The organism is Clostridium bowmanii (genome assembly GCF_018861315.1).
In the GTDB taxonomy this organism is placed as follows: Bacteria; Bacillota; Clostridia; order Clostridiales; family Clostridiaceae; genus Clostridium_AD; species Clostridium_AD bowmanii.
Genome location: NZ_JAHLDL010000011.1, coordinates 1 through 115,343 on the forward strand (window position 1 = coordinate 1; position 115,343 = coordinate 115,343).

113 protein-coding genes, 3 tRNA genes and 1 other RNA gene are annotated in these 115,343 nt (G+C 31.1%); 9 read left to right on the forward strand and 108 right to left on the reverse strand.

Features of this window, described 5'->3' with window-relative positions; all coding sequences use genetic code 11:
- Positions 1–94 precede the first annotated feature (94 nt).
- The 14 genes from KPL51_RS08950 to KPL51_RS09015 all read right to left on the reverse strand — a co-directional run bounded on the left by KPL51_RS08950 (position 95) and on the right by KPL51_RS09015 (position 13,608).
- Positions 95–766 (reverse strand): alkaline phosphatase family protein, encoded by a 672-nt coding sequence (locus KPL51_RS08950; protein ID WP_224853994.1) that lies wholly within the window; start codon positions 764–766, stop codon positions 95–97.
- 491 nt (positions 767–1,257) lie between these two features.
- Positions 1,258–1,917: a CPBP family intramembrane glutamic endopeptidase gene (locus KPL51_RS08955; protein ID WP_216159788.1), complete on the reverse strand. Its 660-nt coding sequence runs from the start codon at positions 1,915–1,917 to the stop codon at positions 1,258–1,260.
- A 483-nt stretch (positions 1,918–2,400) separates the two neighbouring features.
- Positions 2,401–3,279 carry a GNAT family N-acetyltransferase gene (locus KPL51_RS08960; protein WP_216159791.1) on the reverse strand — a complete coding sequence of 293 codons (879 nt, stop codon included), beginning with the start codon at positions 3,277–3,279 and terminating at the stop codon, positions 2,401–2,403.
- Positions 3,280–3,311: 32 nt separating this feature from the next.
- The gene (locus tag KPL51_RS08965) at positions 3,312–4,169 is read right to left on the reverse strand and encodes a DUF6544 family protein (RefSeq protein ID WP_216159794.1); all 858 of its coding nucleotides are present in this window, start codon (positions 4,167–4,169) and stop codon (positions 3,312–3,314) included.
- Positions 4,170–4,201: 32 nt separating this feature from the next.
- The gene (locus tag KPL51_RS08970) at positions 4,202–4,687 is read right to left on the reverse strand and encodes a flavodoxin domain-containing protein (protein WP_216159797.1); all 486 of its coding nucleotides are present in this window, start codon (positions 4,685–4,687) and stop codon (positions 4,202–4,204) included.
- Positions 4,688–4,719: 32 nt separating this feature from the next.
- Positions 4,720–5,106 (reverse strand): FMN-binding protein, encoded by a 387-nt coding sequence (locus KPL51_RS08975; RefSeq protein ID WP_216159800.1) that lies wholly within the window; start codon positions 5,104–5,106, stop codon positions 4,720–4,722.
- A gap of 50 nt (positions 5,107–5,156) precedes the next feature.
- A complete protein-coding gene (locus KPL51_RS08980; protein ID WP_216159802.1) occupies positions 5,157–5,639 on the reverse strand; it encodes a MarR family winged helix-turn-helix transcriptional regulator in 483 nt (160 codons plus the stop codon).
- 879 nt (positions 5,640–6,518) lie between these two features.
- Positions 6,519–6,905, reverse strand: an RNA gene (rnpB, locus tag KPL51_RS08985) — RNase P RNA component class A.
- A gap of 49 nt (positions 6,906–6,954) precedes the next feature.
- A complete protein-coding gene (locus KPL51_RS08990) occupies positions 6,955–7,770 on the reverse strand; it encodes a Nif3-like dinuclear metal center hexameric protein (protein WP_216159805.1) in 816 nt (271 codons plus the stop codon).
- Positions 7,761–8,450: a tRNA (adenine(22)-N(1))-methyltransferase gene (locus KPL51_RS08995; protein ID WP_216159808.1), complete on the reverse strand. Its 690-nt coding sequence runs from the start codon at positions 8,448–8,450 to the stop codon at positions 7,761–7,763. The genes KPL51_RS08990 and KPL51_RS08995 overlap by 10 nt, the downstream gene beginning before the upstream one ends.
- An 11-nt stretch (positions 8,451–8,461) precedes the next feature.
- On the reverse strand, positions 8,462–9,349 hold the full coding sequence (locus KPL51_RS09000) for a PH domain-containing protein (RefSeq protein WP_216159811.1): 888 nt from the start codon (positions 9,347–9,349) through the stop codon (positions 8,462–8,464).
- A gap of 117 nt (positions 9,350–9,466) precedes the next feature.
- A complete protein-coding gene (gene rpoD, locus KPL51_RS09005; RefSeq protein WP_216159814.1) occupies positions 9,467–10,564 on the reverse strand; it encodes an RNA polymerase sigma factor RpoD in 1,098 nt (365 codons plus the stop codon).
- 20 nt (positions 10,565–10,584) lie between these two features.
- Positions 10,585–12,354: a DNA primase gene (gene dnaG, locus KPL51_RS09010; RefSeq protein ID WP_216159816.1), complete on the reverse strand. Its 1,770-nt coding sequence runs from the start codon at positions 12,352–12,354 to the stop codon at positions 10,585–10,587.
- A 225-nt stretch (positions 12,355–12,579) separates the two neighbouring features.
- Entirely contained in the window at positions 12,580–13,608 is a 1,029-nt protein-coding gene (locus KPL51_RS09015; RefSeq protein WP_216159819.1) for a deoxyguanosinetriphosphate triphosphohydrolase, read from the reverse strand.
- A 260-nt stretch (positions 13,609–13,868) separates the two neighbouring features.
- Between KPL51_RS09015 and KPL51_RS09020 the strand changes: the two genes are divergently transcribed.
- The gene (locus KPL51_RS09020) at positions 13,869–14,942 is read left to right on the forward strand and encodes a CotS family spore coat protein (RefSeq protein WP_216159822.1); all 1,074 of its coding nucleotides are present in this window, start codon (positions 13,869–13,871) and stop codon (positions 14,940–14,942) included.
- Between the two features lie 80 nt (positions 14,943–15,022).
- On the opposite strand, the gene ppdK is transcribed toward KPL51_RS09020, so the two are convergent.
- The 25 genes from ppdK to gpr form a co-directional block, all read right to left on the reverse strand.
- The gene (gene ppdK, locus KPL51_RS09025; protein ID WP_216159825.1) at positions 15,023–17,659 is read right to left on the reverse strand and encodes a pyruvate, phosphate dikinase; all 2,637 of its coding nucleotides are present in this window, start codon (positions 17,657–17,659) and stop codon (positions 15,023–15,025) included.
- A gap of 97 nt (positions 17,660–17,756) precedes the next feature.
- A complete protein-coding gene (gene ccpN / locus KPL51_RS09030; protein WP_216159828.1) occupies positions 17,757–18,398 on the reverse strand; it encodes a transcriptional regulator CcpN in 642 nt (213 codons plus the stop codon).
- A gap of 356 nt (positions 18,399–18,754) precedes the next feature.
- Positions 18,755–19,387: a DUF4342 domain-containing protein gene (locus tag KPL51_RS09035; RefSeq protein WP_216159832.1), complete on the reverse strand. Its 633-nt coding sequence runs from the start codon at positions 19,385–19,387 to the stop codon at positions 18,755–18,757.
- 44 nt (positions 19,388–19,431) lie between these two features.
- Positions 19,432–20,181: a DNA repair protein RecO gene (recO, locus tag KPL51_RS09040; RefSeq protein WP_216160132.1), complete on the reverse strand. Its 750-nt coding sequence runs from the start codon at positions 20,179–20,181 to the stop codon at positions 19,432–19,434.
- A gap of 11 nt (positions 20,182–20,192) precedes the next feature.
- Positions 20,193–21,074 (reverse strand): GTPase Era, encoded by an 882-nt coding sequence (gene era / locus KPL51_RS09045; RefSeq protein ID WP_216159835.1) that lies wholly within the window; start codon positions 21,072–21,074, stop codon positions 20,193–20,195.
- Between the two features lie 83 nt (positions 21,075–21,157).
- Positions 21,158–21,556, reverse strand: coding sequence for a cytidine deaminase (locus tag KPL51_RS09050; protein WP_216159838.1), 399 nt, complete (start codon positions 21,554–21,556; stop codon positions 21,158–21,160).
- Between the two features lie 161 nt (positions 21,557–21,717).
- Complete coding sequence (locus KPL51_RS09055; protein WP_216159841.1) at positions 21,718–22,416, reverse strand: diacylglycerol kinase; 699 nt, start codon at positions 22,414–22,416, stop codon at positions 21,718–21,720.
- Positions 22,417–22,476: 60 nt separating this feature from the next.
- Positions 22,477–22,977 (reverse strand): rRNA maturation RNase YbeY, encoded by a 501-nt coding sequence (ybeY, locus tag KPL51_RS09060; RefSeq protein ID WP_216159844.1) that lies wholly within the window; start codon positions 22,975–22,977, stop codon positions 22,477–22,479.
- A complete protein-coding gene (locus KPL51_RS09065) occupies positions 22,974–25,067 on the reverse strand; it encodes an HD family phosphohydrolase (protein WP_216160135.1) in 2,094 nt (697 codons plus the stop codon). Before KPL51_RS09065 ends, ybeY begins: the two co-directional genes overlap by 4 nt.
- 90 nt (positions 25,068–25,157) lie before the next feature.
- The gene (yqfD, locus tag KPL51_RS09070; protein ID WP_216159848.1) at positions 25,158–26,276 is read right to left on the reverse strand and encodes a sporulation protein YqfD; all 1,119 of its coding nucleotides are present in this window, start codon (positions 26,274–26,276) and stop codon (positions 25,158–25,160) included.
- Positions 26,269–26,553, reverse strand: coding sequence for a sporulation protein YqfC (gene yqfC / locus KPL51_RS09075; RefSeq protein WP_216159851.1), 285 nt, complete (start codon positions 26,551–26,553; stop codon positions 26,269–26,271). The genes yqfD and yqfC overlap by 8 nt, the downstream gene beginning before the upstream one ends.
- A gap of 355 nt (positions 26,554–26,908) precedes the next feature.
- Positions 26,909–27,085: a 30S ribosomal protein S21 gene (rpsU, locus tag KPL51_RS09080; protein WP_124998347.1), complete on the reverse strand. Its 177-nt coding sequence runs from the start codon at positions 27,083–27,085 to the stop codon at positions 26,909–26,911.
- Between the two features lie 187 nt (positions 27,086–27,272).
- Positions 27,273–27,623, reverse strand: a complete 351-nt coding sequence (locus KPL51_RS09085) for a histidine triad nucleotide-binding protein (RefSeq protein ID WP_224853998.1) — start codon at positions 27,621–27,623, stop codon at positions 27,273–27,275.
- Between the two features lie 125 nt (positions 27,624–27,748).
- On the reverse strand, positions 27,749–29,059 hold the full coding sequence (mtaB, locus tag KPL51_RS09090; protein ID WP_216159854.1) for a tRNA (N(6)-L-threonylcarbamoyladenosine(37)-C(2))-methylthiotransferase MtaB: 1,311 nt from the start codon (positions 29,057–29,059) through the stop codon (positions 27,749–27,751).
- Positions 29,056–29,811, reverse strand: a complete 756-nt coding sequence (locus tag KPL51_RS09095) for a 16S rRNA (uracil(1498)-N(3))-methyltransferase (protein ID WP_216159857.1) — start codon at positions 29,809–29,811, stop codon at positions 29,056–29,058. The genes mtaB and KPL51_RS09095 overlap by 4 nt, the downstream gene beginning before the upstream one ends.
- A gap of 66 nt (positions 29,812–29,877) precedes the next feature.
- Positions 29,878–30,813, reverse strand: coding sequence for a 50S ribosomal protein L11 methyltransferase (prmA, locus tag KPL51_RS09100; RefSeq protein ID WP_216160143.1), 936 nt, complete (start codon positions 30,811–30,813; stop codon positions 29,878–29,880).
- Positions 30,814–30,993: 180 nt separating this feature from the next.
- Positions 30,994–32,115, reverse strand: a complete 1,122-nt coding sequence (gene dnaJ / locus KPL51_RS09105; protein WP_216159862.1) for a molecular chaperone DnaJ — start codon at positions 32,113–32,115, stop codon at positions 30,994–30,996.
- Between the two features lie 173 nt (positions 32,116–32,288).
- A complete protein-coding gene (gene dnaK, locus KPL51_RS09110; protein WP_216159866.1) occupies positions 32,289–34,142 on the reverse strand; it encodes a molecular chaperone DnaK in 1,854 nt (617 codons plus the stop codon).
- A gap of 81 nt (positions 34,143–34,223) precedes the next feature.
- A complete protein-coding gene (grpE, locus tag KPL51_RS09115; RefSeq protein WP_312888521.1) occupies positions 34,224–34,937 on the reverse strand; it encodes a nucleotide exchange factor GrpE in 714 nt (237 codons plus the stop codon).
- Between the two features lie 49 nt (positions 34,938–34,986).
- Positions 34,987–36,033 (reverse strand): heat-inducible transcriptional repressor HrcA, encoded by a 1,047-nt coding sequence (hrcA, locus tag KPL51_RS09120; RefSeq protein WP_216159869.1) that lies wholly within the window; start codon positions 36,031–36,033, stop codon positions 34,987–34,989.
- Between the two features lie 242 nt (positions 36,034–36,275).
- Positions 36,276–37,397: a radical SAM family heme chaperone HemW gene (gene hemW / locus KPL51_RS09125; protein ID WP_216159872.1), complete on the reverse strand. Its 1,122-nt coding sequence runs from the start codon at positions 37,395–37,397 to the stop codon at positions 36,276–36,278.
- A 92-nt stretch (positions 37,398–37,489) separates the two neighbouring features.
- Positions 37,490–39,295, reverse strand: coding sequence for a translation elongation factor 4 (gene lepA / locus KPL51_RS09130; RefSeq protein ID WP_216159874.1), 1,806 nt, complete (start codon positions 39,293–39,295; stop codon positions 37,490–37,492).
- 178 nt (positions 39,296–39,473) lie between these two features.
- Positions 39,474–39,731 (reverse strand): hypothetical protein, encoded by a 258-nt coding sequence (locus tag KPL51_RS09135; RefSeq protein WP_216159877.1) that lies wholly within the window; start codon positions 39,729–39,731, stop codon positions 39,474–39,476.
- A gap of 89 nt (positions 39,732–39,820) precedes the next feature.
- Positions 39,821–40,990 carry a stage II sporulation protein P gene (locus KPL51_RS09140; protein ID WP_216159880.1) on the reverse strand — a complete coding sequence of 390 codons (1,170 nt, stop codon included), beginning with the start codon at positions 40,988–40,990 and terminating at the stop codon, positions 39,821–39,823.
- A gap of 127 nt (positions 40,991–41,117) precedes the next feature.
- Positions 41,118–42,092, reverse strand: coding sequence for a GPR endopeptidase (gene gpr, locus KPL51_RS09145; RefSeq protein WP_216159883.1), 975 nt, complete (start codon positions 42,090–42,092; stop codon positions 41,118–41,120).
- A 240-nt stretch (positions 42,093–42,332) separates the two neighbouring features.
- On the opposite strand from gpr, the gene rpsT reads away from it, so the two are divergent.
- The gene (rpsT, locus tag KPL51_RS09150; RefSeq protein WP_216159886.1) at positions 42,333–42,605 is read left to right on the forward strand and encodes a 30S ribosomal protein S20; all 273 of its coding nucleotides are present in this window, start codon (positions 42,333–42,335) and stop codon (positions 42,603–42,605) included.
- 39 nt (positions 42,606–42,644) lie between these two features.
- Here rpsT and holA read toward each other — a convergent pair whose 3' ends face one another.
- The 16 genes from holA to KPL51_RS09230 form a co-directional block, all read right to left on the reverse strand.
- A complete protein-coding gene (gene holA / locus KPL51_RS09155) occupies positions 42,645–43,679 on the reverse strand; it encodes a DNA polymerase III subunit delta (RefSeq protein WP_216159887.1) in 1,035 nt (344 codons plus the stop codon).
- Between the two features lie 15 nt (positions 43,680–43,694).
- On the reverse strand, positions 43,695–45,461 hold the full coding sequence (locus tag KPL51_RS09160) for a ComEC/Rec2 family competence protein (RefSeq protein WP_216159890.1): 1,767 nt from the start codon (positions 45,459–45,461) through the stop codon (positions 43,695–43,697).
- 51 nt (positions 45,462–45,512) lie between these two features.
- The gene (locus KPL51_RS09165) at positions 45,513–45,746 is read right to left on the reverse strand and encodes a hypothetical protein (protein ID WP_216159894.1); all 234 of its coding nucleotides are present in this window, start codon (positions 45,744–45,746) and stop codon (positions 45,513–45,515) included.
- A 147-nt stretch (positions 45,747–45,893) separates the two neighbouring features.
- Complete coding sequence (locus tag KPL51_RS09170; RefSeq protein WP_216159897.1) at positions 45,894–48,383, reverse strand: P-type ATPase actuator domain-containing protein; 2,490 nt, start codon at positions 48,381–48,383, stop codon at positions 45,894–45,896.
- A gap of 116 nt (positions 48,384–48,499) precedes the next feature.
- On the reverse strand, positions 48,500–49,051 hold the full coding sequence (locus KPL51_RS09175; RefSeq protein WP_216159900.1) for an MORN repeat-containing protein: 552 nt from the start codon (positions 49,049–49,051) through the stop codon (positions 48,500–48,502).
- Positions 49,052–49,214: 163 nt separating this feature from the next.
- Positions 49,215–49,379, reverse strand: a complete 165-nt coding sequence (locus KPL51_RS09180) for a zinc-ribbon domain-containing protein (protein WP_165413721.1) — start codon at positions 49,377–49,379, stop codon at positions 49,215–49,217.
- A gap of 196 nt (positions 49,380–49,575) precedes the next feature.
- The gene (locus KPL51_RS09185) at positions 49,576–49,755 is read right to left on the reverse strand and encodes a hypothetical protein (RefSeq protein WP_216159903.1); all 180 of its coding nucleotides are present in this window, start codon (positions 49,753–49,755) and stop codon (positions 49,576–49,578) included.
- Between the two features lie 346 nt (positions 49,756–50,101).
- On the reverse strand, positions 50,102–50,722 hold the full coding sequence (locus tag KPL51_RS09190; RefSeq protein ID WP_216159906.1) for a V-type ATP synthase subunit D: 621 nt from the start codon (positions 50,720–50,722) through the stop codon (positions 50,102–50,104).
- Position 50,723: 1 nt separating this feature from the next.
- Positions 50,724–52,106: a V-type ATP synthase subunit B gene (locus tag KPL51_RS09195; RefSeq protein ID WP_216159909.1), complete on the reverse strand. Its 1,383-nt coding sequence runs from the start codon at positions 52,104–52,106 to the stop codon at positions 50,724–50,726.
- A gap of 50 nt (positions 52,107–52,156) precedes the next feature.
- Positions 52,157–53,914, reverse strand: a complete 1,758-nt coding sequence (locus tag KPL51_RS09200; protein ID WP_216159912.1) for a V-type ATP synthase subunit A — start codon at positions 53,912–53,914, stop codon at positions 52,157–52,159.
- A 70-nt stretch (positions 53,915–53,984) separates the two neighbouring features.
- The gene (locus KPL51_RS09205; protein WP_216159915.1) at positions 53,985–54,602 is read right to left on the reverse strand and encodes a V-type ATP synthase subunit E; all 618 of its coding nucleotides are present in this window, start codon (positions 54,600–54,602) and stop codon (positions 53,985–53,987) included.
- Positions 54,603–54,694: 92 nt separating this feature from the next.
- Entirely contained in the window at positions 54,695–55,003 is a 309-nt protein-coding gene (locus KPL51_RS09210; protein ID WP_216159918.1) for a V-type ATP synthase subunit F, read from the reverse strand.
- Positions 55,004–55,020: 17 nt separating this feature from the next.
- A complete protein-coding gene (locus KPL51_RS09215; protein WP_216159921.1) occupies positions 55,021–55,446 on the reverse strand; it encodes an ATP synthase subunit C in 426 nt (141 codons plus the stop codon).
- Positions 55,447–55,556: 110 nt separating this feature from the next.
- Entirely contained in the window at positions 55,557–57,524 is a 1,968-nt protein-coding gene (locus KPL51_RS09220) for a V-type ATP synthase subunit I (RefSeq protein WP_216159924.1), read from the reverse strand.
- A 38-nt stretch (positions 57,525–57,562) separates the two neighbouring features.
- A complete protein-coding gene (locus tag KPL51_RS09225; RefSeq protein ID WP_216159927.1) occupies positions 57,563–58,603 on the reverse strand; it encodes a V-type ATPase subunit in 1,041 nt (346 codons plus the stop codon).
- Positions 58,604–58,615: 12 nt separating this feature from the next.
- Complete coding sequence (locus tag KPL51_RS09230; protein ID WP_216159930.1) at positions 58,616–58,930, reverse strand: hypothetical protein; 315 nt, start codon at positions 58,928–58,930, stop codon at positions 58,616–58,618.
- A gap of 309 nt (positions 58,931–59,239) precedes the next feature.
- On the opposite strand from KPL51_RS09230, the gene KPL51_RS09235 reads away from it, so the two are divergent.
- On the forward strand, positions 59,240–59,539 hold the full coding sequence (locus tag KPL51_RS09235) for a hypothetical protein (protein WP_216159934.1): 300 nt from the start codon (positions 59,240–59,242) through the stop codon (positions 59,537–59,539).
- A gap of 77 nt (positions 59,540–59,616) precedes the next feature.
- Here KPL51_RS09235 and KPL51_RS09240 read toward each other — a convergent pair whose 3' ends face one another.
- From KPL51_RS09240 to KPL51_RS09270, 7 genes are all read right to left on the reverse strand, one after another.
- Positions 59,617–60,399 (reverse strand): protein-glutamine gamma-glutamyltransferase, encoded by a 783-nt coding sequence (locus KPL51_RS09240; protein ID WP_216159937.1) that lies wholly within the window; start codon positions 60,397–60,399, stop codon positions 59,617–59,619.
- A 30-nt stretch (positions 60,400–60,429) separates the two neighbouring features.
- A complete protein-coding gene (locus KPL51_RS09245) occupies positions 60,430–61,194 on the reverse strand; it encodes a hypothetical protein (RefSeq protein WP_216159941.1) in 765 nt (254 codons plus the stop codon).
- 162 nt (positions 61,195–61,356) lie between these two features.
- Positions 61,357–61,453 (reverse strand) — tRNA-Sec (locus KPL51_RS09250).
- A gap of 97 nt (positions 61,454–61,550) precedes the next feature.
- Complete coding sequence (selB, locus tag KPL51_RS09255; protein WP_216159944.1) at positions 61,551–63,467, reverse strand: selenocysteine-specific translation elongation factor; 1,917 nt, start codon at positions 63,465–63,467, stop codon at positions 61,551–61,553.
- Between the two features lie 45 nt (positions 63,468–63,512).
- Entirely contained in the window at positions 63,513–64,892 is a 1,380-nt protein-coding gene (selA, locus tag KPL51_RS09260; protein ID WP_216159948.1) for an L-seryl-tRNA(Sec) selenium transferase, read from the reverse strand.
- Between the two features lie 50 nt (positions 64,893–64,942).
- Positions 64,943–65,971 (reverse strand): selenide, water dikinase SelD, encoded by a 1,029-nt coding sequence (gene selD, locus KPL51_RS09265; RefSeq protein ID WP_216159951.1) that lies wholly within the window; start codon positions 65,969–65,971, stop codon positions 64,943–64,945.
- Positions 65,972–66,143: 172 nt separating this feature from the next.
- The gene (locus tag KPL51_RS09270) at positions 66,144–66,848 is read right to left on the reverse strand and encodes a helix-hairpin-helix domain-containing protein (RefSeq protein WP_216159955.1); all 705 of its coding nucleotides are present in this window, start codon (positions 66,846–66,848) and stop codon (positions 66,144–66,146) included.
- Between the two features lie 146 nt (positions 66,849–66,994).
- Between KPL51_RS09270 and KPL51_RS09275 the strand changes: the two genes are divergently transcribed.
- Entirely contained in the window at positions 66,995–68,284 is a 1,290-nt protein-coding gene (locus tag KPL51_RS09275; RefSeq protein WP_216159958.1) for a D-alanyl-D-alanine carboxypeptidase family protein, read from the forward strand.
- A gap of 84 nt (positions 68,285–68,368) precedes the next feature.
- Here KPL51_RS09275 and KPL51_RS09280 read toward each other — a convergent pair whose 3' ends face one another.
- The 37 genes from KPL51_RS09280 to glsA form a co-directional block, all read right to left on the reverse strand.
- Positions 68,369–69,331, reverse strand: a complete 963-nt coding sequence (locus tag KPL51_RS09280) for an RluA family pseudouridine synthase (RefSeq protein WP_216160149.1) — start codon at positions 69,329–69,331, stop codon at positions 68,369–68,371.
- Positions 69,332–69,359: 28 nt separating this feature from the next.
- On the reverse strand, positions 69,360–69,743 hold the full coding sequence (locus KPL51_RS09285; protein WP_216159962.1) for a RidA family protein: 384 nt from the start codon (positions 69,741–69,743) through the stop codon (positions 69,360–69,362).
- A 69-nt stretch (positions 69,744–69,812) separates the two neighbouring features.
- A complete protein-coding gene (locus KPL51_RS09290) occupies positions 69,813–71,087 on the reverse strand; it encodes an LCP family protein (protein WP_216159964.1) in 1,275 nt (424 codons plus the stop codon).
- The gene (gene yqeK / locus KPL51_RS09295; RefSeq protein ID WP_216159967.1) at positions 71,084–71,662 is read right to left on the reverse strand and encodes a bis(5'-nucleosyl)-tetraphosphatase (symmetrical) YqeK; all 579 of its coding nucleotides are present in this window, start codon (positions 71,660–71,662) and stop codon (positions 71,084–71,086) included. Before yqeK ends, KPL51_RS09290 begins: the two co-directional genes overlap by 4 nt.
- 89 nt (positions 71,663–71,751) lie before the next feature.
- Positions 71,752–72,354, reverse strand: a complete 603-nt coding sequence (gene nadD / locus KPL51_RS09300; RefSeq protein WP_216160152.1) for a nicotinate-nucleotide adenylyltransferase — start codon at positions 72,352–72,354, stop codon at positions 71,752–71,754.
- 153 nt (positions 72,355–72,507) lie between these two features.
- Positions 72,508–72,798, reverse strand: a complete 291-nt coding sequence (gene yhbY / locus KPL51_RS09305) for a ribosome assembly RNA-binding protein YhbY (protein ID WP_216159971.1) — start codon at positions 72,796–72,798, stop codon at positions 72,508–72,510.
- Between the two features lie 52 nt (positions 72,799–72,850).
- Entirely contained in the window at positions 72,851–74,134 is a 1,284-nt protein-coding gene (gene obgE, locus KPL51_RS09310; protein WP_216159975.1) for a GTPase ObgE, read from the reverse strand.
- Positions 74,135–74,200: 66 nt separating this feature from the next.
- On the reverse strand, positions 74,201–74,737 hold the full coding sequence (locus KPL51_RS09315) for a Spo0B domain-containing protein (RefSeq protein ID WP_216159978.1): 537 nt from the start codon (positions 74,735–74,737) through the stop codon (positions 74,201–74,203).
- Between the two features lie 53 nt (positions 74,738–74,790).
- Positions 74,791–75,102 (reverse strand): 50S ribosomal protein L27, encoded by a 312-nt coding sequence (gene rpmA, locus KPL51_RS09320; RefSeq protein ID WP_216159981.1) that lies wholly within the window; start codon positions 75,100–75,102, stop codon positions 74,791–74,793.
- Between the two features lie 4 nt (positions 75,103–75,106).
- Positions 75,107–75,439 carry a ribosomal-processing cysteine protease Prp gene (locus KPL51_RS09325; protein ID WP_216159984.1) on the reverse strand — a complete coding sequence of 111 codons (333 nt, stop codon included), beginning with the start codon at positions 75,437–75,439 and terminating at the stop codon, positions 75,107–75,109.
- Between the two features lie 2 nt (positions 75,440–75,441).
- The gene (rplU, locus tag KPL51_RS09330; protein ID WP_216159988.1) at positions 75,442–75,753 is read right to left on the reverse strand and encodes a 50S ribosomal protein L21; all 312 of its coding nucleotides are present in this window, start codon (positions 75,751–75,753) and stop codon (positions 75,442–75,444) included.
- A gap of 143 nt (positions 75,754–75,896) precedes the next feature.
- The gene (locus KPL51_RS09335) at positions 75,897–77,339 is read right to left on the reverse strand and encodes an Rne/Rng family ribonuclease (protein WP_216159991.1); all 1,443 of its coding nucleotides are present in this window, start codon (positions 77,337–77,339) and stop codon (positions 75,897–75,899) included.
- Between the two features lie 21 nt (positions 77,340–77,360).
- Complete coding sequence (locus KPL51_RS09340) at positions 77,361–78,068, reverse strand: TIGR03936 family radical SAM-associated protein (protein ID WP_224854005.1); 708 nt, start codon at positions 78,066–78,068, stop codon at positions 77,361–77,363.
- The gene (locus KPL51_RS09345; protein ID WP_216159997.1) at positions 78,043–79,905 is read right to left on the reverse strand and encodes a TIGR03960 family B12-binding radical SAM protein; all 1,863 of its coding nucleotides are present in this window, start codon (positions 79,903–79,905) and stop codon (positions 78,043–78,045) included. Before KPL51_RS09345 ends, KPL51_RS09340 begins: the two co-directional genes overlap by 26 nt.
- 177 nt (positions 79,906–80,082) lie before the next feature.
- Positions 80,083–80,967, reverse strand: a complete 885-nt coding sequence (locus KPL51_RS09350) for a M50 family metallopeptidase (protein ID WP_216160000.1) — start codon at positions 80,965–80,967, stop codon at positions 80,083–80,085.
- A gap of 62 nt (positions 80,968–81,029) precedes the next feature.
- The gene (locus tag KPL51_RS09355) at positions 81,030–81,401 is read right to left on the reverse strand and encodes a hypothetical protein (RefSeq protein WP_216160004.1); all 372 of its coding nucleotides are present in this window, start codon (positions 81,399–81,401) and stop codon (positions 81,030–81,032) included.
- Positions 81,402–81,546: 145 nt separating this feature from the next.
- The gene (mgsA, locus tag KPL51_RS09360; RefSeq protein ID WP_216160007.1) at positions 81,547–81,921 is read right to left on the reverse strand and encodes a methylglyoxal synthase; all 375 of its coding nucleotides are present in this window, start codon (positions 81,919–81,921) and stop codon (positions 81,547–81,549) included.
- A gap of 61 nt (positions 81,922–81,982) precedes the next feature.
- Positions 81,983–83,098 (reverse strand): rod shape-determining protein RodA, encoded by a 1,116-nt coding sequence (gene rodA, locus KPL51_RS09365; protein ID WP_216160155.1) that lies wholly within the window; start codon positions 83,096–83,098, stop codon positions 81,983–81,985.
- A gap of 84 nt (positions 83,099–83,182) precedes the next feature.
- Positions 83,183–83,446, reverse strand: a complete 264-nt coding sequence (gene minE, locus KPL51_RS09370; protein WP_216160010.1) for a cell division topological specificity factor MinE — start codon at positions 83,444–83,446, stop codon at positions 83,183–83,185.
- 12 nt (positions 83,447–83,458) lie between these two features.
- Entirely contained in the window at positions 83,459–84,265 is an 807-nt protein-coding gene (gene minD / locus KPL51_RS09375) for a septum site-determining protein MinD (RefSeq protein ID WP_216160013.1), read from the reverse strand.
- A 14-nt stretch (positions 84,266–84,279) separates the two neighbouring features.
- On the reverse strand, positions 84,280–84,912 hold the full coding sequence (gene minC, locus KPL51_RS09380) for a septum site-determining protein MinC (RefSeq protein WP_216160016.1): 633 nt from the start codon (positions 84,910–84,912) through the stop codon (positions 84,280–84,282).
- Positions 84,913–85,216: 304 nt separating this feature from the next.
- On the reverse strand, positions 85,217–88,084 hold the full coding sequence (locus KPL51_RS09385; RefSeq protein ID WP_224854008.1) for a penicillin-binding transpeptidase domain-containing protein: 2,868 nt from the start codon (positions 88,082–88,084) through the stop codon (positions 85,217–85,219).
- 15 nt (positions 88,085–88,099) lie between these two features.
- Entirely contained in the window at positions 88,100–88,591 is a 492-nt protein-coding gene (gene mreD / locus KPL51_RS09390; protein ID WP_216160019.1) for a rod shape-determining protein MreD, read from the reverse strand.
- 10 nt (positions 88,592–88,601) lie between these two features.
- Positions 88,602–89,456 (reverse strand): rod shape-determining protein MreC, encoded by an 855-nt coding sequence (mreC, locus tag KPL51_RS09395; RefSeq protein WP_216160022.1) that lies wholly within the window; start codon positions 89,454–89,456, stop codon positions 88,602–88,604.
- Positions 89,457–90,464, reverse strand: coding sequence for a rod shape-determining protein (locus tag KPL51_RS09400; RefSeq protein ID WP_216160025.1), 1,008 nt, complete (start codon positions 90,462–90,464; stop codon positions 89,457–89,459). It abuts the gene before it with no gap.
- A gap of 20 nt (positions 90,465–90,484) precedes the next feature.
- Positions 90,485–91,171 (reverse strand): RadC family protein, encoded by a 687-nt coding sequence (gene radC / locus KPL51_RS09405; protein ID WP_216160028.1) that lies wholly within the window; start codon positions 91,169–91,171, stop codon positions 90,485–90,487.
- Between the two features lie 12 nt (positions 91,172–91,183).
- Positions 91,184–91,759 (reverse strand): Maf-like protein, encoded by a 576-nt coding sequence (locus KPL51_RS09410; RefSeq protein ID WP_216160032.1) that lies wholly within the window; start codon positions 91,757–91,759, stop codon positions 91,184–91,186.
- 10 nt (positions 91,760–91,769) lie between these two features.
- Complete coding sequence (locus KPL51_RS09415) at positions 91,770–92,030, reverse strand: DUF4321 domain-containing protein (protein ID WP_216160034.1); 261 nt, start codon at positions 92,028–92,030, stop codon at positions 91,770–91,772.
- Between the two features lie 255 nt (positions 92,031–92,285).
- Positions 92,286–93,002 (reverse strand): hypothetical protein, encoded by a 717-nt coding sequence (locus tag KPL51_RS09420; protein ID WP_216160037.1) that lies wholly within the window; start codon positions 93,000–93,002, stop codon positions 92,286–92,288.
- Between the two features lie 204 nt (positions 93,003–93,206).
- The gene (locus tag KPL51_RS09425; protein ID WP_216160040.1) at positions 93,207–93,734 is read right to left on the reverse strand and encodes a GNAT family N-acetyltransferase; all 528 of its coding nucleotides are present in this window, start codon (positions 93,732–93,734) and stop codon (positions 93,207–93,209) included.
- 240 nt (positions 93,735–93,974) lie between these two features.
- Complete coding sequence (locus tag KPL51_RS09430) at positions 93,975–94,538, reverse strand: hypothetical protein (RefSeq protein ID WP_216160043.1); 564 nt, start codon at positions 94,536–94,538, stop codon at positions 93,975–93,977.
- Between the two features lie 417 nt (positions 94,539–94,955).
- A complete protein-coding gene (locus tag KPL51_RS24005) occupies positions 94,956–95,087 on the reverse strand; it encodes a hypothetical protein (RefSeq protein ID WP_263628332.1) in 132 nt (43 codons plus the stop codon).
- Positions 95,088–95,406: 319 nt separating this feature from the next.
- Positions 95,407–95,488 (reverse strand) — tRNA-Leu (locus KPL51_RS09435).
- Positions 95,489–95,638: 150 nt separating this feature from the next.
- A complete protein-coding gene (locus tag KPL51_RS09440) occupies positions 95,639–96,217 on the reverse strand; it encodes a lytic transglycosylase domain-containing protein (RefSeq protein ID WP_216160046.1) in 579 nt (192 codons plus the stop codon).
- Complete coding sequence (coaE, locus tag KPL51_RS09445) at positions 96,214–96,822, reverse strand: dephospho-CoA kinase (protein ID WP_216160049.1); 609 nt, start codon at positions 96,820–96,822, stop codon at positions 96,214–96,216. Before coaE ends, KPL51_RS09440 begins: the two co-directional genes overlap by 4 nt.
- Before the next feature lie 74 nt (positions 96,823–96,896).
- A complete protein-coding gene (polA, locus tag KPL51_RS09450; RefSeq protein WP_216160051.1) occupies positions 96,897–99,512 on the reverse strand; it encodes a DNA polymerase I in 2,616 nt (871 codons plus the stop codon).
- A gap of 308 nt (positions 99,513–99,820) precedes the next feature.
- Positions 99,821–100,738, reverse strand: a complete 918-nt coding sequence (gene glsA, locus KPL51_RS09455) for a glutaminase A (RefSeq protein WP_216160054.1) — start codon at positions 100,736–100,738, stop codon at positions 99,821–99,823.
- Positions 100,739–101,012: 274 nt separating this feature from the next.
- On the opposite strand from glsA, the gene KPL51_RS09460 reads away from it, so the two are divergent.
- Positions 101,013–101,099: transfer RNA gene (locus KPL51_RS09460), tRNA-Leu, on the forward strand.
- A gap of 390 nt (positions 101,100–101,489) precedes the next feature.
- On the opposite strand, the gene KPL51_RS09465 is transcribed toward KPL51_RS09460, so the two are convergent.
- A complete protein-coding gene (locus tag KPL51_RS09465; RefSeq protein ID WP_216160057.1) occupies positions 101,490–101,705 on the reverse strand; it encodes a helix-turn-helix domain-containing protein in 216 nt (71 codons plus the stop codon).
- Positions 101,706–102,196: 491 nt separating this feature from the next.
- On the opposite strand from KPL51_RS09465, the gene KPL51_RS09470 reads away from it, so the two are divergent.
- Entirely contained in the window at positions 102,197–103,588 is a 1,392-nt protein-coding gene (locus KPL51_RS09470; protein WP_216160060.1) for a DUF4317 domain-containing protein, read from the forward strand.
- Between the two features lie 212 nt (positions 103,589–103,800).
- On the opposite strand, the gene KPL51_RS09475 is transcribed toward KPL51_RS09470, so the two are convergent.
- Entirely contained in the window at positions 103,801–104,190 is a 390-nt protein-coding gene (locus tag KPL51_RS09475; protein ID WP_224854027.1) for a dehydroquinate synthase/iron-containing alcohol dehydrogenase family protein, read from the reverse strand.
- Positions 104,191–104,472: 282 nt separating this feature from the next.
- Here KPL51_RS09475 and KPL51_RS09480 point away from each other — a divergent pair, with 282 nt between their 5' ends.
- Positions 104,473–104,832, forward strand: a complete 360-nt coding sequence (locus tag KPL51_RS09480; protein WP_224854031.1) for a ferritin family protein — start codon at positions 104,473–104,475, stop codon at positions 104,830–104,832.
- A gap of 180 nt (positions 104,833–105,012) precedes the next feature.
- Here KPL51_RS09480 and KPL51_RS09485 read toward each other — a convergent pair whose 3' ends face one another.
- Both KPL51_RS09485 and KPL51_RS09490 read right to left on the reverse strand, forming a co-directional pair.
- Complete coding sequence (locus KPL51_RS09485; RefSeq protein WP_216160066.1) at positions 105,013–106,407, reverse strand: L,D-transpeptidase family protein; 1,395 nt, start codon at positions 106,405–106,407, stop codon at positions 105,013–105,015.
- 187 nt (positions 106,408–106,594) lie between these two features.
- On the reverse strand, positions 106,595–107,536 hold the full coding sequence (locus KPL51_RS09490; protein ID WP_224854011.1) for a ferredoxin-like domain-containing protein: 942 nt from the start codon (positions 107,534–107,536) through the stop codon (positions 106,595–106,597).
- A gap of 121 nt (positions 107,537–107,657) precedes the next feature.
- Between KPL51_RS09490 and KPL51_RS09495 the strand changes: the two genes are divergently transcribed.
- Entirely contained in the window at positions 107,658–108,536 is an 879-nt protein-coding gene (locus KPL51_RS09495; RefSeq protein ID WP_216160073.1) for a LysR family transcriptional regulator, read from the forward strand.
- Positions 108,537–108,594: 58 nt separating this feature from the next.
- On the opposite strand, the gene KPL51_RS09500 is transcribed toward KPL51_RS09495, so the two are convergent.
- Positions 108,595–110,004, reverse strand: a complete 1,410-nt coding sequence (locus tag KPL51_RS09500; protein ID WP_224854014.1) for a L,D-transpeptidase family protein — start codon at positions 110,002–110,004, stop codon at positions 108,595–108,597.
- A gap of 464 nt (positions 110,005–110,468) precedes the next feature.
- Positions 110,469–111,242, reverse strand: a complete 774-nt coding sequence (locus KPL51_RS09505; RefSeq protein WP_216160076.1) for a stalk domain-containing protein — start codon at positions 111,240–111,242, stop codon at positions 110,469–110,471.
- Between the two features lie 606 nt (positions 111,243–111,848).
- Here KPL51_RS09505 and KPL51_RS09510 point away from each other — a divergent pair.
- Positions 111,849–111,989 (forward strand): hypothetical protein, encoded by a 141-nt coding sequence (locus tag KPL51_RS09510; protein WP_216160079.1) that lies wholly within the window; start codon positions 111,849–111,851, stop codon positions 111,987–111,989.
- Positions 111,990–112,133: 144 nt separating this feature from the next.
- Here the strand turns inward: KPL51_RS09510 and KPL51_RS09515 are convergent, their stop codons facing one another.
- The 3 genes from KPL51_RS09515 to KPL51_RS09525 are packed head-to-tail and all read right to left on the reverse strand — an operon-like array spanning position 112,134 to position 115,060.
- A complete protein-coding gene (locus KPL51_RS09515) occupies positions 112,134–113,090 on the reverse strand; it encodes an acyl-CoA dehydratase activase (protein WP_216160082.1) in 957 nt (318 codons plus the stop codon).
- Positions 113,071–114,168 carry an acyl-CoA dehydratase activase-related protein gene (locus KPL51_RS09520; protein WP_216160084.1) on the reverse strand — a complete coding sequence of 366 codons (1,098 nt, stop codon included), beginning with the start codon at positions 114,166–114,168 and terminating at the stop codon, positions 113,071–113,073. The genes KPL51_RS09515 and KPL51_RS09520 overlap by 20 nt, the downstream gene beginning before the upstream one ends.
- Positions 114,122–115,060, reverse strand: a complete 939-nt coding sequence (locus KPL51_RS09525) for an acyl-CoA dehydratase activase-related protein (protein WP_216160087.1) — start codon at positions 115,058–115,060, stop codon at positions 114,122–114,124. The genes KPL51_RS09520 and KPL51_RS09525 overlap by 47 nt, the downstream gene beginning before the upstream one ends.
- Positions 115,061–115,343 lie beyond the last annotated feature (283 nt).

A 115,343-nucleotide genomic window follows, 5' to 3' on the forward strand; every position in this document is an offset into this window, starting at 1 on the left:
GATTAGATTATCCGAGAAAAACATGAGAATCTCTAGAATTTATGCGATCTCAAGAGATCCTTCTCGGATAATCATATTTCTAGGATAATGAGCCTTATTCGAGAAGTGAGATAATAGTCACCCACGAAGTTACTTCACTACTATAGCAGCCATATTCATGCATAGTAGCGTCAGGTTGTGGAGTATATGCATAAATATACTTATTTCCATCAAGCTTGCAGAGTCTTTCTACCTCATCAGACATTTCAATATGTGATGAGATTTTATTGGTGCCAAAAGGTGAAACACTGTAAGCTGTAGCATTACCAGTGTCATTGATAATATCATATATGCTTTTATAAGGAATTATTTTTCCAGCCACATGATAATCAGCAGCCTTTTCATCACTATCTTCTACTATGTTAATAAAAGCATTAACAATCTTGTCTATTTCTCTAAAATATAAACTCCAGCCAAGCCACCCATGTTCCTTTGGCGTCAATCCACTTTCAATAGAAGTTGTTGCCGCCGTTGTAGTAGGTGGAAATACAGTAGATATCGCTTCCACAAAATGCCTTCTCAAAAAACTTCCTTTATCAAGATGGTGTTCTAATGCATCTACTCCTAATCCGTCTAATAACATGACCACCACATTTTTGTAATTTTTCTTTAAATAATTATCAAAAATCGGTAAAGTTTCATTGTGATTTTCTGCTCCGTAATGTTTCAATACCGAGCAAGCCAAATTTACAATAGAATTATTATAGTCTGGATATTTTATGTCCATAAAGTGCCTCCAATCTTCTTCTTCACAGAACAGCGTATTAAAATACCAATATGGAATATCTTTTTTATTTTAATAGCTAAAAATCACTAACAGCGTAAGAAAATTTCAGTTAGACCTGAAATGTCACATAACGTGACCTGTTGCCGACGTTTCTGAACCCTAGCGCGACGCGCTTGGTGAAGGAATGTGCCTTGGCGATGATTTTGCAAATTTTTTAATTAGTAAGATGCACTTCAGTACAATACTTGACTAATTAAAAGTACGCTCTCAGCCAAGGCGAACGGCAACATTTTGTTATACGGAGTTTAGCCACTACACTTTGGCCAAGACCTACTTCGGTTATCCTTGAATATGATTCATACCACATAATGTTGTGGTGCAATATATGAAAATTATGTATTAGAAAATATACCTTTCGCTTTTTAAATTGATTTATAAAATGCATAAATCTAGAACAAAATGTACTGTCATCAACATTTCACTCAAGGGTTTTAATTTCCTGGTATTTTATAAATGTTCATAAACACTATTATAGATAAGTTACCCAAATCAATTAAACAATGTGAGAATATTGCCCATTTCAAACTTTTAGTTTTCAAGTATCCCAAACTTAACATAATCCCCAATAAAAAAGCAATTCCTATAAAAGAAGGAACTCTCAACGGTTCAGAAAATACTCCCCACATTAACGGATGTAAAATAGCAAAAATTATTGTAGTATAAATCAATACAACCCATTTAGAAATACTAATATTTGTACTATAAATTAAACCTCTCCAATATATTTCTTCGAAAAAAGCGTTAATTGGTGCAAATAAAAGCCAAAAAATTACCAAATGTGTACTATCTAGCAAACTATAATTAGGTATAAACAAAATGGGAAATGGACTTAATCCCAACAAAATGAGTATTACTATCCATAATTTACTTTGTGATTTTTGAAACCAACTTTTTATTTCTTCCCTTCTTGTTGTTGCAAAAGTCACAAAACCTAAAACAGACCAATATAATACGGCTGTTGATGTCCATGCCCATTCTTTTAAGTAAAAGCTTGATATTCTTGCAACCAAGTTGCAGAAAATAAGTATAAATATTGGAGTTATTAAAATTATTAGACTTCTTAATTTCTTATTATCCTGAATACTCCTCATTCCATTTGCCCCCTTTAATAATAAATAAATATATCAAAATTATATGTTTCTTATTTATTTAAAATACATCGTAGTTGAGTCTCAAATTTAGACAAACAATTGAGTATTTCTAGTTAGTTATAAATATACACTGCGTACTTGGGATGGGAAATGTGCCTTGGCAATAGGTCAAACACTAACCTATATATAAATTATAAACCATAAAATTACATGTTGCTATTTTTAAAAAATAAAAATAATATCTATGCTCTTACGTTTAACAATATACATTGTTATTTAAATCAGAAGATACAGCATAAGAATTGTATCTATTACTTTGAAATTTCGTATAACTACTGCATTCCCGACACTCATCAATTAAGTATTAAATTTCGCATATTTTTGCTGTGTCCACTACTAATAACACATACACGAAAATACGTACAATATCACGAATTATGTCTAACATAGCCTAATATTAATTATACTAACAACGCATCCACCTTACACTTGTGAAGTAAGTGGAAATAATACTTCTTTAAATACAGTATTATTAGACCGTACAAATAACCAATCATCTGGTCTTTCTTTTGAAACTTTAAGTATATTATATTTGTTACTCTCGGGTATAAAATGGAATTCTATTTTTTCATCATCTGGAGTTACAATTTTTTCAATAATACTATCTATATCAATAGGTGCTAGACTTACTACATCATATATATGAACGCAGCCATCTTCTCTGTTTCCAATTACTATAGTATCTTCATCTTCTAAATAATACATATCATCTATATATAGATACATGCAGAAAATATGTAGAGGCCAAAGATCATTAAACACACCAAGTTTTTTAGATACTGGTTGTCTATTTTTTATAATTCTTAAAATAGTGTTACAATCATTTTCATCGTTAATTTCAAGTTTTTTTATCACAATTTCTTTTTTATTAATCTGATTTGTATCTAATTCATAGGAATCTTCAATGATTTGCTTAAATCCGAACTTTGTATAAAAACTTAAGACACTATCTTCAGCAAAAAGATAAATAATATCGTATTCATTTTCATACTTATCTATAATATAATTAATTAATGATGCAGATAGACCTTTGTTCCTATGACCGGGATGTGTCATTATACCTGATAGCTGCAATGCTGTTTTCTTTTGTCCATCTACAATTAAATCCATCATATTTACAGATATATTTGCAACTACTTTATCATGATAAATATAAGAGTAAAAAGCACATTTATTATAGTAAAGATTCTTTTCATACCATTTCTCAGGATCAGATTCAAAAATATCCATTGATAATTTATTAAAGCTAAGCCTATATTTTTCGTTATGCATATAATTACTTATTATTATATAATCATTCATTACCTACCTCCAATTACTAAAACCCTATAACTTTATTCCTTAACATTATATTTTATGACCATATTACTACTATCGAAATATATAAAGTCTCCTGTATCAAGGTGCCATACACCCTTTAGACTAGTTGGGTACTTAATTCCATTCATATCTTTATAATCTCCACAAAGGGCTGACCACTTCGCCTTTTGTGTTTTTCCATTACCATCATTATACTCTCTATCATCGGTGGTGAAGCTTATCATTGCACCCTTAGCATCAAATAAAAAAATTCCACTTGCAGATATTCCATAATAGGTTATAGTAGCTTTCGCCTTAGTTTCATCAATTTCTTCCCACTTAATATAGTCTTGTAAAGCAAGGTTTGGCATTAGAAGACCTTCCGCAAGGCAATCAGCAAGACTCGCTTTATTCATAGCTGCACCCTTTTCGTTAAATAAAGTTATAGCTTTTGCGAAAACACCCTTCATTGAACCTTCGCCATTTTGGTATGCATCTATACCCTCAAAAGGTATCCCAAACATACTTGTGTCTATTAAAGCAATCCTTTCAGGTTTATCTACAAAGTTATAGTGGGTGTAATTTATTTTTAACTTTTTATCCGATTGCACAAAATCGACATTTTTATAGTAGGCTTTCATGTTGTACATTTTTGGTGTCCCAATATATCCGCAATATTTAAAATATTTTTGAACTGGTAATGGTAGTTTTGAAATATCCTCTGTGGTAAACACCCCTTCCGTAATTTTCGTTTTTGCTATTTGATAATTTGTTAATTTTGTAAACTTTGATTTGATGGGTGAATAAGGAATATTAAACCATATTGCTATTCCTAAAATAAACAAAGTAATAACACCTATAATCCAAATTATAATTTTTTTACCTCTTTTCATTATTTATTAACTCCTTTAGTTTTTCAAACCCCTCATTTACTAATAATTGCTGCCAACTTCGCAATATTTTCTGGCATTTGTTTTGCAAGAGCTTTTCCTTCTTTTGCCGCTGACTTTTTCATAAATCCAGTTAATATTTTATGTGTTAATTTCATCTTTTCAGCCCTTAGTTCTCCCCCAAAAGATTGTAATGATATCGCTTTTTTCAATAATTCTTCTGGAAATGAATTTTTAATATTTTTTTCAAGGTTTTCAGGCAAGCCGCAACATAAAAATAATCCTACTCTTTTATTCTTAAGTAAATCTATATTTGAGGTACAGTACGCCTTTATCTTTTTTGAAATCTGACCCATATATATTGATCCTCCGATAACAACATTATCAAATTCGTTTAATGACGGAATTTTATCTGTGGACACATTGACAAGCAAAACCTCCCCTTTTAGCTGTTTTGAAAGCTCGCTAGCACAATCTTTTGTATAGCCATAAGTACTACTATAAATAATTATTGTTTTCATATATTATAAGCTCCTGTAACAATTTTTAATTTCTATTTTGACAAAGCGTTTTCTATTGATTTTAGATATGATTTACTCGTAACTGTAGCACCACTTATAACATCAACATTAGTATCCTGTTTTTTAATAACTTTGCTAATCAGCTCTGTAGATACTTCTGTTTTTTCAAAGACCACATTTTTAACAATAGCAATCCGAGTTATTTTTTTATCTTTTAGAGTAACATCGACCTCATTTGACCATCTTCCCCCGCTATACTTACCTTTATAGACACCATCTTTAAGTTGTGAAGCCTCAATGGAGTTAATAACCATATTTTTGCCAGGATTTAATCCCCTCGTCATATAAAAACCAGTCCCACCAATAATTAATACCAATAAACAAATGATTCCTAAAGTAATTTTAATAAACTTCCTCACAGTAATCCATCCCCCTTTTTTAATTTTATTATTTATAATATGTTTAAATCTTATTCAGAATTTTTGACACCATCACTATCATTATCCATCTCATTAATATTTAGCTGCATCTTCTGCATTACCCTTCTTGCAACTTCTAATTCACCTTTATCTATATTTTTAAATAATGCTTGCGTAAACGTGGTCCCTTCCTCGCTAAGCTTTTTCCAAAAATCATAGCTACTCTCTGTAAGCTTTAGTCTGGTTACACGGGCATCTCTTTTATCCTTTTGCAAAATCAATAATCCCTTTTGCTCTAGCTTTAAAGCAACCTGTTTAACGTTTTGATGAGAACTTCCCATTTCCTTTGCAACTTCCTTCATTGTAGGTGGTTTATCGAACAAATTCTTAATAATAACTGATAAGAACCACTGCTTTGTAGTAATATCAAATCGTTTAAATTCTCTTTCAAGCATAGTATCCACTCTGTTAGCAACTATGAAAATCACTCCAAATAGATATTGCTTATCACTCATCTTATCAACCTTACTCATAATTAACTTCCTCTCTGTATTTTAATATATTGTCTTAGTATGTAATAGGTTACCTATAAAGATAATATATTACCTTTGTATATATTTGTCAAGGTTTTTTTTAATATTAATTTTTAAATTATGTTGTTTTCCTATAAAATTCACATTGTTTAGTTTACGATGATTATAGGTGTATTAATCTAAACCTCTTCCTGAAAATAAGTAGACTTGATTATTCACGAAGGAAATGTGATTCAATGCGATTTTGATAACGATGTACATTCTGCTGCAATTTATAATCTCTTAAATTGAATATTACTTGGTAAATCGATATTTAAGAGACTTTCGTCAAATTCGCAGTTACACTTTAGATAATCAATAGCTTTATTTTAATAATCACAATTCCAAATTGTTATTGCATTGATTGTGTTGGTAGTTTACAGGTAAACTGGTACCTATAGAATGGATACTTTAAAAAAATGTTTGGACTATGGGTACTTTTTTTTATAATTTATATAAGGGTAGGAGGATGACGGGGTACGGTAACCATTTATATTTAAAAATAACATCCTAAAAAACAGCAATTAAAAAAGGGCTATTGCCCTTAGTGGATTGCGACACATTATAATAATAGCCCTAAACCGCTATCGCGGTGGTAAAACAAAATTAAATTAGTTACTATAATTAAAACTGATAATATAAGTATATCAGTTTGTTTCTTCTATACTACGCCTTAAAATGGAAAAAATTTAATTTAAAGTAGTTGTTTTATTTATGACAAAAGATTAAGTTTTAGAAAAGTTAAAATTTGATATCTAACTCCCCATAATATCTATAATTTTGGGTGGCAAACCGGTGGCAAAATAAAAAACACCATGTGTTAAACATAGTGTTTTCAATGGTACAAGTAAACCTATAAGCCGAGTCCTGTATTAGACAATCATCTATCTAGGCCTATTGTTACCAATAAGCTCAAGCGATACACCCGAGAACGAGACGGGCAGTCCCATAATGTTCTCCTATTCGATCTTGCTCCAGGTGGGGTTTACATAGCCGCAAAGTCGCCATTGCGCTGGTGAGCTCTTACCTCACCTTTCCATCCTTACTAGTATACTCAAAAGCTTAGCAAGCTAATCTATTGAAGTACCTTTAGCGGTATCTCTCTGTTGCACTTTCCTTAAAGTTGCCTCCACTGGGAGTTACCCAGCACCCTTGCCCTATGGAGCTCGGACTTTCCTCTTCTAAGTATTGCATGCAATATTTAGCAGCGATTGTCTGGCTTACTTGCATAGTAATGATACCATAATATTAAATGGAACGCAAATGGTACTTTTTACTACATGACTTTATATGGATCCTGAGTATGTTTTGAAATAATAATCTCATTATTGTATCCATTTTCTAGAAGTCTACTTTTAAATTTTTCTGCAAATATTTTAAAGGGTATCCATTCTGTTGCAAAATGTCCAGCATCAATTAGTGCTATATTTTCTTCTTTTAAATCACTAACATGATGATACCTAGTATCGCCTGTAATAATACAATCTGCTCCCAATTTTACGCAGGTGTCAAAAAAGTCTTCTCCGCTTCCATTTATAATGGCAATAGTTTTTATTAATTTATTATTATCCCCTACATACTTTATATATTCTGTGTCTAACGTTTTTTTTACTTTTTCACATAATTCCATAAGTTTAATAGGCTCATCCAAACTTACTAATCTTCCAATACCAGAATTACCTTCACCACAATCAGTGTTTGCTGAAGGCTCAATAATCTTATAATTATTAAATCCCAAAATCTCAGTGACAATATCATTTAACCCACCCATAGCAGAATCTAAATTGGTATGACTAGAATATACATTTATCCCATTTACAATTAACTCAATAATTTTTTTACCTACTAATGTATTCACAGTAATAGTTTTAGGTTTTAGAAAAAGCAGCGGATGATGTGTCAATATAAAATTACATCCCCTATCCACAGCCTCGGATATAACATCCAACGTACAATCCAGTGCAATTAAAATTTTTGTAACTTCACTCTCGCTATCCCCCACCATGAGTCCTACATTATCGTAATCCTCTTTTAACATACTTGGTGCGAACTTTTCCATAATATCTTCAATGTTTTCTACTTTTAAAACCATTTTAAAAACTCCTTAAGTAGCCTTATAATATGATAAAGCTCATGCTTCCTATCCTTAGATAAAACCGTTTCCTCTTTTAAAGCATTGTAAACTTTTGAGTATTTTAGCAGTTTATATTCTATAAAGCTCTTCATTACTGCATCTTTTTTATCTAATAATATTTTGCTTATCTCATAATATATATTGTCTACTTCTACAGGCTTATTATTATACTTCACCTTAATAATTTCATAATACTTACCATCATCTTTGCAAATCTCTTCATCAAAGATATCATATCCAGTGTTATACAAATATTCTCTTAATACCTCAGCATTTTGAACTGGTTGAAGTATCATATATTTAAATTGCTTTACTACGTCCAAGTCTGCTTCTAAAATATCTCTAATTAAATTACCACCCATGCCTGCAATAATGGCTATCTGAACTTCTCCCACCACAACTGTAGATAATCCACTCCCCAGCCTACAGGTAATTTGCTTTGATACATTGCTTTGAGTAATATTATTTTGTGCCTTTTCAACGGGACCCCTATTGATATCAGAGGCAATGGCACTTTTTATTACACTATTTTGGACTAAATAAATAGGAACGTACCCATGATCCGTTCCTACGTCGATAATAGTATCACATTCTTTTACCATACTTGCAATTGTTTTTAATCTTATACTAAGCTCCATAGTTTTCACCCTTATCTAAAGTTAATTAATATTTTAAACTGCATAATCAAAAATATTATTGCCACAAACAGTGAGATATAAATAAATTTATATGCCGATTTTCTATCATATTTTGCGCAAAAATAGCTTGCATAATACATGCAAAAAAGCAATGCCATGTTTAATACTCCATAAATCATCTGAGTAAAAGCAAATTGTTTACCTGTACCCATTTTTATTGGACTAAACTGTGCATCAAAGTTTAAGGGCATAGTATTAGGTATCAAATGTTTTAAATATAATATAAATGGATTTAGAGTTAAAATTAGAATTATTATACTTACTAACATTAACGGTAAAATAAAATACTTATCTTTATGAAGGTTATAGCTATTATTTACTTTATATTTCCACTCTGCCCTATGAATATCATGTCCTTCTAATGCTTCCTCAAAGCTATTATAGTCAACAGGTGAAACTCCATAATTCATATTCTTAGTTTTCAGGTAAATAATATTTTTATTATCTGTAACAAACATTCTAGATATTCCAATTTTATCAATTACAAACCTACCCAAGGCAAAGCTACTGGCGGCTATTCCGTAAAGCTTAACCCCTTTAATTGTACCACTTGACATAGTATATCCTTCTATTTCATTTAATGGTAGAATTATTTTTTTTAAGGACCCAATAGCATAAATAACAATATTTTCTTCGTTTATCGTATATTTAAGTGATGAGTAAAGCAATATGTAATATATAATGTATATATTACAAGCCACTAATAAAAGTTTTAACAGACTAGCTACAATGTATGAGTTAGTAATTTTGAGCAATATTATGATTAATATATTATACAATACACCCATGAGAAGCATAAACCCAATACCTCGTTTTCCCTTAGTCACATAACTATCCATTAAATCACCTTCTTAACCAAATTATATCATTTTGAATCCACTTTGTAAACATTTTTCCATAATTTTACATCAAGAAGAGAACATCTAAATAAGATGTTCTCTTCTCCATAAAATAATCTAATCTAAATAATCTTTCAGCTTTTTGCTTCTACTTGGATGCCTCAATTTACGTAGAGCTTTGGCTTCGATTTGTCTAATTCTTTCTCTAGTTACATTAAACTCTTTTCCAACTTCCTCAAGTGTTCTAGCTCTTCCATCATCTAGTCCAAATCTTAATCTTAAAACTTTTTCTTCTCTTGGAGTCAATGTATCTAAAACGTTGATTAATTGCTCTTTAAGCATTGTAAATGCAGCAGCTTCTGCTGGCGCTAGTGCATCATCATCAGGAATAAAATCTCCTAAATGACTATCTTCTTCTTCACCTATAGGAGTCTCAAGAGATACTGGCTCTTGTGCAATTTTCATAATTTCTCTAACTTTTGCCACTGGCATTTCCATTTTTTCTGCAACTTCATCTGGTTGTGGTTCCCGTCCAAGTTCTTGAAGTAGTTGCCTAGAAACTCTAATAAGCTTATTTATAGTTTCTACCATATGCACAGGGATTCTTATTGTTCTTGCTTGGTCAGCTATTGCTCTAGTTATTGCCTGCCTAATCCACCAGGTAGCATATGTACTAAACTTATAGCCTTTTCTATAATCGAATTTTTCGACAGCTTTTATTAGTCCTAAATTACCTTCTTGAATAAGGTCTAAAAACAGCATTCCACGGCCAACATACCTTTTAGCTATACTAACCACTAATCTTAAATTAGCTTCTGCTAGTTTTTTCTTAGCAACAAGATCTCCTTCTTCATTTCTTTTAGCAAGTTCGACTTCCTCGCTGGATGATAATAGAGAAACTTTTCCTATTTCCTTTAAATACATTCTAACAGGGTCATCTATAGATATTCCTTCAGGTATACTAACATCAAGTTCTTCAGTTTCTGGTTCAACCTCGGCTTGAGCTCCTGTAGCAGGTGCTGCAGCTTCGTGCATATCCCCAACAACATCTATCTCCATTGATTCCAAAACTTCATAGACTTTTTCTATTTGTTCTGGACTTAAATCTATTTCATAAAGTTCATCCATTACCTCTTTATAAGTTAAGGTGCCCTTTTTCTTGCCTTTTTCAATAAGTTTCTTGACTAAAACCATTTTTGAACTTTTATCCTTCATGGTATTACCTCCTTTCTAATTTATAATTGCTTTATATCCTTTTGCACATCTATAAGCTTTTGGGCTAATTTCATTGATTCTTCTAGCAGGCCTTCTGATTCATATTTTTTGATTTTATTCATAATTTCTTTTTTCGACTCCTCTAACTTGAATTTTTTCAGTTGTTTGATGCAATCATTAATAAATTTTTTATGGTGCTCTTCGTCTACAGTTATTTCGATCTCCATAGTATTTATCCATTCTTTTGTACATTCTATATCGTTACATCTAAATTCAATGTTTTCGATTTTCTCTTCACTTGTTAAATTTTTATATTCAACAATTAATTTATATATAACTTTATGGCTTTCAAGTACTAATTGATCTATGGACATGGTTTGCGTAATATAATCGCAATTTTCCTCGTTTATAAACATAAATTTTAGTAAATTTCTTTCAGCCTTAATATAAGCTGGTTCTAAATATAATTTTTGTCCAAAATCCTGTTGTATATTCATTTTTTGAGTTTTTTTTGCATTTTTGTTAATTTCTTCTCTTAATAAGTCATATATTGCTTGTTCTTTGATACCAGTTGCCTCAGAAATCATTTTTATATGAACATCTTTTTCAACAGGATCTAAATCTACGATAATTTCAGTGACCTTTTTAACGTACTGTATTATCATTTCACTATTACCAAAATTTATTCCATCCCCGGCTCTTTTAATTCGATAATTAATTATGGGAAGAGCATTGTCTATTAAATTTTGAAATGCCTCTTTTCCACTATTTTTTATATATTCATCAGGATCTTTACCACTAGGAACTATAAGCACCCTTAAATCAAAACCTTCATTTCTTAATGTCTCTAGTCCTCTTAATGTTGCTGATTGTCCTGCTAAATCAGCATCATATGAAATAATAACTGTATCTACATGTTTTTTTAATAATTTTGCTTGATTAATAGTAAGTGCCGTACCTAGCGATGCAACAACATTTGAAAACCCATATTGATGAAGTGAAATACAGTCCATATATCCTTCTACAATTATAATTGTCCGCGATCTATTGTTTTTAATTACAAAATTCAATCCATAAAGATTTAATCCTTTATGAAATAATGGGGTCTCAGGTGAATTTAAATATTTAGGTTTGGAATCATCTAAAACCCTTCCTCCAAATCCGATGACTTTGCCTTTATAATCAAACACAGGGAACATTATTCTATTTCTAAATCTATCATAATATGACCCTTTAGGACTTTTAATAATTAATCCTATATTAAATAAATCAAGTTCCGAGTACCCTTTCTTTTTCAGGTGTAATAACAGACCATCCCATTTATCAAAGGAAAACCCCAACCCGAATTTTTTCATAGTAATTTCTGTGATACCTCGGTTTACGAAATATGCTTCAGCTTTTTTATCCTTTCTTAAATTACCGTAAAAATACCTAGCCGCTTCCACATTAATATTGTACATTTTTTTATACATGTCTTTTTGCACACTATTTTCTTCATTGTCTTCTTCTATACTAATGTTTGCCCTTTCAGCCAGGACCCTTGCAGCTTCAGGAAAATTCACATTCCTGTCCTTCATAATATAACTGATTACATTCCCAGCTTCACCACATCCAAAGCACTTATAAATTTGTTTATCTTGGGACACAGTGAAAGAAGGACTCTTCTCATTATGAAAAGGACAAAGACCGATATAATTTCTTCCTGCTTTTCTAAGCTTAACTCTTTCAGATATTACATCCACAATATCATTTTGTTCCTTTATTTTTCGGATGACATCTTCAGCAATCAATAGATTATTACCACCTTACTTATATAAATTCACAATATAATTTTATTCGACAAAAAAATGCATTATCCTTCTTTAAACCCACTTTTTCCAATAATAATTTTGTTTGCATATTATATATTCTTTATAACTTACAAATTTCCTTCAATTTTGTAAGTTTTATTTTTTATTTTTTTATTTGCATTTAATATATTTTTCTCTAAACAATCATTAATTTATTCTAATATTTTAATAAATAACAACTTTAGGTACATATATATTATTAAAAAGCATTAAACAATAATCATCACTCATACCAGAAATATAATCTGCCACTCCTACATGTAATCCTTCATCCTCAACTATACTCTTGTAAAAATCTGGCATAGCATTTGGATTGTTATAATAATATGTGAACACTTGCGTTACCACAAATTGTGCCTTTTGCCTTTCTTCCTTTAAAATGTCACCTTTGTATATATTTTCAAACATAAAATTTCTTAAAATAACTAAGGCTTTTGAAACGGGCTCACTAAGTGATACACATATTTTATCCCTATCTAAGTTATTTAATGTGTTATAAATACAATCTTTAACTAAGGTGTCTATTCTCATGCCATGATTTGTACCTAAAATCTCAATAGCATCTTGGGGCAGCATATTTTCTTTTAATAATCCTGCTCTTATTGAATCATCTATGTCATGATTAACATATGCAATCTTATCGCTGTATCTAACAACCTGACCTTCTAAGGTTTCTGCCTTTCTGATTTTGGAAGAAAATCCACTATGATTCAGAACCCCATCTAGTACTTCCTCGCTTAAATTTAGTCCCTTACCTAGCTTTTCTATTTTTGTTAACACTCTTATGCTATTTTCATTGTGTCTAAATCCTCCAGGCAAAATATCATTAAGTACCTCTTCACCATTATGAGCAAAGGGTACATGCCCAATATCATGACCTAGAGCTATAGCTTCTATTAAATCTTCATTTAAGCCTATACCTTTACCTATAGTTTTAGCTATCTGTGCAACTTCTAATGTATGTGTTAATCTTGTTCTATAATGATCACTACTAGCCTTTATATATACTTGAGTTTTATGCTGTAGTCTCCTAAATGATTTACTATGTATTATCCTATCTCTGTCTACCATATAACAAGTTCTTATATCATCCTTTACTTCTAATATTTTTCGTCCCTTAGAGTTTGCGGATAATGCCCCATAGGTAATAATATTATTACCTTCATTAGTTTCTATTCTTTGGCGAATATTCATAAATCCCCTCCTGCCGTTCGCTGTGGCACAAAACAATTATTAATTGTTTTGCCTCCTGAACTTAACACTACCTCTAAAATTATTTATCTTATCTTTAATTTAAATATTTAAAATAGCAAATTTTAAGTATGCTACTTATTTTTTAATCACCTTAATAGTATTCTACATATTAATTTAATTACCCTTTTTTTATATTAAACGTATAATATTAATATTCTATTAATATCTTATTAATGTAATAATTTTTTAGGAGTGATAAGATGATCTCCACGGCTAAAAATTTAAATAACATAGATTTATTATCCGAAGAAAACGTGAAAAAATACATTCTGCCTCAATATAATTTAGCTAATGCTGATATATCGCAAATTAAATTTAAAGATACTGATAAACAAAGAGCTGTATATAAAGTTTCATACTTTGATGAATGCTATTGTTTAAAGAAGGTTTATTACAGTGTAAAAGATTTATTATTTGTATATTCAGCTATAGAATGGTTATATAGAAATAATATCCATGTACCTCGAATTCTTCCTACAAAAACCAATAGCAGATTTATAAACTACAATAATATGTTATTTATACTTACCCCTTGGGTTGATGGCATTAAATGTGACTACGATAATATTGATCATGTACTAGCCTGTAGTACAAACCTTGCAAATATGCATAAAGTAAGCGTTACCTTTAAACCTATATGTGGTAGTTCAACAAAGGAGAACTATAGCATTCTGGGCACTTCCATATACAAGCACTACGAGAGCCTTCTTAAGTTTTCTAATTTAGCTTATAAATATGATGATGCTTTTTCCAAGCTCTATCTTGAACATTTTGATTCAAGTATTAAGCTAGCCAAGTATTCTGCTGACATTGCTTATGATATTGATCAAAATAATCTTACAAAATCCTTGTGTCATCTTGACTATGTTAATAAAAATATTATCTTTGATACTAATAATGAAATATGGGTAATTGATTTTGATAAATGTAGAAATGACTTTTGTGCCCATGATATTTCATATTGTTTAAGACGACTTTTAAAAAGAGATAGTACAAAATGGGATCTAGAGCTGGCAATAAGTTTTTTTAAATTATATGATAGTGTTTTTCCTTTAACAATAGATGATTATAAATATATTCTTGTTTATTTAGCTTTCCCACAAAGGTATTGGAAAATATCAAGAGACTACTATGGTAACATAAATAAATGCAATAAAAAAGCCTTTATAAATCTACTAACTAATTCAACAGACAAAAACCAAAATCAATTAGACTTTGTCGAAGGGTTTATATCCTATATTGAAAACATGTTCAAAAAATCAATATTAATTTAATAATTTATTCACAAATAAAAAGCCACTGCAAGCAGCGGCTTTTTAAAATAAATTTATTAAATACGTCTATTTCTAAAATACTATTTTTTTCTTGGATTATTAACTTCAGCTTGTGCAGCGGCAAGTCTTGCTACTGGAACTCTGAATGGTGAACATGATACATAATCTAATCCAACATTGTGACAGAATTCAACGGAAGATGGATCTCCACCATGTTCTCCGCATATTCCAAGTTTTATATGTGGTCTTGTTTGCCTTCCAAGGTCAACAGCCATTTTAATAAGTTTGCCTACTCCAATTTGATCTAATTTTTGGAATGGATCAAATTCGTAAACTTTCTTTTCATAATAATGTTTTAAGAATGTTGCAGCATCATCTCTTGAGAATCCAAAAGTCATTTGAGTTAAATCATTTGTTCCAAATGAGAAGAATTCTGCTTCTTCTGCTATTAAATCAGCTGTAAGTGCTGCTCTTGGTATTTCAATCATTGTACCAACCATATATTTTAAATCACTGCCACTTTCAGCTATGATTTGATCAGCTATTCTTACTACTATATCTTTAACATATTTTAACTCTTTTACTTCTCCAATTAGAGGAATCATTATTTCTGGAACGATATTATATCCTTTTCTAGCCTTAACATCTATAGCAGCTTCAATAACCGCTCTAGTTTGCATTTCAGCTATTTCTGGATATGATACTGCAAGTCTGCATCCTCTATGACCCATCATAGGGTTAAATTCATGTAATGATTCAACAGTGGCTTTTAACTCTTCAAAGGTTATTCCCATCTCAACAGCGAGTTCTCTTATGTCTTCATCAGCGTGAGGTAAGAATTCATGTAGTGGTGGATCTAAGAATCTGATTGTAGCTGGTCTTTCCTTAAGTTCTTCATAGATTCCTATAAAGTCTTCTCTTTGCATTGGTAATAATTTATCTAATGCTACTCTTCTTTTTGCTTCGTCTTTAGCAACAATCATTTCTCTTATGCCCATTATTCTATCTGCATCAAAGAACATATGCTCAGTTCTGCATAAGCCAATACCCTCAGCTCCGTATTTAACTGCTTGAGCAGTATCTCTTGGAGTGTCTGCATTAGTTCTAACTTTCAAACTTCTTATTTCATCAGCCCATCCCATAAACGTTTCAAAGTAACCACTTATTTCAGGCTCAACAGTTTTAATAACACCAGCATATACATTTCCTGTACTTCCATCCATTGATATAAAGTCATTTTCAGTATATGTGATTTCACCTATTTTAAAGCTCTTATCTTTTTCATTAACTTTTATATCTCCACAACCAGCAACACAACATGTACCCATTCCTCTTGCTACAACCGCAGCATGAGAAGTCATTCCACCTCTTACTGTTAATATACCTTCTGAGGCAATCATGCCTTCAATGTCCTCTGGTGAAGTTTCAAGCCTTACTAAGACTACTTTTTCTCCAGCCTCGTGTCTAACTTTTGCATCTTCTGCTGTAAAGCAAACTTTTCCACAAGCAGCTCCAGGAGATGCTGGCAGACCTTTAGCTATTACTTTAGAGTTTTTTAAATCTTCTACATCAAAGTTAGGGTGAAGCAATGTATCTAATTGTTTTGGGTCAACCTTCATCATAGCTTGTTCTTTTGTTAACATTCCATCTTCAACCAGTTCCACAGCGATTTTTAGTGCAGCTTGTGCAGTTCTCTTACCGTTTCTTGTTTGAAGAAAGTATAACTTGCCATCTTCAATTGTAAACTCCATATCTTGCATATCTTTATAGTGAGTTTCAAGAGTATTAACAATTGCCATAAATTCGCTATATACTTTTGGCATATCTTTTGCGAGTTGTGATATGTCTTGTGGTGTTCTTATTCCTGCAACAACGTCTTCACCTTGTGCATTCATTAAGTACTCAGCATATATTCCTTTTTCGCCAGTAGATGGATTTCTTGAGAAAGCAACACCAGTTCCTGATGTTTCTCCTTTATTACCAAATACCATTTCTTGAACACTTACTGCAGTTCCCCAACTTCCTGGAATATCATTTAATCTTCTATACACGTTAGCACGAGGATTATCCCATGATCTAAATACTGCTGTAATAGACTCTATTAATTGACTTTTTGGGTCACTTGGAAAATCTTCACCCTTATCTTCTTTATAGAATTCTTTAAATAGCACAACTAATTTTTTCAAATCATTAGCATCAAGTTCAGTATCGAATTTTACACCTTTTGCTTCTTTCATTGTATCCATAATGTTTTCAAAATTTCTTTTTTCAACACCCATAACAACATCAGCAAACATCTGGATAAACCTTCTGTAAGAATCATAAGCAAATCTTGGATTATTTGTTAGCTTTGCCATAACTTCTACTGTCTCATCATTTAATCCAAGATTTAAAATTGTATCCATCATACCTGGCATTGATGCTCTTGCTCCAGATCTAACTGAAACAAGCAATGGATTTTCTAAACTACCAAATTTCTTTCCTGTAAGTTTTTCAAGTTCAATCATTTTAGAATTTATTTCACTAACAATTTCAGATGCAATCAATTGACCATCTTCATAGTATTTATTACAAGCTTCAGTAGTAACTGTGAATCCCTGCGGTACTGGAATCCCAAGGTTTGTCATCTCTGCAAGGTTTGCACCTTTTCCGCCTAGAAGATTTTTCATTGAAGCATTTCCTTCACTAAAAAGATAAACATATTTTTTGTTTTCCATTCCATACAACCCCTTCGATTATAAATTATATATGATAACGGGTACAAAGATGTCCAATGCAGAACATGTAGTGCCCACTTTCACTCACTTTAGTTACTTAGCCATTCTCACCCATTTTAACAAATAATTTTGTTATGTTAGTTTTTGATATTTTACCTACAACTTGAAATATTTCTTTCCCATTTTCAAATTTTCTTTGTACCACAGGTAAACTATCTACTTCATGTTCTATAATTCTTTGTGCGGCTAAATAAATACTATCCTCTTTTTCAACAAGCACTATATTGGGCATTCTAGTCATTATAATTCCTACAGGCACCTTGTGCATATCAGTCCCGCCCATAGCCATTTTTAGAAAGTCTTTTCTAGATACAGCTCCCACTAAATTGCCATTATTGTGTATAAATAAAGTACCAACATCGTTTAAAAATAAATGCACTATAGCATCATAAACCATAGTTTCTTCTGTAGCCATTACAGCTTTAGACATTACATCATTAACTTTAATATTTCTTATATAATCATAAACTAAACTATAAGAGGGTTTCTTCGAATACGTATATCCAACTTTTGGCCTTGCATCTAATATACCCGTCATTGTGAGTATTGCCAAATCCGGCCTTAGTGCTGCCCTTGTTACCCCTAACTTATTAGCTAGACGTTCACTTGTAATAGGTGGATTTTCTTTAACTAATCTAATTATTTCTTCTTGTCTTGGTGTTAGTTTTATTTTTTCCACCCTCTTTCTATTTTAATTCCTTGTAAATGTTATGTATTTGTTATATTTGCAATATTGTAAATACAAACGATTGCACAATGCATTATATACTAGAATTTTACATACCATTTGTAACATTGTACCACATTATTAAAATAAATTGTAGGGTTTTTTATGATTTTTTATGTAAAAGAATTAATTTACTCTATGTTAATAATTTTCAATAAACAATGTTTAGCTGTGACTAATATTGTAAAATAAGAAAATTCCTCTTTCTATAAAACAAGCAATTTTTATTTGCTTTTTTTATAGAAAGGGGAATCATATTATTACCATTTGTATAAGGCTAAAGTTAAAATTAAAAAATAATTATTTTCTTATTTTTCCTCTTCTTTTTCCTCTTTTTTCTCTTCTTTTTTTAGTTCACTTTCTTTGTCAAATTTTACTGTATACTGATATACATTTTCTTCTTTATCGTCTTTTGTGCTTTTGCTGTTTTTGGTAAAAGTATCTTTTGTATCATTATATTTTTCTTTTACCTCGCCTGTCATATCACTCATTCTACTTTTAACGTCTTCAACTGTATTTTTTATAATAGTATTAACTACTTCAACAGAACCATCTGCTTTAGTTATCTCAACAGTAACCTTTGTAAGTACTGCTGTTAATAATCCAAGAGCAATTAACACAGGATTATATAATCCTATTAAGCCCGCCGCAATACCAGCATTAACAGGTATGTCTATAACTACAGTATCATCTTTTTTTATTTTTATTCTTGTAACGTTGCCTTTTTTAACAATATCTTTTATTGTTGTTACAAATTCATCCTTAGTAGAGTACATTTCCTCCATGTTAAATTTAGCATATTTCTTTTGCTTTGCTTCAATATAAATTAGAGCATTGACTACGTCACTATCACATTCCTCTAATGCTTCCTTAGCCTCAGTATATGAAACTCCTGTTCTTTCTTTAATGATATCAATTTTTTCCAATGTAATTTCTGCCATTAAAATCTTCCTCCTCATAATTTTTCTAAGATATAAAATAGTTTTTAATTTTCGTATTCCTTTAAATAATCAAACATTTCTAGGCTCTTTGGCTTTCTTGTATAATTTTGGGATATAATAGTGGATAAAATTTTGTACAACTCAAGCTTTGAGGTTTTAGACACAGCTATTCTATTAATCTTATCCATACCAAAGTTATTTAAGAATTTTAATGTATTATATGTAGGGTTTGAAATATATATACTATTTAACTTTTCACAATCTTTACAAATAGGTCCATAAGATTGTAAATCAATATTATTAGACATTATTATTTTTTTTCTGCACTTAACACATTGATTAAAATTTAATTCATAACCTGTAGCCCTTAAAATTTTTGTTTCAAAGGCTCTTGCCAGAACTTCTATATCCATAACATCATTTTTTATAAAATAAAAACTAGTGACTAAATCTTTAAAAAGTTGCTTATTAGCCTCTTCATTTTCCATTGTAATATCAATTAATTCATTAAAATACGAAGCATAAGTAATTGTATCTAGGTCCCTTAATAATTGCTGAAATGAATCAATAATTGTAACTTCATTTATGGTATATAAATTTCTACCTTTGAAAAGCACAAATTCTGCAAAGCAGCAAGGTAAGGTTGATGATACAAACTTACTTTTATTTTTTCTGGCTCCCTTTGCTATAGCTGTTATTTTACCGAAATCTTCAGTAAAAAGCCAAACTAACTTATCAGCTTCTTTAAACTCTTGAGTTTTTATTACAATAGCCCTAGTTTTTAAAATCGACAGAAAATCATCCCCTACTTATACCCTAATTCTTTCAAAATACTTGAAGTATCTCTCCATTCTTTCTTTACCTTTACCCATAATCTTAGGTTTACTTTTTCGCCTAAAAATTTCATTACATCTTGTCTTGCATAAGTAGAAATTTGCTTAAGGGTTTTTCCACCTTTTCCAATTATTATGCCCTTATGTGAATCTTTTTCGCAGAGCAAATTAGCTTCAATATGGTACATATTCCTTGCATCTCTTTTCATAGAAATAATTTCTATTGCTATTCCATGAGGTACTTCTTGGGATAAAAGCTTCAAAGCCTTTTCTCTTATGATTTCAGTTATAATAAATCTTTCTTGTTGATCTGTAATCATATCCTCTGGGTAATATAATGGCCCTTCTGGAATGTTATCTTCTACAAGTTTAGTAACTATGTCAACATTTTTACCTTTTATGGCTGCTATAGGAATTATTTCTTTAAAAGCAAAATACTCAGAATAGCTTTGAATAGTCTTAGCTACTCTTGCTTGGGTATTCTCATCAATCTTATTAACTAATAAAAATACTGGAATTTTACTATTTTTTAGTTGTTCAAGAATATGCATATCACCTTTATCAACTTCATCCCCAGGTGTGGTTATAAATAATATGACATCTACTTCTGACGTAGATTGCTCCGCTACTTTAACCATATATTCTCCTAGTTTATGCCTAGGTTTATGCATCCCAGGAGTATCTACAAATATTATTTGAGATTCTTTAGTTGTTAAAATGGTCTGTATATTATTCCTAGTAGTTTGGGGTCTATTAGATACAATCGACAATTTCTCCCCCATAATATAATTTATTAATGTAGATTTGCCCACATTAGGTCTTCCGATGATTGTTACGAATCCTGATTTAAACATATATCCTCCTTTTGGTTATCTTAAGTAGATTGATAATTATTAATACTTAGCTATTCATACTTAGCTATTCATAATTATCTATCTTACTTAAATAAATCTTCTTTTGTAAAAGCTCCTGGTAATATCTCTTCCATTGTCTTTATTATATAACTGTCTTCATTCTTCACTAATATAATTTGTATATCCTCTGTAGCAAATTCTGCTATAACTTGTCTGCAAATGCCACAAGGGTAGGTATTAGTTGTCATATCTCCCACTATAGCAATGGCTTTAATTTTTCTATGTCCCTCAGATACAGCTTTGAAAATTGCGGTTCTTTCAGCGCAATTAGTTGCACCGTAGGAAGCATTTTCTATATTGCATCCAGTATATATTGATCCATCTTCAGTAACAACTGCTGCACCAACTTTAAATTTCGAATATGGTACATATGCATTTTCTCTGGCATCTATTGCACTTTTAGCTAATTTTTTATAATCCATTATACACCCCTACACCATTAATTTAAGGCACATTAAATAAGCTATTTATTTGTATGCACCTAATATTGAAAATCACGTATACCAATTATATCACTAAATATTAATATTTCAATAATATTATAATTTTATTTGTTGTTTTAAACATTTTAAAATAAAAAGCCTCATCCCAAAACTTTAAAAAGTAATAAGGTTAATAGTGTTCCAAAAGCAGCACCGAAAATAACTTCTAGAATAGAATGAATTTGTGAATCAACCCTGCTTTGTGCAACAATTACTGCTAATAAATAAGATAATACCATAATTAGTGGTTCATTAGTTAATAAAGTCATGGCAGTTGCTACTGAAAAAGCTATGGTACTGTGACCACTTGGCATTCCTCCCCTAAATGGAGTTCCTTCACCATAAATTGACTTAACCACTACTGCAGCAATACAAACTATAACTAGTATAAGAAAAGTCATGTTAGGGTTAGATTTTCTAAGCTTTGACATCATTGTTATATTAAATGGAGTTAATTTATCCCAGAATATCACATAGCCTACTAAAACTGAATTTATAGCGGTTACTAGCACTGCCCCAGCCGCAACATTTTTCGCAATTTTTGCCAGTGGATGATAGAAATTTGTTGTGGCATCTATGGCACATTCTACCGCCGTATTTATCATTTCAGCTACTATAACCAAGGTTATAGTTATTGTTAAAATGAGAAGTTCTACCTTTGATAAGTCAAAAAAAAACGAGGCAGTTAGAACTAATATTGTAACTATCATGTGTACCTTCATGTTTCTTTGTGTACGGATGGAATATATGATTCCTTCAATAGCATAATTAAAACTATCAACTAATTTTTTAACTTTCATATTTAACCACCTTTAAAAATATTGTAACTACATTATTTTTAAAATAATCATAAATAAACTCTATCTAGATATTTTAAAATTGTTCAATATTTCTTCTTCTTTTTTTCGCATAATGATTTTTGGTGCTTCCTCCATGTGGTCATAACCTAGCAAATGTAAAATTGAATGAACTGTAAGATAAGCGCATTCGCGAGTAAAGGAATGCCCAAATTCTTCACTTTGCTCCTTGGCTCTCTCTAGTGATAAGGCCACATCCCCAATTACTAGCTTCCCATCATATAAATCACTTCCATCAAATTTATAATTTATGTATACATCCTTAAATACCTTGTTTTCAGGATAATTTAACATTGGAAAAGAAAGCACATCCGTGATTTCATCTATGCCACGATTTTTTAAATTTATTTTTCTAATTTCTTCATTATCAATAAATATAACACTTACTTCATTATCTATAAAGAGTTTTTCCTCGAAAAGTGTGTATTTAATAACATCTTTTATAACAGTTTGTAGATTTTGTGTAACTTCAATCTTATTTTGCCTATTATCTATATAAATCATACTTTCTTTTGCTCCTTTATTTTATCCTTTTCCCATTTATCTGTAGGGTACTCTATTCTCTCATGATATATTCCTGAAAGAACTTTTAAAAATGCCTTTCTTATTTTTTCTAAATCTTTTAGTGTTAAATCACAATTATTTAGTTGTCCATCATTAAGCCTGGCTTTTATTATATTATTAACCATTTCCTCAATTTTACCTTTTGTAGAATTAGAAATTGATCTTACAGCAGCTTCCACCGCATCTGCCAGCATAATGATGGCGGCTTCCTTGCTTTCAGGATTTGGACCCGGATACCTAAAATCCTCTTCATTAACCTCATCTGGATTTTCACTAGAGTTTTTCATTGTTACATAAAAGTACTTAACTAAAGTAGTACCATGATGCTGCCCAATAACATCTTGAATGACCTTAGGAACCTTATATTCTTTTGCAAGTTCTAAACCATCCTTTATATGAGAAATAATTATAAGTGTACTTAAATTAGGTGTTATCTTATCATGTGGATTATCATTTCCTAGTTGATTTTCTTTGAAAAAATAAGGTCTCTTGATCTTTCCAATATCATGATAATATGAGCAAGTTCTTGCAAGAACAGGATTAGCACCAATTACTTCTGCTGCAACCTCTGAAAGGTTAGCCACAAGCACAGAATGATGATAACTCCCTGGTGCTTCTAAAAGTAACCTTTTTAATAGTGGATGATTAGGGTTCGATAATTCCAAAAGCTTCACTGTGGTAACTATGTCAAAAAAACTTTCGAAAAATGGTAAAAATCCTATGGTAAGTACTCCTGCTATAAGACCTGCAAGAGAAACCATTCCTGCTCTTTTAAAAACATCAACTATACTATTGCTTATCAAAAATCCCATTGAAAGATAAAATGCTAAATTTATCATTGCTATATATATAGAGGAATATAATATATCATTTCTTTGTTGCATTTTCTTTAGTACTATAACCCCAACAATAGAATTTAGAATAGCTAGTGTTGTAATTTCAAAATTAAAATTAACTGCAACACTAATTAGAATACAGTTAAGGATGTTTAGTGCTATTGATACTTCATCATTAATTAAAATGGTCATAAGCATAGGTATACAAGCTAAAGGGATTACAAATACAGAAATTATGCCTAGTACTCTAGCCAATAATATGGCTATTATACTAAGAATATTAAGCATAATCAGTTTTTTTGTATCCGAAAATATTTCTGATTGATACTTATATAAATAAAACCATTGAAGTAGTACTACAAGGCATACAAGCCCTGCCAAACTTAAGTATAGTGACCATTCAAAATTACTAGTATTATCTAGTAGCCCCAGTGATTGAACCAATGCCTTTTGTTCAGTAGTTATTGGTGACCCTTCACTTACAATTATTTGGTCTTTTTTAATCATAACAAGTTTAACATTTTTTCTTGCCTGCTCTATCAACAAATCTGTTTTTTCTTTATCATAAATTGAATTAGGACGAACTTCTGCATTTGCTATAGACATTCCTATTTCTCTAGTATCCTTTATAAAATTTGAATTGTTAAAAGCTGTAGTAATAATACCCTTTGCCATTATAATTTCTTCAGGCTTATTTTCATTTATTGTGGTTACCTCATATAGGGTGGTAATATTTTTTTTAAGAAATTCTTCTAAATCCGTTGCTTTACTAGGCTCGAGCTTTAATAGTGTCTGATAATTTTCCGGGGTAAAATTATCAACTGGATTAGTTTCCTTTAGTGAAGCTACTTTTTCTGATAACGCTTCTTCCTTGGACCCTCCATTGCTATTTATGATTGAATTACTGGCATTTAACTTAGCCACTGCAGAAAACAACTTACTAATATTTTCTACAGCATCTTTATTTACTGAAACTTTAATTGTCTTTTTCCCTACAAGCTCTACAGCCTTAGTTCTATTATTTTCTGTTGCCACCTCATTTTCAACTTCTCTAGGAGCTTTTATATCTATTCTTGCAATATCCCCCACATTTATTGTATATTTTTTTGGAACCAATGCTGTTACTAAAATAGAATACATAATAATTACCGTAGCTATAAAAATTAAATAAGGCTTTACTTTATTAAGTGTCATAAGTTCTCTAATATTTTTCAAATCCCATCCCCGCCTTTTCTTCTTGCGTAAAACAAACAAATATATTGTCTCTTTTTAAACTGCCACACATTATTCAGGAGCAATATTCTCTTCAGCAACAATTAACACTTTTATTATATACTTACTCTTATCCACTTTTGCATCTACAATTTTATCTATAATTACCACATTTTTGTTCAAATTTCTCAAAATACTATGATAAATTTCATCCGTTACCTTAGTTACATCCACCTTTATATTTTTTTCTTCAATTTCATAGTAGATTTCACTTTTTATAAATTTATCTTTACTTTCTATTTTATCATATTTAGCATAGGTAATTAAGCTATTTTTGAGATAAATTTTTTTATTTGCAAGTTTAATATATAAATTACTTATACTGTTACCTGTTTTAATCCTTGATATATTATTTAAGGGAACTTCTTTAATCTCCTCGTAAAAAGTTTTTGCAATAACTTCTCCCTGAGCATGTACGGGATAAACACTTCCTTCTTTGCCTTGCTCTCCTTTAACCAATAGATCTCCCTTTTGTATCATGTCTCCATTTTTCACAACTGCTGTACCTTCTGTGGTGAACACTCTAACTACTTCACCATCTTTATTGGCTATTAAATCACGAGGGGGCTGCTGCTTACTAATTATTATAGGGGGTGATTGTCTTTCAATTACATCAATCTTTAACTTAACACCGTCTATCCTAGCTTTAACCCACATTATTTCATCATTGTTTCTTAGAATTTTATTTTCAATTTCATATACATCCATATTTTTCTTTCTGAGCCCAGGATTTATTCCAAATCCACTAATTTGATTACGCAATTCATATGGACTTATATAATGTTCTGTATTGATTTTTATATTCCATACAAAGGTAGATAAATAGTATATTATGGACAAAAACAAAAATGCCCCTATTAAGAGAGCCGATCTCCTTTTCATTTTCATTACAAAAAAGGATAATCCACTTCTACTTACTATTCTAATTGTGCTATTTGATTTTTGAGCCACTTTGGCAATTTCAACATAATCGCATAATTTAACTTCCAAAACTAGAGTTGTTATATTAATTTTTTTTATATTTTTAACTATAATACCATTTGTCCACAGTAAATTTATAAACTTTTCTGGCATAAATGCTTGGATTTCCATTGTGATAGTGCCTTTTTTATATTTTTTAAAATTATTCATGGCTTTCATACACAACAGATTTAAAGTTACCACTTAAAGTTATTGTGTTTCCCCCTATAAATAATATTTTAAAATTTTTTCCATATATCGAAATTGGACCCACATTAGAATTTATCTTTATTTCTTCTTCTTCAAATATTACCACACCTTTATGGTTTTCTATATATATTTCATTATTGGCCAAAATGGTTATTTTGGGTAAATCTAATAAGATGTCTCTTGGCAATTCTAATTTGTTAGCTATAGTTTCCTTTGTTTTATAAACTTTACTATCCATACTCCCACCTCATAAAATACTTCATAATAAATTTATGAAAAAAAAGCACAACAAATTACAGTTTTTTATTTTATAATTTTTATAAGCAAAAAAAGATCCAGCCAAAGGCTGAATCTTTTATTTATTTAAATATTGTTTTACTATTTCACTAACAAGCTTACCATATGCTTTACCCATAATTTCAGATAACTCGGCAAACATAAGTTTCTCACGTGTTTCATGCTATTAGTTCCCAATGCTACTACTGTTTCTCTGAATGACTCTAAATTTCTAATTTATTTAACTGCTGAGGAAGGTATTCTAACAAAATTTTATTTTATAAAATAAATCTTGTTTCATTCCATTTTTAAAAATTCTATTTGAATTTTCTCTTTCTTGCAGCTTCTGATTTTAACTTCTTTTTAACGCTTGGCTTTTCATAGTGCTCTCTTTTTCTAACTTCTCCAAGCACTCCACTTCTTGCGCATTTTTTCTTAAACCTTCTTAAAGCGTTCTCAATGGACTCGTCTGCTCCAACCTTAATTTCTGACATCATTATCCCTCCCTCCGCTAGCTCAATTCAATTTAAAAACAGCTAATGCGGGGCCTAAATAGCACATTTTTTATTATACAACACAGTTTTGCATTATGTCAACATTTTCATTGCTATTTTGTAATATATAATGTATTTAAATATAAAATATACATTACAATTTAACATTTGAAAAACTAGTTATATACTAACCAGGTGGCCACTGAAGCATTCTGCCGCCCAATAAATGGAAATGCACATGTTGAACAGATTGACCCCCTTGTTCCCCGCAATTACTAACAATTCTATATCCACTATCAGCAATTCCTAAGGTCATGGCAATTTTCTTTGCAACTAAAAATATATGACCTATTAATTCCGACGACTCTTGATTTAAGCAATTTAAGTCATCAATATGTTCCTTTGGAATAATTACAACATGCACGGGTGCCTGAGGGCTTATGTCTTTAAACACCATAACTTTATCATCTTCATAAAGCATTTCACAAGGAATTTGCTTTTTTACGATTTTACAAAAAATACAGTCTTTTTTTTCCACATAATCACCTCCTACCCATTTTAGGCTTCTGAAAAAAAGTAACAAATCAGTATGCCCTATACTAATATACTATTCAACATAAAGCTTTATTCTCCTGCTACTTACATATATTTATCTTTTAAAAATTATTTTAAGTCTTGAACTTCTCCAATTATATAATCTCCCATACATTCTATAAGTTTAGTCATATGGAATTCACCTGCTATATTTTTAGATGCTTTTCCTACAACCTTTACGTAATTGTCAGTGTAGCCTTCATATTCATCTTCATTATCTTTAAATTTTTGCTCATAAAGAACATTCATGCTCTTTTGAGTGAATGTATTTATATGTTTTTCTTCTAGCATCTTATTAAGTGCAATAAGCTTATGACTTCTTTCTTCTTTTATGTTTCCATCAATCTGCTCTTTCATTTGCGCAGCTTTAGTTCCTTTTCTTGGACTATACTTAAAAATATGCATTTTTGATAATTGTATATCCTTTAAGAATTCATAAGTTTTATCAAATTCTTCCTGGGTTTCTCCAGGAAAACCTACAATTACGTCTGTAGTTATAGATGCTCCCACTATATTTTTCCTTAAATTTTCAACTACAGTTTTATATTCTTGTGCTGTGTAGTGCCTATTCATTCTTTTTATAGTTTCATCACAACCACTTTGAAGTGACAGATGGAAATGAGGACATAGATTCTTAAGTGTCATTAATTTCTCGATAACACCTTCTGTAAAGAAAGTTGGATCTATTGACCCTATTCTAATCCTTTCAATTCCAGGAACCTTATCTACCTCTTCTAAAACTCGAACTAAGTTCCATTCACCATCTAAATCTAATCCAAATGATGCTATATGTATACCAGATAAAAGAATCTCTTTAAAGCCATTCTGGGCTAATTCATGAACTTCTGACATTATTTTTTCAGGTGACTTACTACACACTGCACCTCTTGCGTAAGGTATTAAACAATAAGAACAAAATCTATTGCACCCATCTTGAATTTTCACAAAGGCACGAGTTCTATCTTGATATTCACTAATGTTTAGGTCCTCAAATACCTTATTCTTTAAAACATCGTTAACTTCTACCACTTGTTTATTTTCTTCTCTAGCTCTATTTACATAGTAGACAATATCGCCTTTATTTCGGCTACCTAAAACTACATTAACACCTTCAATACTGGATACTTCCGTTGCAGCAATCTGTGCATAACATCCAACAACTGCAATAATAGCCTCACTATTTTTTCTCCTGGCTCTTCCTATAATCTGCCTTGACTTTTTATCACCCATATTAGTAACCGTACAGGTATTAATAACGTATACGTCAGCAAAATCATGAAACTCAGCCACTTCATATCCTTCTCTGATGAATTTTTCTACCATGGCTTCTGACTCGTACTGATTTACCCTGCACCCTAAGGTCGCAATTGCAACTTTCATTCTATAATTCCTCCCAAATCTCCTAATTCATACATTATAAGGCTTAAACAAGTAAAACCTGCAGTTTCAGTCCTAAGTATTCTTGGTCCTAAAGTGACAATACTTGCTCCTATTTCTTTTAATTTATGTATTTCGCACTCTTCAAATCCACCCTCTGGTCCTATAATAATAGCAACTTTACTAATAGATTCTTTTTCTATGGTTTTCATTAATCTCTTTATTCCATAGCCTTTTTCATTCTCATAGGGTACCACAACTAAGTCCATAGGTTTTAGCTGTTCTAATAAATCTGAAAACTCTATAGGCACATTAATTTCAGGTACTAAACTTCTCTTGCTCTGCTTGCAAGCTTCAAGTGCTATTCTATTCCATCTGTCTACTTTTTTAAATTCTTTAAGCTCAGTTTTAACTACTACTCGCTCTGTAATTATTGGTGTTATTGCCTTAACTCCTAGCTCCGTATTCTTTTGAACTATTAAGTCCATTTTTGTTGATTTAGGCATTCCCTGAAATAAGTATACTTCAACTGGGCTTTCATTGTTTATAGGATTTTCTTCTAATAGATTTATTTTTACTTCACTCTTATCTATTAGTGTTATTTCTCCTATGTATTCTATGCCTTCACAATTATTGATACTAACCACATCACCAATTTTAAGCCTTAATACCTTGTATATATGTTTTACATCTTCACCATCAATAATAGCATTATTACCGTCTATATTTTTCTTTGGCACAAAAAATTTATGCATTATTTATTCTCTCCTCAAACTAGGCATCTTTAACTTATTATCTTTAAGATGCCATATATAATTATTTTATAACTTTGCAACTATACAAACCCATTCTCCCTCGATGTTTATCTCTTCAATTTTAAAACCACATTCTGTTAATTTATTTATTACTTCATCTTTTTTAATTAAAATTATTCCTGAAGATATAAAATGACCACCTTCTACTAAAACTGATTTAACCTGCTGGGTTAAAAACATAATTACATCAGCCATTATGTTAGCTATAACTATATTAGCCCTTCCATTTACAACTTCTAGTAAGTCACCATACAGTATCTCAATGCTACTTACATCATTGTAACTTACATTTTGTTTTGCAGAATCTACTGCTACTGGATCCAAATCAACTCCTATAGTCTTTTTAGCTCCAAGCTTAGCCGCAGCAATGGATAATATCCCTGACCCTGTTCCTATATCAAAAACAACTGACTCGGCCTTTACGTGCCTCTCAAGTGCCTTTATGCACATCCTAGTAGTTTCATGAGTACCAGTTCCAAAAGCCATGCCTGGATCTAGCTCTACAATTATCTCATCAGCCTTTTTATCGTACTGCTCCCATATAGGCTTTATAACTATTTTCTCTCCTACCTTTATTGGTTTATAATACTGCTTCCAGTTGTTTTCCCAATCTTCTTCCTTGACATCATTTGCTATAACAGAGCCTACACCCTTATCTAGTCCGAACTTTGGTAAATTATTTACTCCAGTTTTAATTTCTTCTAAATAACCTTCAAATTTTTCATCTCTTTTATAGTATCCCTTTATTACAACTCCATTATTTGTATCTATAATAGACTCATCAAAATAATCCCAATCTGTAGTATGATCTCGCCTAAAAATCATATCTAGTGGATCCAAAATAGAAACTCCCTCTACACCCGTATTATATAGCATTGCAGACACCGCCTCAACTGCCTCACTGCTTGTTATTATAGTTACTTCAATCCAATTTTTATCAATATTCAATGTTATCCTCCTTGTTTTTCCATATTGGGTAGATACCAATTATTCCTATACATAAGTGTATCATCTTCAATAATTCAACACAATATTTAATAAAAAAACTCCGTTTTACAAAACGAAGTTTTATTATTATTATTATTATTATTATTATTATTATTATTATTATTATTATTATTATTATTTGCCTAATATTTTATCAACAAAAGACTTTTTATCGTCAGAAAAATCTATGGACTCGCCACTAGCTTCCATGAAAAGTTTTAGTGCTGACTTTTGCTTATCATTCAAGGTTTTTGGAATATCAACAATAACTTTTACGTATTCGTCTCCTCTTCCATGCCCATTAACTCTAGGTATACCCTTTCCCTTAAGTCTGAAAACAGTGCCGGATTGTGTTCCTGCTGGAACTTTATATTTAACGTCACCATCCACGGTTGCAACTTTAATTTCAGTACCTATAGCTGCATATCCAAAACTTATATGGGATTCTATATGAATATCAATTCCATTCCTCTTAAAAGTTTTATGAGGAGTTACTCTGATATTTATATATAAGTCACCTGAAGGACCACCTTTTTCACCTGGTTCTCCTTGTCCTCTAAGAGGCATAACATTTCCAGTGTCAACTCCACCTGGAACATTAATTTTAATTTTTTTATTCTTTCTAGATTTTCCAGAGCCATGACAAGTTTTACATGGTTCAGATATTATTTTACCTTTGCCTCCGCATTTATCACAAGTGCTCATACTAGCAAAGCTTCCAAAAGCAGTATTTCTCTGAACTTTTATCTGCCCATTTCCACCACACTTATCACAAGTTTTTGCCGAAGTGCCTGCTTTCGCACCACTACCGCCACAATCATCACATTTTTCATTTTTAGTAATAGATATATCTTTTTCTACACCAAAAACAGACTCTTCAAAGGTCAAATTTAAATTATATTCTAAATCCGCACCCTTTTTAGGGCCATTTTGATTTCTTGAAGAGAATCCTCCGCCTCCAAATATGTCACCAAATATATCTCCAAAACCACCAAAGCCTGAAAAATCAGAAGCGCCACCGTAGCCTGCTCCATTATCATCAGCTGTACCATATTGGTCATATCTTGCTCTCTTATCAGAATCAGATAAAACTTGGTATGCTTCATTCATCTCTTTAAATTTATCCTCTGCTGCTTTATTGTCTGGATTTCTATCTGGATGATATTTTAATGCGCCTTTTTTAAAAGCCTTCTTGATTTCTTCTTCACTAGCACCTCTTTCTATGCCGAGGGTTTCATAATAATCTTTATTTGCCATGCCGTTTTACACCACCTAAAATATATATGCTTTTATAACATAATTTGTTGATTAAATAATTCAACTATTACTATTATATAGTTTTTCATTGCTTATTGCTAATATAACTTTAATTAAATTAAGGGAAGGGTGAATACCCTACCCTTATTTAATGGTTTTATTGTTTATCTATCTTATTTTTTCTCTTCGTCCTCTTCTACTTTGTAGTCAGCATCCACTACGTTGTCATCATGCTCAGCATTGCCCTCAGGGTTACCTTGCTCTGCTCCTTCTGCTCCCTTTGCTTGCTCTGCTTCTGCTTGGTATATTTTTGTAGTTACCGCATAGAAAGCTTCAGTTAATTCTTCAGTAGATTTCTTTATAGCTTCTGTATCTTCGCCATCTTTAACTTTTTTAAGAGCTTCAAGTTTTGCTTCGATATCTTTTTTATCTTCTTCTGCTACTTTTTCTCCAAGATCTTTTAAGCTTTTTTCAGTTTGGTATACTAATTGTTCTGCATTGTTTTTAGCCTCAATTGCTTCTTTTCTAGCTTTATCTTCTCCTGCAAATTTTTCTGCTTCTTTTACTGCTGCATCAATTTCATCATCACTTAAATTAGTTGATGCTGTAATTGTTATTTTAGCTTCTTTTCCTGTTCCTTTATCTTTAGCTGATACATTAACTATACCGTTAGCATCTATATCAAATGTAACTTCTATTTGTGGAATTCCTCTTGGTGCTGCTGCTATTCCAGAAAGAGTAACTCTTCCTAAACTCTTATTACTTGCAGCCATTTGTCTTTCACCTTGAACAATGTTAATTTCAACTGATGTTTGACCATCTGCTGCTGTTGAGAATACTTGACTCTTTTTAGCAGGAATTGTAGTATTTCTTTCTATTAGTGGAGTAGCTATTCCGCCTAATGTTTCAATTCCTAGTGTTAATGGAGTTACATCAAGAAGTAAAACATCTTTAACTTCTCCAGTTAATACTCCAGCTTGAATTGCTGCACCAAGTGCTACACATTCATCAGGATTTACTCCCTTTGAAGGTTCTTTTCCAGTAAAGCTTTTAACTGCATCTACAACTGCTGGTGTTCTTGTTGAACCACCTACAAGTACAACTTTATCTATTTCATTAAGTGATAAGTTTGCATCTGCAAGAGCTTTTTTCATTGGTTCTATTGTTGCATCAACTAAATCATGAGTTAATTCATTAAATTTAGCCCTTGTTAAGTTCATCTCTATGTGCTTTGGACCTGTAGCATCTGCAGTAATAAATGGTAGATTAATTGAAGTTTGCATTGATGATGATAATTCAATTTTAGCTTTTTCAGCAGCTTCTTTTAATCTTTGAAGTGCCATTTTATCAGTTCTTAAATCTATTCCATTATCTGCTTTAAAAGTATCAGCTATGTGATTTACAACTCTTTGGTCAAAGTCATCTCCACCAAGTTTAGTATTACCATTAGTTGATTTAACTTCGAATAAACCATCACCAAGTTCTAATATAGATACATCGAATGTACCGCCGCCTAAATCATATACTAATATTTTTTGATTAACATCCATTTTGTCCAGTCCATAAGCAAGCGCTGCTGCAGTTGGCTCATTTATTATTCTCTTAACTTCAAGTCCAGCTATTTTTCCTGCGTCTTTTGTTGCTTGTCTTTGGCTATCATTGAAATATGCAGGTACTGTTATTACAGCTTCAGTAACTGATTCTCCTAAATAAGCTTCAGCATCAGCTTTGATTTTTTGTAAAACGTAAGCTGAAATTTCTTGTGGTGTATGCATTTTTCCATCAATATTTATTTTACGATCAGTACCCATGTCCCTTTTTATTGAACTTATTGTTCTATCTGGGTTTGTAATTGATTGTCTCTTAGCAACTTGGCCTACTAGTCTTTCTCCATTAGCTTGAAATGATACTACAGATGGTGTAGTTCTTGCTCCTTCTGAATTAGAAATTACTACGGGTTCTCCACCCTCCATTACTGCTACACATGAATTTGTTGTACCTAAATCTATTCCTATAATTTTTCCCATTATTATTTCCTCCTTGTATTCCTTTTTAGTCCATAACAGTTATAACTGTTACGTCTTATATATTTTTTATAATAACAATCTTTAATTGGCAACTTTAACCATGCTATGTCTTAATACCTTATTTGCTCTTTTATAACCCTTTTGGAACACCTCAACTATTTCATTATTTCCATACTGTTCATCTTCAATATGCATTACTGCATTATGAAGATTAGGGTCAAACTCGCCTTCTGGTGCTAGTTCTTCTACTCCTAATTTGGTAAAAGCATCATTAAATTGTCTTACTGTCATCTCTACACCAGTTCTTAAATCCTCACCAGTTCCTTCAATAGAAAGTGCTCTTTCTAAGTTATCTAATACTGGCAACACTTCTTTTAGAACATCTGAGCAAGCATCAGTGTATATGCCTTCTTTCTCTTTTACTGTTCTTTTTCTAAAGTTTTCATATTCAGCAGTTGTCCTTAAAAGTTTATCTTTAAAAGCAACAACTTCATTCTGTAATTTCATATTTTCTTCTTCTAGTTTTTTTATTTTTTTACTCATATCTTTTTCTTTTTCACTTTCTAAAAGTTCTTTAAACTCTTCCTCTTCTATTATTTCAGCTTCCTCTGCAATTCCTTCTAAAACTCCTTTGACATCTTGTACTTGGTCATCAGCCTCATCTATAGGGCTTTTGGCTAAGCAATTTTCAGCTTCATTAGTTTCACCTTCATTGGTTTCATGTACTGAACTAGAATCTCCATCAGGCATCGATGTAGTTTCTTCTTTTAAAATTTCTTTTTTATTTTTATGCACGCAAGCATTCCTCCCTTTCAGGCTCAAGTAAATCTTTTAATCTAAGAACTTATCTATGATCATCATAAATTTGAGCTATATTATCATTTAATTCTTTAACTATTTCGGTTAATACAGCTATAACTTTTCCATATGGTATTCTTGTTGGTCCGATAACACCAATAGAACCAAGAGGTACTCCAGAGGCACTATAAACAGCAGTTATAATACTACATTCTCTAGCACACTCAACAAAATTTTCGCCACCAATTTTAATTGTAATATTACCTGTAATGTCATTAGCATTTAGTAAACTGTTTATACTTTCTTTGTTGTCTACTAAAACTAAAAACTCGCGAGCTTTAACTATATTGTTATATTCTGGATAGTTAAAGATGTTTGCCGCTCCTTGAATATATACTTCCGAAGTTTCAATACCAGATAAGCTATCATATAAAGCCGGAATAATACCATCAAAAACTTCTACAAAAGAAGCTAAATCAACTTTCAAATTATTAATTACCTCTAAGTTTATTTGTTCAATTGTAAGCTTTCCTAATCTAAAATTAAGTATATTGGTAAGTTTTTCTATGGTAGAACTACCAATGGGTTTACTGATTTTAATAAAATTATTTTTGATAATACCACTGTCAGTAATAATTACAAACAAAATACTTCCACCATCTAAATTCATTAGTTGTATATATTTTATACAACTTTTTTGAACAGAAGGTGCCTTAACTATAGATGTAAGATTGGTAAGGTGAGAAAGTACTTCTGTAGCTTGCTTAATAATTTTATCTACCTCATACAAAGCGGCATTGATAAGATGATTTTTTATCATATATTCTTCCTCAGCAGATAGTTTAGTTAACTGCATAAGTCTATCAACATATAATCTATAACCCTTATCTGAAGGCTTTCTACCTGATGAGGTATATAATTGTTCTATATATCCCATCTCTTCTAAATCTGACATCTCATTTCTTATAGTAGCTGAGCTAATACCTAAATCATACTTTTTAGCAATGGTCCTGGACCCTACAGGCTCACCATTATTTATATAATCTGTAACTATAGCCTGAAGTATTTTAATTTTTCTTTCATCCATTTCCATAATATCACCTCTTTTATTAGCACTCACTACCGTTGAGTGCTAACGAGTATGTATTAAAAGTATCATTTACCATTGTATTTGTCAATAACCCTCATTTTTCAATACAGCCATTTTATATCTATCATTCCAATTTAGGTTCCAAATGCTCCGCTTTTCTTTTGTTTTCTAAAGAACACTATTTTAAAAATAGTTTGCCCTATTTCCTCTGCCATAATAATGTTATTTTTAATAAGTAAAAAAACTTACAAAAGAAATTCTGCCATAATTACATTAGATACTTCAATTCCTTCATGAGTTAAAAATATATTTTCCTTATTCTCCACCATAAATCCAGCGCTAGTATATTTATTTATTACCACCTCATAGACACTGTGTATGTCTTTTTTGAATCTTTTTGTAAATTCAATCTTACTTATGCCCATTGTCTTTCTAAGACCCATGAACATAAACTCTTCCATGTCAGCCACTGTGGAATTTTTCTTTTTTTCTACTATTGCACTGCCTTCAGTATTTATCTTCTCAATATAATTTTCTACATTTTCTTCATTTCTATACCTAAAACCATCACTATATGAATGGGCAGCTGAGCCACAACCAATATATTCCTCTAAATCCCAATATACTAAATTGTGTCTACATTGTCGTTTACCTTTTTCAAAATTCGAAATTTCATATTGTGAATATCCTTTTTCTCTTAAATATTCTAATGTTTCATGGTACATATTTCGTTCTATTTCCTCAGTAGGAAGACTTAATGTTCCCTGTTCAAATCTTTTATAAAAAGCAGTTCCCTCTTCAATTATTAAACTATAACAAGATAGATGTTCTGGGCTTAGGGCAGTTACATTTTCTAGGGTCTCTTTCCACTGAGCTAAAGTTTGACCCGGTAGCCCAAACATTAAATCTATATTAATATTGTGAAAGCCTAAATCTCTAGCCATTTCAAAACTTTGTTTAAAATCATAAATAGTATGAATTCGCCCCAAGTCTTTAAGCAATGTGTCTTGAAAGGCTTGAAGCCCAATACTAAGTCTATTTACTCCCATTTTTTTAAAAAGGTTTAATTTTTCCCTTGTAAATGTTCCTGGATTTCCTTCTACTGTAAACTCTAAATCGCCTGCAGTATCTAATGTATAAATACTTTTTTTTATTATTTCCCAGCCCGCCAAAGATAAATAGGTGGGAGTTCCCCCACCTATAAAAATAGTTTTTATTTTTTTATCTTTTATACTATTTATTTCTTTTGCGAGAGCTGTGGAATAATGAATCATATGTTCCTCCATACCTGCATAAGATGGAAAATCACAATATAGACATTTTTGCTTGCAAAATGGAATATGTATATATAGCGCCACATTCTTCATATTTTATCCTCACTTTAGGCCATGAAATTAAATAACAAGTCTAGGTTAGTATATACCCCCTGACTCGTTATTTATTTGAATGTACCTTCATTTTAATCTACTTTAAGTATAGCCATAAATGCTTCTTGTGGAACTTCAACACTTCCAACTTGTCTCATTCTCTTTTTACCTTCTTTTTGTTTCTCTAATAATTTTCTTTTTCTTGAAATATCTCCACCATAACATTTAGCTAAAACATCTTTTCTCATTGCTTTTACAGTTTCTCTTGCAATTACCTTTGCGTTTATAGCTGCTTGTATTGGTATTTCAAACATTTGTCTTGGTATATGTTCTTTTAGTTTTTCACACATAACTCTTCCTCTATGAGACGCAGTCTCCTCGGGAACAATCATAGAAAGAGCATCAACTTTTTCCCCTTTAAGCAAAATATCCAATCTTACAAGACTTGCCTTTATATATCCCTTTAATTCATAATCAAAAGATGCATAGCCTTTTGTTCTCGATTTTAGGGCATCAAAAAAGTCATATACTATTTCGTTAAGTGGCATGTCATAAGTTAAAACAACTCTAGTAGTTTCTATATATTTCATATCAATGTATATGCCTCTCTTTTGCTTACATAATTCCATAACCGTTCCTAAATATTCTGATGGTGTTATTATGGAGGCTTTAACTATTGGTTCTTCCATATAATTAATTTCTGTAGGTTCTGGAAGATTTGTAGGATTTGTTATTTCTATTAACTCTCCATTAGTTTTCATTACTTTATATATAACTGATGGAGCTGTTGTAATAATATCTAAATTAAATTCTCTTTCTATTCTTTCTTGCACTATTTCCATATGCAGAAGGCCTAAGAATCCACATCTAAATCCAAAACCTAAAGCGATAGATGTCTCTGGCTCAAACCCCAAGGCTGCATCATTTAACTGAAGTTTTTCTAGGGATTCTTTTAGTTCTCCATATCTAGAACCATCTACAGGGTAAATACCACTAAATACCATAGGTATTGCTGGTCTGTAGCCCTTTAGTGGCTGAAGTGCAGGTCTTTCAGCCTCTGTTATTGTATCTCCAACCCTTGCATCCCTAACATTTTTTATAGAGGCAGTTATATATCCAACATCTCCAGCACTTAGCTCTGATACAGGAAGATAATTTGGTACAAAAACTCCAACTTCTACTACATCGTATACCTTATTAGTATTCATTAGCTTAATCTTTGTGCCTTGTCTAACTTTACCATCTCTAACTCTTATATAACATACAACACCTTTATAGCTATCATAGGACGAATCGAAAATCAGTGCTTTAAGTGGAGCTTCTTCGTCTCCACTTGGTGGTGATATCTTTTTTACTACGGTTTCTAAAACATCTTCTATATTAAGTCCAGTCTTAGCTGAAATTAGTGGAGCATCTTGGGCCTCAATACCTATTACATCCTCTATTTCCTGAATTATCTCTAGTGGCCTTGCACTAGGAAGATCTATTTTATTAATAACTGGTGCAATATCTAAGTTATTATCTAAGGCAAGATAGCAGTTTGCAAGAGTCTGAGCTTGAATTCCTTGAGAAGCATCAACTACAAGCACTGCACCTTCACAAGCAGCTAAACTCCTTGAAACCTCATAGTTAAAATCTACATGTCCTGGAGTATCTATAAGGTTAAATATATATTCTTCTCCATTGGGCCTTTTATAAATTAACCTAGCTGGTTGAGATTTTATAGTAATACCTCTTTCTCTTTCTAGATCCATAGTATCAAGTACTTGTTCTTCCATTTCTCTTTTAGTCAGTGTACCTGTCTTTTCTAATAATCTATCCGCAAGAGTAGACTTGCCATGATCTATGTGTGCAACTATGGAAAAATTTCTTATGTATTTTTGTCTATTACTCTGCATTAATTTTTACCCCCGTTATTGTATATGAATTAAATTATTTTCTTTAGCATAACCTAAATATACTTTATACTCCATTGTTATTTGTTTTTATGTGATATAAATCATATAGTTTTTCACAAACCACTTTAAATTATATCATAAGTATCTAATACTTTGTACACAATATGTTAAAACTCACTTATTTTGAAATTATTTTATTGTAAGCATTTACACATTTGTCTTTCATGCTATCTATAATTTTACTATTTGCATAGAAAACATAACCCACAGTCTCTATCTTAAAATCAATAGGCACTAATGATAATTCCATTGTAAATTTTGATTTTTTCCGTACAAGTTCTGGCTTATTAATGTTAACCTCAATAAATCCATATATAAATATTAAAAAGCAAAGAAAGATCATAAAAATATATTTAATTCTACCTTTTTTCCTCATAAAAAATGCCTCCTAATTCTAAAAGATAGATAACAACTACTAATTATTATCTTCCCTTTAGTAAGGATGCACTTTTTAAAATAAATTATTCACTTTTTACCATTTAACTGTTCTGCAATGATTCTTGCTAAATACTTGCCAGTATTTTTTGCTTGTTCAATAGTATTATTATCTGAGCCTACTTCAATTAGCACAGCATTATCACTTCTATTCTGATTATAAAAGCCCATGCCGTATTGATAAGTATATATTTCTCTTGGGTATAAAAGACCTGGAAATAATTTATTTGATGTTCCTATCATTGAATCTATTACTTTCCTTTGCTTTGCATATCTAGGGTTTTTTTCTGTGACTACAAACATAAATGGCGCAACATTTTCCCCATTTAATTTGGTAGTTGCTGCCTTTACACTATCTCTATGTAAATCTATAATTAATTTAAAATCTCCATATTGCTTTAAATACTTATCTAAAGTAACTCCTGATTTTTTATAGGCTGAATAATAATCTCCTTTATCATTCACAGTCTTGTCATGTATAACTGCAATCCCATAATTTTTTTCTAACTCCTCTTCTATTACATCTCCTACAGCCGTTACATTCCTTGTCGCATCTGAACTGCTGTCAACTTTAGTTGTATCCTTGTCTGAGACTAGATAAGCTTCTGAGGTATGAGAATGATATATAAGTACTTCAGGCCTAGCATTATTTAGAGTTTTTTTCAAAGTAGGGTTATACAGAGTTGAAACCAGATTAGAACTTTGAATTGTAGCTTCATTTTTGCTTACCTGCTTTTCACCTAAATTAAAGGGATGAAGTATAAATGTTTTTAAATTTTCTACTCCACTACTATGATTATTTACATTTGAATCAGGAATAATTTCATTATTATTTAAATACGAAATTTCTTTTGCAATTATCGATATAGGATTTAAAATATCTACTCCTAAAATAGATAACACTGCAAATTTAATGCTAGTTTCATTATCTGTGTTTTTTTCTTCAGTTTTTGAAACATTAATCACAGATAAGGTATTGCTAATAGCTTTAACGTAAAAGTAGTTTTGATATTTACCTTCACCATAAGCCCTAACACTTTTGGGTAAGATGGATCCAAATAAAAAAATAATGAGTAGAGTGAAAATACTAGAAAATACTCTCCCATTGGTATCTTTTTTACAATTGTGCTTTGGAAAGTTTGGTTTTTCACTGGTCAGCTTGTTACTCACACCTTTGAAATCTATACCGCTGTAACTCATTTTTATCCCCCCCGCATAGACATCTTCAAAAATAACTAACCAAGATGCTAGTCTGTTTTTCTTTAGATGCCTTTTACATTATATATGAGGGAATATAGTGATTTATTACTAGTTTATATTAGTAATTCTAGTTTAAAAACTTATTTATGTCCTCGAGATCTAGTGCAGGCTGCAAGGCTATATTAAGACCACTCGCAATAATTTTAGAAAGAGAATTTATAACCATATCAATTTCCTTTGGTGTAACTACAAGATTACCAACATAAGGATTTAATATTTCAGTGATCATCTTTTGTTTTTCCTGCTTATCAATGGACTTAAGCATATTGTAAAATTCTCCACCTGCATTTGCAGTTCTAATCATCTCATCAAGCACTAAATCAATGGTATCATTTGCTAGAGTTGCTGCATCCACTACTGTTGGAACCCCAATAGCAATAACGGGTACTCCTAAGGTTTGCTCATTTATTTGCATTCTTCGATTTCCTATGCCGGCTCCTGGTGAAATCCCAGAGGTACCTATTTGTATAGTTCTATTTACCCTATCCATTTTTCTAGAAGCTAAGGCATCAATACATATTACTAGATTAGGCTTTATTTTCTCCACTATGCCTCTAATAATTTCGCCAGTTTCCATACCGGTTATTCCAAGTACTCCAGGGGATATAGCACAAACAGGCCTTATACCTTCATCTATAGAGTCCGGTACTAATTCTTTTAAGTGCCTAGTAACCATTATTTTCGAAACAACTTTTGGACCTATAGCATCCGGAGTAACGTTCCAATTACCAAGTCCAACCACCAGGGCCGTCATACTATCCTCTAATTTTATTAAAGGTTTAAGTACCTTTCCCATTACAATACTAACCCGGTCCATAGCCTCACCATCATAGTGAACAAATTCTGGGATATCAATAGTTATATATGTACCTTTTGGTTTTCCCATCATTTTTTCACCAACATCGCTGACTATTTTTACATTAGTGATTTTAATATCACCCTCATTATACTCATCTACATCAATACCAGGCATCTCACCATTGTTTTCTGCACTGTATATCTCTTTAGCTTCCACAGCTAAGTCTGTTCTTATACTTATCATAATTTCACCTCAACTAGATTTTTAATATTAGCTTTTCCTAATATTTCTTTCCTATTCTTTTAAAACTATTTATTTAAAGCAGCATTATATTAAAATTTCTATATATAGGATAAATTTCACTTGATGTGATTTAAGTTTAATGCTATAATATCAATTGTCTATTGTCTATTAAATAGACTCGTATGCAGTTTTCCCCAAGACTGCAAATACGGATTAAATACAAAGGGGGGTGAAAAACAAATGGCAAATATTAAATCATCAAAAAAAAGAATTAAAGTTACTCTAGTTAAGACACAAAGAAATACAATGATTAAATCAGCTTTAAAAACTAAGGTAAAAAAATTCGAAACAGCTGTCGCTACTGGCAATGTTGAAGAAGCTAAGGTTACATATGCAAACGTGGTTAAAGCTTTAGATATGGCTGTAACAAAAGGAATTCTTCACATTAATAAAGCAGCAAGAAGAAAGTCAAGACTTGCAACTAAGTTAAACAATTTAAGTTTAACTGCATAATAAATAACCGGTGACAAGCACCGGTTATTTGTTTTTTTGTTACATAACTGTCTTTATCATAAATACTTCAATATTTATCTTGTTGTCAGTAGACGTACTTTTCAGTGTTTTTTCTGTTTCAACACATAGTCCAATATTTCTCCTTAACCCCTTTAAAGTAAATTTCATACTCTGTGAAATCATTTTTTCACATATATAAGGATGAAGTTTTAACTCACCCGCCAAAGTTTCTTTTGCTTTCCCACTTTCAATACCTAATTTAATATTAAATAAAAGATTAAATTGCCTTGCTATCATAAATAAGATAAACGGAATTTTTTCGCCTTTATATATAAGTTCATTTAAGATGTCTAAGGCTCTTTTTATATTTTTCTGAGACAAATAATCAACTAAATTAAATATATCATTTTCACTCTTTTGAGGTGCCATAGCCAAAATGTCTTCTTTTGTAATTTCTCTTCCCTCTGCATACGAAACTAATTTTTCTACTTCGTTTAATATAATATCCATATTATTGTCTACATGGGAGCAAAATAGTGCAAGTTCAGCTTTTCCGATTTTTTTACCTGCAGTTTCAAATAAATCCTTACATTTTTTTTGAAGAGAGTCACCTTTTAATTTATCAACTTTTATAACACATGCCTTTTTTTCTAATTTTTTAATTTTATTGCTGGGTTTCTCTCTATCACTTGAAAACACATAATATATAATCAAAATGCAATAGGGCGAAGGATTTTTTAAGTATTCGTTTAGCAAAGAAAAATTGTCACCTTTCAAATCCCCTAAATTCTTACCTGCACCGCTATCCTCTAAAAATGATGCTCTATATACCACCACCACTTTTTTATCACTCATAAATGGCATGGTTTCACAAGCATCAATAATTGTCTCAAAATCAACTTTGCTGCCATCAAACTTGGAATAATTTAAATCTATGAAATCGCCACTTAACGCTTTCTTAGTTATAAATTTAACATGTTGTTTTATTAATTTTTCATCCGCTCCACAAAATACATAACAATTATCTAATTCATTCTTCTTTATTTTTTTTTCTAAATCCATAAAATTAATCAAAACATTCCTCCAACCCTATAAAAATTTTATAACTCTGCTTCCTATAATTATGTATTTATTTATTATTGTGCCCGCAGGCACAAATGTATCATCCCATTTCAGTTTTACAATGTTACTAAATGCTATAATTTCTTTATTGGTATTATTAAATAGCACCTTATCATTAAATACAAAGCTAGTAACTTTATTATTTGTTTTTTCTAAAAAGTACACTTGTGCTTCTAATTTCCTACCATGACTAATTAATCTTAATATACATCCGCCCCCAAGGTTAATAGTTGAATCTCCTATGTAACCAGAAATAACCCTATCTATTTTAACAGGCATCTTTATACCAGAACCATTAATGTTACCCGCAGAAACCGCAATTGTATTTTTTTTATATTGCACTAAAACTATATCATTTTTATTTATATTTATATAGCTAATCTCGGGAAAAACTTTATAATTTTGAAATACAATAATAAGAATAACACAAAGTGGAACATATTTAAATTGCTTATGTCCACTTTTTATTCCAAGATAACATAGATATAGCCCAAATACAACTAAGCTCTCTATATAAGAAAAGTAAATCATTTCGGGTAACAGTACCCCTAAAATTTTCTGAATAAATTCTATAATTGATAAAACTGTGTATAAGCCATAATTTATTAAATTGAACAATGCATTTATGCCACTAAGTCCTAGCCCTATATTTCCAAGGATTACAACTACCGTGTAAAATGGTAATAGAAGTAAGTTTCCAAAAATAAATCCTAAACTAAAAGTTTTCAATGCAAAAACTACATAAGGCAGGGAAAATATTTGAGAACTTATGCTTAAACTAAAAGACTCGTTTAAAATAGAGGGTAGTTTGTATAACACCTTTTTAACTTTTTTATTAAAAAGAATAATTCCTAGAACGCAAAGAAAAGAAAGCATAAAACCAATATCTAAAATAGAAAATGGTCTAATTATAAGTAGAATAATTGCAGCTAGGCTAAGAGAAGAAAGGCTATCATATTTTTTATAAACTTTACTCGATATTTTTAATACAAAAATCATTATAAAGGCTCTTATGGTAGATGCTTGCCCACCTGTAAATACCATATATAAAAAAGAAAATAATATGGCAATTTTATAACCAAGAATAATTTCTAGTGCTTTATATACTACTGACATATGGAGTCCTGATACACTTATAACATGACTAATCCCCAATTTTTTAAAATCTTCTTTTTGGTTTTTTTCTATGTATCCACTATCCCCAAAGCACACTCCCATAACTAGTGCCGCCTTTTCTTTTCCTAATATAGGAGAGAATTTTTGGTATAAGTTGCTTCTAAAATTTTCAATCACAAATATTAAATCCTCATCACATATTTTATAATCAAAAACCTTATAGGTTCCCACTATTCCTCTTTCATAAACTGGTGATTTTTTAAAATTACCACTTATCCAAACATTTCTTCCTTCGGTTAATTTAAAGATATCTCCTTCCAAAACTATTTTTTTACCATTATATTTTGCATAGCAATAATAAGTACTTTTATCTGAAATTCTCACTTTCACGTTTGGTTTATTGGGCAAATTAATATTAAAATATGAATAATAATTTGTAGCAGAAACAACGAAAAAACACAATACTAAATAGAAAAATTTTTTCTCTATAGTAAAATACATTATACCTAAAAAAGATGCAGCTATAACTGCACCTAAAATAGGATCAATAGTTAAAATTAGAAAAGTAAAGCATCCCATAAATATTGTTATTGCATAATATACTAAAGGTCTAACCATAATAAACTATAAACTTGAAAATTTATTTATTAAAAGAACATATTAATTTGTTCAATCCTCTTCTATTTCTATTATAATCTCAACACTATGGATATTAGGAGTGGCATGAATGTGTCTCACATGAGGTATTCCAGTTTTATTTCTTGTTTTAAAATAATTACAAGTAATCTCCTCTGCCGCACTTTCCGACAAATTATTATAATTAACGAAATACTCTTCTTCTGGCATATCTAAAAAGATAGTATTACTTCCTATTACCCTTGTTTCAAATATATTTTCAAGCATTTTCACACCTCCACAATTTTATTTTATCCAATAGAATTATAATTAATCAGGGTATTTTTACTTGTTTTTGATTTCTCTAACACTGTTAGCATTTTTTTTAGCATTGTAACGTTTTTCATTAACTAAAATAGCATTAGTTTTAAATAACTAAAAATTGAAATTATTAAAGCAAATAAACATAAAAGCAATTTGTAATAATAAATTTATTAACATCAAGGCATAAGAAATTTTATTTTTAGAAAAATGATTTTCATGTAACAACTTTAAGGTGAATAGATTTTGAAATAGTGCAAAAATTAGAGTGCTTATCTGCTGTGCACTATACGTCGCAAATCTATGTATACGAGTTAATATCAAAAAATACATTCCACAAGTTGCAAGTGAAGTCACAATAGAAACTCTTTTTATATAATCATAGTTAATATTTTTAATATTTTTCAAGGAACTCTTATTTTGAAATAAAATTGATAACCCACAAAATGGTGCACTGATGAAATTCAAAAATAAAATTTCAATAAATGAAAATGGCAATTTACCCTTAGTAATTAAACAAACTAATATGATAAATAATTCATTTATACCCATTACGCAGAAAAATAAAGCTAATTCACTTATATAGTTAATAATCTTTTTACTCTTCTGAACTAAATTTATTATTTCACTTAAATCATTTTCTTGTAAATATAAACTTGAAAGCTTTCTTACTACATTGCTGCATTCACTTCCCGTAGAAATGGATATACGAGAGTTATTAAGGTATTCCAAATCCGTTAAGGTGTCCCCCAGCGATGCTATAGAATATCCTCTATTATTCAGCAAATTAACAATTTCATTTTTATGTTTAGGGGAAATTTTAGAAAAGATTCTAACCCCCTCAATATTTTTTTCAAATTCTTCACTACTCATATAATCTATTTCTATTCCTGATAATATTTGTTCACTCTTAACTGCAAGCCCTAGAAGCTTCCCAAAAGCTAAACAAGCTAATTTATTGTCTCTTTCATCTACAATCAACCTAATATTAAGGTCCTCACAAGTCTTTATTGCTGCATGGACACTTTCCTTTATAGGATTTTCAAAAACCATCAGACCAACAAAAACTAAATTGCTTTCAATATTCTCATCAATACTGGGTTCATAATTAAAATTTCTATATCCAAGGCCTATAACATTATAGGAACTATTAGACATTTCAATATGAACATTTATTATATTTTCAATGTCAGTGTCTTTAATTTCTTTTTCCACACCATTAATTAATATATGAGTACATTTATTTAAAAGTCCATCAAGATTACCTTTTACATTGGCTCTATACCTGTCTTCATTCTTATTTACAACAGTTTTAATCCTTCTATCAGAATCATAGGGTATTACAAAAATTCGCTCCTGCTCTTTCTGAAGCTCACTGTTTTCACTTAATTTTTCACTACAAAAATTGCAAACTGCATATTCCACTAAACTCTCAATAGAATTAGATTTTTCTGCATATGGTTCGCCTTCTGTAAGTTCAGCATCGTTGCAAAGTGTAGCTATGCTAATCATTCGCTCTAATGTACCTTCAATAACAACACCCTGGTCTTCCAGATTAATAAGCCCATTATCACAATAAACTTTCCTGAAAATAAATTCATTCTCAGAAATAGCACCTATTTTTTTTGTAAATATTGCAGATATGTTAGAAAGAAAGTACATGGTAGAAATATCCTTTATGTAAATATTCTTCTTTTTAAACCTAGCTGATATAATATGAAAAAACACAAGTAATATTATAATAATAACAGGAAAATTAAAGCTCATAAAAATAAAAATAAGGTCATTTATAATTTCATGGATAGCTAATTTCTGGTATAAGGTTACCACTAAAGTGAATATGCCAACTATTGTAGTAATTATAGAGGCTTTACTTGCAATTTTACCAAATCTTTTACTAAAAAACCTATTATCATTTTTATAATGCAGTAATGCTTTTAAGATCTTACCAATTTGTGTATCCATACCCGTAGCAATAACTATCCCAAGGCCATACCCTTCTGTAACAATAGACGATTTAAAAACCATATTCTTTATTTGTGAAAGATTTATAATTTCTCCCTCTATCTTCATAGAGTATTTTTCTACTTCATATTTTTCACCTGTTACAGCTACTTCTTTAACTACAAGATTTTCGCATTCTATTAGCCTAATATCTGCTGGAACATAGCTACTCTTTTCTAAAAAAACTATATCCCCAACTACTATTTCCTCACATCCTATTTTGCATCTCTTTCCGTTTCTTATTACAACGGCAAAAGGTACATTAAGATTATCTATTGCCTTTAAATTCTTTTCTTCCTTATAGTCTCCAATGATTATTAATATAAGACTAGCTAGCATTATGAAAGTTGCGATAAATCCCGCGATATATAACTTATTAAAAAACAACATAATGACAAAAATTAAGTACACTGCATTCCATAACTGGGCTATTTCCTTGATAATCAAAATTAAAAGGCTTTCTATTTTAGGCTTTAATATAATATTATTACCATATGTTTCTCTCATATATTTAATTTTATTTTCGCTTAGCCCTAACTTAACGTCTGAATCTAAAGTTTCTACTACCTTTGTCATTGTATTCCCATACCACTTCTTCATATTACCCAACCTATCCTTCTGCATTTATATACATTATATTCTTCGCTTACATAAACAAAAGACTTTAATATAACAACTAAAGTCTTCAGCATTAAAATGCCTTTATTATATGAGTTCTATCTTATTAATTTGTTATTTTTAGATTGTCCCATTTCAATTTCTCCATCAGCATATATATACATTCCAGACCCTTGTCTTTCATCATTTTGCCATTGCCCTATATATTTTTCTCCTCCAGCCCAATTATGAATCCCATCTCCATGTCTAAGTCCATCTTTCCACTGGCCTACATAGGAATCTCCATCTGGCCAATTGCAAATGCCTTGACCACATTTTTCATCATTTTCCCACTCTCCTATATACTTTTCACCATCTGGCCATGTGTATATTCCACTTCCGTGTTTTTCATCATTATTCCATTGACCTATATATTTTTCCCCGCAAGCCCAAGTAAGAGTTCCCAGGCCATGCATCTTGTCATTCTTCCAAAGACCTACATATTTACTTCCATCCGTATAAATAAAGGTACCTTGGCCATTTTTCTTACCATCTTTTCTTTCTCCCACATAGGATCCTCCGTGAACATGTTGTACTTTAGGAATTATCAAATTAGCATTCTGCATTTTAATTTTATCCAAAACAGTTTTATTAAATTTTATATTTTTCATGCTGTATTTCCTCCTTTTCCTTAGGCAACCTTAACCTAATGTTCCACTTTGCGTGCCTCATCTTTAATATACTATACCATAAGTTTTTAGAAATTATACAATATTTTTTTACATAATAAAAACCTGTAGGAATAAATTCCTACAGGTCTTGTATTAGATATAATTATCTTTGAAATCCTCTATTGTTTTGTTGTTTTTTAGCTCTTCTACAATCAGGACATCTTTGTGGTTCATTTTCAAATCCTTTTTCTTTATAAAATTCCTGTTCACCCTCAGTGAATACGAATTCTTGTGAACAATCTTTACATACAATAGTTTTATCTGCCATTTAAACATTTCTCCTTTTTATTTATATTAAGATTTAAGAGCTGATTTACTTTATATGCCTAAAAAGGTAATGTTTAAATCATATTAAATCTTGATGTTGTTGATTTTGCAATCTCAACTCATTTAGAATACCATATATATTATTAGTTTGCAACACTTTTCTTTAAAATAGTTTAAAAATACCATTTTTTTATTTCTTATTTCATATTTCTAGCTATTGCTAAATTAATAGTTCCTTTAACAAGATCAATGGCCTGTAGCTTGCTATGTCCCTTATGTTTTATTTCCTCTTCTTCTTTCCTTGCAATTGCTTTAAAAGGATATTCTTTCTCGTTGTTGTCCATAACTTCTATTACATAGCCTCTGTATTCTTCCATATTCCACCTCTTATTATTTATTTAAAATTTTGCTTCTAATCATATACTTTGCATATATTATTTAAAACTAAACAGTAATTTAACTTAAAATTTTCTTACACTTTAGCATTTCATTTTTTATTTCTAATTCTTTTATAATTTTCCTATTTTGTCCTCCCTATGTAAACCATTATATCACACCTTGAATAATTTGAATATTCTTTTATTAAAATTAACCTTCTATTAACTTCTCTATAAAATATTGCTGATTAAATTCAAAAATATTAAAGCGTGCACCCTCTACTCAGTTGGATACACGCTTTAATATTCCAATATTTAATTTTTAATAATATTTGTTATTGAAATATTAATCTTCTTTTCTATGTTTCTTTTTTACTACTTTTAACCTAAAAAAGTCTTCTCTTTCCTTCTCTTCTAGAACTTCAGTAATAAATTTTACTATTTCCTCAAATTTAGGAATTTGTATATTTTGAAGTGCATTTGCTCTCTTTTGGGTTTTCTTTACTTCCATGGCTAATCTGTACACAGCATTTTCTACTTCTGCTAGCTCATAGGTTAAATATTTCACATCGTTAAATTCCTTCATTGCCTCATCAATAGTCGCACTACTTCTGTAAAATCCATATTTAGGATGTATATCTTTTCTCTCAAAAATAATTTTTGGTACTTCTACCCCCATAACACTCTTGAATAACATGTCATAATCTTTAGCTTCTTCCACAGTCATAGCTATATCTTGTATATTTGTTATTCCAGAATTTATATTTGCAGATTCTAATGCTTTATATGCTTTTGAAAAGGTTTTATTTACCTGGTCTTGAAGTCCACGTGCTTTATCTACATAAGACATCATTTCTCTTATAAGAACATTTCTTTTTTTATCCAATAATTCAAATCCACTTTTAGAAAAATCCAAGGAATTTTTAGCAGACATTAAGGTAGATTTAGTTGGTGCAAAAGTTTCCATACTACAACACCGCCGCTACATAATATTTATCTAGAATTTTAGGCGAAACCCTATCCAGTTCATTCCTAGGCAATATACCAAGAATTTTCCAAGCTAAATCTAAAGTTTCTTCCATATCCCTATTTTCATCATAGTCCTGTTTTAAAAATCTTTCTTCAAAAGCTCTACCAAAATCCATGTATATCTTGTCTGTTTCTGAAAGCTCATCTTCTCCTATAACCTGCGCTAATGCTATTACATCTTGCACCCTAGAGTAAGCTGCAAATATCTGATTAGATACATCTCCATGATCTTCCCTTGTAAACCCTTCACCAATGCCATCTTTCATAAGCCTAGAAAGCGATGATAAAATATTTACTGGAGGATATATGTCTCTTTGCTGAATTCCTCTACTTAAAACAATTTGCCCTTCCGTAATGAAACCTGTAAGATCAGGCACTGGATGCGTTATATCATCGTTAGGCATAGTGAGTATTGGTATTTGTGTTATGCTACCCTTTTTCCCTTTCATCATACCAGCTCTTTCGTAAAGCGATGCCAGATCAGAATATAGATATCCGGGGTAACCCTTTCTACTTGGAACCTCTTCTTTTAATGATGAAAGTTCCCTTAAAGCTTCACAATAATTAGTCATATCTGTAAGTATTACAAGCACATGCATATCTTCTTCAAAAGCTAAGTATTCTGCAGCAGTAAGCGCACATCTTGGGGCTATGATCCTCTCAACTATAGGATCATCAGCTAAATTTGTAAACATAACTACCTTTTCGAGTACTCCCGCTTCTTCAAAACTTTTCTTAAAAAAGTTAGCATCATCATACTTTATTCCCATAGCTCCAAATACTATACAGAATTTTTCGTCTGCCTCACTAGAAACTTTTGCTTGCCTTACTATTTGCGCCGCTAGCTCATTATGAGCCATACCATTTCCAGAGAATATAGGAAGTTTTTGTCCTCGTATTAATGTAGCAAGGCAATCTATAGACGATATTCCTGTTTGTATATAATCTCTAGGATATCTTCTAGCTACAGGGTTCATAGGCCTTCCATTTATATCATATTTCTTTGAAGAATAAACTTCCCCACCATTATCTCTTGGGTCACCTATTCCATTAAATTCTCTACCTAATATATCCTTTGTAATAGCTATTTTAAAGGATTCACCTTTAAAATGCACTGAAGTATTGTCCACTGACATTCCAGTTGTTGTTTCAAAGACTTGTACTATAGCCTTGTCTTTATATATTTGAACAACTTTTCCCTTTTTTTTATCTTTTCCATCAACCAATATATCAACTATTTCATCATAGGCAACGTCTTCCACATTAGAAAGTATAATTAAAGGGCCTTGAACTTTATTTAACATTAAATATTCTTTCTTCATTTTGCACCTCCTTGCTAGTATCTATAGGTATACAATAATTATCCGATACCTTACTTGTATTTTTCTATAAGCTCCTCAAAATAACTTGCTAATTCACTTTCTAAATCATCTATTAGCTCTGGATTATCATTGGGCACATTGTACTTCATTTTATAAAGTTTTTCCATTAATTCCTTATTCATTATAACTGAAATTGGTATTCCAAATTTTACAGCCTTGCGTCCACTATCATAAAAGAATTCTATAGCTTTAAGCATTTTGTATTGTTTGTTTAAAGGCACATAAGTGTCCACGGCATTATATGCATTTTGTTGGAGGAATGCTATTTTAAGACATTTTGCTATCTCTATGATAAGCCTTTGTTCGTCTGGAAGTACATCCTCACCTACTAGCTTAACTATCTCTAAAAGCTTATTTTCTTCATATAAAAGTTTAAGCATCTTTGCTCTTAATTCCATTACGTCCGCCGCCACGTTTTCCTCATACCAATCTTTTAAAAGTGAAACGTATCCGCTATAACTAGTTAGCCAGTTTATTGCTGGATAATGCCTTGCATAAGCCAATTTTTTATCAAGACCTAAAAAGGCTGAAACAAATCTTTTCGTATTTTGAGTAACAGGTTCTGAAAAATCTCCGCCAGCAGGAGAAACTGCTCCAATTACTGTAACAGATCCTTCAGTATCATTTAAGTTTTCTACATATCCTGCTCTTTCATAGAACTCTGCAATTCTTGATGGAAGATAAGCTGGATATCCTTCTTCAGCAGGCATCTCTTCTAGTCTACCTGAAATCTCACGGAGTGCTTCAGCCCATCTTGAAGTTGAGTCTGCCATTATAGCAACATGATATCCCATATCCCTAAAATATTCTGCTATAGTTATGCCTGTATAAATACTTGCTTCTCTTGCAGCTACGGGCATATTTGATGTATTTGCTATAAGTACAGTCCTATTCATTAGTGGCAAATCAGTTCTAGGATCTATTAGTTTTGGAAAGTCTTCTAGAACTTCTGTCATTTCATTTCCTCTTTCTCCGCAACCAATGTACACTATAATATCTGCATCAGACCACTTTGCAAGCTGATGTTGAGTTATAGTCTTTCCAGTACCAAACCCTCCAGGAATAGCACAAGTTCCTCCCTTAGCCAGTGGAAAAAATATATCTATTATTCTTTGTCCCGTAATAAGAGGTTTAAAAATAGTTTTTTTATCTTTTACTGGTCTTGGCTGTCTTACAGGCCAAGATTGGTAAAGTTTAAGTTCATGAATATTCTCGCCCTGCTTTAATTTAACTACTACTGTTTCTATATTATAGCTTCCACTTTCACTTACCTCTACTACTGTTCCAAATACTCCAGGTGGTACCATTATCTTATGTATAATAGTTTCTGTTTCTTGAACAGTTGCATATATATGTCCCTGCTTTAATTCATCTCCAAGTTTTACTGTAATATCTACATCCCAAAGTTTTTCTTCATCAAGTGAAATAAGGCCTATACCCTCTGGTAAAAATCCATGGGACATTTCATTTATTTTTTCTAGTGGCCTCTCAATTCCATCAAATATATTTCCTAGTATCCCTGGTCCAAGTTTAAGAGAAAGAGGATTTCCAGTGGAAATCACAGGTTCACCTATCTTAAGACCACTAGTTTCTTCATAGACCTGAATAGTTGCGTAGTCATCTTCTAGTATTATGATTTCACCTATGAGCTTTTTTTCCCCCACCATGACCATTTCTCTCATTTTAAAGCCTTTCATGTGCTCAGCTTTTATAACTGGACCATTCACTCCCATTATATTTCCTTCCATGCTTTTCCTCCCCTTGATAAATCATCTTTTTCAAAGCTGCCAAATCAGTGGACAGATGAGAATTCCCAGCTTACTGCAAGGCTAGCATTTCCATAACTCTAACACCAATTATTTCTTTACTTTCTTGTAATTTGGAAAATATACTGCTATCTATTTTAAATTTTCCCTCAAAATCTTTTATTATTATGCCGCCTATAAAGTCCTCCTCAGAAATCTTTATATCCACATTTCTATCGCTATAATCACTAAGTATAACCCCAATTTCATTTTGAAATTTTTCATAATCTCTTTTTAATAATATAATAAAATACTTTCCACTATCCATTCCTTTTAGGGACTTTTCTAATAAGCTAAGAAAATAAGGTTTATATTCTGGAGTTGAGACAAATTCTACAAGCTTCTCTCGTACATTTTCTAGTGCCTCAGAAATTAACTTATCCTTAAGAAATAACATTTCTCTTTGCTTATTAAGCTTCTCTTTGGCCACTAGTCCATTTGCTTTAATATTAGATTTTTTTGTAACCTCTCTTTGAAGACTAAGCCTCAGAACTTCTATCTTCTCTTTTTCTTTATTTATTTTTTTTTCAGCCTCCACACTAAAGGCCTCTAATTTTTCTTCTTTTTCTTCATTTACTTTGTCATATATTATTTTAGAAAACAAACTTATCTTATCTTCAATGGTGGTCATAACCAAACCTCCTGCCAATTCTTATGCTTCTGGTGTACTAATTATATAAATATACTTTTAAATATACTTTCAATTATATAAATATACTTTTATTATAATTTAAGCCCTATAGCCTCTTTAACATATCTTAATATAGAGTCACTACCTTTATTTGAACCATGCCTATCAGGAATCTCTACCAAAAGAGGTCTTTCCTTAGATAATTTTATTTTACTTACCTCCTCTGGTACTAGATCACTAATTATCTCTGTTACTATTATTATTCCTATAGCCTCATCCATTTTTAATTGTTCGATTTTTTTAACTATTTCTTCTTTTTCATGAAGAACAATACCTTCTAGCCCCGCCATTTGCATACCTACAAAGGTATCAATATTATCACTTATTAAATAGCTTTTCATAAGCCTCTCTCCTAAAATTATAATTTCGCAAGTATCAGTATAGAAATAATAAGTCCATATATAGCAATACCTTCTCCAAGACCAACAAAGATAAGAGTTTTACCAAGTATCTTTGGATCTTCAGATACTGCACCTAAGGCAGAAGAACCAACTGCTCCTACAGCATATCCTGCACCAATAGTTGCAAGTCCTGTAGAAAGTCCTGCCGCTAAATATCCAAGTCCAGCAGCAGGGTTTACTGCCACCGCTGTTGCAGCACGCGCTACGCTTGGAATATTTACTATTAAAGCACCCATCATAACCGGAATAAATACACCTAGGTTTATTTTAAGTGCTTTTTTTATCTTTTGTTTTCCTAAAAGATCTATTTTACTTTGCTGAACAACACCATAAGTAATAGTAGCTATAACAACACAAAATGTTAACATTAATAATATAGTCATAATTTTTATTCCTCCTTTTAATATCGAGTGCACTACACTCCGCACTAATAAGTTTCATTAACTTTATCCATAAATAAGATATTTTTTTAATCTATATTCTTTTATATGTGTTACTTAAGTCTAACCTTCACAGGCTCAAAAGTAGTTCCCCCACCTTCATAATACTTGCTAAATAATTCATAGTATTCAAGTCTTAACCCTTGTATAAATACTATGAGCCCCTCAAGACATATAATTATTACATTTCCAAGTATTAGTATTAATATTGAAGCAAATCCATTCTTAGTCATAGCAGCCATGGCAGAAAATGCAACAAAAAGTCCAACGTGATTTAATGCAAAAGCACCTATTCTTATAAATGAGAGTGTATTAGTAAACATAGCTAAAAGTGTTTCTATTACTTCGAAACCTGATTCTATAAAATAATCCTTGGCTCCAGCTTCAAATAATATTTTTTTACCTAAAATCATATTAGCTAGTGGCTCTTTTAGCAATATCAATAATAAGAAAAATACAAAATAGATTATCCAAATAGTTGTTGGTAATAATGGATTTTTATACACTATAGAAACTATTAGTATTAATGCTCCAACATAGAACATAAAACCTGCTAGTCCTTCTTTTCCAAAAAGTCCACGTTCTATATCTTTCCGCCTTAAACTGTTAGTAATTCCCAGTACAAACCCTAAAAGTAAGAACCCGCATCCAAATATAATTGCGGTAATTAATATATCATTAATATGTTCCATAGGCCTAATTAGCAGTGCTGGAACTACCTTTTCAGAACCAAACACACTTCCATATAGAAATCCGAATACTACAGAACTTATCCCAAGCCGTTCAAAAACTCCGCCCAAATTAGGTCTTTTAAACTTATTTACTAATATAAATCCTGCTAAAAGCAGAACTAATCCTTGTCCTGCATCTCCAAACATAGCACCAAACATCAATGTATACGTTATGGCCAAAAAAATAGTGGGATCGATTTCATCATAGCTAGGAACACCATACATTCCAACCATGCTCTCAAAAGGCTTAAATAATTTATTGTTTCTAAGCATTGTTGGTGGATTTATATCTTTATTGGTTCTTTCATTAGGATCTTTTTTAATAATCAATATTCTGTCATCAAAACTTGAAAGTAGCTTATTAAAGTTTTCCATAAAATTATTAGGTATCCAACCAGAAAGATAGAAAAATTCATTTGTGCCAGCAGCACTTTTTTTAATTTCTCCAGACTTTTGCTCCAATTCATAACTGTTTTGAAGATTTTTTATAGTTTTATAATTCTCATTCAAAAAATCATTAAGCTGCTTTTCAGTTTCCTCTATAGATTGTTGTACCTGGTTTATTTCATCGCCTACTGTTACTGCTACTTCTTTAGGCATTCCCGTGTAATCATCTGGCACTGGTATTTTTTCACAATTTGCAGATTTAAAAATTCTTTCCGTCTCTACTACCAAAAGTATAGGTGTGAACGATATAAATATAACGGAATCCTTTTCTTTATAAATAGATTTTATTACCGAGGGGATATTCTCATAATTAGCTTTTATTTTAGCCATATTTTGCACTGGCACTTTGTACAATCCCATTTGAAAATTTTTCATATTAGTAATATCTTCCATAGGAAGAGATACATTTGTTAAAAATTTCAATGCCTCATGAGTGTTTTTAAGATATTGCTGTTTTTCTTTTAATTTCTCTAATTTTATGTTCAAAAGCTCATATTTGCTATAAACCTCTGATAACTTCTTTTCCATGATATCAGGATCAAAAATTATCTCTTTAATATATTCTTTCCTTATACCAAAGCTATTTTGAGCCTCTTCAAGTTTCTCGATATGTTTTAAACTTATATTATAGTCCTTATCATATACGTACGGTCTTATATAACTTACATCCATTAAAGCCTCTATATTATCCGTAGAGGTTTTAAGTACAAAGTCTGACGAATTTATTTCATGCAAAGCACTAACTGGTTGCATACAGCCTTCTAGTGCCAACATTTTAGTTAACTTATCAAAATCTGTAATGGCTCCAACTAAATTAACCATATGCATTTTTTCTATAGACACAAAATCACCTCCTGCGATCCTCTGTGGTAGATAGTATTTTAGATTTTAACAGAGACAAAATTAACACCTTCATCTATAGCAACGGAATATCTCTTTTGTTCTAATATAGATATAATATCACTTACTTCAATTCTATAAAACATAAGATAACTCATAACCATACTAATGTTAGTCTTATTTTCTCTCAGAATTTTCTTTAAATATTTCTTTTGGAATTCCCTTTCCTGCTTCTCAATGGAATTGGGATCATCTTTTTCATATATATGAGCATAGGGTGTTTTTTCTATTAAACTATGCAATTCATCAATATTATTTACATAACAAAGCTGTCTAAGCTCTTCCTTTGATAGTTTATATCCATTGTATATAGTGTAGTTAAACAATTCTTCTGGTGGTATTTTATAAAAGGTCTTTCCCCTATATATCCAACTTAAATTTAGTAGGTCTGCTTCAAGGCCAATTATACTATGCACCACTTCACTATTCTCCTTGTCTAGATGCTTGAGCTCTTTCCTAATTGTCGTAAAATAAACAAAATCGAGTTCTGTTTCAATCCTAAACAATCCTTTTTCATTTATGCCTTTTGATAAATTTTTTAAACTCTTGTAATATATGCTTCCTTTTAATCCTTCCACAACCTCTTCTACATTTTTCAGAGCTAATAAATAATCATAATTTATTGTATTTAGGGAACTTCTAGCAATTAACCTCTTTGAAATTTCATCGTAACTGTGTCCCAAATATTTGCCTCTAATAATTACTTTTAAATCTTCTATTTCCCATCTTACAAAAAAAGCTTTTATAAGCTTCCTATATTCACCATTAAAATAATTTATAAATTTACTATAAATATTTATATAGTGTTTATGTAAAATAATCTCTAAATCGCCCCTGTGAATCTTATCTAAGTTATATGGTTCCAAAAGCTGCGCATAGTTAGTTTCCTCTTTTAAAACTTTAACAGTACTTTTAAAGTCTTTACATTTTAACAATTTCAAGTACTGGTCATCCTTAAGCATCTTTCCCATTAAAGCCTTTACTTTAGAATTTATGGCACTAAACACAACAACACTTCCCATATATTTCAACTCCTATAGCGACTCTATTATTCCATTAAATACGCCCTCTACTATTGTTAATTTATTGCTATGATATTTAATGTTAATTTTATTTAATCCTTCTTCTTTTTCTGCTCTTATATTTTTAGCTTTTTCCTCAGCCTCAATTATTTTTTCATTGCTTATAGTGTTCTTAATATTTTTAGATTCTTCTTCCCAGCTATCTTTCATATCTACTATTGTTTTTTCAAGTTCATTTTGTTTCTCTTTTAGTAGTTCATCAATTCCTTTTCTATAACTTTCAGCATCTTTATCTATGCTCATTATTTTGTTCATTACAAATTCCAAAGCCTCGCCCCCAATATATTTAAAATAATACATCATTTTGATTTTAACTATAATAATGGATATTAAGTATCCTTTCATTATATTACCCTTAAAGCATAATGTCGAAATCCATTTTGGGCACAATATAAGCATTTATTAATGAATTTGAGTGTTATTAAGATATATTGTGCAATTAGCTAACACTAGCTATGTTTATCGCAGGTATACCCCTATAAAGTACGTCCTTCTATAAAATTCACCTTTATATTACCTGAATCATGTAGTATACTTATACATTATGGTGAAATACAATAACAAAGGAGAATATTTATGAAAGATGATATAAAAGAAATTGAAGACAGTGTATTAAACTATCTTTATGAAAGCAGAAATGCCTCCCCACAAAGCTTAGCAAAAATTAAGTTAGCTATTAATTTAGGCAACGGTAAAGGTAATCTTAGAGTATTCAAATCTTCTCTTGAATTACTAATGAAAAAGAGACTTATAACTAAACAAGCAGTCAGAGGAAATTATAAAATTGAACCTACTGGAATAGAGGCTGTTGAAGGAAACAAAAATATTGAAGAGAACGAAAATATACAAACACCTGAAAATGTTGAAGGACAATAAAAAAAAGAGCATATGCTCTTTTTTTTACTACAAGGCGCTACATACTTTATATCTATTACTCTTTAATAAATTCAATCTCAATTTTTATTGGTAGACGTTGAAATAAATTTATAATATATATTGGCTAAATTTATAAAATCTAGACGTGCAGCTGAATCTAATAAATAAGCAGTTTCTTTTGCTTTCTTTATTCTATATTTATTTAATTCACTAATTATTTCTTCAGCATTTCCGATGCCTATACCATGTCCAAAATATATTTCTTTACCTAAGTCTATAACATTTTCTCCTTGCCATTCAGGTGTTACTGGATTTACATCAGGACTATAAACGTATCTTCTATCCCCTGGTAAATAATCACTATGTTTTTCTAAAATACCAACATCCTCAAGCAAACTATCAATATAATGCCAATTCATTAAGTGTATTTCGGGAAATAGTTCATTGAAGAGTTTGTCGCCAAGTATATTAAGCAATGCTTGATAATAAATAATAATCATTGCAGTAGCACATTCAGTACCATATTTAGAACTATTTATAGAAATATCCTTTATAGCATCACTAGGAATTATACCTTTTTTTAATTTAAATCCACCTTCCTCAGTACGATCCCAATATTCAAGATTACACATTGATTTACGAAAGATTGTAAATGACATATGGTCTTCATTGAGTCTTATAGCAGCAATAACAATATCTTTTCGTAATTTCAACTCAAACTGCAACTGATTTAACGAATCATATTCGTACCTATCCTTACTTAACTCCATCTTGTTAATGATATCTCTTTCAATACCGTTTGGCTTATATTCATTTATAAAAGCATCAACTTTAACAATATTGTTAGGCATTATAATCATTTACTATCTCCTCTAATTATTATATTGAGTTTAGAAGCTATGAGTTTCAGCGCATAACCTAGCTTCTGCAATTCTTATTTGTTTAGGTATGGAATTGTTAATCCATGATATCCATAAATATATGTTTTCATAATAGATTCTAAGTGAGAATGTAGATAGCAACATCTTATTATCTTCATCTAAATTGTTAAAATAACCTAATAACTTTTTTTCTTTTACAGTGTATGGCATTAATGGTTTACCAGTATAAAGAGATACCCGTCTACACAAATATTTGGCATCTAATTCTACAATATAGGGTATAGGCTTACTGGTTCTCTGAAAACTTTCCCCCGTAAAATATAAAAACGGATAATTCTCACTAATCCAGTTTAAAAAAGCAACATATTGATTTTCACTACCTCTTCTATTCATATCTATAGAAGGTACAAAGTCTAAAAGTTTGCAAGCTAATTTAACATCATTCACGTTATCTGAACATAAATAATTTGCTATGAGCATTAAGCTATGAGGGTCTCTTGCTTGAAAAAATGTCCAAATTAGATCATGGTTATAAAGACCTTTTCTGTTTCTAAAAAATATCATGTCAACTATAATAGGTAATATTGTTTTATCATTGTGACCCTTAATTAAAAGTGTTGCAATAGAATCCAAAATTTCATCCTTATCATTGCTTTGACCATTCTCAGATAAGCCTCTAGCAAACATGCCTCTCAAAACAGGATAACCTATTTCTTTATACTCAGATGATAAATATTCATTTGAAAAATTCCAGGTATTTATATATTTAATCACATATGATCTCCCCTTTATTTTTAATATAAATAAAGAACCATATTATATAATACTATTAATATAGCTTTATTGTTAAAGGAATCATGATGAAAAAGTCAAAAAATAAAAAGCGACCCAGAATACATAAAATTATGTATCTAGGCCGCAATATGTCGAATTAATTGGCGGGAATATGTGTGAATCGAACACACCCATCGTGGTATTAGCACGACAACACAGTTTTGAAGACTGGCAGGCACACCAGCACCTATCTACTCCCATTAGCTTTGTTTCAGTGATAATTATAACATATCCTAATACTACTATCAATAGCAATATGCATATTTTTGTCGAATTATTGATTACATTGGGGCTATTTAACTTTCTTTATATAATATCCTATCATTTTCTACTCTTTTAGTTAATTTTATACCATCAAAATGTTCTAAAAGGGCTACTGCAAATTTTCTGCTTGTATCAAATACTCCCCTAGCGGAAGAGGCTGCTATACTACCATTTTCTTTTATATAATTACACACTAGAGTTTTCGAATTTTCATAATGATCTTTTGTAAATATACAATCCTCCGCTACCTTTACTAATTGTTCATTATCTATCATGGAATCAAAAACCATTTTAAAGTTCTTTTTATCCTTTTCGCTTTGGATCAAATCACTATATTTAGGGGTATTGTATCTCCCTTTATCATAAGCTAAAATAATACTCTTTCTCAAGTTTTCTTGCTCATTTGTATATTGTATCCAAAAATCGTATAAAGATACATATTTTTCATATACTTTTATAGCATTTCTCTCTTCCATTAGCATCAATAATTCGTCATAGGTCTTTTGCTTTATATTTTTTCCGAAAATCTTATTCTTAATTTCTTCTTTTGGCATACCGCCCTTAAGCGGGTTTTCATTATGATACACTGTTAAAATTCGCTCTATTTCCTCTATCTTTTGCTTTATGAAATCCTTATGTATATATATTGTCTTATCTAATGCTGTTAGTTTAATTATTATATTATCATCTACCAGTGTTTGTAATTTATCTTCTATGCCTTGTTCATTTTTACCTAGTGCTTTTAATATAACATTGGCATCCGGGTAATCTCCACTTAATTTACTAAGAGTATTTTCTAAAATGTTTTCAGTTGTTCCACTCTCTTTAATCTTAAGGTCATCAATATATTTTTCATTAAATCTTTTGACCTTGTCCGCGGAAGGATTAATAACCATACCTCCAGCAATAGTGTACATAGGTGAATAGCTTCTAAGCACAAATCTGTCATTTCTTTGAGCATTAATCTGTTTTTCTAATCTTAATTGTACATAAGCACTTTCTCCTGGAGCTATTTCCTCTCTATCTAAAATAACCACTCTACACAAAATTTCATCTGTTCCATGATATAATCTAACTCTTTGCCTATTAACTAGCGGTTTTTTTGCACTTTTTAGGTAATAAAGCACACAATCAATTGAGAAAGAAGGTTCCATTATGTTTACCTTTGAAACTACATCTCCCCTACCTATTTCACTTAATTTTATATTAGCTAGGTTTATAGCACACCTTTGACCTGCTTCTCCAAATCCTTCAGGCTTATCATGAATTTGGATACCTCTAACCTTTGTAACTACTTTTGAAGGATATACTTCTATAGTATCCCCTACTTTTACTCTTCCACTTATTATTGTTCCAGTCACAACGCTGCCAAAACCGCTTATAGTAAATGCTCTATCCACAGGTAACCTAAAATGTCCTTCTGTGTCTTTAGCCGCAACTTCTTCTGTGATTTTATCTATATCTTTAATTAATGCTTCAAGGCCTATTTTAGTTTTTGATGATACTGCATGAATTGGTGCATTTTCTAAAAATGTACCTTTAAATTCCTGGGTCAAATCTCCTTTAATCATTTCAATCCATTCAGCATCTACTAAATCAGATTTTGTAAGCACTATGATTCCTTTTTTAACATTTAGCAATTGTAATATTTCAAAATGCTCTCTGGTTTGAGGCATAATGCCCTCATCTGCTGCTATGACCAGTAGAACCACATCTATACTACTTATTCCTGCTAGCATGTTCTTAATAAATTTCTCATGACCCGGAACATCAATAATTCCAGCTCTCCTACCAGATGGTAAATCAAAGTAGGTGAATCCTAAATTTATAGAAATACCTCTATCTTTTTCTTCTTTTAAAGTATCTGTTTCTCTACCAGTTAATGCTTTAATTAAAGTTGTTTTACCATGATCTATATGCCCCGCTGTTCCTATAATTATATGCTTCATTTAAGCCACATCCTTTCTATAAAAATATAGGCATGCAACCTATTTTTACATTGTCCTAAAAGCCTCTGTAATAATTCCATAATCCTTTTCGAATAGTGTTCTAAGGTCCATTATTACCTCATTATTATTAATTCTGGCAATTATAGCTACTTCATTCATTCTTAATTTTTCTTCTATTTGTGGTGCTGTAAAACTTTCACTTTTTATTTTTATGACATAAGTTTCTATTTTTTCTGTAGGCATGGAACCCCCACCAACCATTGAATAATCATTATCTATTGTGAAAGTGAATTTATCAGTTTTATTTTGAAGCTTTCTTTTTAGTTTTTGTGCTCTTTTCTTAAGCTCATCTTTTGGACATAAAAGCATATTTAAAGTTGGTATGTTATTAATAGCCTCTGTTTCTTCTAAATAATGCTTAAGGGTACCTTCTAAAGCTGCCAAAGTCATTTTATCTATTCGGAGCGCTCTAGTTAGTTGATTTCTCTTCATTCTATTAACATACTTTGCTTTACCTACTATAATTCCAGCTTGAGGACCACCTAACATCTTATCTCCACTAAAGGTTAATACATCTATACCTTTTCTTATACTTTCTTGAACTGTGGGTTCATAAACAAACCCATATTTAGAGTAATCTACAAGAACACCACTGCCTATATCTTCAACCACTGGCACTTCGTTTTCATTTCCCAGCTTTACTAAATCTTCTATAGATACTTCCTCTGTAAATCCCATGATTTTAAAATTAGAAGTATGCACTTTTAACAATACACCTGTATTTTCGGTAATATTATCTTGATAATCATATAAATGGGTTCTATTGGTTGTACCTACTTCCACTAGTTTAGCTCCACTAAATTTCATAATGTCAGGAACTCTAAAAGAGCCACCAATTTCAACTAATTGTCCTCTAGATACTATTGCTTCCTTTTCCCTACAAAGTGTATCTAGCGCAAGCATTACTGCAGCTGCATTGTTGTTTACCACCATAGCAGCCTCTGCACCTGTTATTTTTATAAGTAGATCCTCTATATGCGAATATCTAGATCCCCTTTTGCCTTTTTCTATGTCATATTCAAGATTGTTATAATTTTCAGCAACATTAATTACCCTGTCAATTGCATCCTTTGATAGCAGAGATCTTCCTAAATTTGTATGAACCACTGTTCCCGTAGCATTTATAACTTTTCTAAGCTTTGGAAGGTTCTTCTTATTTAGTAACATAATAGAATGTGTCATTACCTCTTCTTTTGTTAATGATTGTATTTCATCATTTAAAATTGCTTTTCTATAAACTTCTATAGCCTCTCTTAAGGAATCTAGTACAATAACTCTCATACTATTACCTAACTGCTGCTTTATTGTTTCTTCCTGAAGCAGTTCATCTACCTTAGGTAAACTTCTTAATAATTCTCTATTCATTGTAATCACCCCGCACTTATTTTATTAATTAGATTATTCTGTTAATTAAATTATTCAACAGTAATATACTTATCTTGCAGTGGTATTACTTCTCCAATGATTTGGGATTTTAGTTCTAACTCATTTAACTTAACCATAAGTTTTTTTGCCTCTTCTTTTGTGCAAGATACTAAAAGTCCACCAGAAGTTTGGGGATCAAATAGTATATCCTCTAACCATTCCGGAATGCTTCTAAGCTCATACTTACCTTCTAAGTATGCTTTATTGTTATAAGTCCCTGCAGGTACTAGACCTATCTTTGCATACTCTTTGGCCTCTTTTATATAGGGTATATTTTCTTTAAATAATTTCAAACTTATATTTGACCCCTCTGCCATCTCATAGCAGTGACCCATGATACCAAAACCTGTTATATCCGTACAAGCACTTACGTGATGCTCTACAATAATTTCTCCAGCATATTTATTTAACGTACTCATAACTTTTACTGCTATATCATAAGCGTCTTTGGAAGCCATTTCAGCTTTTATTGCTGTACTAATTATACCAGTGCCCAAGGGTTTTGTTAAAATTAACACCTCTCCTACATTGCAACCATAATTTCTAAGTACTTTATCAGGATGCACAATTCCCATCACTGATAGACCATATTTAGGTTCATCATCTTGTACTGAATGCCCACCCATTACTATTGCTCCAGCTTCTAGTACTTTATCTGCTCCGCCTTTTAAAATCTCTCCAAGTATATCTATATTTAAACAATTGGGAAAACATACTATATTTAAGGCTAATGTTGGTTTTCCTCCCATAGCATACACGTCACTTAATGAATTTGCTGCTGCTATTTGCCCAAAAACATATGGGTCGTCAACCACAGGTGTAAAAAAGTCTAAGGTTTGAATAGCTGCAATTTCATCACTTAATTTGTATACTGCTGCATCATCCGAAGTTTCAAATCCAACAATTAAATTTTCACTTTCCATTTTAGGTAATTTATCTAATATCTTTGCCAAGGCCCCCGGCCCTATTTTCGCTGCTCAGCCAGAGGTTTTCGAAAATTCTGTAAGTCTCTTATCCATATTAACCTCCTTGTAGTGCTCTGGTGTAGAAAACAATTACTAATTGTTTTCCCTCCTTGTAGTTCTCTGGGGCAGAAAACAATTATCAATTGTTTTCCCTCCTCGTAGTTATTCTAAATAAATAAAACGCATTAATTATTACTAAATGTTCAAGATAATTTTATACCATTAGTCACTTTATGTCTACCTTATCTATGAATTTGCTTAAGGTCTTTTCCCCAATACCACCCACTTTTGTTAGTTCCTCTACTGTTTTAAATCCTCCATTTTCTTCTCTATATTTAATAATGGCATCAGCTTTAATATCTCCTACACCTGTAAGAGTTTTTAACTCTTCTTTGGTTGCAGTGTTTAAGTTAATAATAGCATCTTTAGTAGTGGTTGACGCCGTAGGACTCGAAATTGTAGGACTTGTAATATTACCTTGTAAATCTTGTACCTTATCTTTCTCACCTTTTTTATAAATCATAACACATTCTTCATCCTTTAGTTTTTCAGAAAGATTAGTGACATTAAGGTCAGCATCATCTGTAACTCCACCTGCTAGTTTTATAAGATCAGTTACCCTACTATCCTTTTTTATTTCATAAACACCTGGTACTTTTACAGCCCCCTTTATATCAACTTTAATATTAATATCCTCTACTATATTTGCTGAGGCTGCAATAACTCCAGCCGCTTGTTTTTTTTCTGCAGTTTTATCAGCTTGTATACTTTTATCAACTTCTGTAGTTTTATCACCTTCTACAAATATATCCTTATAATCTGTAGCATTAACATTTCCCTTCTGACTTGACAATGCGAACCCAACAATTATAAAAATAATGCTTATGCACAATATAGCTATAGATCCAATTATTTTTTCTTTATTTTTCATAAATCCTCCTTCTTAGCTCTGTAAACGAAACTAATTACTGTTTGCTTTACCTTCTTATATAAAATTATTGACAACTTTTCATAAATACTGTCGCTAAGAAAGAATTTTATTGATATAATGTAACTATTGAAAACTGGAGGTAATCTATGAAAAAATTAATTACAATAATAATCACATCATTTTTGTTACTTTTTAACACAGCACCAGCAGTCCAAGCTCTAGTAAAACCACCAACAGTATCAGCTGATAGTGTAGTTTTAATGGATGCAACTACAGGTAAAATACTTTATGAGAAAAATAAAAATTCTGCTTATCCTCCAGCTTCTACTACTAAGATAATGACTATACTTCTAGTTTTAGAAAATTCTAAATTAGACGATGTGGTAACCGTAAGTAAAAACGCAGAAATAGCTGATGGGTCAAAAATATATATCACTGAAGGCGAGAAAATATCTGTAAAAGAATTGCTATATGGATTAATACTGGCTTCTGCCAATGATTGCGCTGTAGCCTTAGCAGAACATATAAGTGGCTCAACAGAAAAATTTGCAAAGCTTATGAATGAAAAAGCAGGTTCATTGGGTTGTAAAAACACTAATTTTGTCAATCCAAATGGACTATATGATGTTAACCATAAAACTTCGGCCTATGATTTAGCTTTAATTATGCAGGAGCTTACTAAGCATGATGAATACAAAGAGATGGCAACAACCCCATCGTATACAATGGCATCAACAAATAAATGCAAAGAAAAACGTCCTCTTTGGAATGGCAATAAACTAATACATAAAGGGGACCAATACTATTATGAGTATTGTGTGGGTGGAAAGACGGGCTATACTATTCAATCAAAGCATTCTTACATTGCCGTAGCTAATAAAAATGGTCAAAAACTTATAGTGTCTCTAGTACATGACTCTATAAAAACCTTTTTTCCAGACAGTATAAAACTATTGAATTATGGATTTAATAATTTTGAGCTGTCTAAATATTATGATAAAGGTGTCGAAGTATCAAATTTAACATTAGAAGATGGCACAGTAATTCCTCTACTCGCTTCAAAAGATTTTTATATTGTTAAAGCTAAAGGCTCATCAATAACACCAATTATTAAAACTGAGAAAATGAATTCAGACCTTTCTTCCATAAAAAAAGGTGATGATATAAGTAAGGCACTAATTACTTTTGGGAAAGATTCCTATAATCTAGATTTGTCTAGCGGAATGAATTATAGTAAAAAAGTCTCTGTTCCTAGTAATTCATTTCTTAAGAATAACGCAAAATACTTTACACAATCTTCGCTGAAAATGAACATAATAAAATATTCTGCAATTGCACTTGCCACAATATTAATCTTTATGAGGATAAGAAATATAAAAACAAAAAAGAAAAACAGATTGAGGAGATTGATGCATAATATTAAAGATAAAAGGTAATATTTAAAAAGCACTAATTATAAACTATTAACAGTTTATAATTAGTGCTTTTTTATATTTAAAGACACTTCAAAAGGAGATGATTTAACTTTCAGCTTTTAGTTTACTTATTAAACTCTCTATATCCTCTGGAAGTTTTGACTGGAGTATAAGCTGCTCACCAGTTCTTGGATGTGGAAAGACTAATTTATAAGCATGTAGTGCCTGCCTATCAATATACTGGCTTTCAGAGGTTCCATAAAGGCTATCCCCATAAAGTGGATGCCCAATATGACTAAAATGAACACGAATTTGATGTGTTCTCCCTGTTTCCAAAGTAATTCTTACCAAATCACCATTTTTAAAAGAATCTATAACTTCATAATGAGATATACTTCTTTGTCCATTTTCAAAAACCTCATTTTTTATAGAGTCTTCATCGAGTTTCCCAATAGGCAAATCAATAGTACCTGACTTGTTTTCCATATTACCATGTACAACAGCCATGTAACTCTTCTCAAAAGTTTTATCCTGCATATCGATTCCTTGTGCTGATTTTCCTTGTATTGCTATGACTCCAGCATCGCTACTTTGCATGTCTCTAGCTAAAGCCATATGAGCAAATTGATTCTTTGCAATTATTATAAGACCTGTTGTATCCCTGTCCAGTCTACTCACTAGTCTAACAATGCAATTTTCATTTCTTTCTTTAAAATAATATGAAACTCCATTGGCTAGAGTTCCAAAGGGAACTCCACGAGTGGGATGAACTACTATACCTGAGCTCTTATTTATAACAATAAGATCCATATCATCATATACCACATCTAAATCCATTTTCTCAGGTTCAATGTTTTGATGCTCATCTTTCTTCATATCAATTTCTATTTTATCAACTGAATTTATTCTATGATTAAGCTTAACCACTTTACCATTTACACTTATTTTTCCACTAGTACCAGAGCTTTTTATAAATCTACTAGATAAATTCTCTGTATACTTTAGATAATCTCTTAATTTTGTATCTTTAATGTTTTCTCCTACCACGTAGGTTAATTTATTATCCAGTGCTAATTTATTATCAAGTGATAATTTATTATTCAGCAATCGCAATAACTTCTATTTCTACTAATGCATCCTTAGGAAGTTTTGCTACTTGAACACAAGATCTAGCTGGTGGATTGATTGTGAAATATTTTGAATATACTTCATTCATCTCAGCAAAATCATCCATATCCTTTAAGAATACAACAGTTTTTACCACTTTATCTAAGGTAGTACCTGCTTCTTCTAATATAGCTTTTAGATTTTCTAAAGATTGTGCTGTTGCTTTTTTTATATCATCATTTATAAATTCCCCAGTAACTGAATTTATCGCTAATGATCCTGAAGTAAATAATAAGTTCCCAACTTTTACTGCTTGAGAATATGGTCCAAGAGCTGCTGGTGCTTTACTTGTACTTACAATGTGTTTTTCCATTTTTTCTCCTCCTCATAATTGTAGATAGATTTAACCCTATCCACTATATACTGTTGATAGACAAAAATATTATTTCATATACTCATGATCTTCACCTAACATAACTATTATATCAAAATTTTCCTGCTTTGACGATAAAAACTCAATATTATCTATTTTAAAATCTTTTACTAGTGACGTTTTTATGTCCTCATTACCATTGTATACTGAAATTTTAGTTTTACTAGTAGTATCACCATTTAATGTTTCTGGCTTACTATATCCCTTTTGTTGAAGATATGTTGCAAAATCACTAGCCAGGCCTGCTTTCTTAGTGCCATTAATTACTTTTATTCTAAGCTTTGACTTATCCATGCTTGATGCGCTCTCATCATATAATTTTGAAATAATCAATTTATTTTTAGCTTCATCATATACTAAATACGATTGACCACCTATAGTCTTTAAATCACCTTTAATAGTATCCATAGAAAATTTATCCTTGTTTATGGTGGCAAAGATATATCCATACTTAAATATATCTTTAGCATCCATATTTGTTTCTATTGAGGTTTGAATTGCTGATAAAATACTTGGAATCTTAAGCACTGTAATAGGACTTTTTAATTTTTCCATTACTTTAGTAATAAACTTATGTTGATTTTCTATTCTCCCTAAATCACCATCTGCAAGGCCTGTACCATCATTATTTTTTCTCCATCTAAAAAACTCTTCAGCTTTTTTGCCATCTAAATGAACTGTAGTACCTTTTTCAAAATTAATGCTCAAGTTTTGTGTTGAATCATCATAATGCATGTTTCTTGTTATATCCATATCTATGCCACCTATAGCATCAATTACGTTTCTAAAGCCTTCATAATTGATTTTACCATAGTAGTCAATTCTAATACCTAAAAGCTCTTCTGCAGCATCAACTGCATAAGTTACCCCCCCAATAGCATGGGCAGCATTAATCTTTTGATTTTTGTTATTTATTTTAATTAACGTATCTCTAGGGATGGAAACCAAACTAATATTTTTATCCTCTGCATTGTAATGTGCTACGATCATTGTATCTGTCCTCTTAGGATCATTCGCATTAGTAGAACCAGGAGTACCAACATCTACACCCATAACAAGTATGTTGCAGGATTCTCCATCATTTTTTAGTTTTTCTATTTCATCCTTGTTTAAATTTGAGTTTATATCTATTTTATTTAAATCTACTGCATTATTATTAAGACTATCTAAGTAAACATAAAAATATCCGAAAATCAATAAAAAAACCGACACCACTAAAGTAATGGTAACCACCGCAAATCTTTTATAATTCACTATTTTTTTCTTTTTCTTATTTTTCCTCATCTTTTCACCTTATCTTTACTTAATAAATAATTTCTTGCTTCTACTGTATCCATATGCAACAACTCTTTTTGATTTATAACATATTTTATTGTGTTTTCAAGAGACTGTATTACAGCAGCATCTAAATCTATATAACTTAAAAACCTTAATTCCTCTACACCCTTGAACTTTCTTAATGGCTCAATATAATCCGCAATATAAATAATCTTTTCTAAAATACTCATGTTTTTTCTACCGGTAGTGTGATAACAAATAGCCGCTAAAATATCCTCATCTTGGATACCCATTACTTCTCTGGCTATTATACTTCCCACTAGTCCGTGAAGAATTGAAGGATTTTGTATATATATTTCGTCATCTTGCACCTCATGCTCACTCGCCACTTTTATAAGCTGATCATCCTTCATATTCTTACCACAGTCATGAACAAGTCCCGCAATTCTTGCATTTTCTATATTTGCTCCATATTTTTCTGCTAGTGCTACTGCAGTTTCACTAACACCTAAACTATGCTGCAATCTACCCTCACTTAAATTTAATTGCAAATAATGGAGCATTTCACCCTCATTCCACATTTAAATCCCCCCAATATTACTTTTTTGCAAAAGATAACTACTGATCGTTTATCTCGTATTTATAGAATTTTCTATTTATGTAGTTCTTGTTATTTATACAGATTAAACTCATGAATTATTTCATCTACACCTTTAGGGAGTAAATAGTCAACGTTTCTACCAATTTTAATATTGTTCCTAATATTTGTTGAAGATATGTCTATAATTGGCATATCAATAAAAATTATTTTTTCATTGAATTTTTGTTCTATATATCTTAATTGATTAGCCACGTCTTCCACTGTAAAACCTGCCCTGTTATAAACCACTAACTTACAACTACTTAAAATTCTTTCTACGTTTTTCCACTTATCTAGGTCCATTAAACTATCAACACCAATTAAAAAATACCAATCTATATTAGGCTGTAACTCACTAAAAACTTCAATAGTTTCGTAGGTATAGCTATTTTCATCTTTATTTATTTCATAATCACTTATTTCAAAATAAGCTTCGGACTCAATGGCCTTTTTAACTAAATCATATCTAATTTTAGCATCTGTGATTTTTTTATTGTTTTTATGTGGTGGATTCCCTGCAGGCATGAATAAAATTTTATCTAAATGTAAATTATACAATGTTTCATAGGCAATATGAAGGTGACCAATATGAATTGGATCAAATGTTCCTCCAAAAATAGCTTTTTTCAATATAGCACCCTCTTTATATCGTAGTAAGGCATCTGAAATGATATAGTCTTTAATAAGATAGCAGATTGGTTGGATACAATTTTTAAAAATAGTTTGGAAAATAATAACATAAGTTACAATTTTCATAGAGGAAAAAGCATGTAAATTTACATGCTTTTATGGTAATTCAATTTTAGGCTTTTTTAAAGATCTTTTATAGAATACACATTTGCTTCCAATAGCTTGAACTGCCTCAGCGCTTATGGCTTCACAAATTATATCTGAAGCTTCTCTAGCAGTTAATCCACTATTATTCAAAACCTTAACTTTAATAAGTTCTCTAGATTCTAGTGCATCATTTACCTGTTTTAAAAAGTTTTCTTCTATTCCAGCTTTACCAACCTGAAATATAGGTTGTAATGTATTTGCAATAGTTCTTAAATAACTTCTTTGCTTGCTTGTAATCATAATATCCTCCTAGCTACATTCTTATAAGATAACAATTTTAATCTATTATCCACTATAATAAGAATTCAAATTCAAACTTTTGTAACCTTACTAAATCCCCATCTTGAATTCCTTTTGCAACTAGTGCATCAAATACTCCCTTATTCTTTAAAACTTTGTGGAAATACTTAAGAGAATCCGGTTCATTTATATTAACAGCATTTAACAATCTATCAACGAAGGTTCCGTCAACAACAAAAGTTCCTTCGGCGTCTATCTCAATAGTGTAGGTAAATCTCTTTTCTTCTACTATGAACTTATCTTCTTCCTCTATTACAAGTTCTGTAACTGGTATAGTAGATAACATTCTAGCTGCTTCTTTCATCAGTGCTTCTACACCTTGACTTGTAGCTGCAGATATTTTAAATATCTTACTATCATCATATCCCATTTCATTTAATCTTTTCTTAAAACTATCAAAGACTTCATCATCAAATAGCATATCACTTTTATTACAAGCTATTATTTGTGGTCTATCCCATAGTTTAATACTATATTTTCTAAGTTCTTCATTTATTTTAACAAAGTCCTCTACAGCATCTCTACCTTCTATTCCTGAAATATCAACCACATGAATAAGCATTCTGGTTCTTTCAATATGTCTTAAAAAACCTATTCCAAGACCTACTCCCTCAGCTGCTCCTTCAATTATTCCTGGTATATCAGCCATAACGAAACTTTGTGCACCCTTAACACTTACTACTCCTAAATTTGGTTTTAAAGTAGTAAAGTGATAATTAGCTATTTTAGGTCTTGCTTTAGATACTACTGAAAGTAAAGTCGACTTTCCAACATTTGGAAATCCAAGTAGACCAACATCCGCAAGCAGCTTAAGTTCAAGTCTAATCCATCTTTCTTCTCCTGGCATTCCAGGTTCTGCAAAGTTAGGTGCTTGCCTTGTAGGTGTACAAAACTTAACATTACCTTTGCCGCCTTTTCCAGCTTTACAAACTACATAAGTTTGACCAACGCGAGATAAATCACACATTACTTTGTCTGTTTCAAAATCTTTTACAATTGTACCCATTGGAACTTTAACCTCTAAATTTGCTCCTGCTTTACCATAGCACTTAGATCCAGAACCTTGAATTCCAGGTTTAGCTACGAATTTTCTTGCATATGAAAAATCTAATAAAGTTGTCATACTAGCATCAACTACGAGTATTACATCTCCACCATTTCCACCATCTCCACCGTCTGGTCCACCCAGTGGTATATATTTTTCTGTTCTAAACGAAACGGCACCATTTCCACCGTTACCTGATTTAACAAAAATCTTGGCTGTATCAATAAACATATATTTCACCTTACCTTAGCGCATTTTCTATTTTGTATTTTAATCTATTTATTAAATTCTAATTTTTTAGAATATTAATCTATAAGCTATATTATTATCAAAACCACATCTATAAACTTTAAAATCATCTATTTGTGTATCTATTTGCTGCCATTCTTCCATCCAACTTATGTCGCCTATCATGGACTCATTATTAGTAATAAGTAAACTTTCACCTAATTCATCTTGGAATATATAAATGTAAACAAATTTCTTATTAGTCTTTTCTACTTCCATAAATATAGTGTTGACTAAATCACTTTTTTTATTATATTCATTTACAAAGATTTTATTTTTAAAGTTACTAATCTCAATATCTACTTCTACTTTTATTTCATTAGCCCATAATTTCTTAATATTGCTTTCAAGACATAGTGAAAATTTATTATCTTCTAACTTATAAATTTCACTAATAATTTGATTTTCTTTGGATAATTTCTCTATATAATCCAAAGCACCTTGCGGTCTTTTTATTTGCAAATAACCGTATATAACTTGCAAATCGTTCATAAAATCGTGCCTTTGTTTTCTAAGTAGTCTAATATAATCTTCTAATTCATTCATTTGTATCCTCCGAAAGAGAATTTTAAAAAAGCACCCTTTAAGGGTGCCTTAAACTATTCAGCCATTGCAATTGCTTCTACTTCTTCATCAACAGGATAAACGCTTGCTTTTTTCTTCATTTTTCCCATTCTTTCGAATTTCACAACTCCATCAACTTTAGCGAAAAGAGTATCGTCTCCACCTATTCCAACATTGTTTCCTGGGTGAATTTTTGTTCCTCTTTGTCTTACTAAAATATTACCTGCAAGAACGAATTGTCCATCTGCACGTTTAGTTCCAAGTCTTTTAGATTCACTATCTCTACCATTTCTTGAGCTACCTACTCCTTTTTTATGAGCAAATAACTGAAGGTTAATAACTAACATAGTATCACACCTCCTTTGTTTCTATTTTTATATAGTTACTATACGTAATTTCTATACTCTTAAGTCCAAGCATCATTGTTTCTAATAAAACTTGACATCTTTCAATATCTTCTAAAGTTTGACCTTCTAAATTTAAATTCAAAAATCCATTCTTTATATCATACTTCACCTTAATTTTCAAAACTTCCTCAATCCCAATAACTGTAGTCTGAGAAATTGCTGAAACAGCACAACAAATTAAATCTACATCTAATTGTTCTTCTTTGGGAATAGCATGACCTTTTATTTTAAAAGAAACTATTTTACCTAAACTCTTAAAAAATCCAACTTTTATCATAATTAAGCTTCAATCTTCTCGATTTGAATCTTTGTATATGATTGTCTGTGTCCTTGTTTCTTTCTATAATCTAACTTTCTCTTAAACTTGAAAACTATAACTTTTTTAGCTTTTCCTTGTGCTAATACTTTAGCAACAACTTTTGCTCCAAAAACATACGGTTTTCCAACTACTAAACCATCTTCCTTGCCTACTGCAAGAATTTCATTAAATTCAACTGTTGTTTCAATTTCAGCATTCAATTTTTCAACGAATAAAACGTCTCCTTCTTGAACTCTGTATTGTTTTCCACCAGTAACTAAAACTGCGTACATAAAATACACCTCCTTGATCCAGTCTCGCCATCCCAGGTACATACCACTATGTAAACTTGTATATGTGTAAGTATGTTTATAACCTTGTGTGAGCGGTCTACAAAAGCCATTTTAACATATATTCATATGTTTGTAAAGCATATTTACCCATATATCTTATATGTTTGCAAGTTTCTTATTTGATTCGCAAAAATCAACGATTCTACTTTAAATTTTTCTAAATGAGGAATGAAATTCACATAAACACTATTTTCTAGTGCCCCTATAAGCCGTGCGAATTCTAAAATATCACCCATAATATCTTTTTTGTAGATTTGATCAATCTCAATATATATATCTTTTATCCCCTGTTCCACTTGCATCTTAAAAATTTCATTTTTAATTAAAAATTGAATATAGGATAGTTTAACCCTCCTACCCTTTCCATCACAATATTTGCAGGGTTCCTCAATAAACTCATAGATGGACTTTCCTCTTCGCCTTCTTGCAATTTGAACCAAATTAAGTTCTGTAAATGGATAAACTACAGTCTTGTTTTTATCATCCGCAAACCCCATTCTTAGAACGTTCAATATGTTTTTTCTCACATCTAAATCCTCAACATCTATAAAATCTATTAAAATTATTCCGCTTAGATTTCGAAGTCTTATTTGTCTTGCAATTTCCTCTGCTGCCTCAATATTAGTGCTCTCAGCAGTCTTTCGGAGCGAGTGGCTCTTTACATTCTTCCCAGAATTAATATCAATCACATACATTGCCTCGGTTTTGTCAATTACAATGTTACCCCCACATTTTAGTGGAATTTTGTGATTGCGAAGACTGAGTATTTCTTTTTCTATTCCATAATAGTCGAATAACATTCTGCTTTCATTATGAACTTCAACTTTTACTGAGATATCAGACCTATCTTCTGTAAATTTCTTTGCATATTCAAAATCACTTTTGTTGTTCAATACTATTTTAAATGTATTTTTATCTAAAATATCACGCAGTGTTCTATTTATTGCTCCAGCATCACTAAATAACAAAATAGGATTTCTTGAGTACTCGCCGCGTTTTATAATGCCTTTATATATCTCATACAGAGCCCCAACTTCATCATTTAAAACATTAATATCTACATTAAGTGCATTTGTCCTAATCATTACCCCTATATCCTCTGGCTTAACTAATTCTTTAGACACCATATTTTCAAAATCACTATTATTAATTTTTTTGGAAAAACTTATGTCCTTATTAATATTTACAACCACAGAATATGTACCTGGAATACCAAAAGCACTAGTAACTTTAGCACCTTTTTTATCTATTTCTTCTTTTAGAACTTCAACTATTATTTCGTCGCCCTTTTTTATCTTTGTATTATTAAACCTTTCATCAAGATACATGTAACAATCTTTAGTATGCCCAATATCTACAAAAGCACACTTAATTGCTGGTACAATATTTTTTACTATACCCTTATATATTTCTCCAGGAATTGGCCCATTGGAATCTTCTTCTATAAAGCATTCCTTTAATTTATTATTTTCTTTTATAGCTATTCTTAAAAATTCTTCTTGTCTTTCGATATATATTTCTTTCACTTTAACCCAGCTCCTGTTTTACTAATTTTTGAAAAACTCGCTAAGGGTGACTAGTTTATCGTCTTTAACTCCATACATTTCTTCCCTCTGAATATCAACAAAAGCTTCTTCACTTATATTCTGAACATTGTCCTTAATATACTTTACTAATAACTGTGCAGATAAGTTATCGCGACTTCCACAAGCAACAAGTGTCTTTATAACAAGTATAGATCCACTAACCTCATATTCGAAATTAATTACTAAGGGTTTTATATTAACCATTTTTTCTCCACTTTTTTTACTAATCTTAATAATGTTCCATTCACTCATAGAAACAAGGCTCTGTAACCTCTCATTTACCCCTTCTTCCTCTGTACATTTTAATTTAATTGTATATTTTGCAGCATCTATACTTGCCATAGCTTGGGACTTCTTTTTTCCCAGAGCAGGAACAACTTCTACCACATCTAAAATTTTAATCCCTCGTGGAGAGTTTTCATTCATTTTATCCATAATATACTTTTCTTCTAGCTGACAATTCAACACTACATCCATGTATTCGCCACTAGAATGGGCTCCCACAGACAATGGCTGCGCGATTGACACTGCCATGTGAGGATTAAAACCCTTTGAATATTCTACTGGAAGTTCTGATCTTTTAATTATTTTTTGGAGAGTCCTCATTAAATCTAAGTGAGCAATAAATTTAATCTCACTGTCTTTACTGTACTTTATTAGATAACGCACTATGGAAACACGTCCCTTCTTTAAAATTAACATTAACACCGCAACTGGTGCAGCCTTCTTTACAATTCTGTGTTAGTTCAGCTTTCTTAGCTTTTTCATTTTCTAAAATTAAGTATTCCTTATCTACTCCAATATCTATGAAATCCCATGGAAGTACCTCATCATAGCTTCTTTCTCTATAAGCATAGAAGTTGCCGTCAACTCCGCATTCTTCCATAGCTTCTTGCCAATATTCAAACTTGAAATACTCTGACCAACCATCAAATTTTGCACCCTTTTCAAAAGCCCTTATTATTACATCACAAACCCTTCTGTCTCCTCTAGCAATAACTGCCTCTAGATATGAAACTATAGATTCATGATAATTGTAGGTAACTGCCCTACTTGTTATAGCATACTTAACTGCTTTTATTTTATCCACTACATCTTCCATTGTGCACTGCGCGGCCCACTGGAATGGAGTGAAAGGTTTTGGTACAAATATAGCAGAGCTTGTAGTAACTCGTAGTCCTCTTTTCCTTACATCTTTAGGAATTTTAAAGTACTCCCCTGCAACTTTATCTGATAGCTCCGCAATTCCACGTACATCTTCCATAGTTTCATAAGGAAGTCCCACCATGAAATAAAGCTTTATAGTTGACCAACCTGAGGCAAAAACACTACTAGCAGCTTCTAATATTTTTTCCTCTGTTACTCCCTTATTTATAATATCTCTCATTCTCTGTGTTCCTGCTTCTGGTGCAAAAGTTAAGCCGGTTTTTCTTGCCTTTTGTATTTCATTTATTAAATCCACAGAAAAAGAATCTATTCTAATAGAAGGCAAAGATATACTGAGGTGGTTCTCTTTGTTTTTTTCTATAAGAGTAGCTATAAGGTTGTGTATATCCGAATAATCACAAATGCTAAGTGAACTTAGTGATATCTCTCTATATCCTGTACTTTTTAGCAATTTATCTGCTGCCTCTACAAGAGTATCAGTAGTTTTTTCTCTTACCGGTCTGTATATCATTCCAGCTTGGCAAAATCTACATCCATTGGTGCATCCTCTAAAGGTCTCCAGTATTACTCTATCATGTACTATTTCTATATATGGAACTACCATTGTTTCTGGATAAGTAACCTTATTAAAATCTGTTACAAATCTTTTCACAACACGTTTTGGAACATCATCGTATTTAGGCTTAAACTCCTTAATAGTGTTATCCTCATTATAGGATACCTCATATAATGAAGGCACATATATTCCTCTAATTTTAGATATTTCCCTCAAAAATTCCTTTTTCATGCCTTTGCCTTTGTATTTTTTATAAACATCCATCACGTCACTCATTATCTCTTCGCCTTCGCCAATTTCAAAGAAATCTATTATATCATGTAGTGGTTCAGGATTATATGCACAAGGTCCACCAGCCATAACTATAGGTTCATCCTCGCCTCTCTTTGAAGCTCTTATAGTTATTCCAGACATGTCAAGCATATTAAGTATGTTGGTATAGCTCATCTCGTATTGAAGTGTAAACCCTAGAAAATCAAATTCATTTAGTGAATCCTTACTTTCTAGTGCATATAGTGCTATATTGTTTTCTCTCATTTCTTTTTCCATATCTGGCCATGGAGCAAAAGCTCTTTCGCAATAAGTGTCGGTTCTAGAATTTAATACGTGGTAAAGGATCCGGCTTCCTAAATGGGACATACCCACCTCATACACATCTGGGAAGCAAAAAGCAAATCTTATATCCACACTTTCTATATCTTTATAACAACAATTAAGTTCTCCGCCTACATATCTGGCAGGCTTTTCAACTTTAAATAAAATATCATCTGAAATTTTGTTCATAGAAATCCCTCCTGGTTTTTTCTCTAAGGTAGCAAATAATTGTAACTCCACCCACCTTACGCATCTTACATTATTTTATTTTAACACATGAAAGTTAAATCTCAAAATTAAAAATAACTTTAAACACCTCAATTGAAATAACTAGTGAATATATAGACTACTTGATCTATATATTCACTAGTTATCTTTTGAAGTCGCATTATCATAAAGTATTTTCATTTTCTTAGCACCAATATATTCGCTTAAGCTTATATTACCATAAATTTTTATGGCCCGAATTATTTCCTCTTCATACAATATTTCTAGCATGCTCATATCTTCATCTAGTACCGTAAATAAATTATATTTATTCTTATCAATCATTCCTAGTGCCGATAATAAATCCTTTTTACAAAAAATTGATATACTTCTGTTTTCTATATATCCTCTTTTAATAAATTTATATTTCTTCTTGATAATATAACCCATAATCAAATATACTATCCTTTCCTTCTCTTTAATTGAAGTTATTAAAACAAATATAGATACTAAGCCCAAATTAAAATTACTTTTATTTGCTGCCACACTTACAAAATATATAAACATGAAAATACTTCCAATGACCATACTAACCTTAATAGAAATTTCATTAGCCACTCTATACAGGGTCTTAATGCTAAGTATATCCCTAAGCACCCTACCTCCATCCAAAGGGAAGGCCGGGATAAGATTAAATATACCTATGGCTAGATTGCTATTACATATTAAGTGCAAATAAGGTCTATGAAATGACAAAAATAGCACATAAAAAATAGCAGCTAATAATAAATTTAACAAGGGTCCTGATAGTGAAATTATCATATCTTGCCTCGGACTTGCTTCATCTAAATCTTTTAACTTAAGCACAGCTCCTATAGGAAGTATTTCTATATCAAAACCCGAAAATCCTAAAATTCTGGCAGTTAAATAATGCATTAACTCATGTATGATTACTAGAACAAAAGCTATTATAATTTCACCTTTAAATCCTAATATTAATAATAAAATAACATAAGGCAAAAATAACTTGCTTATTTTTATCAATTAATCCCCCAAGTAATTGCTAAAATTCTTAAAAAGCAATAAAGCTCTTTAAAAATTACAATTTAATTATTTATTTGATTTCCCTCAGAAATTGTATTTTTGAATTTTTCTATAATATTCGTTGTAATTACTTCTATATCCTTAAATTTAAGGCTCTTAGCTTTTACTATTAATGTACTATAATCATATTCTTTATTTATTGCTTCCTTAGAGTAATTATAAACATATTGAGTTTTAGGAGTAACTACTACTTTAAAAACAAGTACAATAATAAGCAATGCTAAAACACCAATAAGCTCCCTTGTCAACCTCTTAACATAAAGATCCCACATTTTACTTTGTGTTTTGCCTTCACTTGCAAAATTATTTGTACCCCTTTGTTTTTTTGCTAAATTATTATAATAGCTTTGATATTGCGTATTATAATTACCCATTTTCTCCCCCTCTTACAATGGTTTCACTATTTATATATATTTAAATTTTCCCGTTTATATTACCTATTTTTAAAAAAAGCATGTATATAATCCGGTAATAAAAAAAGAAGCACCGCAAAATTGCAGTGCTTGTTAGAACATATCGTTAGTATTTACGTTTTTGTAGACTTCTAATCAAAACTTCAGCTGTGCCTAAATTTGTGGCAAGTGGTACAGAGTGGACATCACATATTCTAAGGAGTGCTGAAACATCTGGCTCATGAGGTTGCGCAGTAAGTGGATCTCTTAAGAAAATTATCATATCTAATTCTCCTTGTGCAAGTTTTGCACCTATTTGCTGGTCGCCTCCTAGTGGCCCTGATAAAAATCTAAAAACGTTCAGTCCAACTTTTTCAGTTATTAGTTTTCCTGTTGTTCCCGTTCCATATAATTCGTGCTCCATTAATGTATCCTTGTACCTATTTGCAAAGTCTATTATATCATCCTTTTTTTTATCATGTGCTATTAGTGCTATTCTCATATTTCTCCTCCTAAAAAGTAGATAATTCATCACCTATGCAGATATTAATAGCCTATAGTGATTAAAAATTTATTTTCTTCTTCCTCATGCCTACATTAAGCACAAGTCCTAGTGCCATAAAACTCGTTAAAAGAGAACTTCCTCCATAACTCATAAATGGTAGGGTTATCCCTGTAATAGGCATTAGCCCCATGGTCATTCCAATGTTTTGTCCTATTGAAAATAACAAATTAGAAATGAATCCCACACATATTACAGTTCCAAAAATATCTTTAGAACTTTTTGCAATCTTTATTAATCGATATATAAGAATGCCATATAAAAGTATTAATAATAATGCACCAACCAGGCCCCATTCTTCTCCTAAAACAGAAAAAATAAAATCCGTATGGTTTTCTGGAACAGAATTAAATTGAATTCCTTTTCCGAAACCTCTTCCTAGTATTCCTCCTGAACCTAAAGCAAGTTTTGATTGAGCAAGCTGAAATCCATAGCCTATTTCATTGTTCTCAGGATGTAAAAAAGATGTAAGTCTTCCCTTCCAATAAGTTTTCATAATTGGTGAATTCCATACCCCTACAATCAACAGTGCAATTGAAGTTATTCCCCCAATTATTATTTTCTGATCTAGTCCTATGCAATAAAATATGCCTAGTACTATAAAAAAACTAACCATAGTCATTCCCATATCTGGCTGAATAACAATTAATAGCATTGGTACTGCAGCATAAAATATTAAGGTAAATAAATTTTTAGGGTTATTGATTTTCCCCTCCATATCATCCAGTTTTTTAGCTAACATTATTATCATTCCAATTTTCGCAAATTCTGATGGTTGTATCCCTCGGCTTCCAATATTTATCCAGGACGTTGCACCCTTGGTAGTAGATCCCAAGAGAAAATCACTAAGGAATAAAAATATAACTCCTGCCCAATATATTAACGTAGCATAATTTTTAATTAGAATATAATCAAATATCAATATAAAATACACCGTTATAAGACCTAATATCATCCACGCAATTTGCAATTTAAGGTAATAACTTCCCGAAGAACTCTTAGACATGGCACTATAAATGTTTAAACATCCAAAAATCACAACACATATTGCAAGTATAATGGAACTATAATCTAATTCTCTTAAAAGCTTCCTGTTAAGCTTTAGTTTCTCTAAAATCTTCATGCATTTACCTCCATCTCAAGTATGATTATATCATAAAAAACTATGCACAAGTTATTAATTATGCATAGTTTTTATAATTCATCTCTTAATTTTTTTAATAGGAATACTGGCTATTAGTGCTGGTGAACTTCCTTCATATTCTTCTGTTGTTGTTAATCTAACTTCAATTTCCCCAGTTTCTATATCAGCATATTTTGAAATTACCTTTAGAATGTCAGCCTTTATCATTTCTAAAAAATCAGGTGAAAAGTCTGCTCTATCATGTATTAAAATCAGCTTTAATCTATCGCTGGCAATATCTTTTGAGAAAACCTTGCTAGAAAACATTTTAAATAAATTCATTAATGTCCCCTCCTATATTCCTTTAAATATTTTTCTTAGAGCGGCAAAGAATCCTGTGTCACTCCGTGAAGATCCATCGAGTGAAGCATAGGCTACTTCTTCACCCATTATTCTTCTAGCAATGTTTTTAAAAGCTATTCCTGCCACTGACTTATCATCTAGAACTATCGGCTCTCCTTTGTTTGTCGAAATGGTAACCTTCCTATCATCTGGAACAATTCCTATTAATTTAATTGCTAAACACTCTATAATGTCATCTACAGATAACATGTCTCCATTCTTTGTCATTTCATAGTTCATTCTGTTAATTATAACCTCATGCCTATCTATGCCCTTAGAATCTAATTTACCTATCACCCTATCAGCATCCCTAATTGAAGTAAGTTCTGGATTGACAACTATAATAGCTCTATCAGCTCCAACAATTGCATTTTCAAATCCTTGCTCTATACCAGCAGGGCAATCTATAATAACATAATCAAAATCATCCTTTAACTCATTTACTACAAAAAGCATATCTTTTATATTAATATCATTTTTGTCCCTTGTTTGAGCTGTTGGCAATAAATACAAATTACTAAACCTTTTATCTTTTATTAATGCTTGCTTTAATCTGCACCTTTTTTCAATAACATCTACCAAAGTAAATACTACTCTATTCTCAAGTCCCATTAAAACGTCAAGATTTCTAAGACCTGTATCTCCATCAATTACTACTACCTTTTTATCCATAGATGCAATAGCTGTTCCTATATTAGCCGTAGTAGTAGTTTTACCTACACCACCCTTACCCGAAGTTATAACTATAGATTCTCCCATGTGTACTACCCCCATCAAATATATTTATTCTCTAAATACGGTTCTACAATAATGTTCCCATTTTTAATTTTTGCTACCTCAGGATATAAAGGTTTAGCAGCATCCTCTGGGGCCCTTGTAACAATGTCCCCAATTTGAAGTATCTGAGGTTCTAACTTAAATGCAGCAATTATAGCTTTTTCATTACCATTGGTTCCTGCATGTACAACTCCTCTTAATGTACCAAGCACAATTATATTTCCTGCAGCATATATTTCAGCTCCTGGATTTACATCCCCGACTATAACTATATTACCAGGATAATTTAGACTTTGTCCACTTCTTATGGTTTTTCTCAAAAATTTAGTTTTTCCCTCATATATACCAGTAAACACTCTAGCGGTGCTGTCATCTTGATCCTGGAAAATACAATCACTAATTAAAAATTCATCAAATAATATGTCCTTTAATCTTCTGCTTTCCTTTTCATTTATGTATTTAAGTTCAGTAGTGATTTTTAAAGTACTGCCTTTATAAAATTTTTTACCTTGTGAAAGCTTATAAATCAGTGACTCCAACATATCATCAAAATCACTAAAATGATTCATATTTATAACTACATTTAATCCCTCTTTATTTCCTTTAATGATTATTTTGTCTGTAACCATATTTTTAACCTCCTAGTTCTCCTCTGAGCTAATAAACAATTATTAATTGTTTTTCTCCACAATTGAACTTAAACTAATATTTCCACATATTATGGCTAAAATCCTGCTTAATTTCAATATAAATATATTTTTTTATTTTTTTACTAATTTTAATTATTTGAATGTACAAAAAAAAACAGTTTTTTATTTACCTTGAAAGGATTTTTATATACCTTAAATGGTTTTTGTGTGTCCAGAAGTTAAATAAACTCTGACAAATAAATATGTCAGAGTCTATCTACACTTCTAATTTAATCATTCAATACTAGTCATGACCATTGCCAGTTAGATTGGTGTTTAATTCTAAATTACTAGTTTTCTTATCTGCATCATACATAAATTCATAAGAAGGATTATTTTTCAGTAATTCAGCTTTAAAATATTGCTCATACACTGCTTTTGCAACTGGCGCTACCCAGCCACCATGACCTCCATCAAAAACTACTGCACAAACAGCTATTTCAGGTTTGTCATAGGGAGCAAATCCTATATAGTATCCATAGGAGGTTCTTCCTAGAGCCGTTTGAGTAACATCATTAAATGTAGCGGAACCTGTTTTCCCTCCATTTTTGATTGGGAAATTTTGAAAAACTCCATACGCTGTACCTTTAGGATCATTTGTAACTTCCAGCATTCCTTCTTTAATTATATTAGTAGTCTCAGTACTTATCCCAGTTTTTTCTAAAATTACAGGTTTAGTTTCTTTAATTATTTTTCCATCTGGCTCTAAAAATTTATCAACTAAATGCAATTCATATCTATTTCCACCATTAACCATGGTGGATACATAATTTGCTAGTTGTAGCGGTGTAAAAGCATTAAACCCTTGCCCTATGGCTGCATAATATGCATTAGCAGCCGAATTAATCTCAACATTAGCATCACCTATTTCTGCATTTATTAATTCAGCCATAGATTTGATATTTACATCAGTATAATTATTATTTTTTAATACTGGCGAATCTTCAATGAGTTTAGTAATTGAAATCTGCATACTTTTCATAATTGAATCATAGGTACTTTTCTTATCTTTTTTCATTTCGGTTTTGATTGAAGCAAGAAACTTAACTTTGCTTTCATTTGATTTTTTTATTTCTTCTATTTGTTTGCTAGTTCCGCTTTCCTTTTGTGATTCAAGATCAAATGGTTTTTGCGCAGTTTGTAACTTTCCTACTAGATTGCTTCTATGAATATTGGCTAATATTTCTTTGCTTGATTCATAGTTATATACTTGACCAAAATTTTCTGGTATCTCTATACCTGTAGCAGGTTTTTTACCACTATTAGGCTCTATCCCAAGACCAAATTTCCATGCATATTTAGCAAGTAGGTCTAACCCACTTTTACTCTCTCCACTTTTTGCATAAAGTTTATCCGCTACATCATAAAAGTAATAATTACAAGATTCCCTCATAGCCTTTTGAACATTTACCCATCCATGGGAACCATGATGCTCATTCCATATCCAACACGCAGCTGTAACGGTGGAATAACGCGTATTGTATGGACCATTATCATATACTTGACTGTCCCTAGTTATAACGCCTTCTTCTAGTCCTGCAGCAGCTGTCACAGGTTTAAAGGTAGAACCAGGAGGTACTAGAGATTTAGTTGCATAATTAAAAGTTGCTTTAGGAAAAATATCATTATTATCTTTTCTAATTGTAGTATTACCTTCTATACTCTTATCTATGGGGAACATATAATCTAGCACTATTTTTTCTCTTTCAGCTTTTGTTTTTTCGGCCATATCTGTATCTGTTAGCACACCTGTAATATTTGCCAAACCACGTTTTTGAATATACTCAAGTCCCATTTTTGCTATGTTTGGATTTATATACAAGTCATTCATTTCATTAGATAGTCCCCCAGATGCTGCAAATAAATTAGGGTCATATCCAGGTCTACTTGCAAGGGCCAACACCTTGCCAGTATTAACGTCTAACACCACCACAGCACCTCTGTTTGCATTAGTTGTATCTACTTTTTGAGATTCGTTCTTCCCTTGCTTTTGTAAATCTAGCATTACTGCATCTAGAGATTTTTCTGCAGCATACTGCATATTTTTATCTATATTAAGCTGTATTGTTTGCCCTGGATAAGTTTCAATTTCTCCTAAGGTCTTAACCTTACGCCCTTGTTTATTGACTTCAATACTTTCCTGACCCTTAGTTCCCCTTAAAACCTCTTCAAAGGCTGCTTCAATTCCTGAAGTACCTATGTAATCAGAACTTATCTCATAGCCTTGTTCCTCATACTTATCTTTGTCCCAAGCATTTATCTTAGAAATATAACCGAGGAATGCTGAACCTAAATCCTTATTAGCATAGACTCTAATTGGCTCCGTAGTAACACTAACACCAGGAATTTCAGGTTGCAATTGCTCAAAAATGCCAGCTGCATCTTTTGTTAAATTATTAGCTATAGTTACAGGCTTGTATCCAGAAAAGCTCTGCATCTTTAATGTGTCCTTAACTAACATATATCGTCTTAACATATCTTTGCTTTTAGAATCTTTAATTTTGTCCATTCCATATTGTTTAATTAGCACATTAAAAACTTCAACAGGTGTAATTTTTAAAAGATCCTCATCAACTTTTTTGAGTTCCACAGTAGATAAATCATCTTTCTTCTTATCCTTATACAGTTTTTTAATAACTATATCTTCAAAGCCTCTATCTTTTTTAAATCTAAGCTCCGTCCAATTTTGGGTTGGTTTATCTAAGGTCTTAAAACCGAAACTATATTTTACGGTTTTTTTATCTGAACTAGTCTTTACTTTAAGTAAAAACTCATCCACTTGAACTGCCTTGTTAGCATCAAGAATTTTAAATACATTGTCCATAGTGGGAAAGAAATTGTCTTCACTTTCTTCTGTATTAGTAAAGGTTAATATATAGCTTTGTTTGCTTTCAGCTAATTTTTTACCAGTCCTATCAATTATATCCCCTCTTGGAGCTACTGTTGATATTATCTTGTGATTTTGTTGATTTGCAGTTTCTTTATATAACTCGCCATTAACTACTTGTATGTTTATAAGCCTCCAAATAACAACAAAAAAAATCATTAACATAATGACAGTCAAGACATTAAATCTAGAAAATTCATTGCCTTTTTTGTTTTTCTTACTCACTATTTCACCAACCTTTTAAAATTTCCACTCTTTCTTCATGTATTCCTTTTGTGAAAGTTTATATGTAAACTTATACATAAAAATAGAAACTATTAAATTATATATTCCATGATATAATACTGTTTCCATATGGGTATATTGCTTTATCAAAAACAATATAGAAAATACTATTAAGCCTTTACCTATACTTAGCACAAAAGAAGATATTATTGGCAGAAATGACTTTTCAACAAATATACTTTTGCCTATTTGTGCAGCCACAAGACACATAAGCATATTTGATAACATGTTTATCCCAAACCCATTCAAGAAATATACATCTTGCAATGCGCCAGTAAGAACTCCAATTATTACCGCTTCTTTTGGCGTACTAAGAATAGAATAACATAGTGCAAATACAAATAATAAACTTGGGTATGCACTATTAATCTTAATTAAAGGCATTAAAGTGTTATCTAGTATTAGAAATAGAATACATAAAAATACTACTGTTAATATTCTCTTCATAATACCACCCCTAATATTTTATTTCATTATTATCCTGAATATCTTTTGGCACCACAATAAAAACCTCTTCAATTTTGGAAAAATCAACATATGGCTCTATAATAGCACTTTTCATTACTTGCCCTTTATCCTCTTGAACACTTAGCACATTTCCTATTCTAATTCCAGCTGGATACATTCTACCCAGGCCAGATGTAACTATTATGTCACCTTTTTTAATAGTTGAATCTAAGGAAAGGCCTTGAATTTCTGCAAGCATTTTATTCTTCTCATCTTTATAGCCTTTAACAATGCCATTATTATCCCTTGTTTTTTGGACCAGTCCTGCCACTGCAATATTTTCATTAGATAGTGATTGAACTATAGCCGTATTGTTGCCTACAGAAGTAACCTGCCCTACAAGCCCATATCCAGTCATAGCTATCATCCGTCTCTTTATGCCATCCTTTGTACCTTTATTTATTATAAAACCATCTGAGAAACTATTTCCGCTTAATCCTTTTATGTCAGCACCTATGTAATTATATTTAGTTGTTTGTTTTGAAAAATCATACATTTTTCTTAATCTTATATTCTCTTTTAGCGCTGTATCATATTCTAATGCTTTTGTTTTTAACTCATTATTAGTCTTTCGTAGTTCTTCATTCTCTTTTTTAACATCTGAAAAGTTTGTGATAAATTTAAAAGAATTTCTTATTTTAGAAAACCCATTATAAAATATGCCCTGCACTGAATTTATAGTTATGCCAACACCATTCTCAGCAAAAGACATTTTTTCTCTATTCGCACTATATCCTATTATGGATAAAAATGTAACTGACAGTATTATAATAACTACTGCCAGCTTATTCTTTAAAAATCTCATCTATCTTCTTTTACTCATAACGTCTATATTAACGAGAGCTTTCCCTGCTCCTATCGCCACACAATCAAGTGGGTTTTCTGCTATATGTACTGGCATATGAGTTTCACGGTTTATAAGTGTATCTAATCCCTTTAATAGTGCGCCGCCTCCAGTTAACATAATTCCTTTTTCCATTATATCTGATGCAAGCTCTGGTGGGGTTTTTTCAAGTGTTGTTATTATTGCCTCAATTATTGCTTGTATTGGTTCACTGAGTGCTTCTCTTACTTCCTTTTGCGTTATTTCTATAATTTTTGGAAGCCCTGATATTAAATCTCTTCCTACTATTGGCATGTTTATATCATCATCCTCTAATACAAAAGCTGATCCAAGCTGAATTTTAATATTTTCTGCAGTTCTCTCGCCTATCATAAGACTGTACTGCTTTTTAACAAAGGCTATTATTGCCTGATCTAATTTATCTCCTGCCACTCTTAGAGACTTGCTTGTTACAATTCCACCCAGTGAAATTATTGCAACCTCTGTAGTTCCGCCTCCAATGTCCACTACCATACTTCCAGTTGGTTCATTTACAGGAAGTCCAGCTCCAATAGCTGCTGCCATTGGTTCTTCCATTAAGTATGCTTCTCTTGCCCCTGCTCTTTTACTTGCTTCCTCTATTGCTCTCTTTTCAACTTCAGTTACACCAGATGGAAATCCAACTACGATTCTTGGACTTGTAAATCCTTTTGAACTAACTTTACTTATAAAGTGCCTAAGCATTTTTTCAGTAATATCAAAATCTGCAATTACTCCATCTTGCATAGGTCTAATGGCAACAATGTTACCTGGAGTTCTACCTATCATTTGTTTAGCCTCTTCACCGACGGCTAAAACCTTATTTGTATTTATATTTATAGCTACAACAGAAGGTTCCCTTAGTACAATTCCTTTCCCCTTCATATAAATTAATGTATTTGCTGTTCCTAAATCTATTCCCATGTCACGAGACGTTCCGAATATTCCCATTATAATTTCTCCTTTCGTATCTAAAGCATTCCTTTTTCTTTTAAGCTAGTATAAGTTCCATTACCAATAATTATATGATCAAGCACTTCTATTCCTAGCAATTTACCACACTCTTTAAGTCTTATAGTAATGCTTATGTCTTCCTTACTAGGAGTTGGATCTCCTGAAGGATGGTTGTGACAAATAACCACGGAAGCACTACATTTTTTTATAGCTTCATAAAAAACTTCTCTTGGATGAACTATTGAAGTATTTAAATTACCAATTGAAATATCCTTTATGCTTATGATAACATTTTTTGTATTTAGCATAACTAATTTAAGATATTCTTTTTTTAAATATCTCATTTCCTCCATAAGATACTCTGCAACATCTTTTGGAGAGGTAATTTTGTACTCTTCTCCAGATTTAAAACTTCTAAATCTTTTTGAAATTTCTGTAAGAGCTAAAAGTTGCGTTGCTTTAGCATTTCCAATACCCTTTAAATTCATAAACTCTTCTGCACTTGAATTTAAAAGGCCATTTAGTCCGCCACACTCAGAAATTATTCTACCACAAAGGCTTATAATATTTTCGTTTTTCGATCCTATTCTAAGTATTATAGCTAATAGTTCATTATTCGATAGTGTTTCAGCACCGTACCTTAATAATTTTTCTCTTGGTCTTTCATTTTGAGGCAAATCCATGATCTTGTAAGTCATACCCATAAAACAACTCCTTTATAGATTGACCCCCATCTCCCTTAACATAAGATACAATTTGTTTACTGGTAACCCCACAACACTATAGTAGCAACCCTTTAATTCTTCCACAAATATAGATGCTGCTCCTTGTATTCCATAAGCTCCAGCTTTATCAAAAGGCTCTCCCGTTTCAATGTATTTGTTTATTTCATCATCAGAGAGTTTTGAAAATTTTACTTCTGTACAAACATATTCTGTCGAAATCTTTTGAGTTTCTGTGTTTATTACAGCAATACCAGTATATACCTCATGGGTATTGTCACTCAAATTCCTAAGCATTTGAAAAGCTTCCTCACTATCTTTAGGTTTTCCAAGCACTTCACCCTTAAAATAAACAATAGTATCACACCCTATTATAGCAGCTGGTTTTTTCACACTACTGCAAATATCCATAGCCTTCCCTCTTGCTAAGTTCATAACATAGTCCCCACAATTTCCAGAAAACGGTATGTTACTCTCTTCAAACTCACTTACCTTTATCTTAAAATTACTAGTTATCTTTTTTAAAAGTTCCGCTCTTCGCACCGAAGCAGAAGCTAAAATAATATCCACTACATCACCCCTAATATTTTCTATATAATATTATTGCCAAAACAATGCCTATAATAGACATTATATTAATATTAAAATTTATACCGAAAGTTATTGCTAACACTTTCAGATCTATAAGCATAGGATTAGTCATACCTATGGTATATGTACTCTTTAAAAATTTTAGTGCGCCTATGTTATTTCCTAACAGTTCACCTATAAGACTTCCAGAAATAGCTCCTATCAATATAAAAAAAATAAAATACGAACTTCTTTTTTCTGCACTTTTCAAATCGTACACCCCACTTTACTTATATATCTTATACATTTTAACATTTAATAAATTCATTAACAAGTGTATAATGTATTATTCAAGAAAAGTTTATAATTACTATCCATCAAATTCCAACCATCCCAACTAAATATTTTGCTTAAAAAAATATACAAATAGATGTATTTAATCTATTTGTATTATTGTTTTTCATTCTATTTTACATCATATTTAAGTAAAATTCATTACAATTTGTTTACAAATAAGGTTGTAGATTTATAAAGCTGATATTTTCTTTATAAATTTATATATATATATATATCCTTCTTCAGCTTTTTCCTTTTTTACCACAGCAGGCAAAGCTGTTAAATATGTTTTTATCTCGGTCATACTGGAATAACTTGCGCTTTTTTCATCTGCCCCTTGTAAAGCTAGCAACCATTTTTTAAATTCTACTGTATCAATTGCCTTAGTATCTTTTTCTGAAAGACTGTTCAATATTTTAATGTCCGCACTTATCATTTCATTTGTTTGCGCACTTGTTGAGTCCTTAGCAATTAATTGAAATTTAACTTTAACAAATTCTATTTTATTTACCTGAAGTTGTTTAGTAATAACATCAATATTTTCTTTAGGATAAATGCCGAACAAAACTTTTTTTGAATTGTTTTCTTCAATAATAAAGGGTGTGCCAAACTTCATTAAACTATTTTTCAAAATCAAAGCATTTTCCTTACTACCAAAATTGCCACATTGTATTGCTACATAATCTTTAATATTGCTTACAGAAACTGACTTAGAAACACCTACACTATCTTTTTCTAAATCTGTTTTCGTGGTACTATCCTCTGTAGCTGTATTGGCAATATTTTTAGGCAATAATTTAGAAAGAATAGTCCCTAGTGTAATTGCTGCTATTATAATTAATATGATAACAAACATAAAATTATTTTTCTTTCTGGGTGGTTTATAATTATATCTAGTATATCTCACTTTAACATCCCCCAACTTATTACATCTTCATTTAAAATATTATTATTTAAAAACTGTTTTTAGAATAAAAAAATGGAAATAATTATTAAGAATCTGCAAATAAAAAAATCCGACAAAGAATGTCGGATTAAATATTCTTCTTGCGCCAGCATACCTTGATTTGTAATAGCTTTGGCTTTGTCATACTAGTATATGTAACCAGTATTAAATCTTGTTCATACTGAATTCTTTTTTTAAAATCAATATATCCGTGTCCTCACTATCTATCTCTAAAAAGTTACTTGTCACCCTACTTATCTCAAAATTATTGTTTTTCCATAATTTCAACATATCATGATTCTTAGCTGAAACAAAAGTATAAAAGTTACATATTCCATAATTTTTATATAAATGTTTTACGAATTCATTTATAATTTTAGTAGATATATCATCATCATATAATCTAAATTCTATTAAATAACACATAATCCACACTTCATTTGGATTTTTAAATTCAATCCTGCCTTTAATAATTCCTATAAGTTCACTGTCACATAAAATTTTAAGAAAATACTCCCCTTCGCTTACGTAATATTCTAAATACCTTTCATAGAAATCCTTAATAGCATAATTCTTACCAGCCTCTACATTAAAAACTTGCTGTCTATTAATCCAACTCTCGATATGAAAGATGTCTTCTTTCTCTACACTCAGGATGCTAACATCATCAAACACAATATCTATATTAAACATATTTACACCTCTTGAATAATTAAATTCTTTGTTACTTTTAAAATATCTGTTCAATGATTAAATTCTACGTTACTCTTCAATTTCCTTCTATAAAAAAGTATATATTACTACAAATTTATGAAATATACTTAAAATCGATTATAAATCAATATAACCCTATAATTTTTTATAGGGTTATAAAATAACTGAATGATTTTTATGATTCACACAATAAACCTTATGTTAAATGCTGACTATTTTTTATTCTTCACTGTACATAAGTGTCAATCTTACAATTCTTCTAACTATGACCCTCGCTTCTACATAAGACATACCACACCTAGTTAAAAGCCTGAATATTGCAGGATTATACCTTTCAATCCTTCTTACAATGGAATCAACATCATTATATTTTGGATTGAATTTATTTGGATTGTTATATCCATTTTTATAATAATCCTTATCATCGTACTTATCTAATTGTCTTGAATCTTCATCCTCAAGATCATTCATTACATCGCCATACAACATACCCATTGGATTAAAGGTATTCATAGGCATACCTTCGTTAAATTGGCTCATCCCCATCCATGGATTCATACCCATACAAGGATACATTCCCATGCCTGGGTTCATTTCCATATTAGGGTTCATTCCCATATTTGGATTCATACCCATATTAGTATTCATATCCATATTGTTGTTCATATTCATATTGGGGTTCATATTCATTTGCCCATATCCATACATCATAGGTTCGAATGGGATCATTTCATATTCTTCCTGCATGTCTATATCCTCAATGTTTCTGTCCTCTAGATTCATCATTTTCCTCCCTATTCCCATATTACTAACACATTACCAATTTATGCTAGAGACAGTGTTTTGATACTAACTTTTTAAAAATAAAAGAAAGTGTATATTACTACAACTTCATTTCGCTACACTAAATAATTATAAGCTGATTTTATAAAAGATACTAAAAAGTGCAAACTCGCTGTCGCTCAAACATGCACTTTTCTTAACGTACCTTTTATAAAATTAGTTAAGAATTACTAAAGCTTACTCAAATGAAGTTTACGTAATATACACTTTCTTTACCGTATCATTAATGAGCAAAATAAGTTTGGAATAACTAGAGCTTACTCAAATGATGTTTCCGTAATAAAGAGGATGCAATCAAATCCTCTTTATTACTTTGGGTGTAAACCAGTATTGCATTAGGGTAATTGACAGGGCTTGTTACTTAAGGCTCCTTACAGGTTTACTCATGTTACTATCACCGTTCATAGTAACGGGATTTTGTTCTTTGTTTTCAGTTTTTTGCTGTTTTTCATTAGGATCATTTTTTTTGTTTTTTGAAGATATTTTCATAAACAACACCTCTTTCAGATTTTAGTTTTTCCACATTTCTTTTTAAAATTCATTTCCTGCTCATTTTGTTATGTTTTCTTTCTATACAACTTTAAAGATGAATTTTGGTGTATTTTTACCTTCCATTTCACCTCTAAAGATTAACATAAGCAAGTTGCCTTAACCATGGCTGAAGCCATGAAAGTGAGGTCAAGGTCTTTCAAAAAAACGTACGACACATCTATATGGCTTTAATCCATATAGATGTGTCGTACGTTTTACTAATTATACAAATAAAAAAGTACCAATACTCTAAAAGTATTGATACCACTAGTCTTTTTGGTGCGAAAGACGGGACTTGAACCCGTACGGTCTCCCACATGTCCCTTAAACATGCGCGTCTGCCATTCCGCCACTCTCGCAAGCATTATTTTTAATACAAGGGTAAAATCTTATAGTCATATATTTACACTGCTTATGACTACAAGATTTATTATATATTAGTATAGTATATATTGTCAATATTTTTATATGTTTTTAACTAATTATCTGTAAAAATAACAGCAATTATGTTAATTATTTTGTCCGCTTGTCTTTAATTTATCACCATATAATTTTAAATAAATATTATAATTTGTCTTTACTTTCTTTACATATTTATCTGTTTCTTCAAACGGAATGTTATTTAATTTTTTTCCATCATCAGAGTATTTTTCATCTTTAAGCCACTTTTGAACATTTCCCCTACCACCATTGTAAGCTGCTAGCACCAAGTTTATATCACCATTAAATTCAGTATTTAAATTATTAATATACCAACATCCCATAGCAATATTAATTTCGCTATCATATAATTTTTCTACCTTATAGCCTTTTAACTCCATATTATTAGCAATCCAAATTCCTGTATCAGGCATTATCTGCATGAGCCCATAGGCACCTCTATTGGACACAGCATTTCCATCAAAATTACTTTCTGCTTTAATTACAGCTGCAATCAGACATGGATCCACCTCATACCTTTGGGAGTACTTAACTATATTTGCTTCATATTTTATTGGATAAAAATATTTAAAAATACTTTTAAAGTTAATCATTATAACAAACAAAAGAATTAAGCTTAGGATTTTTATAAGTGTTTTGAACTTCATATCTTCACATTCAACCTTTCTAATTGCATAATAATTAAGTCTAGTTGTGCCTTTGTGTTTTCAATGCTTCCTCCATTATCAATAATAAAGTCTGCAAACTTCTTTTTTTCATCCATTGGCATTTGAGCTCTTATTTTATCCATTGTTTCGTCTATTTCTATAGCATCACGAAGCATAGTCCTCTGTATTTGAACATCACTATTTACCCATACTAATATAGTTATATCCATACTAGTATGTAAATTGTTCTCTATTAAAGTAGGAGCATCCAGAAAACACAATTTACAATTATCTTCTTCTAAAGCTTGTATTCTTTGAAATATTTCTCTTATTATAAAGGGCATAATTATGTGCTCTAGCCTTTCCCTGCGAGTATTACTCTTAAATATGTATTTACCAAATTCTTTCCTCTTAAGTTTACCCTCTGCATCAAAAAACTCACAACCAAATTCATCTTTAATTTGAAGTAGCACCTGAGGGTTTATTATAAAAACCTGCCTTGCTACAATATCCGCATCAATAATGGGATAGCACTTATCTCTAAGCATATTAGTTACAGTGCTCTTGCCACTACCAATACCCCCTGTTATACCTACCTTTAGCATCTTCTTATCCCCCCCATTTTTTTATAGCTGAGAGTTATGAGTATACCTCTCAATATTTAATGCTAAACTCTCACTTACTTAGCCTCATACCAAGTTTCTCCAATACTTATTTCTACTTCTAGAGGAACTGAAAGCTTAATAACATTCTCCATATGCTCTTTAACCAAAGCCTCTACCTGTTTAACCTCATCCTTATACACATTTAATATTAATTCATCGTGTACTTGAAGTATTAAAGTACTTTTTAATCCCTTTTGCTTTAATTTATCAAAGACGTTTACCATAGCTAGCTTAATAATATCTGCTGCACTTCCCTGTATAGGTGTATTCATAGCAAGTCGTTTTCCAAAGGATTGCACAATTTTATTTGAAGAATTTATTTCAGGAATAGCTCTTCTTCTATTAAAAATAGTAGTAACATAATTATCTTTTTCTGCTTCAACTACTATATCTTCCATGTATTTTCTAACTTTTGGATATCTATCAAAATAGGTATCTATATAAATTTTAGCTTCTTTTCTAGATACATTTATATCCTTTGCTAAGCTAAATTCCCCAATACCATATACTATTCCAAAATTTACAGCTTTAGCATTACTTCTCATAAGTTTTGTAACTTCTTCTATAGGTACCTTAAATACCTCTGAAGCAGTTTTTGTATGAATATCACTATGGTCAATGAAAGCTTGAATTAAGTTTTCATCCCCAGATATGTGAGCCAGCACTCTAAGCTCTATCTGTGAATAATCCGCAGATAAAATAACACACTGGTCATTGTGTGGTATAAATACTTTTCTTATAGCTCTACCCATCTCATTTTTTATAGGAATATTTTGCAAATTAGGTTCTGTACTTGATAGTCTTCCTGTTGTTGTGACCGTCTGAGTAAAGCTTGAATGTATTCTACAATCTGTATCAATAGCTGCTTGTAGTCCTTCAATATAAGTAGAAAAAATCTTTGTTAGCCCTCTATAGCGCGTAACTTCTGCGATAATAGGATGTTTATCCGCTAGTGCCTCTAGAACCTCCGCATTAGTTGAATATCCTGTTTTAGTTTTCTTTATTACAGGTAAGTCTAACTTTTCAAATAATATCTTTCCTAATTGTTTTGGAGATTTTATGTTGAATTTTTCTCCAGCTAATTCATAGATAGCGGTTTCCATCTCATCTATTTCTATTGCAAATTTTTTACCTATTTCTGTGAGTCTATCCTTGTCTATTGTAAACCCTTCTGCCTCCATGTAAGATATCGCTTCTGTTAATGGTTGCTCCACCTCATATAAAAGTTGTTCCATTTTGTACTCTTCAATCTTCTTTTCTAATATCCCATAAAGATTTTTTAATAATGCTACTTTATTAATCTCTTTTTCATCGCCCTCACCCGTAATACTAATCCTAAGAAATGCATCTATAAGAGTTTCTAAGCTATATTCACTTTGGGCTGAACTAATCAAATAAGCAGCAAGTTCTGTATCAAATTTTATTCCTTGTAACACAATCCCCTTTTTATTAAGAGCTGTGTATGCGTTTTTTACAGAATGGCTTACTTTTTTAAGATCATTATTCTCAAGCATAGGTTTCAAATAACTTATAGTTTTTTCCTCATCTTCATTAAATAAGTCACTTACCTTAATACAATAGTTCTTTTCCTTATAACTCAGATATATGTTTTCAACACTGATTTTAGAAAACACGTTAGTATTTATAATATCAAAAATTATAAATACTGTATCTTTAATATCTAGCATAAGCTCTTTAAGTGCAGGCAAATTATCTATTACTGTAAACTCTGCAGAAAATATTTCTTCAATCGAATCTTCATCATCAGGTATTTTACTTATTAGTGATTTAAATTGTAATTTGTAGAATAAATCTTTAACAGCCCGCACATCATAATTCTCTTTTGATTTAATTGAGTCTAAATCTATTTCCATAGGCACAGCAGTAATAATAGTAGCTAATTTTTTACTAAAAATAGCCTGTTCACTGTATGTTGTTAAGTTTTCCACAAGCTTTTTGCCACTAATTTTATCAATATTCATAAGAACATTTTCTATACTCTTATATTCTTTAATAAGCTTATAAGCAGTTTTTTCACCAACTCCTGGCACACCTGGAATATTATCTGAGGCATCACCCATTAAGCCCTTTACATCTATAAATTCAGTAGGGGTTACTCCAAAATCCTCAATTATACGATTTCTATCATATATTTCTTTTTCTGACATTCCCTTTTTGTTTATTACAACTTTAACATTATCTGTAGCAAGCTGAAGTGCATCTCTATCACCTGTTACTATAAAAACTTCTAGTCCTTCTTTTTCTCCAATGACAGATAGTGTTCCTATTAAATCATCTGCTTCAAATCCATCTAGTTCAAAAATATCTATAGCCATCTTGTCTAAAAGTTCCCTAACTATAGAAAACTGACCAATAAGCTCATCAGGCATTTTCTTTCTACCTGCTTTATAATCTTTATATTCTTCATGACGAAAAGTGGGGGTTTTTCTATCAAAGGTTGTAACAATATAATCTGGCTTAAACTCCTCTTTCATCTTTAATAACATACTTGTAAACCCATATACTGCATTGGTATATATTCCATCTGAATTTGTTAGAGCTGGTAATGCATAAAAAGCTCTGTACATAAGACTATGACCGTCTAAAATCAATAACCTTTTCTTAGCCATGTAAATTCCTTCTTTCTACTGTGTTTATAATTTTATATATTATACGTTGAGGACTCCTTTATGAAACTCCTTCCCTCAAAAAACTTTGCAATTTAAATTCTCCATTCCTAGTTGTGCTTTAACTTACATTTACTATAGTATTTTAGCATTTATATAATTATAACATTTCATAATGTATTATATCAATAATATACCCCAAAAACTATCAAACTTGCTCTTTAGTTCATAAATTTCTTTTAAAAAAAGAAAAGATCCAGAAAATTTTCTAGATCTTATAAATTCACAAAAATAGCTGCCTTAATTTATTTTTAAAATATGCTTAAATCTAATTTCCTAGACAATTCTTCCAAAACCTTTATACCCCCAATACTATTACCTTTTACATCCAAAGAGGGTCCAATTACTCCAACACCCATTCTTCTAGGCACCGCTGCCATTATACCCCCACCCACACCGCTTTTTGCTGGTATTCCTATATGTACTGCAAAATCACCCGAACCATCATACATACCACATGTCACCATTATAGTTTTAATTATTCTAGTAGCTTCTCTTGATAAAACTCTTTCGTTTCTAGAAATTATTACACCGGAATTAGCAAGCATAGCTCCTATTCTTGCTATATCCCTACAATTGACCTCCATAGAACACTGCTTAAAGTATACGTCTAAAACATCTTCCACGTCACCCTCGATAACCCCAGTGCTCTTCATGAAGTAGGCGAGTGATCTATTTCTATCCCCAGTAGCTTTTTCAGAGGTATAAACCCCTTCATTGATATTAATATCAGGATTACCTGTAATTTTTCTTGTAAACTTTAAAATTCTATTAAACTTTTCCTCTGCAGTATCACCTGTGATTAATGAAACTATCGCAATTGCTCCAGCATTTATCATTGGATTTATAGGTCTTTGGTCGATATTTTTCTCCAAATTTATTATAGAATTAAAGCCAGCTTCTGTTGGCTCCATTCCTATTTTAGTAAACACATAATCCACTCCATTATCGATTATGGCAAGCATAAGTGTTATAACCTTTGATATGCTTTGTATTGTAAATTTCGTCTCATAATCCCCTGCAAAAAATTCTTCGCCATCCAGAGTAGTTACGCAAATACCTAGAGCTTCTCCATCTGCTTTCAAAAGTTCTGGTATATAAGATGCAACCGCACCTTCCTTTGTAAAGTGTCTATTCTTTTCTATAATAGTATCTAGTATCCTCTTCATTATGTCCCCCCTGTTATTTAGCTATGTATAATTTTAAGTTTCTTGAAAATTAGTATTTACTTTTTAAGCTAGTATTTACTTTGACACCTCATATAATACTATATTTTCATGAGTACTTTCAATTGTTTGTATGAAATTAAATATTGGAATTATTACATAGCGGATTAGTGCTGTGAATAACTTAAGATGGCAAGCACAAATTTTTTTAAATAAAAACATACTATAACTATTGCATTAATTATAAATATATGTTAAAATAATTTTTGTCAGGCATGCCGAAGTGGTGGAACTGGCAGACGCGTCGGACTCAAAATCCGAAGGTGTAACAACCGTGCGGGTTCGATTCCCGCCTCCGGCACCAGTTGTTTAAAGAGTTAAGAGCACTTAGGAAGAATATTTCTAAATGCTCTCTTCTTTGTTTTGTCCGTCTTTTGTCTGCTTTTAGTTTAAGGTAGGTTAAAACAGAATGGGACAGATTAAATTTAAATTTGGAAATTAAAAAGAAATGTATACTTCTTTGATTGAATTTTTTTCTTTATTAATCTTGTAATATTAAAAGTTGGAAGAAACTTTTGACAGATCTAGATTAATTAATTTCTTTAAACTTTTTACATACATTTTTAGGTGAAAGGTCTGAAACTTTTATATAAGTTGGAATAACAAGTGAATAACTTGTACTTACTAACGATTCCTATCATATTCATTAATTGTAAAATTAAAAAAGGCATTGCTGCCTTTTAAGAAGTTGTGTTTATTTATCAACAAACATATCAGTGATTTCAAATTCTAGTGTGCTAACCAAAGATTGAAGCTGAATAATGGAAGGAATAAAATTTTGACGTTCTATACGCCCTATCATTAACCGGTTTAACCCAGTAATTTCGCATAGTTGGTCTTGTGTTAATTTTTTATCTTCATGTTTTATTTTTATAATTTTTGCAAGTTTTATAGTAAATAATTTTTTCATTTTTAAACCTTCTTTCTTACTAGAGTATGCACACTCTTAACTATAATTTTTGCCGCAGTGCGTCAACATTGTTGGTTAATGCATAATGCCTCCAATAATCTTTCTTATCTCATCCTCTAATTGTCTTAGAATCAACACCTAATTTCTCTCAGCAGTGATGAGAGTATTTCATTATCTTTATAAAACATTTCACATGTTTTTCGAAATTATTAATGTTCATATACTCCCCACCCTTGTTTTTTCACTAAAAACGCCCCAAATCCCACACCTGAAGGGGTGGGCTTTCCGCACAAATTTGTAATATAGCTCACTATAAACTAATTATCTTAGTAAAACATAGATTAATATATAAACCCTTTATTTAATGAAAAAAAAATACTATAATTAATAACGATAATATATTAATTATAACTACAAATAAAAAATACTAAAGACAAACCACTTAAGTTATAAATTAAGTATGGTTTGTCTATAAATAGAGGAGATTATATATGAGAAAAAAAGATATACTTGAGTTAAAAAGACGTTTAAAAAAAGACCAATGCACCTTCACTAAAATGTGTGGATGCTATGTAAATGGAGAAAAACATACTGTTTTAAAATTTAGAGAAAGCTTTCTAAATTTAGATGAGGAGGAATACTTTAAATACTTAGAAATCGCTAAAAAAGTACTGTCTGGAGCTATTGGAAATAATATTTTAGAACTTAACTTTGAAACCAATGAAGATTTTATAAATGAAAGACAAATTTCACTTATGCAGCTTAAAAACAGTCAATTAAAAGATGATGCTGTTCTCGATAATCTTTATGATTTGATTATAGCTAATTATGATTACACTGGTAACTTTTTAATTCTCTTTTTTCATGATGCTTATGATGTTATTGCTAAAACCAAAGATAATATAAAGATAGATGAATCTGAAGAAGTATATGAATATGTATTATGTACAATATGTCCAGTTTCACTTTCAGAGCCTGGTCTTAGATACTTTGAAGAGCAAAATGAAATAAAAGCACGTATTAGAGATTGGGTAGTTGAGTCCCCCACTAATGGCTTTGTGTTTCCTGCTTTTATTGATCGTAGCTGCGATGTTAACTCTATTATGTATTACACCAAAAATGCAAAGGATACGCATCCTGAATTAATGGAAAATGCTTTAGGTTGTACTTCAAAACAAACTGCTACGGTGCAAAAGGAAACATTCCAATCAATTATTAAAGATACTTTTAGCTTAGATGAAATCAAAGCTGATAAAATTTTTATGGACATACAAGAAAATCTAAGCACTATGATAGAAGAATACAATGCTCTAAATGATGATACAGATTGTGAACCTATAAGCTTAACAAAGAAGGATATACAAAACCTTTTAATAGAAAGTGAAGTTCCGCCAGAAATTACTACTATGATTGAAAACTCCTATGTAGAAAACTTTGGTGATGATATTCCTTTAGCAAAACATTTAATTGACGCAAAGTCCCTCAAGGCAAATGTGCAAAGAAAAAAAGAAGAACACCTTCACAAACAAGTAGAAATACTTCAAGCTAGACTTGATCTAGTTAAACAAGATAATACTATAGATAAGGAAACTCACCTGTCTACAGAAGTTAACGATGATACTGGGGTGGTTTTAGATGAAGCCTGTGCAACTGATTTAGAAGAAACTTCAGAAACTAATTTAGAGAAAGTTCCAGATGCATTTTCCGAAGATAATATTGTTACTCCTCATTATGATGTTATACTTCAAGTAAAACCCGAAAAAATATCTCAAATAAAATCTCAAATAATTAATGGCCAAAAATGCATAGTTATTCCTATTAATGACCATGAACTAACTACTGTTAATGGCATAGAGAATACTTCAAATTGGGATAACTTATAATAATAAATAAACCTACATTTAGTAACCTCTTATGAGCTATGTGAATTGAATATAGCTAGATTTGCGTAAAAACAAGTCTAGCTACATCAACTTAATTAGTATATTAAAGGCACATTCTAAATATATTTTCAATATCTTGCTGATTCAATGGTTTAAATGCTGATAGAACTCCACCCATACATGCCTTTTTCGCCATCACTTCAAAATTAGTTTCATCGATACCAATTTCTGTAAATGTGTTTCTTTAAACCTAATTTAGTAAATAAGAAATCTTTTACAAGGCCAATGCTCCTCTTTGCAACTTCCATAGGCTCCATTCTATTATCCATTCCAAATACATTGGTACCAAACTGATAGAATTTTGAGACTGTTGTTTCATCTAATGTGTACTCCATCCAATGTGGTGTTAAAATAGCAAGCCCTAAGCCATGAATAATATCATAAATTGCAGATAGCTCATGTTCCATCGGATGGCAGCTCCATGCCTGACTTTTTCCACCATTAATATATCCGTTAATTGCCCAAGATGATATCCACATCAGATTGGCACGTGCCTCATAATTATCTGGCTCTGCTAATGCAATCGGTGCATATTTAATAATAGTACTTCTTCTGGAAGCGGCTCTCCTTTTGGAAAAATTATATTACTCTTTAATTCCTTTTCGTCTATCTACCGCCGCTAATGTTAGTAGTACTAATATATTATTATCGACAATAAATTGCAAGCTAAATACTCTATTATTATTATAAATATTTTAGAACTGTAATAATAGTGAATAATGCATTGAAAAAATTTACATTAATCCAATAAAAATATTAGATTATACAAGGAGGTATTTTATGAGTATTTACGAGTAACAAAGGGTACAAAATTTGAAGAACAAATAGATAGAAATAGGAAAGCTGAAGAGCAAGGAGCAGGAATGTATGCTGGGTTAGCTTATTTAGCTAAGGAAAGAGGTCTTGATGAAATTGCAGAAGTGCTTCTAAAAATTTCTTTAGATGAAGCGCGCCATGCTGGTCTATATGCCGTTCTTAATGGACACACTAATGAAGATATTTTTGAGGTGATAAAGAAGTATGCACCTGGCGAGAAAAATGCTTATGAAATGTTAAATCAGTTTGCCAGTCATGTACGTGATATTGGATTAGATGATGCTGCTAATCACATAAAGAATATTGCCTCGGATGAACTTCGCCATAGCGAATTATTAAGCAATCTAATCAATAAGGGATCTAAATAAGACTGCTAAGTGTATATTTTTTAATTACTATATAAACCAATAAAGGAAAAGACCATCTGAGCTCACCAGACATTCTTTTCCTTTATTTGTTTATCATTAATTGTTACTTTTAATTAAGTATTTTCAAAGCATTGAATATTTTTATACCCCTCGGAGTAATAAGCTTTCTGGGAACACTCTTTATTCTTCATAGCAAATAATTGGAGTCCCCTCTTTTATATTATCAAAAATTGTTTTAGCTAAATATATTGGAGCATTTATGCATCCATGGCTTCCTCTTCTCTTATATATCTCTCCTCCGAAAGAATATCTCCAGCTTGCATCATGTATTCCTATATTCCCGAAAAAAGGCATCCAATAAGTTACTGGAGCTTCATAACCAGGTCCAGTTAATGTTGCCCCCTTTTGTTTATAATTAAGCATATAAGTTCCAAGGACAGTAGAATGTCCTCTATTGGGATTACCTGTCACTACAGAACCTTGTGCCATAAGCTTTCCGTTTTTATAATACCATAAATGCTGCCTTGTTATATTAACCTCTACGTAAGTATCTCCTATTTCATTTTCCTCCCTGTATAAAGCCTTACTAGTATATATAGGTTCTTTTTCAAATACATTACCAAGTTTTATATTTTTTAATAATGCTTCTGTTTCAGCCTTACGATTAATTTCCCATCCATAAAGCCCACCGCTAACTTCTACTATTTTTCCCATAGAGGTTTTAAAAGTTCTTGCTATTCCAACGGTATCATATTTTCTACTCAATTCTTTAACATATTTCATAACTGAAATTTCGTTTATGACTGTTTCTAAATCTTTATCGACAGTTAGCCACTCACTTATTGTATTTCCATCCAATATTTCTTTTTTACACCCGAATTTATAAGTGACTTTTGCTTTCACATAATCATCTAGTAAATTTTTAGTAACAAGTGTTTTATCAGAACATAAAGTGTAGCTTGGATTTTTATAGCAGTGGTTTTCATTTAAATCTAATTTTTTTACTCCCTTTAATATGCTGATTTTTATATCTTCATATAATTCATCTTTAATTATTTTATTTCCATACACTTCTTCAATGATTTTATAGGAACCATTTGCATACTTAAAGCTTACATTTTTAGGTTCTATAATATCTGTATTTAAACAATTTAATCCATTTATCTTATATAATAAATTATCTTTATTGTAAACAAATAAATCGTCAACATAATATTTTTGATCCATAAATAATGAAATCATCCAATTAAAGGACCTTTGCCTGGGATAAACTTTATCAATACTATTTTTTTCATTGTACTCCATTCCTATATCTCGCCCTATTATTTCTTCTATTTGCCCATTTCTTTCTACTAACTGTAACCTATAATCTTTAACATGATTTCTAATTATATCCTCTATGTCTCCATGTGCTTTTAATGACACATCTACACCATTTATTACAGTATTAAAAAAAGAATACTTAGAAAAGTATAAGGAAACAAGTAAATATATTAGTAAAATTGAAGTTGTGAAAATAATAACATTTCCTGTGCCCTTGCTATTAAAAAGCTTTTTTATATCAACATTCTTCATACCGATTTATACCTCTCGTCAAAAATTTAAACATAATAGCTACTTTATAATATGTTTATATTTTTGATTTTAAAACTAAATATAAAGCTAGTAAGCCTGAATCTTCTAAAATATAGGGTAATCTAAAAAACTAAAGCTAGATTTCTCTAACATCAGTATTTTTAGGAGAAAAAACTTTATCATTATTTTATGCTTGTTCCCTTTTGATCCTAATAGGTAAATTCAATATTTCATCTTTCCTTTTTAAAATTTCATCGCTTAGTATTTCTGCTTCAACATATTCAAACCCTAACCTATCAATGACACTTCCAAACCGTTCTCCTTTAAAAGCATTATCTTTAAAAAATAGAATTGTTTTTAAAAGAATACTCATAATTTCTTCTTTTGTGAAGATTTTATTGATAATAGATCCATGACGAATTGATTTTCCCCATCTACCACCAATATAGATTTTATAACCATGCATACCTTGTTCCATTGCATCAAAATGACATTTATCAATGCAACGTCCACAATTATTACAAATTTCTTTGTCAATGCTAAGGGTTCCTTCAATAAATTTAGCAGCCCCCATAGGACATGTACTTTCAACTAAACATTTCTTACACTTTACACATTTGTCAGTATTATACTTAGGTATCAATTGTCCTATAACTCCAAAATCATTTAAATCAGGCTTAACACAATTATTAGGGCACCCACCTACTGCTATTTTAAACTTATGTGGAAGAATAACATTATTGTATTTTTCGAAAAAGTTTTTATGTATTTCTTTTGCCATAGCTTGTGTATCAAAAAGTCCAAATGTACATACTGTTCCTTTGCAAGAGACAACAGGCCTAACTTTTGGTCCTGTACCACCAGTTATCATTTCTTCTTTAGCTATATATTCTCTTACTGCTTCAATATTTTCAAATTCTATTCCAGGTATTTCCAATGTAAGCCTTACTGTAAATGCAATTGTTCCGTTTCCATATTTTTCGGAAGCTTCACTAACATTTACAAGTTGCCTCGAACTCAGAACACCATTTTCAGTAATAATTCTGGCTGAAAAATGTACACCATCATTATTTGCTAAAAACCCCATACCCTTAACTCTTCTTATTTCTACTTCACTAATTTTATTCACAATATTTCCCCCTAACATGATTTGACTTTAGTTTAACACTTGAAAAATCTATTGTAAAATATTATAATCTTATTATATCCATAGGTATATACCTATGTACTTATGAATCGGAGTGATCAATATGACTATTCGTCTTCTTACAATTTTTATTAAAGTAGTAGATTGTAATAGCATGAGTCTTGCGGCTAAACATCTTTATATTTCCCAACCCTCCGTAAGCCAGGCTATTTCACAGCTTGAAAATTTTTATGATATTAAGCTTTTCGAAAGGCTTTCAAAAAAACTTTATATAACAGAGCAAGGAAAGCAACTTTTGAGTTATGCAAGACATATTGTAACTCTTTTTGATGAAATGGAAGAAAACATTAAAAATAAATCTAATACACTATTAAAAATAGGTGGAACTATTACAGTGGGAACATGTGTAATGAGTGATATAATAAATTGCTTTAATACTAAATATCCAACTATACAAACTCAAATTCTCATTAATAATACCAGTATAATAGAATCAAAAATTTTAACTAATGAATTGGATATTGGTATTGTAGAAGGTGAAATAAAAAGTAAAGAAATAATATGCATACCCGTTATTAAAGATAAACTAGTACTTATATGCAATAAGACTAACCCTTTTGTAAATAGAAATAAAGTGGAATTATCTGAACTTAATAACCAACCTTTTATTTTAAGAGAAAAGGGAAGTGGCACTCGTGAGCTTTTTGAAAATCTTATGAAATATGCTGGATTTATTATACAGGAAAAATGGGTATGCAATAATTCAGATTCAATAAAACAAGCAGTAATAGCAGGACATGGGCTTTCCGTTATTTCAGAGCGGCTTATTAAAAATGAAGTTTCCGCAGATATCTTAAAAATAGTAAAAATAAATAATGTTGAGTTCAAAAGAAATTTTAGTGTTATATATCATAAAAATAAATATTTATCCCAATGTTTGAAAGATTTCATTGAAAACTTAGGCAACTGCAACTTGGTATAAAATTCAAACCCCATATCAAATGATATGGGGTTACTTTTGACAATATATTTATCTACTATTAATAACAAACAACTGGAGTACCTGCCTCTATATTTTCATATACTGTTTTCGCTACATTGTATGGTGAATTTACACAGCCATGGGATCCGCCTGCCTTATACAGCACTCCCCCAAACTTATCTCGCCAGCTTGCATCATGGATTCCTATTCCTCCATTAAAAGGCAACCAATAATGCACAGGAGAAGCGTAACCTTCACCTTTAAGTGTTGCATTTCTTTCCTTATAATTGATCTGATAAATGCCCATCGGTGTTCTAGTCTTATCAGATCCATCATTACCTGTGACAACATCCCCTTGTGTTATCAGTGTTCCATTTTTATAAAACCATAGGTGTTGCCCTGAAAGATCTATTTCTACATAGGTATTTCCAATATCATCCTTACCATGATATAATGCAGTTTGATAATATGCAGGTTCTTTTTCTATAGATTTTCCTTCCTTAATGGTAGAAATTACATCTTGGATTTCTTTAACCTTATTAATTGCCCAGCCATAAGTACCACCGCCAATATTAATTACCTTTCCTGATGATGAAACAAAACTTCTCGTCTTAGCAACTGAATTATATTCACTAGCAAGTACATCCATATAAATTTGAACTTCACTTTCATTAAATGTTACTTCACTATTCTCATCAACTGTAAACCACTTGTTTATTTTAGAACCATCTAAAACTTCTTTATCTTTTCCAAAAGTATAAGTAATCTTTGAAGATACATATTTGTTAAGCATGTCTCTTGTGGCAAGAACCTTTGGAGATTTCGAAGTATATTGTGGCTTAACATAGTAATTAATTGTCTCCAAATCTATTGTTGTTTCGCCCTTGCTCACTGCATCTAACACAGAATCATATAAAGTGTCTTTACTGCCCATGTTTCCTATGACTTCATCCACAATGACATAACCATTATCTGTATACTTATAGCTAGCATTTTTAGGTTCAATTGCCTTACTGCTATCAAAACAAGAGAGCTTGTCCACTTTCTCCTTCAATAGATTTTTATCATATTTAACTCCTGCTATCATTTTAGAATCTTTTATATTAAAAACTGCCGAAATCCACTTAAAAGGATTCTGTTTATCTTTAAACTCCTTAAATTCACCACTCATATCATACTTTAAACCAATGTCTTCCCCTCTGATTTGCTCGTTTATACCGCCTCGTTCTTTTATGTTTAACTGATATTTTTGAATCTCAGATGCCATTTGTTCATTTACATCCCCCACAATTTTACCAGAAACACTAATGCTATTTATTTCAGAGCCAAAATAAAAATGATTCATGAAATATATTGCCATCCCAAAGTATATAATAATCAAAGTACTAATAGAAATTATAATACCTAAAACAATTTTCTTATGCTTTTTCATTGGACTTATTGTTGACTTTGCTACCTCAGTTTCCATAATTGCACCCCTTCTTATCCATTTCAAAAACTAAATACTACCCCTCTAAATTAATACTAGCAATTAATATGTCCAAGGTATGGTTTGTTCTTTTATTAATCAATTATACCTCAAAATGATTATTTAAGTATATCAATATAGTTACAAAAAATGAAAAAATTTATTCAAAACATATTAGATACTGGCATAGGAGAATCTCAGCTACAAAATCTATATTCTTCCCCCACTTCTAAACATAAACATTTTACAGGCATAGGAATTAAAGCTGTGGATGATAGGATTAAACCCCTTTATGGAAATAACTATGTGTAACTATAAAAAGCAAAATAAATGTAGGAACTACAATTATCGTTTGTTTACCTTTAATGGAGGAATAAGCCAAGAGAAAGGTACTAATCTCAAATGGGACTACAGCGAATATATGATGTGTAGTCCCATTTGAGATAGTAGGCACTTACTGCTCGCTACTTATATAAAGCAAGGTCGGTTAGAGCTACCCAAACATCTGAACCACTAACATTCCCCTCTTCTTCCGGACGAATCTTTATAGTAAGTTTTGCTGCATTTTTTATTCTTACTTCAAATGAAAAGGTTGCACTTTGACTACTAAGAGGTGTTTTATATACGAGAACCTCATCCGTATAGATTTCAGCAAGCAATCTCCTTTTGCCGTAATTATCTACCGTTCCTTTTTTTCCAATAATTTCGGCCTTCTCAATTTGAGAAAACTTGCCTTTTAACGTTGTATACTGCATATTAATTGGTATCTCTACGGTTTGAATATTAAATACGCGCCCAGTAAACAGATATCCATTATGATAATCATTTCCAACATAATCAGTTACAGTGCCTTTTATGTTATGAATTGAATTTTCTTGACTTCCTGGCAAATAATCACTATATTGTATTCTATCCAAATAATTATCAGGCTGATTTTGATCTTTTTTACCTAAATAAACAATTGCTTTTTTACTATCCCAAGCTACATCTTTATCAAATGCTTTTCCCACTGCTTTTATAGGTAAATAAACATTACCATTCATCGTAAACGGTTCAACAACCTTACCATTTGCATCTTTAGTAGTAATTTCTGCTCCGTTAACAAAAATCTTGATGTTGTTATAAAAAATCTCTGCTGTCTTTTTTCCAACAGTTGCATATGCAACTGTTGCGGTTAATATAGTTGACATTATACAACCAATAACAATGCCCTGAATTCTCTTTTTCGTTTTAATCAATCCTTCCAAATCGAACTTTATAATATTATCATAATACATTAATAGGTTTTTGCTACTAATTTTTAATATAAGTCATAATATATTCATAGCTGCATAAGCTTTTTATATTGGAATCCATTTTTCTTATAAAGGTAATAATATATTATTGATTTTTCAGAAGGTAAAAAATCGTAAATTTTAATGTTTAAAATGACAGTTTATGTTTATCAAAATACCAATGTTGAGACTCAATCATTTAGTAACAATTCTATTAAAGCTCTAATAAAACCAATTAATTGACTTGTTGAGTTAAATTTTTAACAATTTTGTTATCTTTTTAACACCACCAAACTGTTGCAATCAAAGGGCTATGGAATTATTTAAATATTCATAATATTCAAACTTATTAAAAACTACTTGAATTATGTCGCTTTTAATATTATACTTTGTTTATAGATAGGCCCTGTCCATGTCGCTTTAATGACATATAGTTTAAGCATACTTTTTATCCAGATTACATTTACTCCTTAGGTTTGGGATAAAGCTAATTTTATTATTTAAGAAAAACTTAAAAAAGGTATTTTAAATATTAAAATACCAGATGAAAAATAGAAGGGAGCGATAAAAATGTTAAAAAGGAAAAACAAGGGTATACGAAAAAGAAAGCTAGTGAAATCAGTAGGTGTTGTTGCTATTCAATTATCTGTTGAAGAAATAAAAGAATTTGACATGATGTATTCTTTATTTGATGTTAATTTTGATATTTAATATGATATTAACAAAAGCATGCCAACAGATAATTTATATAGTTATCTTCTAGCATGCTTTTTATCTCTATTAAAATTTTGTGTTGGTAATATACTTAGAGTTTAATTATTCTTTAAGCTTTAACAAAAATAAAGACTTTAAATCCTATATCACCATCTTACTACTCCATTTTCCACACCGATCTCCAAAGCAGCCTACCGTTTTTTCTCCATCTTTTATTGCAATTACTTCGCAATTATTACCACAATCTTTGCACTCAATACTTCTAGGTACAAAATCATTTTTCGCCACTTCAAAACCTTTAAAATTAGTTTTTCCAGTTTTCATAGATTCTTCCTTCCCAAGTATTGCGGCTCCTATAGCTCCCATTACATCATGGTGCTCTGGAACAAATATCTCAATCCCCAGTGCACTCTCAAAAGCTGTTTTTATGCCCCTATTAGCTGCAACCCCTCCTTGGAAAAACACTTTTGTACGAATTTCTTTTCCTTTTCCTACATTACTAAGATAATTTCTTACCATAGCTTCACAAAGACCGCCTATTATATCTTCTTCCTTATATCCAAGCTGTTGCTTATGTATCATGTCAGATTCCGCAAAGACAGCACATCTTCCTGCTATTCTTACAGGTGATTTTGACTTTAAGGCATACTCTCCAAATTTTTCAATAGGTATCTCTAGTCTTTCTGCCTGCCTATCAAGAAAGGAACCTGTACCTGCAGCACATACCGTATTCATTGCAAAATCCGTAACTATACCATTCTTCAGTAATATTATCTTTGAATCTTGCCCTCCAATTTCTAGTATTGTACACACCTCTTTGTCAATTTCCAGAGCTGCTACAGCATGAGCAGTAATTTCATTTTTTACTATATCAGCACCTATTAAAAAAGAAGCCATCTGCCTTCCACTACCTGTAGTCCCTACTGAGATTATTTGATGACTATCATATTGCTGGCTTAAAATTTCGAGTCCATATTGAATTGCCTTTATAGGCTTCCCTTTTGTTCTTAAATATAATTTTTCAATAACCTTTAAAGTATTATCTAATAGTACAATATTAGTACTTACAGATCCTACATCAACTCCCATATAATACATTGTTTTTCTTCCTTTCTAGCATATCTACAAATGCTTCTATCCTAGTAATATATCCAGCCTCTCCAGTCATTTCATCTACTACTAAAGTCATTATTGGAAAATCTTTATCATTTGAAATAGCAGGCAAAATAGCTTTTGATACAATTTCTGGCATACATCCCATAGGGAAAATTTGAATTGCTCCATCAAAATTATCTTTCTCTGCAAGTAACACTTCTCCTATACATTCTCTGCCGTGCCCACCAATATAATGTGGAAGATACTCTCTAGAAGCCATTCTTATGCCAATGGAGTTAAGCTTAAGTGGACTAAGTGCAGCATCTTTAATCCACCAACTAGGAGTAAGCATTCTTTTAGTTGATACACCATAATCCATAAGCTTATCTTCTATATAAAGATTAGAAAAAGGTTCTATTACGGTATATATCTCGCCTATAATTGCGATTTTCACTGGTGACTTATGCTTATTAATAGGAACCTCTTTAATTTTCTGCCTGTATTCTTTTAGGATATTCACCATTTGTGATGGTGTAATTGCCTTTGCAGCATTAATCTTACATTCTTTTAAAAGTCTCATAAATTGTCCCTTTTCAACTTCAAATCCTGTTAAATAATGTGCGTCAGCTTCAATTTTTTCTATTAGTTTAATTACATTATAAGATTGCTTTAATGCTTTTAACTTTTGAATTTTACCTTTTGTACTATTATCTGAAATCTTAGATAGACGATTCAACAATTCTTCTTTACCTATATCAAAAGGATTATCAATTACAATAAAATTCAAATCATGTCCTATTTTCTTTAGTGCATTAATCTGTAATTCACAGTACTCACCGAATCTACAAGGCCCACAACTTCCAGGGATAACTATAGTATCTGCTCCCATTTCTATGCTTTGCAAATAATTACCTATCATGATTTTATAAGGCAGGCACATTTCTTCTGGAGAAAACTTTGACCCTAGTTCTAGTGTCTCACTGCTACTAAATGGTGGAATTATACATTCTATTCCAAGTCCATCAAATAGTGCTTTAGCTGCAAGATGTGTGTTTCCTAAATGTGGAAATGTTATCTTCATTATTATTTTTCCTTTCGATCATATCAATAAAAGCCTCAATCCTCGTATCTAAACCGCCTTCACCAGTATGTTCATCAACTTTTAAAACGAGCAGAGGAAAATCCCCAATTTTTTCTTTAATAAGTTCTAGGACCACAGAGTCTATTCCGCAGGCAAAGGACGATATATATATTGCCCCATCTATTTCATTATTTTTTGCTATGGCAGTAGTAAATCCATATGAATTTCTAGCAAAAGTCCAAAATGGTCTTTTAAAAAGAGTTTCTACTTCTAAGTTAATTTTCTCTTCCTCCATATATTCTTCTGTTATAACCCCAACTCCCAGTTTGTTTAGTTTTTTAAGTATATTCATATTAATGAAAGTATCGTAAAGATTATATGGATGACCCACTAGCGCAATATTTTTTTTATAACCTTCATCCTTAATACCAAATTTGAAATTTCTCTGTTCTTCTAAAGCTTTGGTAAACGCACCTTTTATCTTTCTCTTATCTTTAGTAATCATTTTTCCAAGTTTTTTGCACCAATTATATAATTCATTCTCATTTGTTGCATATATTGGTTCTATTATTACCTTTGGCATATTGGGTATGCTATTTATTATCATTTCTGGAAGTCCACAAAATTTTGGGCAAATAAATTCACGCGGGTGTACCCTCATAATTCTAGGTATTATTAATAAATCACATTTATCTTTTATGTCTATTATATGTCCATGGAATATCTTAATAGGCAAACAAGCCTCGTCTACGCAGTATTTAACCCCTGCATTTAGGATGTTGTTATTTGTATCTCTAGATGTAATTACTTCTGCATCTAATTCAATTAAAAATCTCTCTATAAAAGGGTAGTATTTATAATACAATAAGCCTTTTGGAACACCAACTTTCATAACTCCTCCTTGTAATTCAATGTGCTATAAAACAATTATTAATTGCCTTAATAGTCGTGAGTCTATCTATAGGTACTTTCCTATTCTGAACTATTAAGATAAAAAATATTCTTAAAGTAAAAAAAACCTGGATTGAATCTCCAGATTTTTCATCCTATTCGTATACCAACTGCTCCTATATCTAAAGGTGGGCAGTTGTGTCCAATCTAAATCCCATATTTTAAAATAATCCCCCCCAAATTTTAAACATTAATTCTAGTGGAATTGGTTATTTGTTAATTAA

What these genes read in the sequence shown, in the direction of transcription:
- KPL51_RS08950 (WP_224853994.1), bottom strand. Translation starts at nt 766, where the DNA reads ATGGACATAAAATATCCAGACTATAATAATTCTATTGTAAATTTGGCT.
- KPL51_RS08955 (WP_216159788.1), bottom strand. Translation starts at nt 1,917, where the DNA reads ATGAGGAGTATTCAGGATAATAAGAAATTAAGAAGTCTAATAATTTTA.
- KPL51_RS08960 (WP_216159791.1), bottom strand. Translation starts at nt 3,279, where the DNA reads ATGAATGATTATATAATAATAAGTAATTATATGCATAACGAAAAATAT.
- KPL51_RS08965 (WP_216159794.1), bottom strand. Translation starts at nt 4,169, where the DNA reads ATGAAAAGAGGTAAAAAAATTATAATTTGGATTATAGGTGTTATTACT.
- KPL51_RS08970 (WP_216159797.1), bottom strand. Translation starts at nt 4,687, where the DNA reads ATGAAAACAATAATTATTTATAGTAGTACTTATGGCTATACAAAAGAT.
- KPL51_RS08980 (WP_216159802.1), bottom strand. Translation starts at nt 5,639, where the DNA reads ATGAGTAAGGTTGATAAGATGAGTGATAAGCAATATCTATTTGGAGTG.
- KPL51_RS08990 (WP_216159805.1), bottom strand. Translation starts at nt 7,770, where the DNA reads ATGGTTTTAAAAGTAGAAAACATTGAAGATATTATGGAAAAGTTCGCA.
- KPL51_RS08995 (WP_216159808.1), bottom strand. Translation starts at nt 8,450, where the DNA reads ATGGAGCTTAGTATAAGATTAAAAACAATTGCAAGTATGGTAAAAGAA.
- KPL51_RS09000 (WP_216159811.1), bottom strand. Translation starts at nt 9,349, where the DNA reads ATGGATAGTTATGTGACTAAGGGAAAACGAGGTATTGGGTTTATGCTT.
- rpoD (WP_216159814.1), bottom strand. Translation starts at nt 10,564, where the DNA reads ATGAAGGATAAAAGTTCAAAAATGGTTTTAGTCAAGAAACTTATTGAA.
- KPL51_RS09015 (WP_216159819.1), bottom strand. Translation starts at nt 13,608, where the DNA reads ATGAATATTCGCCAAAGAATAGAAACTAATGAAGGTAATAATATTATT.
- KPL51_RS09020 (WP_216159822.1), top strand. Translation starts at nt 13,869, where the DNA reads ATGATCTCCACGGCTAAAAATTTAAATAACATAGATTTATTATCCGAA.
- ppdK (WP_216159825.1), bottom strand. Translation starts at nt 17,659, where the DNA reads ATGGAAAACAAAAAATATGTTTATCTTTTTAGTGAAGGAAATGCTTCA.
- KPL51_RS09035 (WP_216159832.1), bottom strand. Translation starts at nt 19,387, where the DNA reads ATGGCAGAAATTACATTGGAAAAAATTGATATCATTAAAGAAAGAACA.
- era (WP_216159835.1), bottom strand. Translation starts at nt 21,074, where the DNA reads ATGTTTAAATCAGGATTCGTAACAATCATCGGAAGACCTAATGTGGGC.
- KPL51_RS09050 (WP_216159838.1), bottom strand. Translation starts at nt 21,556, where the DNA reads ATGGATTATAAAAAATTAGCTAAAAGTGCAATAGATGCCAGAGAAAAT.
- KPL51_RS09055 (WP_216159841.1), bottom strand. Translation starts at nt 22,416, where the DNA reads ATGAAAGTTAAAAAATTAGTTGATAGTTTTAATTATGCTATTGAAGGA.
- ybeY (WP_216159844.1), bottom strand. Translation starts at nt 22,977, where the DNA reads ATGATTTATATAGATAATAGGCAAAATAAGATTGAAGTTACACAAAAT.
- KPL51_RS09065 (WP_216160135.1), bottom strand. Translation starts at nt 25,067, where the DNA reads ATGACACTTAATAAAGTAAAGCCTTATTTAATTTTTATAGCTACGGTA.
- yqfD (WP_216159848.1), bottom strand. Translation starts at nt 26,276, where the DNA reads ATGAATAATTTTAAAAAATATAAAAAAGGCACTATCACAATGGAAATC.
- yqfC (WP_216159851.1), bottom strand. Translation starts at nt 26,553, where the DNA reads ATGGATAGTAAAGTTTATAAAACAAAGGAAACTATAGCTAACAAATTA.
- rpsU (WP_124998347.1), bottom strand. Translation starts at nt 27,085, where the DNA reads ATGTCAGAAATTAAGGTTGGAGCAGACGAGTCCATTGAGAACGCTTTA.
- mtaB (WP_216159854.1), bottom strand. Translation starts at nt 29,059, where the DNA reads ATGAAAGTTGCAATTGCGACCTTAGGGTGCAGGGTAAATCAGTACGAG.
- KPL51_RS09095 (WP_216159857.1), bottom strand. Translation starts at nt 29,811, where the DNA reads ATGCATAAATTTTTTGTGCCAAAGAAAAATATAGACGGTAATAATGCT.
- dnaJ (WP_216159862.1), bottom strand. Translation starts at nt 32,115, where the DNA reads ATGGCAAATAAAGATTATTATGAAACCCTCGGCATAGAAAGAGGTGCT.
- dnaK (WP_216159866.1), bottom strand. Translation starts at nt 34,142, where the DNA reads ATGGGAAAAATTATAGGAATAGATTTAGGTACAACAAATTCATGTGTA.
- hrcA (WP_216159869.1), bottom strand. Translation starts at nt 36,033, where the DNA reads ATGGAAATGGATGAAAGAAAAATTAAAATACTTCAGGCTATAGTTACA.
- hemW (WP_216159872.1), bottom strand. Translation starts at nt 37,397, where the DNA reads ATGAAGAATGTGGCGCTATATATACATATTCCATTTTGCAAGCAAAAA.
- lepA (WP_216159874.1), bottom strand. Translation starts at nt 39,295, where the DNA reads ATGCAGAGTAATAGACAAAAATACATAAGAAATTTTTCCATAGTTGCA.
- KPL51_RS09135 (WP_216159877.1), bottom strand. Translation starts at nt 39,731, where the DNA reads ATGAGGAAAAAAGGTAGAATTAAATATATTTTTATGATCTTTCTTTGC.
- KPL51_RS09140 (WP_216159880.1), bottom strand. Translation starts at nt 40,990, where the DNA reads ATGAGTTACAGCGGTATAGATTTCAAAGGTGTGAGTAACAAGCTGACC.
- gpr (WP_216159883.1), bottom strand. Translation starts at nt 42,092, where the DNA reads ATGATAAGTATAAGAACAGACTTAGCTGTGGAAGCTAAAGAGATATAC.
- rpsT (WP_216159886.1), top strand. Translation starts at nt 42,333, where the DNA reads ATGGCAAATATTAAATCATCAAAAAAAAGAATTAAAGTTACTCTAGTT.
- KPL51_RS09160 (WP_216159890.1), bottom strand. Translation starts at nt 45,461, where the DNA reads ATGGTTAGACCTTTAGTATATTATGCAATAACAATATTTATGGGATGC.
- KPL51_RS09165 (WP_216159894.1), bottom strand. Translation starts at nt 45,746, where the DNA reads ATGCTTGAAAATATATTTGAAACAAGGGTAATAGGAAGTAATACTATC.
- KPL51_RS09170 (WP_216159897.1), bottom strand. Translation starts at nt 48,383, where the DNA reads ATGAAGAAGTGGTATGGGAATACAATGACAAAGGTAGTAGAAACTTTA.
- KPL51_RS09175 (WP_216159900.1), bottom strand. Translation starts at nt 49,051, where the DNA reads ATGAAAAATATAAAATTTAATAAAACTGTTTTGGATAAAATTAAAATG.
- KPL51_RS09180 (WP_165413721.1), bottom strand. Translation starts at nt 49,379, where the DNA reads ATGGCAGATAAAACTATTGTATGTAAAGATTGTTCACAAGAATTCGTA.
- KPL51_RS09185 (WP_216159903.1), bottom strand. Translation starts at nt 49,755, where the DNA reads ATGGAAGAATACAGAGGCTATGTAATAGAAGTTATGGACAACAACGAG.
- KPL51_RS09190 (WP_216159906.1), bottom strand. Translation starts at nt 50,722, where the DNA reads ATGGAAACTTTTGCACCAACTAAATCTACCTTAATGTCTGCTAAAAAT.
- KPL51_RS09195 (WP_216159909.1), bottom strand. Translation starts at nt 52,106, where the DNA reads ATGAAGAAAGAATATTTAATGTTAAATAAAGTTCAAGGCCCTTTAATT.
- KPL51_RS09200 (WP_216159912.1), bottom strand. Translation starts at nt 53,914, where the DNA reads ATGGAAGGAAATATAATGGGAGTGAATGGTCCAGTTATAAAAGCTGAG.
- KPL51_RS09205 (WP_216159915.1), bottom strand. Translation starts at nt 54,602, where the DNA reads ATGACCACCATTGAAGATAAGATAAGTTTGTTTTCTAAAATAATATAT.
- KPL51_RS09210 (WP_216159918.1), bottom strand. Translation starts at nt 55,003, where the DNA reads ATGAAAAGCTATTTAATAAGTGATAATATTGATACCTTTGTAGGTATG.
- KPL51_RS09215 (WP_216159921.1), bottom strand. Translation starts at nt 55,446, where the DNA reads ATGACTATATTATTAATGTTAACATTTTGTGTTGTTATAGCTACTATT.
- KPL51_RS09225 (WP_216159927.1), bottom strand. Translation starts at nt 58,603, where the DNA reads ATGGGAAGTGTTGTTGTGTTTAGTGCCATAAATTCTAAAGTAAAGGCT.
- KPL51_RS09235 (WP_216159934.1), top strand. Translation starts at nt 59,240, where the DNA reads ATGAAAGATGATATAAAAGAAATTGAAGACAGTGTATTAAACTATCTT.
- KPL51_RS09240 (WP_216159937.1), bottom strand. Translation starts at nt 60,399, where the DNA reads ATGATTATAATGCCTAACAATATTGTTAAAGTTGATGCTTTTATAAAT.
- selB (WP_216159944.1), bottom strand. Translation starts at nt 63,467, where the DNA reads ATGAAGCATATAATTATAGGAACAGCGGGGCATATAGATCATGGTAAA.
- selA (WP_216159948.1), bottom strand. Translation starts at nt 64,892, where the DNA reads ATGAATAGAGAATTATTAAGAAGTTTACCTAAGGTAGATGAACTGCTT.
- KPL51_RS09270 (WP_216159955.1), bottom strand. Translation starts at nt 66,848, where the DNA reads ATGAAAAATAAAGAAAAAATAATTGGATCTATAGCTATATTGTGCATA.
- KPL51_RS09275 (WP_216159958.1), top strand. Translation starts at nt 66,995, where the DNA reads ATGAAAAAATTAATTACAATAATAATCACATCATTTTTGTTACTTTTT.
- KPL51_RS09285 (WP_216159962.1), bottom strand. Translation starts at nt 69,743, where the DNA reads ATGGAAAAACACATTGTAAGTACAAGTAAAGCACCAGCAGCTCTTGGA.
- KPL51_RS09290 (WP_216159964.1), bottom strand. Translation starts at nt 71,087, where the DNA reads ATGAGGAAAAATAAGAAAAAGAAAAAAATAGTGAATTATAAAAGATTT.
- yqeK (WP_216159967.1), bottom strand. Translation starts at nt 71,662, where the DNA reads ATGTGGAATGAGGGTGAAATGCTCCATTATTTGCAATTAAATTTAAGT.
- yhbY (WP_216159971.1), bottom strand. Translation starts at nt 72,798, where the DNA reads ATGATTACAAGCAAGCAAAGAAGTTATTTAAGAACTATTGCAAATACA.
- obgE (WP_216159975.1), bottom strand. Translation starts at nt 74,134, where the DNA reads ATGTTTATTGATACAGCCAAGATTTTTGTTAAATCAGGTAACGGTGGA.
- KPL51_RS09315 (WP_216159978.1), bottom strand. Translation starts at nt 74,737, where the DNA reads ATGAATGAATTAGAAGATTATATTAGACTACTTAGAAAACAAAGGCAC.
- rpmA (WP_216159981.1), bottom strand. Translation starts at nt 75,102, where the DNA reads ATGTTAGTTATTAACCTTCAGTTATTTGCTCATAAAAAAGGAGTAGGT.
- KPL51_RS09325 (WP_216159984.1), bottom strand. Translation starts at nt 75,439, where the DNA reads ATGATAAAAGTTGGATTTTTTAAGAGTTTAGGTAAAATAGTTTCTTTT.
- rplU (WP_216159988.1), bottom strand. Translation starts at nt 75,753, where the DNA reads ATGTACGCAGTTTTAGTTACTGGTGGAAAACAATACAGAGTTCAAGAA.
- KPL51_RS09345 (WP_216159997.1), bottom strand. Translation starts at nt 79,905, where the DNA reads ATGAACAAAATTTCAGATGATATTTTATTTAAAGTTGAAAAGCCTGCC.
- KPL51_RS09355 (WP_216160004.1), bottom strand. Translation starts at nt 81,401, where the DNA reads ATGGGTAATTATAATACGCAATATCAAAGCTATTATAATAATTTAGCA.
- mgsA (WP_216160007.1), bottom strand. Translation starts at nt 81,921, where the DNA reads ATGAGAATAGCACTAATAGCACATGATAAAAAAAAGGATGATATAATA.
- minE (WP_216160010.1), bottom strand. Translation starts at nt 83,446, where the DNA reads ATGAATTTATTTAAAATGTTTTCTAGCAAGGTTTTCTCAAAAGATATT.
- minD (WP_216160013.1), bottom strand. Translation starts at nt 84,265, where the DNA reads ATGGGAGAATCTATAGTTATAACTTCGGGTAAGGGTGGTGTAGGTAAA.
- minC (WP_216160016.1), bottom strand. Translation starts at nt 84,912, where the DNA reads ATGGTTACAGACAAAATAATCATTAAAGGAAATAAAGAGGGATTAAAT.
- mreD (WP_216160019.1), bottom strand. Translation starts at nt 88,591, where the DNA reads ATGAAGAGAATATTAACAGTAGTATTTTTATGTATTCTATTTCTAATA.
- mreC (WP_216160022.1), bottom strand. Translation starts at nt 89,456, where the DNA reads ATGAGATTTTTAAAGAATAAGCTGGCAGTAGTTATTATAATACTGTCA.
- KPL51_RS09400 (WP_216160025.1), bottom strand. Translation starts at nt 90,464, where the DNA reads ATGGGAATATTCGGAACGTCTCGTGACATGGGAATAGATTTAGGAACA.
- radC (WP_216160028.1), bottom strand. Translation starts at nt 91,171, where the DNA reads ATGGGTATGACTTACAAGATCATGGATTTGCCTCAAAATGAAAGACCA.
- KPL51_RS09425 (WP_216160040.1), bottom strand. Translation starts at nt 93,734, where the DNA reads ATGTTTAATATAGATATTGTGTTTGATGATGTTAGCATCCTGAGTGTA.
- KPL51_RS09430 (WP_216160043.1), bottom strand. Translation starts at nt 94,538, where the DNA reads ATGAATCTAGAGGACAGAAACATTGAGGATATAGACATGCAGGAAGAA.
- KPL51_RS24005 (WP_263628332.1), bottom strand. Translation starts at nt 95,087, where the DNA reads ATGAAAATATCTTCAAAAAACAAAAAAAATGATCCTAATGAAAAACAG.
- KPL51_RS09440 (WP_216160046.1), bottom strand. Translation starts at nt 96,217, where the DNA reads ATGAAGTTCAAAACACTTATAAAAATCCTAAGCTTAATTCTTTTGTTT.
- coaE (WP_216160049.1), bottom strand. Translation starts at nt 96,822, where the DNA reads ATGCTAAAGGTAGGTATAACAGGGGGTATTGGTAGTGGCAAGAGCACT.
- polA (WP_216160051.1), bottom strand. Translation starts at nt 99,512, where the DNA reads ATGGCTAAGAAAAGGTTATTGATTTTAGACGGTCATAGTCTTATGTAC.
- glsA (WP_216160054.1), bottom strand. Translation starts at nt 100,738, where the DNA reads ATGAAGAGGATACTAGATACTATTATAGAAAAGAATAGACACTTTACA.
- KPL51_RS09465 (WP_216160057.1), bottom strand. Translation starts at nt 101,705, where the DNA reads ATGAAAAAATTATTTACTATAAAACTTGCAAAAATTATAAAAATAAAA.
- KPL51_RS09470 (WP_216160060.1), top strand. Translation starts at nt 102,197, where the DNA reads ATGAGAAAAAAAGATATACTTGAGTTAAAAAGACGTTTAAAAAAAGAC.
- KPL51_RS09485 (WP_216160066.1), bottom strand. Translation starts at nt 106,407, where the DNA reads ATGAAGAATGTTGATATAAAAAAGCTTTTTAATAGCAAGGGCACAGGA.
- KPL51_RS09495 (WP_216160073.1), top strand. Translation starts at nt 107,658, where the DNA reads ATGACTATTCGTCTTCTTACAATTTTTATTAAAGTAGTAGATTGTAAT.
- KPL51_RS09500 (WP_224854014.1), bottom strand. Translation starts at nt 110,004, where the DNA reads ATGGAAACTGAGGTAGCAAAGTCAACAATAAGTCCAATGAAAAAGCAT.
- KPL51_RS09510 (WP_216160079.1), top strand. Translation starts at nt 111,849, where the DNA reads ATGTTAAAAAGGAAAAACAAGGGTATACGAAAAAGAAAGCTAGTGAAA.
- KPL51_RS09515 (WP_216160082.1), bottom strand. Translation starts at nt 113,090, where the DNA reads ATGTATTATATGGGAGTTGATGTAGGATCTGTAAGTACTAATATTGTA.
- KPL51_RS09520 (WP_216160084.1), bottom strand. Translation starts at nt 114,168, where the DNA reads ATGAAGATAACATTTCCACATTTAGGAAACACACATCTTGCAGCTAAA.
- KPL51_RS09525 (WP_216160087.1), bottom strand. Translation starts at nt 115,060, where the DNA reads ATGAAAGTTGGTGTTCCAAAAGGCTTATTGTATTATAAATACTACCCT.